This is a genomic window from Synechococcus sp. OH20, assembly GCF_047502685.1.
Classification (GTDB): domain Bacteria; phylum Cyanobacteriota; class Cyanobacteriia; order Thermostichales; family Thermostichaceae; genus Thermostichus.
In genome coordinates this window covers 1-113481 of the sequence record NZ_JANSIQ010000037.1, presented here as the reverse complement: position 1 = coordinate 113481, position 113481 = coordinate 1, and the positions used below count along the sequence as shown (strand labels likewise).

Genomic DNA, 113481 nt, shown 5'->3' with positions numbered 1-113481 from the left:
TTAAGCAGGCACGTCGGTAAGCAATGTGAACATCCATATAATGTTGCTTACCTGTAAACTCGTCCACAGAAATGCCCTCAAAGACAAGATATTCTGAGTAACGCGGCTCTACAGGGCCAGGCTTAAAGATGGGATTAACCAATCCGTACTTCTCGACGCCACCCTTAATTAGATCAACATGGAGATCGATATAGCCTGACATTTCAATGGCGCCACAAAAAGAGATCTCTCCGTCCCCTTGTGAGAAGTGAATATCTCCCATCGACAGCTTGGCACCCTCCACGTAAACCGGAAAGTAGATCCGTGTTCCCTTAGACAAGTTTTTGATATCGCAGTTACCGCCGTGCTCCCGTGGGGGCACCGTCCGGGCCGCTTCGGCAGCAACCCGCTCATACTCTGACTTGGGCAGGGTTCCCAAAATCGCGTTCTTGGGATTGGGCAAGGCGGCCAGCACAGGCTGATTACCAGATAGGCCCGCGCCGTAAGTGCGCAAATCAGGAGCCGAAGCAACCAGCTCAGCCTCCCGCTTGTTCCAAGTTGCCAGCAACTTGTGGGATGGAGCGCAGCCGATGAGGCCAGGGTGGATAATGCCGGCAAAGCGCACATGAGGAATGTGTCTGGAAGTGGTGTAAATACCCTGAAAATCCCAGATGGCCTTGGCCGCATTGGGAAAATGATCGGTGAGGAATCCTCCGCCATTTTCTTTGGCAAAAATACCCGTAAACCCCCACTCGTCTCCCGGCAGTGGCCCAATGTCCAGCAGATCGACGATCAGGATATCTCCAGGCTGGGCGCCGTTAACCCAAATAGGCCCACTTAAAACATGAACAACACTTAGGTCAACCTGCTCAATGTCGGAAGGATCATCGTTGTTCTTAATTTGTCCATCCGTCCAGTCTTTACACTCAATTCGGAAGACTTCGCCGGGGTTCACAGAAACCACCGCAGGGATGTCAGGATGCCAGCGGTTGTGACCTGGCAGATCCTGTTGATCCATCGGCTTGGTCAGGTCAACTTTAAACAGCGTTTTGGGCATCGGATCTATCCTTGAGCCGTCGCTCTGGAGTCAGGCTGCAGATGCCTAAAAGTGTATCTCCGATGAAGGAAGCAATACTGTAGTAAGGGCTACAGTTGATAGTGCTGTTGTCTACAATCGTATGGGCAGGAGAACGGCTTAGATCGACAGGCTGTTTCACCTCGGTTCAAAGTAACTATAGTCATTGCAAACGGTTATGAAACAGCTTGCTGGTTGATCTCTAGCTCCCCTCTCCCCTTGCGGGAGAGGGGTCGGGGGTACCAACACCCCCTGCCGGCAAAGGCGAACGCGTCAGCGGCGCGGGGCGCTTGGGACGGCAGCGAAGAGTCTTAACCTTGTTTGAAACGACTATGGACATTTCAACCAGATTCAAACGAGAAGCTGCTGCTGGAACAGGTAGCCTAACCGCCGCTAGTCCAGCGCTCGCGCCTGGGCCAGGAACTCCGCCACCGTCAGGGATCCCAGGTCTTGCCCGTGGCGCTGGCGCACGCTCACTGTGCCGGTTGCCTGTTCTTGTTCTCCCACAATGAGCATGAAGGGGATCCTGGCCTTCTCGGCGTTGCGGATCTTTTTGGGCAGGCGGTCGCTGTCGGCATCGATGTGGACGCGGATCCCCTGTTCCCGCAGGTGATCCCGCACCTGGGTGGCATAGCCCAGGTAGTGGTCGGAAACGGGCAAAATGCGCACCTGTTCCGGTGCCAGCCAGAAAGGAAAATCCCCGGCATATTCCTCGATGAGGATCCCAATAAGCCGCTCCAGCGAGCCAAAGGGAGCGCGGTGGATCATCACCGGCCGCTGCCGGGATCCGTCTTCGGCTACATAGTACAAATCAAAGCGCTGCGGGTTTTGGTAATCTACCTGCACCGTGCCCAACTGCCACTCCCGATCCAGCGCGTCGCGGAAAATAAAGTCCAGCTTTGGCCCGTAGAAAGCCGCCTCCCCAATCCCTTCAAAATGCGGCATTGATAGCTTCTCCACCGCTCGCCGAATGGCATTTTCGGCCATATCCCACTCTTCCGGGGATCCCAGATATTTATCGGATTTGGGATCGCGGAAGCTGAGGCGGGCGCGAAAATCCTTGAGTCTGAGCTTCTCGAAAACGACCAGAATGAGATCGACAACCTTGAGAAACTCTTCTTCCAACTGATCGGTGCGGACAAACAAATGGGCGTCGTCCACTGTGAAGCCGCGAACGCGAGTTAACCCTCCCAGCTCTCCCGATTGTTCGTAGCGATAGACGGTGCCGAATTCGGCATAGCGCAGCGGTAAATCGCGGTAGGAGCGCAGCTCCGATTTATAGATTTGGATGTGAAAAGGGCAGTTCATCGGCTTCATGACAAAGCCCTGCTCTGCCGCCCGCGCCTGCTCATTCTCCGCCATCATAGGGAACATGTCTTCTCGATACTTTTGCCAGTGGCCGGAGATCTTGAACAGATCCACGCGGGCGATGTGGGGCGTCACCACCGGCAGATAGCCCCGCTTGAGCTGCTCCTGCTTGAGAAAATCCTCCAGCACCCAGCGCAGGGTAGTTCCTTTGGGGGTCCAAAGGGGCAGGCCCGGCCCCACCTCGTCGGAAAAGATGAAAAGGCCCAGCTCCTTGCCCAGCTTGCGGTGATCCCGCCGTTTGGCCTCTTCCAGCCGCCGCTTGTATTCCTTCAGCTCCTCCGGCGTCTCCCAGGCGGTGCCGTAGATGCGTTGGAGCTGCGGCTTGGTCTCATCCCCCCGCCAATAGGCGCCGGCCACGCTGAGCAGGTCAAAAGCTTTGGGGTTGATCTCCTTAGTGTTTTCCACGTGGGGGCCGGCACAGAGATCCCACCACTCGTCCCCCAGATGGTAGATGGTGATCGGCCCGCCTTCGGGGATGCTGTCCAGGATCTCCAACTTGTAAGGCTCGCCGAGGGCTTCAATGCGGCGCCTGGCTTCTTCCCGGCTCACCTCCTCGCGGATCACCGGCAATCCTTTCTTGATGATCGCCTGCATCTCTTTTTTGATGCGCTCCAGATCTTCCGGGGTGAAGGGCTGGGGATGGTCAAAGTCGTAGTAGAAGCCGTAGTCGGTCGTCGGGCCGATGGTGACCTGGGCCTTGGGAAACAGCTTTTGCACCGCCATCGCCAAAACGTGGGAAGTGGTGTGGCGGATGCGCTCCAGCTTGGGAGATTCGTGGGTACGCAGCAGCTTGAGAGGGCTGTTGGCCTGCTGAGGCGACGCGGCTGGTTGAGACATCGGAACCCGCTTAACGACAAAAAAACGACTATCCGTGTCCCTATCTTAGGCTGAGCCCAGGGCAGACGGGATCCCAGGCAGGGGGAATTGCCCCCTCGAACCTCAGCCCACAACCCGGCCAGGAAAAAGGGGGGAAAGCACACAGTATTCTAGAAGTGTGGCAACCCCTTCGATTCATGGTCTCTTCGCTCGCCAACCTTGCCGAACGCTCTGCCGCCGCCTCTGAAGCGAAACCGGTCTCCTCTTCTGAATCTGGAGTTGCTCCGGTTATCGCCGCCATCGATGTGGGCAGCAACTCCCTGCACATGGTGGTGGTGCGCATCAACCCCCACATCCCCAGCTTCACCATCATCTCCCGCGAAAAAGCCACCGTCCGCCTGGGAGAGTTTTGCAGCCAGACAGGCGCCCTGACGCCTGCCGCCATGGAACGGGCGCGGGTGGCTCTGGAGCGGTTTTGCCGCCTTGCTGAAAGCTTTCAGGTGCAAGATATTGTTGCGGTGGCCACCAGTGCCGTGCGCGAAGCCCCCAATGGGCCGGAGTTTTTGAAGCGGATCGAGCGGGAGCTGGGCCTGCGGGTAGAGCTGATCTCAGGCCAGGAGGAAGCCCGCCGCATCTACCTGGGCGTGCTCTCGGCCATGGAGTTCCACAACCGGCTGCACGCGGTGGTGGATATCGGTGGCGGCTCCACCGAGCTGATTCTGGGCAACGGCCAAGAGCCGGAGTTCCTGCGCAGCATCAAGGTGGGAGCGGTGCGCCTGACCCAAGCGTTTTTGCGCCACGACCCACCCACCCCTGCCGAGCTGCAGGCCCTGCGACAACACATCCGCGGCATGCTGGAAGCTCCCATCGAGCAGATGAGGCGCATCGTTGCTGCTTCCCAACAGCCGGGATCCCTGACCTTGGTGGGCACCTCCGGCACCATCGAGTGCCTGGCCCAGTTGGATGCCCGCCGCCGGTTGGGTGCTCCCCCCACTCGCCTGCAGGGGTATGAGTTCAGCCTGGAAGCCCTGCGGGGCTATGTCAAAGAGCTGCGCTCTCTCACGGTAGCCGAGCGGCAAAAGCTGCCCGGTCTGGGAGAAAGACGCGGGGAGATCATCCTGGCCGGGGCGGTCATCTTGGAGGAGGTGATGAGCCTGCTGGGGGTGGAGCGGATCCAGTTTTGCGAGCGGGCGCTGCGGGAAGGGCTGATCGTAGATTGGATGATCGGCCAGGGGCTCATTGAAGATCGGCTGCGCTACCACAGCTCGGTGCGGCGGCGCAGCGTCCTCAAGTTGGCGGAAAAATATCAGGTGGAGATCCCCTATGCCGAGCGGGTGGCGGAGTTTGCCCTCAGCCTTTTCGATCAAACCCGCGGCATCCTGCACTCCTGGGGATCCCGGGAGCGGGCTCTTCTCTGGGCGGCCGCCATGCTGCACAACTGCGGCCACTTCATCAGCCATGCCGCCCACCACAAGCACTCCTACTATCTGATCCGCCACGGGGAGCTGTTGGGCTTTAACGAAGAAGAGGTGGAGGTGATCGCCAACCTGGCCCGCTACCACCGCAAGTCGCCCCCCAAGAAGAAGCACGAGAACTTCCAGCGCCTCAGCGACGAGCGGGATCGCCAAGTGGTGTTGGAACTCGGCCCCTTGTTGCGCATGGCCTGTGCTCTGGATCGCCGCCGCCTGCAGGCCATCCAAGGGCTCCACTGCCGCTTTCAGCTTCTGGGAGAAGGCCCCCGCCAGATGGAGCTGATTTTGGATCCCAGGCATCCCAACGACGACTGTGCCCTGGAGCTGTGGAGCTTGAACGAGAAGAAAAAGGCCTTCGAGCAACAGTTCAAGCTGCAGGTGATTCCCAAATTATCCACCCAGCTTCAGCGCAGCGCGGATCCCTTTGAGGCAGCCGTCTAGCCAAGGGGCATATAGTCGTTTCAAACAAGACGAAGACACTTTGCCACTGGCCCTCACCCCCAGCCCCTCTCCCAGAGGGAGAGGGGAGTTAGAGCGGCGCGTCAGCGACAGCATTGCGTAGTAATGACGACGCAGAGAAATGTTTCATTGCCATTTGAGATGGCTATAACTACCAAGCTGCCGGTGAACGCCAATAGCTGGGCAATCGGATCGTATTCCTTTAGCTACCGTTTGCACCAGCGGGATAAGGCTCTCGCGATGCTGCGCGGCAAGTTTTGCTCAGGGAGCGATGGTGATCGGCGAGGGGCTGGTTTGGGTGGCTCTTTGCCCGCCCCGCTCCAGGATCACCTCGATGAGGCCGTTGTTGACCGGCTGCATGTTGAAGGGCAGTTGTTGCTGGGTTTCATAGAGGCCGGGCGCCACCTCCCGCATCTCCACCTCTGGCGTCACCCCGACGATGCGAAAAGCTGCCCGCCCCCCTGGATCCCCTCGCATCGTCACTTTGAGGATCTCGCCCATGCGCAGGCTGGTGCTGTTGGTGGTAATGCTAAAAATCTGAGGCGGCCCAGCAGCGACAGGCCGAGAAGCTGGCTGAATGGTGGAGCGGGTTCCCTTGGATCCATCGATTGCAAAAGGGAAGATCTCGCGGTACTCCTGGCTGAGGCCGTCTTTGCTGAGCACAATTCGCAAAACAGGGTTGCTGGCTTGGTGGGTGGGGGCCACCACGTAGGTGCCCTCGTAGTGGTTGGGTCGCACCTCCCGCATCGGCTGGTTCAGGGCCAGATTCCCCAAATCAAACTGGGCGATCCCTCCCGAGTCCCCCCAGATGGCAATGGTGAGGATATCCCCTTCCACTAGGTCGCGCTGGGGATCCAGTCGAATCGCCTCAATACGTGGAGAGCGGTTGCCGGCTGCGGTCAGAGGAGCGGGGGTAGCCGGCTGCGGCAAAGGGACAGAAGCAGGTAACACCGGTTCTACCGACGGGGGAGCGACATTGCCCAGGGCCAGTTGAGGGAGCCGCCGCTGAACGCGGGTACTGACTCCATTGAGACTCAGTTGGATGCGGATGTCGGGGCCAAAGGCACTGTCTTGAGGGCCAAGGGTGTAAACGGCGCGGTAATAGCCGGGCTGCACTTCTTCCATGGGCAAACCCCGCACCAGGTCGCCAATATCCACCGTGGCCCTGCCGTTGGGAGTGCCCTGGGCCTCAACGGTCAAGGCTTTCCCTGCCGGCACCACTCCCGACTCAGGGATAACCCGCGTTTGTGAGATTTCGGGTTGGACGGTCTCAGCCACCGCAGCGGGAGAAGGTCGCAACTGCGCCACCGGAGGCGACAAGGGTGGAAGCTGACCGCGATACACCAACGCCTGATGTAACAGCACCGCCCCCTCAGCTCGGCTCAGCACCCGATTGGGCCGCAGCCGGGCGGGATCCGGCACATTCACCAATAGCCCCGCTTCACCCGCCATGGCCACAAAAGCCCGCCCTACCTCCGGCACCTCAGCAGCATCGCTGTAGAGAGCCATCCAGCGCTCAATATCGGCCTGGTTGGGAGCAGGCAGTTGCAGGGCCCGCACCAAAATGGCCAGGGCTTCCAGGTGGGTGAGATCTCCTTGGGGACGAAACTCGTTGCCTTCGTACAGGCGCATCGCCCCCGCCTGCAACACCGCCTGGGCCGTCCAATAGTCGGGGGTATTGGGCTCGAGATCGCGAATTTCTTGCACCTGGTTGGGGTTGGGGATGTAGCCGAAAAACTCCGTCAGCCACTGGGCCAATTCTAGTCGGGTGAGAGTGGCCGACAGCGGCTCCTGGGTGAGCACCAGATCCGTCTGACGCTCCAGCGCCGCCACGTAGGCATCGGCCCAGGCCAGCGAGGCTTGCTGCTCCACCCCTTGAGACCAAGCCGGCAGGTTGACGCTCGACCAGCCCAGCGTCCAACACAAACTCAGAGCTAGGGGCCACGAGCACCGCATAGCTGTTACTCCTGTTCCGTTGACATCCCCTCAGGGCCAGCTTATCTCAAACTTCCGCCGTGTCCTCAAGCCTTCGATACCAGTTGGGATTGCGCCCTTTGGCAGTGGGATTCTCAAAACTCGAGTGCAAAAGCTCGCCGCAGGGATCCACTAAGAGATTTTACCTATGCGGGTGAGATCTGGCCTGGCGGCAAAGGGCCTGAGCAATTGCCTCATAACTTGTAGTTGTGCATCCAAATCCTTATCATTGTGTTATAGACTCGGAAAGTTCAGAAAGCACTTTTGCCCTTACCCCAGGGAGGAGTTTCATGGCTGGCAGCACCGGAGAGCGACCTTTTGCCGACATCATTACCAGTGTCCGCTACTGGGTCATTCACGCACTGACCATTCCCGCTTTGTTTTTGGCAGGCTGGCTTTTTGTGAGCACGGGCCTGGCTTATGATATTTTCGGTACCCCGCGTCCCAATGAGTATTTCACGGCAGAGCGGCAGGAGCTGCCGATTGTCAGCGACCGCTTCAATGCTCTGGAGCAGTTGGAGAGGCTAGCTCGCTAGGAGGGGCTGCGGGCAGGCAAGCCACTTGTTGTTTCAATTTGTAAATAAATCGTTTTTTTTGCGTAGGATGAGACCTATGGCCAACAAATCTGACGAACCTGTTTTCTACCCTGTTTTTACCGTCCGTTGGCTGGCGGTGCACACTTTGGCGATCCCAACTGTTTTCTTTTTGGGAGCTATTGCTGCGATGCAGTTTATTCAACGGTGAACCCAATGGCTGATCAACCCGAAAAGAATCCCAACACCCAACCGGTGGAGCTAAACCGCACTTCCCTGTACCTGGGTTTGTTGTTGGTGTTCGTGGTTGGGCTGTTGTTCTCTAGCTACTTTCTCAACTGAGGCCAGAGTTACATTATTCTGCTCTTGGGGTTGAGAGAGGGCAAGAAGGAGCAACGTTGGCTTCTGGCTGGCCCTTATTTCTTTTACTTGAGGCTGCAATTTCTGCCAGTTTTGTCTTTTTCTATTGGAGACCAGTTGCTATGACCAGTCAAGCAAGGATTCCTCTGTGGATAGTAGCCGTAATTGCCGGTTTGGGAGTGCTCACTGTGGTCGGGCTTTTCTTCTACGGTTCCTATGTAGGCCTAGGCTCGAGTCTGTAAGTTTGAGGCTTCTTGTCTTGGGTTAGTGCTACACATCGCTAACGCGAACAATATCCCTGAACCCAGCAAATAGTAGGATAGCCTCACATCGGCTGCGCTATAGTGTGAGGTGTGGCTGAACGAGCCTTCCGCTACCGCTTCTTCCCAACTGCTGAGCAAGAAACCCTGGGCTGTGTAAGGGGAGTGACCTCAATGTAGGACACACCATGACCGGGATATCAATGCTGCCATCAACCTTTTGGCTGCTGGACAGTCGGTGACAGTCTGTGGAGTGAGTGTAAGACCTGATAGACATGAGTCTAGAGGGCAACTACGAAAAACTCGCAGGGGAAGGAAGCGGAAACCCAGATCGTGAAGTCTGGGAATCTCCCCTCTACGGCTCGTCGGGGCCTAGCGGGAGAGGATGTCAAGCCCACACCCCTCGGCAACTCACGCTTTTGGGCCGGAAACTGGCTATGGCTGCCCCACTCTGGGCCACCGGCGGGGCCGTTCTGCGGCTGCTGCGCTGGCACAAGCCGGCAGGGCGATTGATTTTGATGATCCCGGCCCTGTGGGGGGCCTTTTTGGCCGGGCGGGGAACGCCCCCCTGGCCGTTGATCGGGATCCTGATTTTGGGCAGCTTGGCCACCAGTGGAGCGGGCTGTGTCATTAACGATCTTTGGGATCGGGATTTGGATCCACTGGTGGAGCGCACCCGCAACCGCCCCTTGGCCAGCCGGGAGCTGACGGTTGGCGTCGGGATCCTGATGGCCCTGCTGAGTTTGGCCTGCGCGGCAGGGCTGGCGCTGTTTCTCAACCCGGTCAGTTTTGCCCTTTGTGTGGCGGCAGTGCCGGTGATTCTGCTCTATCCGGCGGCCAAGCGGGTGTTTCCGGTGCCCCAACTGGTGCTGTCCCTGGCCTGGGGATTTGCCGTGCTCATCAGTTGGACGGCGGTGAGCGGTCAAGACCCGAACACGCCCCTATGGGAGGAAGGGTTGGGCTGGCTGTGGCTGGCCACGGTGTTGTGGACGTTGGGGTTTGATACGGTCTACGCCCTCTCGGATCGGGAAGACGATGAACGGGCCGGGATCCACTCCAGCGCCCGTTTTTTCGGGCGACAGACGCCGACGGCGGTGGGACTGTTTTTTTTGGGTGCCGCCATCGCTCTGTTGGGGGTGGGGATCAGCCTGAGGTTGCACTGGGTTTATTTCCTCAACCTGGCCATTGCTGCCCTCCTCTGGGCCCGGCAAACCTGGCAGCTTTACCAGGTCAATCCCCCTCCCACCCTGTACCCGGCCATCTTCGGCCAAAATGTGGTGCAAGGGTTTATCCTGCTGGCGGGGATGATCGGGGGATCCTTATTGGCCTAAGGGATCCTTTTTCAAGCTCGTTGGATTGGGATTATTGGGGAACCTGAATTTGCAGGCCCTAGATCCCGGCAGCCTGCCAACCAGGCGGAGGCGGCCCGTGTCCACAAGCAAACTGTACAATGACGACAACTCCAAGGATCTCAGCCCCCGATGGCCCTCCTGAGTGGCAGCGAGCCGCCCTATGACATTCTCATCCTCTCAAACGGCCCTGGAGAGCTGACCACCTGGGTGCGTCCAGTCGTGATGGAATTGCGACAGCAATTGCCTCAGGCGCGCCTCTCTCTGGTGCTTGCCCCTTGCCCCCATGCTTCCGGGCAAGAGATGAGCATAGCCCAAGCGTTTATCGACGTGGATCGGGTACAGGATCCCGATTTTTTTCTGGCTTTTTTGCTCACCGGCCAAACCGAAGAAGCCTGGGATTGGGCCAGGCGAGGGGTGGTGCTGTTTTTGGGGGGGGATCAGTTTTTTGCCGTCTGGATCGCTCGCCGCTTGGGCTATCGACTGGTGGTCTATGCTGAACATCGGCCCCGTTGGCGACCTTGGGTAGACGCTTTTGCCCTGCGAACAGAGGCGATCAAACGCCGCTACGACGGGGGACGCCTCCTGGGCCACCGCTGGGCCCAGAAGATGCACGTGGTCGGGGATTTGATGGCGGATGGCGTGGCCAGCGCCGTCTATTTGCCGGGGGTGCCCCTTCCCGGCTGGCTTGGCAGCAGATCCCCACAGCCGCCTGCCGCCAAACCGACGGCGGGTTTTTCTTCCCTAACTCAAGTTTTCGGCCCGCTCCAAGAGGCATCTCCCAGCCCTGTCAGTGGGATGGAGCCTGCCAAGACCGCGCTGGAACGGGTGGAGCACCGCTGCAGCGATGGAGAATGGCTACCGCGTGGCTGGCAGCGCCTGAGCGATGGCAACCGCACCCACTATCAGGTGGGATTGCTCCCCGGCTCCAAACCGGCCAAGCTTTCTCTGGGGGTACCGCTGGTGTTGGCCGTAGCCGATGAGCTGCGACAGATGCTGCCCAATGTCCGCTTCGTGATCCCGGTGGCCCCAGGACAAACGCCTCAGTCGCTGGCCGGCTATGCCCATCCTAAGCTCAACCCCGACATGGCTGTAATCTATGGCACCTCGGCCATCCTGGAGCAAACCAATCTGGGCTCCCAATTTGTCACCCCCTTTGGCAGCATTGTGCAATTGTGGACAAGCTTTCCTGCCTATTCTGTGCTGGCCAACTGCGATCTCTGTCTGACCACTGTTGGTGCCAACACCGCCGAGCTGGCCTATTTGGGGGTGCCGATGGTAGTGGTGATCCCCACCAACAAGCTGGAGGCAATGCGCGCCTGGGATGGGATCCTCGGCCTGCTGGCCCGCCTGCCTGGCCTGGGTACGGGGTTGGCTCGCCTTATCAACAGGATTGCCCTGCGGTGGCTAAACCACTTGGCTTGGCCGAACATCTGGGCCGGGCAAGAGGTGGTGCCGGAGTTGCGGGGCCATTTGCGCCCGCTGGCCGTGGCCGAACAACTGCGAGTTCTGTTGGAGGATCCCCAACGACGCCAGCAGATGCAGACGGAATTGCAGCGGCTGGGGGGAAGGCCGGGAGCCGCGCAGGCGATTGGGCAACTGGTGGCTCAGCAGTTGGGTAGAGGCTTGAGGTAGAAGGAAGCTTGCTTGAGCTTAATCCGGCAGAGATCCCCCTTGCGCGGGAGATCGCTTCTGGCTGCTGGCAAAAAATGCTAGAAGGGGAAGCAGTGGAGGTTCCTCAACGGAGACCATTCATGCTGACAAAGGCCAATCGCGTCAGCGAGACGGAGTCCTCGCAGCCGGCGGTGGAAAGCTCCCAAACTGAGGCGAGCGATGCTCTCCCTTCCGGCAAGCCGGAGCCAAAGCTGGGGTTTTGGCAGCAATTTTGGGAAGATGTTGATTGCGTCTTCGAGCGGGATCCGGCGGCGCGCAATCGCTGGGAGGTGATTTTCACCTATCCTGGCGTGCATGCTTTGTTTCTGCACCGCATCGCCCACTGGCTATGGAAACGGCGCTGGTTTTTTCTGGCGCGGGTGATCAGTTTCTTCGCTCGTTCTTTCACCTTGATCGAAATTCACCCGGCAGCCCAGATTGGGCGGCGCTTTTTCATCGACCACGGCTGTGGGGTGGTGATCGGCGAGACGGCGGAGATTGGCGACGATGTTACCCTTTACCACGGGGTCACTCTGGGAGGTACCTCTTGGAGCAAGGGCAAGCGGCACCCCACCCTGGAAAACGGAGTGATTGTCGGCACGGGGGCAAAGATTTTGGGGCCGGTTCGCATTGGCGAAAAAGCCCGGATCGGGGCCAACGCGGTCGTGATTCAGGATGTGGCTCCCGGCATGACGGTGGTCGGGATCCCAGGGCGGGCGGTCATCCCACCCCATCAACGCCGCATCCCTGCCCATGGCATCGACTTAGACCACCATCTCATGCCCGACCCGGTGGGGCGCGCTATCGAGCAGTTGCTGCACCGTATCCAAGACCTAGAAGCCCAAGTAGCCCGTCTCAACCAAGAGCGGGAAAAAGCTCGGCAGGATGAGGTTGGCGGCGGCTCAGAATATTCTTAGCAAGAGAGGTGTTGGTCTGTAAAAATCCAAGTCACTCGGAAGATGGGGCGGCTGACGCGGTATGCTGTGGGGGCGCTGAGCTGTTTTTGACTGATCACGCCGTCCGATGCTGCTTCAGAATCCTGTAGCTTTGTTGAGTGTTTCCGACAAGACCGGGCTCATCCCGCTGGCCCAGGCCCTTGTCCAGGAGCACGGCTTTCAACTGCTCAGCAGCGGGGGCACGGCCAAGGTGCTCTCAGAAGCCGGGATCCCGGTCACGCCTGTTTCGGCCCACACCGGCGCGCCAGAGATCCTGGGGGGACGGGTGAAGACGCTGCACCCCCGCATTCACGCCGGCATTTTGGCCCGTCTGGATCATCCCGCAGACCAAGCGGATCTGGAGGCGCTGGGGATCCCTCCCATCCAACTGGTGGTGGTCAATTTCTACCCTTTTGAGCAGACGGTAGCGCAGGCAGAGGTGTCTCTGGCGGAAGCTTTTGAGCAAATCGATATCGGCGGGCCCACTTTGGCGCGGGCGGCAGCCAAAAATTATCCCTACGTTACGGTGCTGACGGATCCCAGCCAATATCCCCGGTATTTACAACTGTTATCCGGCGGGGATGGGGAAACGGAGCAGTTGGCGTTTCGCTTTCAGTGTGCCCGTCGGGCTTTTGAGCAGGTGCTGGCCTACGACCGCGCCATCGTCAACTACCTGGCCCGGCAGTCTCAAGCTCCCCCGACCGCTCCCGAACCTGTTTTTCAACTGCGAGGGATCCCCTGGCAGCGCCTGCGCTATGGGGAGAACCCCCACCAAGCTGCCACTTGGTACGTGGTGGATCCGGCTGCCCCCGGCTGGCATCGGGCCCAACAATTGCAAGGGAAGGAGCTAAGCTACAACAACCTGCTGGATCTGGAGGCGGCCCGCGCTCTGGCGGCGGAATTGAGCCTGTGTCTGGCCGGCGAGCACGACCCCGGACAGGCGGTGGCGGTGGTGGTGAAGCACAACAACCCCTGTGGCGTGGCTGTGCGCCCATCGCTGGCTGCTGCCCTGGAGGCGGCGCTGGCTGCCGACCCGGTCTCGGCCTTTGGGGGCATCGTCGCCCTTACCCAAACCTTGGATCGGGAGACCGCCCAGCGCCTGGCGGAGCCTTTTTTGGAATGTGTAGTTGCCCCCGCTTGCACCCCAGAGGCGGCTGAGCAGCTGGCGGCCAAAAAAAACCTGCGGGTCTTGGTCTTGCCGGACTTTTGTGTGGGGCCGGCCCAGACCCTTCGCACCCTGGCCGGGGGCTTCCTGGTGCAAGAGGCGGACCGGCTCCAGGGATCCGACCGCCAACAGTCCTGGCGGGTGGTGACCGAGCGCCAGCCCACCCCGGCAGAGTGGTCAGATCTGGAGTTTGCCTGGATCGTTTGCAAGCACGTGAAATCCAACGCCATTGTTGTCGCCCGGCAGGGACAGACGATGGGCATTGGGGCCGGCCAAATGAACCGGGTGGGGGCCGTGGAGATCGCCCTCAGGCAGGCCGGCGCGCGGGCGGCGGGAGCGGTTTTGGCCAGCGACGGCTTTTTCCCGTTTGCCGACAGTGTGGAGGCAGCCGTCCGGGCCGGGATCCGCGCCATCATTCAGCCGGGAGGCAGCATTCGGGATGCCGATTCCATCGCTGCCGCTAACGCTGCCGGTATTGCCATGGTCTGCACCGGCAGGCGTCACTTTTTGCACTGAGGGCAGCCCAAACTCTCGCAAGTGGCAACGCCTGTCACGGGGTGGGATCCCTCGGCTCGCTCGCACAACTGCCGCAGAGCCGCCCGATCCACGTAGGCCTCGCTGAAATCGGCGCCGGCAATCTGCGCCCCCTGCCAAGCCGCTCGCGCGGCAATCGCCCCTGTAAGGTTGGCCCCCCTGAGATCGGCTCCGGCCAAATTGGCCAGATCCAAGAGGCTATTGCTCAAGTCGGCGCCCGACAGATTGGCCTCTGCCAGATTGGCTTTGGTAAATGCCGCCCCCGCAAGGTTGGCCCCATGCAGATCGGCGCCCTGCAAGTTGGCCCCGACAAAGCTGCTGCCCCGACAATCTTGGCCGGACAAATCCTGACCCTGCAGATCGGCATTGCTGAAATTGAGACGGGTTTGGCTGCCTGCCGGGGCTCCCCAGAGGAGCCACAGCAGCAGAATGGCCGCCAGCAAGATGCCCAGCTTCCCGAAGTTGCGCCGGCAGGTCGAGGGGTTGGATTTTGCAGCCATTGGGGATCCCTAGATTGCTCGGCCACCATTCTTGCCGATTTTCTTCTCGCTCATCACACAGGGGCTGCTGCAAACTTCGATGCACCTCCCCTTGCAGCAGAGATTATCCGCCGTAGGTCACATTCCGCTCGGTGGTGCGAAATTGCAGGATCGTCAGCCCCACCACAATGAGAAACAGCACAATGGATTGCGCAGCAGCCCTGCCCAAATTTCCCGAAGACACTCCAATTTTGTAGATCTCGTAGATCAACACCGAGGTGGATCCCGAAGGGCCGCCGGCAGTCAGCAAATCAATGGTGCCAAAGATATCGAAAAATGCATAGGTCATGTTGGTAATCACCAAAAAGAAGGTGATGGGGGAAAGCAGGGGTAGGGTAATGGCAAAAAAGCGACGAAGAGCGCCGGCTCCGTCAATGGCAGCCGCCTCCAGCAGATCTTTGGGCAGATTTTGTAGACCGGCCAGGTAAAACAAAATGTTGTAGCCCATCTGCTTCCAAACGCTGGCAAAGATCACCACCCAAGGGGCCAAGTTGGGATCCCCCAGCCAATTCAAACGTGGGATCCCTACCAGCCCCAGTAAGTAGTTGGCTACACCGCCCAAGGGGTTGAAGATGATGAAAAAGATGATGCCGGCCACCGCCGGCGAAATGGCATAGGGCCAGATCAGCAAGATGCGATAGATCGCCGCTCCGCGAATGGGCTGGTAGGCCAACGTGGCGATCAACAGGGATCCGCTCAGTCCCAGCACCACGATGGCCGCCGAAATGGCAAAGGTAATCCCCAGGCTGCGCAGATAGGTGGCATCCGTCAGCAAGGCAGTAAAGTTATCCACACAGACAAAGCGGCTGCGCGGCGCCCCCACAAAGGTGAGCAGGGTGGAAAGGCGCAGGGTATCCAGCCCTGGGTAGTAGAGAAACACCACCAAGATCGTGAAGGTGGGCAACAGAAGCAGCCAGGCCAGCCACCCCTGCTTGAAGATACCCCTCTCTTGGGGAGTTGCTCTTTGGATCCCCAGGCGGCGCTCCTGTTCCTTGCGGATCCACGCCAGCAGCGGCCAGAGAGGGATGGCCATGCCCGCCAGCACCAGCCCCACACCAAAAACCAGGTCGATGACCTTGCGCTCCGGCGCAAAGGTGCAAAAATCCAGCGGCACCATGAAGATCAGGGATCCCAGCCCTCCTGCCAGCCCCCCCAGAGCCGCCCCCAGCAGCACAGGCCGCTCGATACGCCGAAAACGGGATCCCACCCAGAGGGCCCCTATCAACCCCGCCAACAGCGGCACCAGCACTTGGATCCATTGCCCCATGTTCTCTCTCCCCTCTAACCTTGCAAAAGCCAGGAAAGGGGCAGGTCGCCGCCCACCCCCTATCCTCGATTTCGCCGTCAATCTGGCGGCATCCCAGCTCCTAACCAATTACTGATAGAGGGAGTTGTACTCGGCCAGCAGGCGGTTGGCAGTCTCGTTGGCCTTGGCCATGGCTTGGGCCGGATCCCCGCCTTTGAGCATGAGATCCTCCATGGTTTGGGTGACCACATTGCGAATCTCGGGAAAAGCCCCCAACAGCGCCCCACGGGTGGCAGGAGTGACCTTGGAGTTGTTGATTTGGTCGCTGGCGGTGAAGAAGTTGGGGTTTTCCTTGAACCAGCCCTGCGACTCCAGCAAGGCTACCGAGCTTTTGCGAATGGGCAGATAGCCGGTTACCTTGTGCCATTCGGCAGCATTTTCGGTGTTATTCAGCCACAACATGAAGGTCAGCGCCCCCTCTTCCACCTCTTTGGGCAGATCCTTCACCAACCAAAGGCTGGCGCCCCCAATCAAGTTCCCCGTCCAACCCTTGTCGGCGTTGTAGGGCATGCGGGTGGTGACCAGCTCGATGTTGTTCTGCTTGGCGGCGTTGGTGATGTTGGCCGCGTCGGCGCTGCTGGTGATGGCCATGGCAACGGTGCCGGTTTGGATGGCCTGCTCCGTGGCCGCCCAATCCCGCTGCTTGCCGCTGTAGATGTAGTAGCGTTTGTCGTACATCCCTTTCCACCAAGTAGCAATGGCTACTGAAGGCTCCGAGTCCAAAAAGACCTGGGTGGCCCGGGCGGCACGGCCATTTTCGTTGTTGGCCAAGAGAGCATCTTGCTGCGCCATCCACTGCTCGTAGAACCAGCCGTGGTTGGGCCAGGTGACGCAGCCCTGAGGAGCGTCGGGAAGCGCCATGATCTTCTCGCAGGCGGCTTCCAGCTCCTGCCAGGTGGCCGGCGGCTTCTCGATCCCGGCTTTCTTCAAAATGGCGGTGTTGGAGTAGAGGATGGGGCTGGAGCTGTTCCAGGGCATGGAGGTGAACTTGCCGTCCAGGGTGTAGTAGCTCACCACCGGCTCGATAAAATCGTCGAAGTTCACCGGGATCCCGTTCACCTCGGTGCGGTTGCCCAGCGCATCGGCGATAGACTTGAAGTAGCCGAAATCCCGTGCCCGTTGGGTGCCCACCTCAAACCACTGCACCACCGAAGGAGCTGCATTTTGTTGAATAGCCAGGTCGGTGGCCTGTTGAATTTCTTCGTAGTTGCCGTAGCCCTCAACAGTTACGTTGTACTGAGGAAATTGCTTGTTAAACTCTGCCGCTTTTGCGCGGGCCCAATCGAGACGGTTATCGGTAAAGGCAATCCAAACTTTGACGTTGGCAGGAGACTGGGCAAAGCTGTCGGCAGCCAGGAAGGCAGCCACCAAGCCAGCGGCGAAAGCCAGGAAAGTACGACGGGTGTTCATAGAAAAAGGCAGTTGCACTCGCTAAAGGCACATCCGAGAATACTGCACCGACATTAAGAGCAGGTTATATCTGGCCGGGATCCCCCCAGAAAGTGAACCCTCAGGCCGCAGTCAGAGTCAGATGAAATGAGCGCCCAGCCCAGGTTATGATTGGCAACTTCTCAAGGGGTCTCGAACATGAAAATGATGAAAAATGCAAGCTTTTGCCTGTTATTGGTTACTGCTTTACTAATGGCGCTTGCTCCCTTTGCGCAGGCTCGCCCCCGTCAACGCGCCCACTCCGGCACCTACACGCGCAGCGGGCCAAGCGGCAGAGCCGGTAGTGGCACCTATTCCGGCCAGGGATCCCCCGGTCAAGGGGTGGAAGGGGACTATTCCGGCCAAGTGACCACCCAACAAGGCCAGACCTGGAACCTGAAGGGGCAACCCATCCGTCGCACCACCACCATCAACCCCCATCCGTGAAGGATCCGGAGGGATCCCCTGCTCAAGGCTGCCCGACCTGCCGCCGCAGCGCCTGGATCCCTGCGGCTAGACCCAACAGGACGATCAGCAGCAGGGTGCTCAGGGCCGCCGCCTGGTGGGTGTAGCCCCCTTGTTGCAAGCCAAAGATGAGCCACCCAAAGGTTTCCGAGCGGGAGGTTACCAAGAGGGCAGAGAGGGTCAGCTCGGCAAAAGATTGCAAAAATACCAGCAACACTGCTGCCGTCAAGGTCGGCGCCAGTAGAGGTAGCAGGATGTAGCGAAAAGTTTGCAGCAGGGAGGCCCCGTCAATGCTAGCCGCCTCCTCCAGGCTGGTGTCCAGGCTGCGCCAAGCAGCTTGCATCGGTTGCAGCGCCAGGGCCAAGAACCGCCCCAGATAGGCCATCAGGATCAGCCATAGGGTGCCGTAGAGGCTCAGACCCGGCAGGGGAGGCGGCAACCACACCAAAATGAGGGACAACGCAAAAATCAGGCCCGGCAGGGCATAGGGCAAGTCCACAATGAAGCTGAGCAGCGCCAGCAGCCGTACTTTCAACCGGGTCAGGGCATAGCCCAAGATCGTCGCCATCCCGCTGCAGAGCAGCGCTGCTCCTCCCGCCAAGCCCAAACTGTGCAGCGTGGCGCGGCGGGCCCGCTCCAGCTCAAAAAGAACCAGGCGGAAATGCTCCAGCGTCAGGTTAGACCAGACTAAGGGCAGGCCATAGGCCCGCAGCAGGGCAGTTGCAGCCATGGCCAGCAAAGGCCCGAGAATGAGCAGCAAGGCTGCGGCGAAGAGGATCCCGCTGAGCAGCCAACCCAGCCAGCCCAAGCGATAGGGATCCGGAGGGGCCTCGCCTGGATCCAGCCCCTCCTGAGGCTGCTGTGACCAGGCCAAAAAGAAGAGGGCCGGCAGGCCAAAGAGCAACGCCAGCGCCGCGCTGCGCCCAAACCCATCCCCGCCGAAGTTGATCACCTCTTGGTACAGCAGGGTGGGCAAAGTCAGGTAGCGTCCTGGGATCCCCAGCAAGGCCGGGATCCCGAAATTGCCCCAGGCCCCCAGGAAGGCCAGCGCCGCCGCTGCCGCCACAGAGGGCCGCAACAGGGGCAGGGTGATGAAGAGCCAAACCTGCAGCAGGTTTGCCCCATCCAGTTGGGCCGCCTCCTGAGCTTGCCTGGAGAGCCGGCTCAAGCCCGCCACCAGCGTCAGGTAGGCAATTGGCAGCACAAAAAGAGCCAGCAGCAGAATGATCCCCCCCGGCGTGTAGAAGCTCCACAGGGATCCCTGCTTCCCCAAAATCCAGCGCAGCCCCTGCTGCAAATAGCCCACCGGCCCGGCCCATTGGATCCAGGCCAAGGCCAAAACCTGGGGCGGAACCACGAGGGGAGATAAAAAGAGCACCCGCAGGATGCCGCGGCCCGGCAGATCTGTCTGGGTGGTGAGCACCGCCAGCACCAGGCCGCCGACCAGCGCTAATGCGGCTGAGACCGCCGACACCCAGAGGCTGTGGCCCAGCGCCAGATGGACGCGGGGCGTTTCCAGCAACCAGCGGATGTTCTCAAAGGAAAGCCCTTCCCCTTCGCTGCTCAAGGCTCGCTGCAACAGCTTCCAGAGGGGATAAGCGTGGGTCAAAGTCAAAAGGCCCGCTACGGCTACCAGCCAGGGGATGATGGGGTGCCTTAACCCTTTACTCAAGCCCTCCCCCAGAAACGTTAGACCACGCCTTTGGATCCCACCTATTCCTCAAACAACTTGGCAAAGCGGGCCTTGTCGGCCTCGCGGCTTTCGGCCAACTCCGCTGCCGGGGCGCTCAAGATCTTCAGCTCGCTCAAAGCGGGGAAACCTTTTGGCGGCGTCACACCCTGCCGCAGCGGCATGTAGCCCATCTCAGCAGCGACCTCCTGCCCCTTCTGAGACAGCAAGAAGTCCACAAAAGCCTGGGCAGCTTCCAGGTTGGGCGTTCCTTTGACAATTCCCACCGGCTCGGTAATCACCGGCACGCCCTCCTTGGGATAGGCCACCTCCACCGGGGATCCCTCGTTGCGGCTGCGAATGGCAAGAAAGTCCACCACCATACCGTAGCTTTGTTCACCGCTGGCGACGTTACGGGCCACAGCGCCATTGCCTTGCACCAGCACGGTTTTATTCTTTTTCAGAGCTTCGTACCACTCCCAGCCCAGGCCAGGGGTGCGGGTGATAACTCCCAAGTTGTAAGCAGCAGCACCCGAATAGGTGGGGCTGGGCATCACCAGCTGGCCTTCCGGAACCTGGGCTAGGGCTGCCCAGCTAACGACAGGCTGGGCTTTGGCCGTGTTGTAAACGATCACCGTGGCCAGGATCTTGGTGCCGAAGTAGTGGCAGTCTGGATCGTAGTAGGTGGCGGCGATGGCCTTGGCTTCAGGGCTGCAGTAGGACTCCAGCAAATTGCGGGATTTCAGCAACTCAAAAGTAGGCGCATCGGCCACCAGCAACACATCGGCTTGGGAACTGCCCTTTTCTGCTTCCAGCAAAAAGCGGCTGATCACCTCCTCGGTGCCGGAGCGAAAGATCTCCACGGAAACTTCTGGATAAACTTCTCGAAACGCAGCCACGGTTTTCTGAGCGTCTGCATCGGGTTGGGAAGTGTACAAGCGCAATGTCCCGGAAGGCTTGGCCCAGGCTGGGTTCAGGGATCCCCACGCAAAAGGCTGGGCAAAAGCCACGCTGCAAAGCACCGCCAACAGAGATAGAGGACGCACGGCGATTCTCCTAACCACTCCGAAATTGGGTCTTGTGTTCACTCTCACTTTACTACCGATCTGGCACATCGGATTTTCCCTTATTTCCGGGGTGGAGTACAGCTCAGAATATCTATACCTCAACAACAATGATCCAAAAGTTATCTGCAAGTTATTTTGGGATTAAGCTTTGATTAACAAAAAGTTGCCGGTCAGATTGTGGGAGGAAGGAGCGCATTTTGGTTCAACAGCTATGCTGTCTTTATACTTCGGCCGCAGGGATCTGAAAGCAGCTTCTTCATCCAACTCCTCATCGAGAAGCTCAACCAAGACAACCAGCTTCCGACTTCACCCGCCGTCCGACCGCCGTGTCCTGGATCCCGGTGGACAACCGCTACTGCTTCCCGTGGTACGTCCACGTCAGGTGTAACGCCTGTTTGTCCACTCGGATATGCACCAGCGCCTTCTCAGTCATCTCGCACAGCCCTCAGCCTTGCGGCCTTTTTGCGGCTACTTTTCACCCCCAACTTACCCCATTCACCCCTAACTCAAACGCACCCTCAACTGAGGTTTTAGGTCTGAAAGGGCTTATCTGGAGCCAGTTTTGCGGCTTAGTTCAGGATCTACCGGCTGGAAGCGGGCGGACGGAATCGAACCGACAACAGCAGTTTGGAAGACTGCGGTTTTACCATTAAACTACGCCCGCACAGATATTCACCGATGCCGGATACCTATGGTAGCATCTCTCGTGGGCATCTCCTCTCCCCTCAGGGTCTGGAGAGCAATCTGTCCCCATCGGCGGAACGGGGCTTACCTCTTGAGGTGGAGATCTTTTTGGAGTTTCTTCTGCCACTGGCGGAACTCTTTCTCGTAGCGTTCCCCCTCTGTCTGGTAGGCGTTCCAGCCCTTAAGAGAAACTGTCAAGCCCCAGCCCATGAGTATAAACAGCGACCAAGATAGCCCACCGCCGGAAAGCCAGTCCAAGCCCAGCAAAAAGCTGTTGACAATTCCATAGCGACCCAGCAATTGGTAGAACTGCTGACGGCGGTAGCGCTGAAATTCGCGATGTTGGCTGTTCAGCTCTTGCCAAGCCTTCCATTCCTGCTCGGCCAAGTCCAGCTCTTGGGGTGAGATCCCCAGTTCGGCGGCCATCTCCTGCAATTGGGCGCGGGTAAACTCGCCCAGGCGCGGCTGGCGGGCAATGGCCCGCTGGAGGATCTGCTGCACGTCTTCTTGGCTGTACCGGGATCCCGACATTTGGCCAGCTTACACACAACTTTGCAAGCTTTATGACTCCTTAGTTTAAGGTAGCCGGATCTTGCGCCTTATTAAACTCCCCCTGCTGCAGGATCCCAACCGCTAGACTAAACCTAGACTGCCAGCCTTCTTCTTCAGGTTGAGCGTCTTTGTGCTCCCTAGCGATCGACACCTGCCCATAGGGCTATGACTTCTACCCGCCCTAGATCCCGCCAGAGCCGTCAGAGTCGGACTTCCCTATTGAGCGATCTGCTACAGGCCTTGCCCCATCTGCGCCCGCAACTTTATTTCAAGTCTTCTCTGGTTGCCCTCAGCCACGCCATTGAGGATCAGGTGTTGCAAGGTCAGGGATCCCCGTGGGTGTTCGCCAATTTTCAAAAGGAGCGCTACTACCGCCAGGAGGCGCGGCGTTATCATCGCATCAGCGCGGTTGCCCAAGATGTGTTTGTGCTGGCCACTCCCGAGACCGATTGGACTCAGGGCGACCTGCTCCCTAACTTTATCCCCCTGGATCCGGAAGATCCGCTGGCCCAGGAGTGGCATTTGATCGTCATCGATGCCCACTACACCACCTGCTTAGTGTGTCGGGAGCGGCCCTGGCAGGGCAGCGATATGGATGCAGCCCGACAGTTCGATGGCGTCTGGTCGTTTGATCGCCTGGTCGCGGTTCAAGCGGCTTTGGCACTGCTGCCCAAGATCCTCGGTTACCGTCCAGATCTGGCCCCTCGCTTGGAGCCGATCCGCCAGCATCTGGAGGGATCCCTGCAAAACTCCGCCAGCCAACTGAATCCAGGGCCCTTCACCGAGCGGCTGATCACCTATCTTCAGGCAGGGCAATACAAGCTGCAGCGGGCCTATCGCACCATTCAGGTGCAAGAGCACAAAGAACGCTTGATCAACCGCATCAGCAGCGCCATTCGCCAGTCTTTGCATCCCGGCGATATCCTGACCATTGCGGTGCAGGAACTGGGGCAAGCGGCAGGAGTGGGGCGCTGTTTGATCTACCGCTACGATGGCCAGGTTCCTGCTGTCCAGATCGAGCACGAGTATCACACCCTGAGAATGGGCAGCCTCAAGGGATCCCTCTGGCCCGTGCAAAGCAACCCTTTTCTGCAGGAGGCAATGGCCTCAGCACACCTGGTGTGTTGCGAGGACAGCCAGAAGGATCCGCGTCTGCATTGCCTGCCGGAGCTGTGGCAGCCGGCCCAAATTCGCGCTTGGGTGGCTCTGCCGATTCTCTATCAGGGGCGGTTGCTGGGCCTATTGGAGCTGCACCACGAACACCCTCGCCGCTGGCAGCCGGCCACTCTGGAGTTGGCAGAAGCCATTGCCAATCAAGTGGGGGTGGCCCTCTTACAGGCAGAAGCCTACCAGCACCTGGAAGAGCTGAATCGCCAATTGCAGGATCTGGATCGGGCCAAGTCGGAGTTGATCGCTGTGATCGGGCACGAGCTGCGCACCCCTTTGTCCACCATTCAAGTGTGTCTGGAGTCGTTGGCCGGCGATCCTCATATGCCCTTGGAGATGCGCCAGGAGATGTTGAATGCGGCTCTGCAAGATGCCGGTCGGCTGCGGGAGTTGGTGCAGGATTTTCTCACCCTCTCCAAGCTGGAAAGCGGTCGCGTTCGCTGGCATATCGAGCCGTTGTCTGCCCAAGAATGCGTGGAGCTGGCCCTGAGCAACGTCAAAGCGCGACGGCGGCACGAAGAGTTACCCACCATCGAGCAGGCGCTGCCCAGACGGCTGCCGATGGTCAAGGCGGATGGGGAATGGCTGGTGGAGGTCTTGCGCAAGCTGTTGGACAATGCTTGCAAGTTTACTCCTCCCAGCGGGCGGATCTGGGTCCGGGCAGAGGTGGAGCCATCAGCCGGCGAACCTGGAGAAGCGATGGTGAGATTTACTGTGGCCGACAGTGGACGTGGCATTGAACCGGAGCGCTTACAGGTCATTTTCGAGCGGTTTTACCAGGCAGAGGGGTCCCTGCGCCGTTCCGTGGGGGGGACGGGCTTGGGGCTGGCCATCTGCCGGCTGATCATCGAGGCGATGGGGGGGCGCATCTGGGCCGAATCGGGAGGGATCAACCAGGGCAGTGCCTTCCACTTCACCCTGCCGATAGCCAACCCACAAACCCAGAGGCAGCCCTCGATGGCCGCCTGAACCCTAAGAAGTGAAGGTCTGCTGCGCTAACCTGGGATCCCAGCCGGCAAATGCAAATTGCCAATATCCAACAAATCAGGCTGCCGCAAAGCTCTGGCCTAGATCCGTAGCTCCCCTCTCCCTTTGGGAGAGGGGCTGGGGGTGAGGGATGGCACACCCTATTGGGAACATAGACTCAGGCAGCGCTCCCGAATCGCCTGGAGGTTAAAGGCCAAGTCCCGGCGGAGGCGCCGTTCCACCAGGCCGACCGGCATGCGACGCGGCGGCTTCACCTGCAGGTGGTAGGTGAGCAAAGTTTGATGGTTTAGCCACTCGGCCAGTTCCCAAAACCCCTCGAAAAGGAGAAAATCCCCTTCCACCTCCTGGAAGCGAAGCTGGTGGGGAAAGATTTCCTCAATGGCCAGCACCACTGCCGCCGAAAAGCGGGCAAATAAAACCTTTTGGGATCCCACCTGGCGCACCAGTTTGCGGCCATTCTCGCTGCCGAGGAGGCGGCTTTCCACCAAGTTGGGAATGAACTCCGCCAGATGGTCGTAATCGGTTAAAACCTGCCAAACCCACTGCCGCTCCACCGGAATAAGGACGCGGCCCTGCACATGGCGGCGGCGCTCCCCCAAGTCCTCCACCTCCACCTGGATGTCCTCGGGAACCGGGATCCCGTCTTCCGGGGCAGGGTCTAGGTGCCCTTGTTGGGGATCCTGTGGGGAGTCGGAAGGCATGGCCAGCAATCGGAGCGCGTCAGAGTTGCAGAACAAAGGAGAAGGGCCAGCAGCCCCAACCCAGGCCCAGTCCATTGTAATTGTGCATCAGATAGCGCACTAGGGGAAAAGGGCCTGGAACCAGGCGACGATCACCTGCCACACTTGATCCAGAAGGGCAAAGGGATCCCGCAGCTCTTGCAGCACCTGCCGCGGGCCAATCCTAAAGACCACGTACAGCACGGCCAGGAGAACTACGATCCCCACCGCCGTCCAGATGGCCTCCCGAACCACCCGCACCCAGAAAACCAGCATAAAAATGGCGATGGCCACCGCGGCCACCAGCGGCAATGTCTCCAGTACCATCGGATCCCCCCTCGTTTGGCTCAGATGTTTTGGATTTGACCCCACTGTAGCCAGTTTGAACTGAGAATAAGGTGCTCGCAAATGCCCGCTGACAAGGGATCCCATCCCGTAAAATGGGATCACCCCGATGAGCCTTCTTTGCTTGGCTAGATCTATGGACATCATCACCTTTGGCTGGGTTGCTGTTGCTGCTTTCTTTGCCCTTTCCATTGCCTTTGTGGTCTGGGGCCGTAACGGCATGTAGTGGATCCCGCCTGGCCCTGTTGTTGCTCGAGGACTTCGTCCTGCTCTATGGAAATTGACTTGCCCTGGGTTGTCCGCCTCGCCTACGGCAGCATCTTTTTGCTCTTGACGGCTGTCACTGTGGGCGTTGGCTACATCACCTTTATCGACTGGCGGGATCGGCGGCGGCGCAGCGAGGCAGAACGGCAAGCTCGTCGCTCCAAGCGTCGGTAGCTACTGGGGTTCTGGGAGATTCCAAGAAGCCTCGCGATCGGGCCTGTCGTCAACGGTTCTCAGGACAGGAGGGGCCACCCAGGGCAAGGGATCCTCAGGCTGGAGGCAAGAGAGATCTTGCAGGAGAATCTGGTTGGCTTCCCACAGAGCTTGCAGGTTGTAGCCGGCGTAGGTGGGCAGAAAATCGGCCAGCTTGCGGTTGGCCTCCCCCAGCAGGATCATGCAGCCGCGGCGGTTGCCGTTTTGCAGGTGGTAGTAGGCCACGGCGGTTTGCAACAGCCCCTGGTAGAAGCGCCGCTCCGGATCCACCGCTTCCATCCACAGCGCCTCCAGAGTGTCGTGGCAGGCGTAGAATTCCCCCCGGTTGAATTGCTCAACCGCCCGTTGCAGCGCTTCCAAATCGCAATCGCCCATTACGCGATGAAAGAGGTCTGCCCTGGCAGGGATCCCTGCGGCAACACCAGGGTAAAGCAGGTCTTGCCCTGGCCGCTTTCTATAGAGACGCTGCCCCCCAGCCGCTGCATCCACTGCTTAACCAAAGCCAGCCCCAGGCCGGTGCCGCCCCGCTTCCAGGGATCCCCGCTGGGGATGCGGTAGAACTTCTCAAAAATGCGCTCCCACTCGCTGCGGGGGATCTCCACCCCCTCGTTGATAACCCGAATTTGCACTTGTTCAGGGCTGAGGCGGCGCGCCGTCACCGTGATGCGGTGGTGAGGCGGGGTGTACTTGCAGGCGTTGTTGACCAGCTCCTGCACCACCCGCTCCAGACCCACCTGATCCGTCACCACCTTGCCCACCGCTGGGTCAATCTGCCACCGCAACTGTTGCTGATTGGCCTGGGCCCGCTGCACAAAGGGCTGGAGCACAGTGGGCAGCCAGGCGGCCAGGGACACTTCTTCGAGATGAAGGGGCTTGGATCCCTGCTCCAGCCGCTGCAGATCCAGCAGATCGCTGACCAATTCCGCCTCGCGCTCGCACTCCTGCTCCAGGATTTGCAAGTATTGCTCCCGTTTTTGCGGGGTGCGGGCCATTTTCAGCAGTTGGATGGCCATTTTCATGTTGGTGATGGGGGTGCGCAGCTCGTGGGAGACGGTGCTCAAGAAATCATCTTTGAGGCGGTTGAGGCGTTCCAGCTCGCTGATTTGCTGCACCGAGGCCTGGTAGAGACGGGCCTGGCGGATGGCGATGGCACAGTGATCCGCCACCTGCTGCACCACCCGCACCTCCAGCTCAGAGAAGCACTCGTCTGCCGGCTTGGCCAACCACAGATCGCCCAACACGGCCTGATCCTCCCGCAGCGGACATACCAGCAGGGTCAGCCCTTCCCGCCGCGGGATCCAGCTTTGCCCCGACAAATGGCACAGTTGCGCCGCTTGCCCCCTTTGCAGTTGCCGGTAGAGATCCGGGTAGTCGGCTAGGGTTAGAGCGATCCCGCCGGCGGGCGGCAGGGCGGCGGTGTATTCGTAGCGCACCGTGGCCTGGCCAGCTTCCGGATCGTAGAGACAGAGATCGCAGCCTTGGATGGGCAGCCCCAGAGCCAACTCCTGCACCACTGCCCGCAGGATCTGGGCTTCGTCCAGGGTGGTGCGCACCTGGTCGGTGACCCGCTGCAAGAGGGCATCCATAGCCAGAGAGCGCTGCAGGGCCGCCGTCCGCTCCTGCACCTCCTGCTCCAGACGGGCGTTGAGATCTTGCAACTGCCGGTAGAGCTGGTTTTGCGTGATCGAGAGGGCCAGGTGCACGGCAGCGCGGCTGACGAGCTCCAGCTCTGGGGCCGACCAAGCCTTGGGCTCGTCAATTTTCAGCTCCCGCCAGGCGGCAAAAGAGATCAAGGGCAGTTGTTGACGGGGATCCTCCCAACCTTCCCCTTGGGCGGGCCAGCGGTAGCCGGCCCAGTGGGTCTCTTGGCAGATGGCGCCACGAAACACGCTCAGCCAGCCCACCACCTGCTCGTTCCAAAGCAGCGGCACCGCCAGCAGCCCGCGGATGGGCGTCTGCTGCACCTGCGACCGCAGTTCTGGCCACTTCTCCAATTGCGAAAGCGACCAGGTTCTCACCCCGTCCCCTGCCGACTTGCCTCTTCCCACCTGCTCCTGCAGCCAGGCGTCGTATCCTGCCGGCGGCTGGCTCCCATAGCAGTGGAGAGTCTCCAAGCCCATGAACTGGATGCGCAGCCGCGCCCCGATCCCTTGGAGCTGGGCGGTAAGCTGCTCCAGGACGGTGCTCAGGGTGGTTTCGGGGTGAAGCGGCGAGTACACCAGCGCCGCAATTTGGTTAATCAAGCGTTCCTGCTGCGCCTTCCGCCGCGCCTGCTCCAGCAATTCCGCCTGGGCAATGGCAATCGACACCTGATCCGCCACCAACTGCACCACCTGCAGCTCCTCAGCAGAGTAGGAGCGCGGCTCGGTGTGGTGGGAGACCAAGAGCCCCCACAATTGCTGGTGATGCAGGAGGGGCACCACCAGGGAAGAGGCCACCCCCATACACTTGAGGTAATGGGCATGGCAGGGATCCACCGGCCGCTGCGGCACCTCTCCTAGAGGCAAAGGCTGGGCCTGGGCAAAGCGGCCCAGTGGCTCCGGCTGGCTGAGGGAGCGGGTCTGGCCCTCCACATCCACGATGACCCGCACCTGGGCCAGGCGAAACAGCTGCCGCGCTTGCTCAGGAATATCCCCCGCCGGAAAAGTCAAACCCAGGAGAGAGGGCAGCCGCTCAGCTTGTCGAGCTTCCGCCACCACCGTTCCATGACCTTCCGGGTCGAAGCGGTACACCTTGACCCGATCCGTGCCCAAAAAGGCGCGCACCTCCTCCACCGTTGCCCTCAGGATCTGATCCAGCTCCAAAGATTGCCGGATCTGGTGGGTAATGCGGTTGATGAGGGCATCCCGGCTGGTACAGGCTGCAGGGGCCAAGTTCTCCATAGCCATCTCTACATAAGGAAGCGCAGAAGTATTGAAAGCTACACTCCCTCTTTCACGATAACGCCCCCTGCCGGGAAGTTACAGAGCCGCAAGGGAAAAGCTTAAGGAATTCAAAAGTTCTCCACTCTCCTTCACAAAGGGGGCTGGGGCAGGCGGAAGAGGCGGGCGGCATTTTGGCTGGTCTGTTGGGCCAGGTCTTCCAAGGGGATCCGCAACAGCTCCGCCAGGGTCTGGGCCACCCGCTGCACGTAGGCCGGCTCGTTGCGCTTGCCGCGGAAAGGGGTGGGGGCCAAAAAAGGGCAATCGGTTTCCACCAAAAGTTGGGACAAGGGCACCTCCAAGGCCGACCGGCGCACGGTCTCGGCGTTCTTGAAGGTCACGATGCCGCTAAAGCTGATGAAGCAGCCCATCTCCACAAACAGCCGCGTCTCCTCCGGGGATCCGCTCCAGCAGTGCATCACCACCCGCAGCGGCCCCCCTGTGGCCAGGGCCTCCTTGAGGATTTCGTAGGTGGCTGCTGCCGCCTCGCGGCAATGGACGATCAGGGCCAAATCCTGCTCCTGGGCAATGGCAATGTGGGCGCGGAAGGATTCTTGTTGCCGCTCGATGTCCGCCGGGTCGGACTTGTAAAAATCTAAGCCCGTCTCCCCGACGGCCACCACCCGCGTGTCGCTGGCGGCCAACTGGGCGATCTTTTCGGCCAGATCCGGCTGCCACTGGCGCGCCTCCAAAGGATGCAGCCCCACCGACAAGAAGACTTCGGCGTACTGGTCGGCAATGGCCTGCAACTGGGGAAACTCTGCTGGCGTTACACAGGAGTGCACCAGTTGCCGGATCCCGGCCTGGCGCCAGCGCTCGGCCACCTGCGGTAGATCGTCTGTAAAGTCGGGATAGTTCAAGTGGACGTGGGTGTCCACCAGAGGGGCAGCGGGCAAGACGGCGGTGCTCAAGGCTCAGCTCCCGAACAAAATAGTGTTGCAGACTCTATCCAATTGTAAAAGCGGTTCCCGGCTGGTTTGGAGCGCAGGGATCCCGTTCCGCCCATTCCTATGGGAGCATGAGGATGATCCAGAAAGTTCACAGTTGGAGGCTTGCTATGGCCCGTACTCCCTCGACCATGCTGCCTTTGGGCACCCCGGCCCCTGACTTCAGCCTGCCGGATGTGGTGAGCGGCCAAACCATTTCCCTCTCTACTTTTGCCGACAAGCCCGCTTTGCTGGTGATGTTCATCTGCCAGCACTGCCCCTATGTGAAGCACGTGCAAGAAGAGCTGGCCCGCATTGGCAGAGATTACAAGGATCGCGGCGTCGGCATTGTAGCCATCAGCGCCAACGATGTGGAGAAATACCCCGACGACAGCCCCGAGAACTTGAAGAAGATGGCCGAGACCTTGGGCTTTACCTTTCCCTTCTGCTACGACGAAAGCCAAGAAGTGGCCAAAGCCTTTAGCGCTGCCTGCACCCCCGACTTTTTCCTGTTCGATGCGGAGCGCAAGCTGGTCTACCGCGGCCAACTGGACGACAGCCGCCCCAGCCTGACGGATGTGCCGGTGACGGGCAAAGACTTGCGGGCGGCGCTGGATAACCTGCTGGCGGGCAAGCCCATCGATCCTGACCAAAAGCCCAGCCTCGGCTGCAACATCAAGTGGAAGCCCGGCAATGAGCCTGCTTATTTTGGTGGGTAGCTCCCGTTTTTTTGAATTGCGGCCAGGGCCTGGCGATGCAAGCTGGGGTTGGCCGCCGCCAGCACTTCTCCCCTAGAGGTGCGGGTTAGGGGCTCCCCCGACCAATCAGTAATCACGCCGCCGGATCCCTCGATCACCGGCACAAGGGCGGCAAAATCGTAGAGGGCGAGGCCACACTCCAGCACCAGATCCACACAGCCGCTGGCCAACAGGCCGTACTGGTAGCCGTCGCCGCCATAGGAGGTGATGTGTACTGCTCGACTGAGCTGCTGGAAACGCCGTTGTTGGTCGGGGTGGGCGAACAAATCGGGGGTGGTACAGCTCAAGTAGGCGCGGCTGAGGTCGCTGTTGGTTTTGGTCTGGGCGGGTCGTCGGCAAGAGGGAGTAATCCACTGGGTGGGTTCTCCCTGCACCCCCAGCCAGCGCTCGCGCAACACCGGTTGATCGATGATGCCCAGAACGGGGCGATCCTCTTCCAAGAGGGCGATCAGGGTGGCAAAGGTGGGCTTGCCGGTGGAAAAGGCAATGGTGCCATCCAAGGGATCCAGAACCCAGGTGTAAGGGGATCCCGTCTGGTGAAAGCCAAACTCCTCGCCAAGGATGCTGTGTTGCGGCACCTGGGCCATGAGCAAAGCCCGCATCGCCTGTTCTGCCTCCCGGTCGGCCACCGTCACAATGGGGGAGCGGGCTTCTTTGTATTCCGCTTGCAGCTCTCCGCGAAACAAGGGGCGGATCACTGCTCCGGCAGCATCGGCCAGGGCCTGTGCCAGTTCAATCCATTCTGTTTTGACCACCTTTTGCCCACCGCACCTGCGCGTTTCCTCTTTTAGCATAAGGAAAGATTTCTCCCCGGTTATGCGGTCTGGCCTGCTTTTGACTCCTCTGGAATGGCTCTGGACGGCGATTGGGGTGATCCTGACCATTTTGGGCACCCTGACCCATCTGAGTTTTCCGTCGGAGCTGCCTGGGCTGGGGGGATATAGCTTCTCGCTGCAAATCGGGGGCGTGCTGCTGACGGCTTGTTTGGCGGGGCCGGTGGCGGCGGTGTGCGCCCAGATCGTCTACTTGGGGCTGGGGCTGGCGGGGTTGCAGGTGTTTGCCCAGGGGGGAGGGTGGCAGTACCTGCACCAGCCCACCTTTGGCTACTTGTTGGGTTTTTTGCCGGCTGCCTGGGCCTGCGGGACGATTGCGTTTCGGCAACGGGATCCCCATTCGCTTCCTTCTTCCTCTGTCCGCCAACGCACTGCCGCTGTCAAGAGGCTGGCAGCCCCCCCGGTGGGCCTCCAGGAGCTGGGATCCGGCAGCTTGGTGGCTTTGGCCTTGATTCACCTGACCGGGATTGTCTATCTTTTGGCCACGCAACCCTGGAACCAGGAGTTGCTGAGGTTGATCAGGCTTTACTCAGGCTATACCCTGCCGGGACAGCTCATTGTGGCCAGCTTTGCCGCGGTGATGGCGGTGCTGCTGCGGCGCTTACTGCTGCTCTGAAGCAGGGGAGCCAACTGTGCACAAAAGCCCATGCAGATTTGGGTGGAAGCGCATCTTTCCCCAGGCTACGGCAACAGAAAGTAGCCTAGAGTGGTGCTGCTCCCAACGGCAATTCCTGAGGCGGGTAGATGCTTATCCAACCGGCGAGGATCGATCAGATTTTTGTGAGGAGAACAGAGGAATGCAACGGACTGCTCTGACCCTTTTGGCCACTGGCCTTTTGGCGACTGGGCTGGCTGCCTGTGGAGATGGCGGCAGCTCCGGGGGCACGATCATCACTCCCCCCCAGAGCCCAACGGTTTCGTTGATCAATGCGCCCACTTCTGTGCGGGTGGGCACCTCCACACCGGCTTTTACGGTGCAGGTGAGTGTGCCCGGCGGCGCCCGCCCAACGCAATTTGTTGAGCTGGAAACGTTTAACCCCAATGGCGTGCGCGTGCAGCGGGAGTTCTTCAGCCCGCAACAGGCTAACTGCGCTCCCGGAGCCACCTTTTGTAGCTTCATCACCGACTTCCGCGTCGCCACCGGGGATCCTGTGGGCGTTTGGCAGTTCCGGATCACCGCCTATGACCAGCAAAACCGCTCCGGCTCCCAAACACTGCTGATTACCGCCTTCCAGTAAACAATTCCGGCTGCCAGGTTGGGTTGGGAACTTTATGAATCTGAGGGGGAATGCCCAATACCGAGCACCCCCCTCAGGAGATGGCTATTTTATTTTCGCAGCTCGCAAGCTGCCCGGATCCCTCACTCCATGTCCCGCCGGTTGGGGTTACGGGCGGGGTCGTTGCTCAAAAAGCCAAACACAAAAAGCCCAACAAAAAAGATGACAACCGCGTAAACAGAGATTTTCAGTAACAGCATAGTTTCAGCAACCTGTTTCCGACTGAATGAACCGAGGAAGCGATAAGGCAATGGTAAGGCAAGGGCAAATAGCCACAGCGACGGGATCCCGTCCAACCTGAGGCTTTGCAAAACTTCTTCACAACATCATACCTCCCGGCGGTTCCCTTTCCCGCCATTGGCCCCGCTTTGCCCCGAAAGATCCTCCCATTACGCCCCCGCCAAAGGCCACGCAGCCTGGCCTGACAGGGATCCCCGGCAAGAGCAAAGATTGTTAAGAAATATTTGAGACTGGAAAGAAAGATTGCGGCGCCTGTGGGCGACCGGAATATAGGAGGATAAGGTCTGCGGCTTTGCCAGGTCTTGCCGGATGTGTATTGGATTTAACCATGCCTTCTGATCGGTTGGGCAACTTAGGAGCTCTGGATGGGGGTCAGCCGCAACCTTCGCCGGGGATCTGTCGATCTCAGGAGGTGTTGCTGGCGGACGGGATGCCGGCCTTTTTGCGCCACTGGCCGCAGGGATCCCCTTGTGGGCGGGTGTTGCTGTTGCACGGCAAAGGGGATCACGGCGGCGGGTTTGAACCCTTGGCGGAGGAATTAGCTGCCCAGGGATGGGAGGTTTTGGCCCCGGATATGCGGGGATTTGGCCGCTCCGGCGGCATCCGCTGCTGGATCGACCGCTTCGGCCAATACCAGGCGGATCTGGAGGAGATCACTCAGCAGGTCTGGCCGCAGAAGAGGATCCCGCAGATCTGGTGTGGGTACAGCGCGGGGGCCAATTGGGTTACGGAATATGCCCTTGCCCATCCTGAGCAGGTGCAGGGCTTGATCTTGATCTCTCCGGCCTTCCGCATCGACCACTATTTCACCCCCTTGACCTACGCCCTTCTGCAGGTGTTGGACAGGGTTGTTCCCCAGTTGGCCTTGACCGGCCTTTACGATCCGGCACGGGTGACTTCCTTGCCAGCGCAGCAGGCCGCCTTTGCGGCAGATCCCTATGTGTGTGGGGTAACGCGGGCCAGATTTACAGCCGAACTGGTGCGCAGCGGGCGGCGCTGCCTCGAGCAAGCCCATCGGCTGGAGCTGCCGGTTTTGCTGCTCTACACCTCTGCCGACATTGTCGTCAATCCTGCCGGCGCTGTGGATTTTGCCTGTCGGCTCCCCAACGGTGAGATCCACGATTTTCCCCAATCGCGCCACGACCTTTTGCACGACTGCCAAGCCGAAGCTGTCAAGGAGACTCTCCGCTGCTGGCTGGCCCGCCATTTCCCCCCTTGCCCTGGCTATCGCCTCTCTCCCCCGACGAGCACCTCGGCCCCTGCCGACCTCATGGCAAAATAGAGACGCCCTCTTTTTCTTTGCTGCTCTCATGAGCCAAGACTTGATCTACCGTCCCCGTCGGCTGCGGCGCACCGAAGCCCTGCGCCAGATGGTTCAGGAAACCCACCTGCGGGTGCAGGATTTGATCTATCCCCTGTTTGTCATGGAAGGGGAGAACCAGCGGCAGGAAGTAGAGTCGATGCCCGGCTGCTACCGCTACACCCTGGATCTGCTCCTCAAGGAGGTGGAGGAAGCAGCCAACTTGGGGATCCCGGCGGTGGCTTTGTTCCCGGTGGTGCCGGAAGAGAAAAAGGATCCCACCGGGCGGGAGTGCTTCAACCCGGAAGGCTTGATCCAGCGGGCGGTGCGGCGGATCAAGCAGGAGATCCCCCAGATCTTGGTGGTGACGGATGTGGCTCTGGATCCCTACAACAGCGACGGCCACGATGGCATTGTGCGGGACGGGGTGATCCTCAACGATGAGACGGTAGAAGTTCTGATTAAGCAGGCTCTCTCCCAGGCGGAAGCGGGAACCGATATCGTGGCCCCCTCCGACATGATGGACGGCCGTGTCGGCGCCATTCGGGAGGCTCTGGATAGCCAAGGCTACACCGACGTAGCCATTCTGGCCTACTCCGCCAAATATGCCTCTGCCTTCTACGGCCCTTTTCGCGATGCCCTGGGATCCGCGCCCAAGTCGGGAGACAAAAAAACCTATCAAATGGATCCCGCCAACGCCCGCGAAGCCATTAAAGAGGTGGAGCTGGACGAAGCCGAGGGGGCAGACATGGTGATGGTAAAGCCGGCCTTGGCCTACTTAGACATCATCTATCGGGTCAAGGAAGCAACGGATCTGCCCGTGGCCGCCTACAACGTCAGCGGCGAGTACGCCATGATCAAGGCTGCCGAACAAAAGGGCTGGATCGACGGCAAAAAAGTGATGATGGAATCGCTCTTGGCCATGAAGCGGGCCGGTGCCGACATCATCCTCACCTACTTTGCCAAAGAGGTGGCCTTGCTTCTCAAACAATCCTAGGTAATTCTAGCCAGCGGCAGTCTATGGCCTGGCAGGCGGCTGACGGAACTGCCCGATCCAGGAAGGAGGGATGTTCTTCTCCTCGTCGGCTACCAAAGTACTGGGATCCACCAAGCGCACCTGAATTTGATTGGGCGGCACCCGATTCAGACGTTCCTTGATCAGGGCCTCTCGTTGCAAGGGATCCATGCCGCGATCCACCCCCTCCTGCAGCCGAGAAATCCGGTTGGACAAGACCTCGATGTGCTGCTCCAGAACTTGGAGCCGATGGTGCTGGGCCAACTGCACCGGCAAGAGGCGACACAAACCACTGAGGGCAGCCGCCGTAAACAAGACATTCACCCCGATGTGGCAGGCCACCTCCCAGGCTTGCGGCTCGTGGGCAGGCCGGCGGGAGCGAGTCGAGGAGCGGGCAACCGGGAGAGCGGCGGGATCCCCTTGCCCACTTGCCCGAACCAGGGATCCCTGCGAGCGATGGGCTCGTGGAGCAACGGAGATATCTAGCTGCGATCCAGCAACCTGCTCTACGCGCACAGACATGCGGCCAGCCGGAGTACGGGAGGAAGACTGAGGTGCCACGGGTGAAGGGAAGAAAATAGGGGGACGATGAGCCGCCTCTGCTGCCAAGAAGCGCAGCTAGGGCTTATTGAAGCCGATTTTCCCCGGTGTGTCAGGCTTTGTCCCAAAACATTTTCGCTTTCGGACGCTGCCACTTGGCCAAGCTCGGCAAACCGATTACGGGATCCCAAGCCATCGCCAACGTCGGCAAGAAAACGCGCTAGGCTAGAGGTTCCCCTTGTCAAAAGGCCCCGCACCGATCCAAGGACGAGGGCAGTTATGTAGAGGTCAGTCGGATCCCCATATGCGCATTGTCATCACGGGTGGGAGTGGTTTTATCGGGCGTCGCTTGGTGGCCCGTCTGCTGGAGCAAGGGGATCAGGTTTTGGTCTTGAGCCGCCGCCCCGACCAGGCCCGCCGCCTGTTGGGGGAATCCCCCAACCTCAAGCTGCTGCCCTACGATCCCTATCAACCGCAAACCTGGGCCACCGCCCTGGAAGGGTACGAGGGCATTGTCAACTTGGCCGGAGAGCCTTTGGCCTCTTCTCGCTGGACAGAAGCCAAGAAAAAAGAAATCCGCCGCAGCCGCGTGGAGACCACTCAAGCCCTTGTCCAAGCCCTCGCCTCCCTCGACCAGAAGCCCCAGGTGATGATCAGCAGCTCGGCGGTGGGCTACTACGGCTCCCACCCGCAGGGAGAGCCCCTGACAGAGGCGGATCCCCCGGCCCAAGATTTTCTGGCAGAAGTCTGTCAAGCCTGGGAAGCTGCCGCCCGGCCCGCTGAGGAATTGGGGATCCGCCTGGCCATCGTGCGCACAGGGATTGTGTTGGGGCCAGATGGAGGAGCACTGGCACAGATGTTGGCCCCCTTCCAGTTCTTCATCGGCGGAACGATCGGCTCCGGCAAACAATGGCTCTCCTGGATCCACCGCGAGGATTGGGTGAGTTTGGTCTGCTTCCTCCTACAACAGGGATCCGGGGTGTTCAACGCCACCGCTCCCAACCCGGTGCAAATGGAGGAGTTTTGCCGCACCTTGGGCCAGGTCTTGGGTCGCCCCTCCTGGTTGCCCGTGCCGGAGCTGGCTCTGGAACTGCTGTTGGGCGAGGCAGCTCAAGTGGTGCTGACAGGGCAAAAAGTGATCCCTCAAGCGGCTTTGCAGATGGGCTTTACCTTCCAATACCCACAGTTGAAAGAGGCACTGCGACAGATTCTCCTCCCCCCTTGACCAAGACCGGCGCTTACTCTTCGGTGAAATCGGCCTCCACCACCCCTGAAGCAGCACCAGGCTCAGGGCTGGCAGCCACCGCTTGCGCCGGAACCGCCTGGGGCACCTGCACGATCTGGGGTGTGAAGATGAACAGGTTGTACACCGTGTTGCGGCGGATGTTGTCCATCATCTCCAAGAACAGCTCGTAGCCCTCGTTCTTATACTCGATCAGAGGATCCTTCTGGCCATAGCCGCGCAGGCCCACTGCCTCCCGCAGCGCCTCCATCTGCTGCAGATGCTCCCGCCAGAGGGTGTCCACCTGCTGCAACAGGAAGAAGCGCTCTGCCTTGCGCATCAAGCCTGGCTCAAAAGTATCCAGAAAAGCCTCTTTGGCCTCGTAGGCCAGCTCTGCTTGCTTGAGCAGGTGGTTCAAGATCTGTTCGTAGGAGAGATCCCGCAAGTCGTCCGCCTTGAGGTTCTCTTTGAGCAGGGGCACAAACTCCTGCATCTTGGCGGTCAGCTTGTCGATTTCCCACTCTTCCGGCGGCAGCTCCGGGTTGACGTGGGCCCGCACGATCTCCTCGACGGTCTTGCGCACATAGTCGAGGATTTTGGTTTTGAGGTTCTCCCCTTCCAAGATGCGCCGCCGCTCTGAGTAGATGGCCCGCCGCTGGTTGTTCATCACCTCGTCGTACTCAAACACCTGTTTGCGCAGGTCGAAGTAATACACTTCCACCTTGCGCTGCGCGTTCTCCAGGCTGCTGGAAAGCAGCGGGTGCTCGATGGGCATGTCCTCATCCACCCGGAACATGTCCATCAGTTTGGCCACCCGCTCGCCACCGAAGATCTTGAGCAGGTTATCTTCCAGGCTGAGGAAAAACCGCGAGGAGCCGGGATCCCCTTGCCGTCCGGCGCGGCCCCGCAACTGGTTGTCGATGCGACGGGACTCGTGGCGCTCCGTGCCGATCACGTGCAGGCCGCCCAGCCGCACCACTTCCTCGTGCTCGGCCTCGGTTACCTTTTCGTACTCGGCCTTGATGCTGTTGTAGACCTCCCGCAGTTGCAAGATCAGCGGATCCTGCACCGGCGCTTTCTCCGAGGCCACCGCGATGAGATCTTCCACCACCAGCTCCGGCAGGCGGTTCAACCCATATTTGGTCACCGCCGCCGCCACCACCTCCTCCAGCGCTTGGCTGGTGCGGGCCGACAGCTCACAGGGGTAAAAGTTGGGAGAGACCACCGTCCAGGATTTTTTCGGCTTAGGTGAGGATCCTCCAAATCCCTGGCCCCCACCCCGCCCTAGCATGGGAACGGATCCCAGCGGGTTGTCGGCGTCCAGTTGCACCAGCTTGGGCATCAGCCGTTCCCGCAGCTTGAGGCGGGCCATGTACTCGGCATTGCCGCCCAAGATAATGTCCGTGCCGCGCCCGGCCATGTTGGTAGCAATGGTTACGGCACCTTTGCGCCCCGCCTGGGCGATGATCTCCGCTTCCCGCTCCACGTTCTCCGGCTTGGCGTTGAGGAGGTTGTGCGGGATCCCCATCTCCTTGAGCATGGCCGAGAGGCGCTCAGATTTTTCCACGCTGGTCGTCCCCACCAGTACCGGCCGGCCCCGCTCGTGCATGTGGGCAATTTCCTCGGCGACCGCTTTCCACTTGGCGTTTTCGGTCTTGTAGACCAAGTCGGGAGCATCTTTACGGCGGATGGGCCGGTTGGTGGGGATCACCGTCACTTCCAGGTTGTAGGTTTTGCCGAACTCGGCTTCCTCGGTGCGGGCGGTGCCCGTCATGCCGGAGAGCTTGGGATAGAGCAGGAAGAGGTTTTGGTAGGTGATGGTGGCCAGGGTTTGGCTCTCGTTTTGGATCGGCACCCCCTCCTTGGCTTCCACCGCCTGGTGCAGCCCATCCGACCAGCGGCGACCGGGGAGCACCCGCCCGGTGAACTCGTCCACGATCACCACCTCTTGGTTGCGGACGATGTAGTGGACATCCTTGATGAAGAGCTCCTTGGCCTTCACCGCATTAAAGACAAAGTGGGCCCAGGGATCCTTGGGGTCAAACAGATCGGAGACCCCCAGCAACCGCTCGGCGGCTTCAAACCCTTCGTCGGTGAGGATGACGTTGCGGGCTTTTTCGTCCACTTCGTAGTGCTCGTCCCGGATCAGCTCCCGCGCCACCTGGGCCGCCTTGAGGTACTTTTCGGAGGGGCGGGCCATCTGGCCGGAGATGATCAGGGGGGTGCGGGCCTCGTCGATGAGGATGGAGTCCACCTCGTCGATGATGCAGTAGTTGAAGGGCCGCTGCATCACCTCTTTGATGTCGGTGGCCATGTTGTCCCGCAGGTAGTCGAAGCCCAGCTCGCTATTGGTGCAGTAGGTGATGTCGCAGTGGTAGCTGCGCCGCTTCTCTTCGGTGGACATACCCTCTTGCACCAGGCCAACCGTCAGGCCCAAGAAACGGTGCACCTGCCCCATCCACTCCGAGTCCCGCCGGGCCAAGTAGCCGTTGACAGTAACGATGTGAACCCCCTTGCCGGTCAGGCCGTTGAGATAGGCAGGCAGGGTGGCGACCAGTGTTTTCCCCTCGCCGGTTTTCATCTCGGCAATCTGGCCCTCGTGCAGCACCATGCCACCGATGAGCTGCACGTCGTAGTGGCGCAAGTTGAGAACCCGCTTGGCCGCTTCCCGCACCACCGCAAACGCCTCGGGCAGGAGGTCGTCGAGGGACTCCCCTCTATCCAGGCGCTGGCGAAACTCGGTGGTCTTGGCCCTGAGCTCCGCATCGGAAAGAGAGGCGATCTCGATCTCCAGCGAGTTGATCAGCTTGACAACAGGACGGTACTGGCGGATCTTGCGATCGTTGGGATCCCCAAGGAGCTTTTGTAGGGTTTGGAGCATGGGCAAGCCTGGGCCGATAAAGAAGTTGACTGATGACGCAATTTTACCATTTTGATTTGGCTGGCCAGGGAGAAGTTGGCCTGGGCGAGCTGAGCACAAAACACCTAAGCTGTGGGAATGGCTGAAGAGGGCCTGCGGTGACTTGCGGTCTGCGGCGAGAAAATGTCAGTCTAGGGAAGCGAAGGGATCCCAGGGCTTATGAACTTTTTGGGTGTTGGACTGCCGGAAATGTTGGTCATCTTTGCGGTGGCCCTTTTGGTCTTTGGGCCGCGCAAATTGCCGGAGATCGGTCGCACGTTGGCCAAAACCCTGCGCAGCTTGCAAGATGCCTCCAGAGAGTTTGAGGCACAGTTGAACCGAGAGGCACAGGAGCTGGAAAAAGCTGTCCGCCCAGCAGCGGCCCGAACCCAAGCCGAGTCGGTCGCCACAGCCAATCCGCCTGGCAAACCCGCCAATGGGGCAGAGCCCATAGCCGCCACAGCCGACAACTCGCCAACCGCAGACGCCGCCTAGTCGATGGCCCGCTTCAACCCGCTTTGCTTTGGCCTGGAGATCGCGCGCCTGTTCGAGCAAGGGCAGTCCTATTTTGCCCCGGCGAAGGTGGAAGCCTGGCTGCGGCAGCACGGCCAAAACCCCTCCGACTACGAGATCTCGTTTCACCAGGAGCTGCCCCCTGCCGGCTCCTCGGCAACCATCTGGATTCGCATCGACCTGAAGCGTTGGGATGGCCAGCCGGTGGATCCCTGGCTGTTGGCAGAGATCAACCGGGTCGATTGACAGCCTTGATCTGGGGCCGATCCAGGCCCTAGGGTAAAGGGGCGAGCTCTTCGCACCTCTATGCCCACGGCCACTTTGTTGGTGTCTTGCCCCGATCAAAAAGGGCTGGTAGCCAAGCTCTCCAATTTTATCTACAGCTACGACGGCAACATCCTGCATGCCGACCACCACACGGATCCCGAGGCAGGGCTGTTCCTAAGCCGCATCGAGTGGGACTTAGAGGGCTTCCAACTGGAGCGGGCGGAAATTGTCCCCGCCTTCTCGGGCATTGCCCGTGGGATCCAGGCCAACTGGGAACTGCATTTTTCCGACACGCGCCGTCGCCTTGCCGTGTGGGCCAGCAAGCAGCCCCACTGTCTGTTGGATCTCATCTGGCGGCAGAGGGCTGGGGAACTGCCGGCGGAGATCCCTTTGATCATCAGCAACCACCCCGACTTGGAGCCGCTGGCCCGCTCCTTCGGCATCGACTACCATCACATCCCGATTTCTCCAGAGAGCAAAGCAGAGGCAGAAACCCGCCAGCTTGCCTTGCTGCAGGAGTATCGCATCGACCTGGTGGTGTTGGCCAAGTACATGCAGGTGCTGAGCGGGTGGCTGCTCCGCCAGGCGCCGCCGGTGATCAACATTCACCATTCCACCCTGCCCGCCTTTGCCGGCGCCAACCCCTACCAGCGCGCCCACCAACGGGGCGTCAAGATCATCGGCGCAACTGCCCACTACGCCACCGAAGATCTGGATGAGGGGCCGATCATCGAGCAGGATGTGGTGCGGGTCAGCCACCGCGATACCGTTGCCGACCTGATCCGCAAAGGCCGCGACATGGAACGCCTAGTCCTGGCTCGGGCCGTGCGCTATCACCTGGAAAATCGCGTGCTGGTCTACCACAACAAAACGGTGGTGTTTGCTTGATGAGCAAAAAACTGGGCTTATAAGCGCTCCGCGCCGCTGCCCTCACCCCCGGCCCCTCTCCCAGAGGGAGTACTCCCTCACCCCCGGCCCCTCTCCCAGAGGGAGCGCTCCCTCACCCCCGGCCCCTCTCCCAGAGGGAGAGGGGAGTTAGGGATAGGGCTCCGCGCGGCCAGCGCGTTCGTGACAGCGTTACGTGGCAATAACGTTTCATTGCTATTTAATGATGACTAAGTAAGCAGAACTTTGCGGCTTGGCTATAGGGAACTGTCTAGGGGCGCATTGACAACCCCTTTACGAGCCTGTCCATGGGCTGCGTAAGGATCCCCCGACTTAAGTGGTGGGAGTGGCAACGACCCTACGGGTAGAGCCCCGCCGAAGCAGCTAAGCAGTCTGTTGTCCGCCTACAATGGCCCGGCAGCGAATGTAGGGACCGCCTGCATCCACCTTGGCCGGCTGCCCCTTGCCGCAATGGCCAGATCCCAGGTCCCAGAGAAAATCCCGCGAGACGGCATCCACCGATTGCAACACTTCAAAGGCATTGCCCGTGATGGTAACCCCTCGCAGCAGCTCCGCCAGCTTGCCGTTGCGAATGCGGTAGGCCCGCTCCACGCCAAACATAAACTCGCCGGTGGAGTCGGCTTGCCCGTTTCTGGCCCCATCCAGGAAGTAGCCGTCGGGAGTGCTGGCGATGATCTCCTCCAAAGTCTGGGATCCCGGCTCGAGGTAGGTGTTGCGCATGCGGATGAGGGGCTCATCGGCATATTCCCAGGCGCGGGCGTTGCCGGTAGGCTCGACGCCGAAGTGGGCAGCCGTTTCGCGGTTGTGCAGGTAGCTCACCAAAATGCCGTTTTGGATGATGGTGGTGGTTTGGGTGGGAACGCCTTCGTCGTCCACCGGCAGCGTCCCCCCTGCCCCCGGCATAAATTCGGAGCGGCCTGAATCCTTGAGCGTAACCAGTTCGCTGGCCACCCGCTGGCCCAGCTTGCCGGCAGCCACCGAGCCGGCCAAGACAAAATCCGCCTCGACGGTGTGGCCAATGGCCTCGTGCACCAGCAGACCCACGATGGAAGGAGACAAAATGACCGTGGCCCATCCTCCCTCGGCGTAGCCTGCGGAGAGGAGATCGACCGCAGTAGCAGCCGCCTTTTCCGCCATCTGCAAGGGATCCGAGCGGAACAGACAGTCCCACCCCCCCGTTACCCCGATGGACTCGGCGCCGCTGCTCAGTTGGCCATCGGCCTCGGCCACCGCTTGTACCCGCAATTCGGGGCGCACCAGGCGAAAGGCCACATCCGCCCCATCGGTGGTGACAATGGCTTTTTCCTCGTAGATCTCGTTGTAGGTGCAACTGGCGGAGCTAATACGAGCGGAAGACTTCTGAGCTTGGGCTTCCGTTTCCAAAACCAACTGGATCTTCGCCTCTAGAGGCTTGTTGAGCACCTCTCCCACGCCGGGCTCGCAAAACTCCCCTTGGGCCAACCGCACGCTGGGCAAAGCCTGCAACTTGTGTTTGCGGTAGTCGGCGCTGGCGCGGGCAGCCTGCTGCGCCTCGGCAATGGCCTCTCGAATGGCAGCCGGCGAGGGATCCCCGGTGGCGGCAAAGCCCCAGGTGCCGGCCTCTAGCACCCGCACCCCCACGCCGGAACGGCGGCGAACCGCGGTGCGCTCAAGGCGGCCTTTCTCGGCGGTGACACTGCGAAACACCTTGCTGTGGTAGCGCAGTTCCACAAAGCCAGAGCAATCTCGAAGGATGTCGCGCAGAAGGTCTCGCATGGCAACAGGGGGATAGATGCGGTGCTCAATTCAGCATAGCCTCATTGTGGGCTTAATCGGGGTCGAACCTTGGCCTGACGGGAAGGGATCCCAAAGGAGAGGATGGAGAACGACGCACAATGAGAAAAGCCAAGGAGCCGACCGTTGCAGGTGAAAAGATATGGGGTGAGTTCCAGCGACAAGTGGGTGGCTGCAAGCCGGCAGAACCAAAGCTGTCTCTGGCTGGGCTTGGATCCCAATCCAGAGCTGTTACCTGCCCACCTCAGGCTAAAGGGAGAGCCCGATTCCAACCTGGTTGCCTCTGCAACACCGCAAATGATGGCCGCCTTGCTGGACTGGCTGGGCTGGGTGATCGAGCAGACGCAGGATCACGTGTGCGCCTACAAGCCGACGCTGGGGTTTTATTTGGCCCTGGGATCTGGCGGCCTGGAGTTGCTGGAAGCGGTGCTGCGCCGAGTGCCCACAGGGATCCCGGTCATTCTCGATGCCAAGTACGCCGATTTGAACAGCGCCTCTGTTCTGGCTCGGCAGGCTTTTGAAGTTTGGAATGTGGATGCCCTCACCCTCAATCCTTATGCAGGCCAGGATCTGGTGGCTCCGTTTTTGCTCTATCCTCACAAAGCTGTGTTTCTGCTCTGCCGTACCAGCAATCCGGGGGCCAACACCATCCAGGACTACCCTGCCGAAGCCATCGCCGGGCAGCAGGAAGGAATAGAGAGCGTGGAACCCCTCCACCTAAATCTGGTGAAACAGTGCCGCCATTGGGGCACACCCGAACAGGTAGCGCTGGAAGTGGGATCCGCGCATCCCTCAGTGATGGGTCGCATCCGCGCCGCTGCTCCCGAACGGCTGATCTTGGCCCGCAGCCTCTGGGGAGAGGGCGTGGACTGGCAGGCTTGTCTGCAGGCGGGGTTGAACGCCCATGGAGAGGGCCTGTTGCTGCCGGTACCCCAGGACTGGTTGGCTCGCCAGGATTTGAAAGAGGCTGTAAGCCAGTTGCGAGAAACCGTGGAAACAGCTCGCTCTCAGAAGGGACAGTCGGGATCTGGGTCGGCTTGCACCTTGTGGGTGCCGGATGTCTGTCTGTTGCAGCCCAATCCTCATACGGATTTGATCCTAGAGCTGTACGACATCGGCTGTATTCTATTTGGAGATTATGTCCAGGCTTCTGGGCAAACTTTGCCCTATTACATTGATCTGCGTACCATTATTTCCAAGCCGCAAATCTTCCATCGCGTTCTCAAGGCTTACGCAGAGATTTTAGAAACCCTTTCCTTCGAGCGGATTGCCGGGATCCCCTATGGATCTCTGCCGACGGCAACCGGATTATCCCTGCGCTTAAATAAGCCGATGATCTATCCCCGCAAAGAGGTAAAAGCCCACGGAACTCGCCGGCAAATCGAGGGATCCTACCAACCGGGGGAAACGGTGGTTGTAGTGGATGACGTTTTGATTACAGGGCGCAGCGCCATGGAAGGAGCCGAGAAACTGCGCTCGGCAGGGCTAAAGGTGGAAGACATTGTGGTGCTGATCGATCACGAGCAGGGGGCGCGAGAGCGTTTGCAAGAGCAGGGGTACCGCGGCCATGCCGTTCTTACCCTCTCGGAAATCAAAACCACTCTTTTCCGCGCCGGCCGCATTGACGAAGCCCAGTTTAATCATCTCTCCCAGCTCTCACCCCCAGCCCCTCTCCCTGAGGGAGAGGGGAGTTAGAGCGGCGCGAAAGCTACAACGACATGGTTCGGTTACGGAAAGCCGGTAGGGCTGCCATGCCGACCCCAAACCCGATGGCCAGACGCAGCTAGAGAACCAAGTTAACCAGCTTTTTCGGCACCACCACCACTTTTTTGGGCGTCGCCCCTTCCAGATACTTTTGCGCCGCCTCAGACTGAAGGGCCAAGCGTTCCTGCTCCTCTGGCGTCACGTCCGCCGGTGCCTCAAATGAGCCGCGCAATTTGCCGTTCACCTGAATCACAATGGTTACCGTGTCGGCCACCAGAGCCGCCGGATCATGGCTGGGCCAAGATTGACGATGGACTGAGTCCGGGCCGCCCAGCGCCTGCCACAACTCCTCGGCAATGTGGGGGGCAAAGGGGGCCAAGAGCAACACCAGGGTGCGCATCCCCTCCGCATAGACCGGCGAATCCGGGATCCCGGCCTCGGCCAGGGCGTTGCTCAGCTTCATCAGCTCGGCGATGGCGGTGTTGAGCTGGTATTCCTCCAGATCCTCACTGACTGCCTGGATGGCCGTGTGGACGGCGCGGCGCAGATCTTTTTCGGCCTTGGTCAGGGATCCCGCCTCGACCTGGGCCTGCAGCAGCTCGGCGGCTTTGCCCCGCAAGGACTCCGTCCCGCTATCGCGAACGACAAACTCGTACACTTGCCGCCAGACGCGGTTGAGAAAGCGAAACTGGCCTTCCACATCGGCATCGTCCCACTCCAGATCTTTCTCGGGGGGCGCCTTGAAGAGGATAAACATGCGGGCTGTGTCCGCTCCGTAGTGGGCCAGCACCTCCTCCGGATCCACGCCGTTGCCTTTGGATTTGGACATGGTGGCGTAGATAACTTGCAGGGGCTCGCCGGTCTCTGGATCTGTGGGGTTGTTGGGATCCTTGACCAGAGCCGCCGGGATCCAGCGATCCTTGCCGGACTTGTTGGGGTTGTAGTAGGTGCGCCCCTGCACCATCCCCTGGGTGAGCAGACGCAAGAACGGCTCGTCAAAATTCAGCAGCCCCTGATCTCGCAGCACCTTGGTGAAAAAGCGGGAATAGAGCAGGTGCAAGATGGCGTGCTCGATACCGCCCACGTACTGATCTACCGGCAGCCAGGCGTTGACCAGGTCTCTGCGGAAGATCTCGCGGTCGTTGCGGGGATCGCTGAAGCGCAGGAAATACCAGGACGAGCAGATGAAGGTGTCCATGGTGTCGGTCTCGCGGCGGGCATCGGCGCCACAGGTGGGGCATTTTACCTTCACCCAGTCCTCCAAGTGGGCCAAGGGAGAGCCACCTCGTCCGCTCAGCTCCACATCCTCCGGCAACAGCACCGGCAGATCCTCCTCCGGCACCGGCACAATCCCGCAGTGGGGGCAATGAATTACGGGGATGGGGCAGCCCCAGTAGCGCTGCCGCGAGATGAGCCAATCCCGCAGGCGGTAGTTCACCTGCCGTTCCCCCAAGCCCCGACTCTCTAACCAGGCGATGGCTCTTTCTACGCTCTGCCCTGGGCCTTTGCCCACCGGGATCCCGTCCAAGGGGCCGGAGTTGATCATCACCCCTTCCCCTGTCCAGGCCGACTGCAGATCTGCAGCCGTCTCCCCTGCCTCGCCGGGCGGCTGCACCACCTGCTTGATGGGCAGGCCAAACTTGCGGGCAAACTCGAAGTCCCGCTGGTCGTGGGCGGGCACGGCCATGATGGCCCCCGTACCGTAGCCCATCAGCACATAGTCGGCAATCCAGATGGGGATCCGCTCTTGGTTGACGGGGTTGATGGCGTAGGATCCCGTCCAGACGCCCGTTTTTTCCCGGTCTTCGGCGCTGCGCTCGATCTCGCTGCGGGCGGCAGCCTCGGCCTGGTAAGCCTTGACGACGGGCTGTTGCTCAGGGGTGGTGAGCTTGTCCACCAAGGGGTGCTCCGGCGACATGACCATGAAGGTGGCCCCCCAGAGGGTATCGGGCCGCGTGGTGAACACCGGCAGCTCCTCCCCTGTCTCCGCTTTGAAGACAACCCTAGCCCCCACCGACCGGCCGATCCAGTTCTCCTGCATAATGCGCACCCGCTCCGGCCAGCCGGAGAGCTGTTCTAGGTCGGCCAGCAGTTGGTCAGCATAGGCGGTGATTTTGAAAAACCACTGCTTGAGCAGGCGCTTTTCCACCAGAGCGCCGGATCGCCAGGAGCGCCCCTCCGCATCCACCTGCTCGTTGGCCAGCACCGTCTGATCCACGGGATCCCAGTTCACCGCCGCCTCTTTTTGGTAGGCCAGGCCCGCCTTCAAAAATTGCAGGAAGATCCACTGCGTCCATTTGTAGTAGTCTGGCGAACAACTGGCTATCTCCCGCTCCCAGTCGTAGGAAAGCCCCAGCCGTTGCAGTTGATCCCGCATCTGGGCGATGTTCTGGTAGGTCCACTTGGCCGGCGGGATCCCCCGGTCGATGGCGGCATTCTCCGCCGGCAGACCAAAGGCATCCCAGCCCATCGGGTGCAGCACCGCGTACCCTTGCATGCGCTTGTGGCGGGCAATCACATCGGTGATGGTGTAGTTGCGGACATGCCCCATGTGCAGGTTGCCGCTGGGGTAGGGGAACATCGACAAAGCATAAAACTTGCGGATCCCGTCCTTCAACTCTGGGGTGCGATCCAGCCCCATTTCACGCCAGTGGGCCTGCCACTTGCTCTCGATGGCCCGGGGATTGTAGCGCGCGTCCACGGTTTGATGCTCCTGGGGAAAAAGCGCTCACCCTTTACATGCTACGCAAGTTTTAAAATCAGTAGGTTTCTTCGTGCCACCTATCTGCTTTCTTCAGCTCCTTCTGGAACTTGCTCCAATCCTGACCGGCTTGTTCGGCCAAGGGCCCCATGACGTTGTTGATCCCGTCTTCCATCCCCTTGAGGCCGCAGATGTAGGTGTAGGTGTTGGGCTTTTGCAGCATCTCCCACAGCTCAGCGCCGTACTCCGCCATGCGGTTTTGCACGTACATCTTTTTGCCGTCGGGGGTTTGCTGTTCGCGGCTGATGGCGTAATCGACGCGGAAGCGATCCCCGTACTGGGCTTTCCAGGCCTCTAGATCCCCGTGGTAGAGCAAGGTGGAAGTGGTAGGTACCCCAAAAAACAGCCAGATCCTGCCCTGATAGTTGGGATCCTCCTCAAACAGATGCTTGATGAAGGCGCGAAAAGGGGCGATGCCGGTGCCGGTGGCGATCAAAATCAGGTTGGCGTTCTCATCTTCGGGCAGTAGGAAGGTTTTCCCCGAGGGCCCGGTGATCATCACCTCGTCGCCGGGTTTGAGATCGGTGAGGAAGCCGGAGCAGACCCCCACCCCCGGCTGGCCCGTCTCTTTATCCACGTATTCGGCCCGCTTCACGCTCAACGAAACGGTGCGCCCCTCGCCATCATCGCCGTAGCGGGTGGACGCAATGGAGTAGAGGCGGGGCTTGTGGGGCTTGCCTTTGGCATCTTCGCCAGGGGGGATAATGCCAACGCTTTGCCCTTCTAGGTAGCGGTAGTTGGGATCCGGCAAGCTGAGCACGATGTGCTTGGTCAGCCCGGGCGCCCCCTCGCCGACAATGGAGTAGGTCTCCACACATTGTCCGATCAGAGGCGCGTTGGGACGATACAGATTGACGACAACCTCTCGCTTTTCTGCGCTGGCAACCATAACTGCGATCTGCTCCTGGCACTGGAGAGAAAATGGATAGCAAACACCATAGCAGCCCGGCTGGCCAAATGGAACTTGCCAGCAGAGAAGCCGGCAGCCCTTTCGAGCTGATGCCGAGAGCGACACCCCCAAAAAACTGCTCCCAGCCGAGCTCAGCGGCCAAGAATATGCATTTTTTGTTAAATTGTTCCTTAAGGTGCTGATATCTCTGGCCTGCAAGCGGGTTGTGAGGTAGTGGCTCTGTTGTGGTATCATGCAGAGCCGTAACAGTTGGTAACTTTCCTAGCAGCTTTTTCTCAGTTTTGCCCTGCCCGTCCCCAAGGAGTTCCCATGGCAAGCAGTCCTGATCGTATTGTGATGATTGGTGTCGCCGGAGATTCTGGCTGTGGCAAATCCACGTTTTTACGTCGGCTGGGGGATCTGTTTGGCCGGGATCTGATCACCACCATTTGTCTGGACGACTATCACTCCTTGGATCGCTACCAGCGCAAAGAGAAGGGCATCACGGCACTGGATCCCCGCGCCAACAACTTCGACCTGATGTACGAGCAGGCCAAGGCGCTCAAGAATGGCCAAAGCGTGATGAAGCCGATTTACAACCACGAGACCGGCCTCATCGACCCGCCGGAGCGGGTGGATCCCAACCGCATCATCGTCCTGGAAGGGCTGCATCCCATGTACGACGAGCGGGTGCGCGAGCTGCTGGACTTCAAGGTGTACTTGGATTTGGCGCCGGAGATCAAGATTGCCTGGAAGGTGAAGCGGGACATGGCCGAGCGGGGCCACACTTACGAAGATGTGTTGCGCTCGATCGAGGCTCGCCGTCCCGATTTTGAGGCTTATGTCGATGTGCAGAAGCAGTATGCCGATGCCGTCATCGAGGTTCTGCCCACCCAGTTGCTGCCAGAGCTGGATCCGGAGCACAAGGTGTTGCGGGTACGGCTGATTCAGCGGGAAGGGGTCAAGTACTTCGACCCCGTTTACCTCTTCGACGAAGGCTCCACCATCGATTGGATCCCTTGCGGCAAAAAGCTGACCTGTTCCTATCCTGGGATCCGCCTCCACTACGGCCCTTCCACCTACTTCGATCACCCGGTTTCGATTTTGGAGATCGACGGCACCTTTGAAAAACTGGAGGAAGTCGTCTACATCGAGAACCACTTGAGCAACCTGTCCACCCGCTACTACGGCGAGCTGACGGAACTGTTGCGCAAGCACCCAGAATATCCGGGATCCCGCAATGGCTCTGGCCTGATTCAAGTTATCGTGGGCCTAAAGCTGCGCGCCCTTTACGAGCAAATCCAGGCCGAAGCCAAAGAGTTGGCGGTGGCTTCCTAACCTTTGCCCGCCCAAGCGGCTCAAGAGGGATTGCCGGTAGAGTGTTGCTGCAGGTAGGCTGACCCGGTGGGAGTCAGCGTCAAGGTTTGGGTCTATGCAGGGATTCCAGTTGGAGATCTTTCCAGAGGGATCCGTCCTCATTCAGCGGGCCATCGAGGTTTGGCAAAGCCGGGCAGCGGCTGCCATCCGCGAGCGGGGACGTTTTACCGTGGTCCTGGCGGGGGGAAGCACCCCCAAGCAGTTGTATGCTGCTCTCGCCCAAACCCAAGGGATCCCTTGGCAACAAACCTGGCTGTTCTGGGGAGATGAGCGCTACGTCCCCCCGGAGCATCCCGAGAGCAACTACCGCATGGTGCAAGAAACCCTGCTGAAGTGGATCGGGATCCCGGCCGATCAGGTGTTTCCCATGCCCACCCAAGCGGGGGATCCGCTTCGCGATGCTGCCGACTATGAGGCGACCCTGCGGCGGCTTTTCGGCGCGGAGTGCCCTTCTCTCGACCTGATCTGGCTGGGGGTAGGGGAGGACGGCCACACAGCCTCTTTATTTCCCGACACCGCCGCCCTGCAGGTGCAACACCGCTGGGTAACAGTGGGGCAGAAAGGGCCGGAGCCGCGTCTAACCTTGACCTACCCTGTCCTCAATCGGGCAGCCCAGGTGGTGTTCTTGGTAACCGGAGCGAACAAAGCTGCCATTGTGAAAGAGGCGCTGACCACCGAGGCCCACCTACCCTGCCAGCGCGTCAACCCCAACGGACGGCTGCTCTGGTTGCTGGATGCGGCGGCGGCAGCTCAACTGCCCCTGCCAGCCGTCGCGCTGCTCAGGTGACGTACCCCCGCCCTCATGCTGATGCATAGAGGGCAAGCTGCTCGTTTCAACAGGGAGCGATTGTGGGAACCCCACCGCGTCCAGATTCCGGCAACGCCGTTTTGTGCAACCACCTCGGTTCCAGCACAGAAACTCCCGGCCCTTGCTGCCGCGGCCGTCCTGCCGACAGAGGGCGGGTTGGCTAAACGCGATTAAGCCACTCCTCAAGCGCTTCCCTCACCCCCAGCCCCTCACCCCCGGCCCCTCTCCCAGAGGGAGAGGGGAGTTGAAAACCGGCGGGGCAGGGATCCCTCAGGGGGTGCCGGGCAAATTCTTCAGTACTGGGATGACCAGCTCTTGGACGGGCAGGGCCACAGGCTGAGCGGAGTCGCTGCTCAGAGAACTGGATGGCACCGCAGGGGAAGAGCTTGGGAGCTCGCCAATGGGCCGCAGTTGCCAGCGGATGATCTGATCGCCGCGGTAAAAAGTAACCAGCAACTGATCCCCCTGCGACTGGATTTGCCAAGTGCCATCGCCGCTATTGACCGAAATATGGCCGCCGGAAAACGGTGCATCCAAAACCGGCCCCGATTGGGTCCAGATACGTCCTCCACCCGTTTCCAAGACCAATTGCACCGTTGCCCCCTGCCCCTGGCCACTCAAAATTTGGCCGGTTCCGCTCCAAACCCGGGTTTCTGTCTGGGCCACAGCGGGCTGCCCAAGCTGCAAAACCACGAGCAACAGCCCTGCCCAGCTCCGGTGGCTTCGCCGTCCCCCTCTCCCATCAGAGAGGAAGAAAGAAGAGCGAGAGAAAAAAGCCATTGCACCCACGTTGATACCACACGTCGCGATAAGTCTAAAACAGACAAAAAATGAAGCAGTCCTTTACACAGTCTTTTTCGCAGTCTGCCGGCAGCACTCAGGATCCCTCCTTTGGCTCTGAGCTGAGCCTGCTGCCAGCATCCTCTCTCGGCTTGATCCCAATCTAGCAACCCCCCTCCCCCCAGACAGGATGTAACCTGAGGCTCTGGCTGCGGGGATCCCCAGCAGCTGTTTCGCCAATGCGCAGAGGTGGGTCTGCAGGTATTTTCTAGGCGATCCTTCCCACTATTTATTACCACTATTTATTACCACTATTTATTACTACTGAAGCTTGAGAGACTATTTGAGAGCAAGGAAACGCTCCAGAGCTGCCACCATCGCCGGTGGCCAACGGCGGACAGATCCCACCCATTCCAGGTCGGCGTAGCGGGGATCCAGCCCTTGCACGGCTACCCAGTGACTTTCGGCTTCTCCCTGGCGACCCTGCACCCAGAGAATGGCACTGAGAGCGGCCCGCATATCTGGAAACCTCGGGTACTTGCGCACCAAAGCCCGCATCAAGCGCAGCGCAGCCTCTGTTTCGCCCATCTGGTAGAGGCTGAGGGCATAGTTGGCCTGGGCAAAAGCGTAATCGGGAGCCAGCTCCGTGGCGCGGCGGTAGTCGGCCAAAGCCTGCTGCCAGTTGCCCAGCCCCGCTTCAGCATTGCCGCGGTTGTTGTAGGCCGCCGCATCGTTGGGATCCAACTGCAACACCCGTTCGTAATCCGCAATCGCCTCCTGCCACCGCCCCAATCCCTCCAAAGCAGCCCCTCGATTCAGATAGGGATCCGGCGCCTCAGGAGCCAAACGAATGGCCTCAGCGTAGTCCTCCAGAGCTGCCTGGAATTGGTGCTGGCCAACACGAGCATTGCCCCGATTGCTCCACAAGGCCGGATTGTGCGGCTGGATCTGCAACAGTTGAGTCCACAAGGCTTCCGCCTGGGCAAGATCCCCCCGCCCGGTAGCAGCAAAAGCCTCCTCAAACAGCCGATCGATCTCGGGATCTATCTTGGCGTTTGCCGCCGTAACTGGGGGCCAGATAGGGATCCCTAGCCAAAGCAGCAACCCCAGCAAGAGGGCAGAGAGTAGGTTGGGTACAGGAACGAACTTCATGGCTTCAACAGTTCCCTTGGGTGGGGGTCCCAAGCCGTCACCGCAAGGGGTCTGACATCAACGCGCCCTGGAGGACTCGAACCCCCGACATCCGGTTTTGGAGACCGACGTTCTACCAACTGAACTAAGGACGCATTGGCAGGGACACACCCGCTTACTCAGTGTAGCAGGTACGACCCAAACCTCAGAGGGGCTGTTCCCGATTATCCATATTCTCTGTCTTGGCCTTGATGCGAGTGGCTTTGCCCACCCGATCCCGCAAGTAGAACAGCTTGGCCCGGCGCACTTTACCCCGCCGCAGCACCTGGATCGACTCAATGCGCGGGGAATGAATGAGAAAAACTCGCTCCACGCCGATCCCCTGGAAAACCTTGCGTACCGTAATGGTGCGGTTGATGCCGGAGTGGCGCATGGCAATGACCGTGCCCTCAAAAGCCTGCACCCGCTCCTTGCCCCCCTCTTGAATGCGAACTCCCACCCGTACCTGATCGCCAACCCGGATCTCAGGCAGATCCCTTTTCAGGTGCGCCGCCTCGATGGAGCGGATGATCTCTTCAGCGTTGATGCGAACGTTCATGGCCTTCCCGCGCTACCGGCAGCTAACTATGGTAGCAATCGTTCCTGTTTTCTGTACAGAGCTGGCCGAGGGATGCGGGAAACCGTGTTTACGCCCCCCGCCTTTTTCCAATAGTCTAGACAAAGACAAAGCTTTTTTAAGAATGGGAGATTTTCTGTGATCCTGCACACGGACAAGACTGAGACGGGATCCCTGTCTTCTCCCAAGCCTGTAGATCAGCCCCTGCCACAGAGCAGCCGCAAGCGATTTCCCTTTGGCTGGATGCTTTTGGGCCTGCTGTTGGCTGGCTTAGGGGGCAGCGGTCTCCTGATCCAGCGTCAGCTTCAGCAGCAGCGGGCAGAACGGCTGGAACGATTAACGGTACCGGTTCAGGTGGTGGATCTCACCCAACGTCTGCGGGTAAGCGGCCAGGTGCAGCCGATCCGACAGGTGAATGTTAGCCCCCGCGAGTCGGGTCGCCTGGCAGAACTGTTGGTGGATCAGGGGGATGAAGTGGTGGCAGGGCAGTTGTTGGCCCGGATGGACTACGGGGATCTGGCCAGCGGCATTCGGCAAGCGCAGGCCCGCATCCAAGAGCTGCAAGCCCGTCTAGCGGAGCAACAGGCCGGCGAGCGCCCCCCAGTGATCGCGGCGGCCCAGGCTAGGGTGGATGCAGCCCGGTCGCAGGTGGGTCTGGCCCAAAAAGAGCTGGAGCGCATTCAGGCCCTGGCACAGGCGGGGGCAGTAGCCCGCAGCGAGCTGGATCAACGTCTGGCCCGCCTGGAACAGGCGCAGGCGGATTTGCGGGCGGCCCAACAGGAGCTGCAGCGATTGCAACTGGGGAGCCGCCCGGAAACCCTGCAGCAAATTCAAGCTCAGATTGCTCAGGCGCAAGCCGAGCTGGCCCAACGGCAATCCCGGCTGGCCGAGGCCGAAGTCCGTGCCCCCTTTTCCGGTGTGGTGGTGCAGCGCTTTGCCGAAGTGGGATCCTTTGTAGCCCCGACAACCGCCGCTTCCGATGCCACTGCCGCTTCTTCCAGCTCGATTTTGGCGCTGGCCCAGGGAATTGAGGTGCGAGCAGAAGTGCCGGAAGCCCAAATTGCCCAAGTGCGGCTGGGCCAGCCGGTGGAGATCCGGTCTCTGGCCTATCCCGACCGCGTGGTACAGGGTCGGGTGAAGCGAATTGCCCCCGCTACGGTGGTGGTGCGGGAGGTAACGGTCTTTCGGGTCTTCGTCGAGCCGGAGCCCGGAGCCGACTTTTTGCGCACCGGCATGAATGTTTCGGTGGATTTCATCGGGGATCCCCAGCCGCAGGCTTTGACGGTGCCCTCGGTGGCCATCCTGCGCGAGGAAGGCCAGGAAGGCGTGATCCTACTGGATCCGCGAACCCGGCGACCTGTCTATCGCCGCGTGGAAACGGGCATCACCCAGGGTGGTGTTACCCAGATCCGCTCCGGTCTGCAGGCAGGGGATCGAGTCTTTACGGCCCTGCCGCCAGGAGTGAGCATAGGAACCCTGATCAAGGAAGTGGAGCAACAGCCATGAGCCTGGCAACTGCGGCCAAAATGGCCTGGCAAATGGTGCGACGGCATCGCTTGCGCACCGGGCTGAGCATGCTGGGGATCCTCATCGGCAACGCCGCCGTGGTGGCCATTGCCGGGTTTGGCCATGCTGCCCAGGAGCTGGCAGTGGATCAGTTTCGCTCTTTGGGCACCAATTTGCTCATTGTCTTTTCTTCCAGCTTGGGCCTGGCGGATGCGAGCAACACCCGCCCCATTACCCTCGAAGATCTGCGGGCGATTGTTGCGGAAGTGCCTGCCGTATCGGCAGCCGTCCCCAGCCTTGGAACCAACGTGCGGGCCGTGCGGGGCGGGGTGGATCGCCGCTATGAAGCCACCGGCACCTGGCCGGAGTATTTGTCGGTGCTCAATTTGGAGATCGAGCAGGGCCGCTTCCTCTTGCCGGCGGATATCGAGGAACAGCGACCGGTGGTGGTGCTGGGGAGCGAGGCCGCTGGCCAGTTGTTCGGCCTGGATCCTGCTGCTGCCATCGGGGAGACCGTCCTGTTGAACAACTTGCCCTTCGAGGTCATCGGCACCTTGCGCTCCAAGCCGACGGTGTTTGGCAACAGCGATGCCGGGCTGTTTTTGCCGGTGGATGTGGTGGCCAACCGCTTTGTCGGGCGGCGATCCCCTTATGGCCTGGAGCTGACAGCCATTTTTGTCTCCGCCCGCTCCGAAGCCGATCTGCCGGCTGCCGAGTTCCAGATCCGCAACCTGCTGCGGCAGCGGCACCAACTGGTGGGAGAAGACGACTTCATCATCCGCAACCAGAAGGTGCTCCTGGATGGCTCGGCCAGGATTTTGACGTTGCTGCGGGTGCTGCTGACGGGTACGGCGGCTCTCTCCCTGCTGGTGGGCGGGGTGGGGATCATGAATGTGATGCTGATCTCGGTGGCAGAACGCACCCCGGAGATCGGGCTGCGCAAGGCGATCGGAGCCGATAGCCGGCAGATCTTACAACAGTTTGCCGCCGAGGCGATCTTCATTGCCGTGACCGGGGGGGTGCTCGGGATCCTCTTCAGCAGCGGGGTTTTGGTGATTGTGCAGGTATTCACCCCCTTGGCCACCCGGATCGATCTGGTGGCGGTGGCGGTTTCCTTCACGCTTTCGACGGGGATTGGGCTGGTCTTCGGCATTTTCCCGGCCCGCAAAGCGGCGCAACTGGATCCCATCGAGGCCCTACGGGCTTAGAGCTCGTAGCCAAACAGGCGGGGATCCGCCGGCTGTAAGTCCAGATCCGCCAGGCCGTATTCGGCCCAACGGCGATCCACCAGGCGGGCCACTTGCGGATCCGGGGCAAGGGGAGCCCGCCAGGGAGCATCGGTTTCCGGGGGGATCTTGGTGGTGGCATCGATCCCCATCTTGCCCCCCAGACCCCGTTTTTCGGTGGCAAAGTCCAGGGCGTCGAAGGGATTGTCCGGCAAAATAAACACATCCCGCTGCGGGTCTACTCGGGAACACAGGCACCAGAGCACCTGCCGTGGATCCCGCACGTTGATATCTTTGTCCACCACAATAACGAACTTGGTGTAGCTGAACTGGGGCAGGGCGCTCCAAAAAGCCAAGGCCGCCCGCCGCGCTTGGCCGGGATAGGCTTTGTCGATGGACAAGATGGCCGCCTTGTAGCCCAGGGCCTCCATGGGCAAAAAGAAATCCACGATCTCCGGCACCTGCTGCCTGAGGATGGGGGTATAGATGCGGTTGAGGGCCAGCGCCATCAGGTCGTTTTCTTTGGGGGGCTTGCCGCTGAAGGTGGTGAGGTAGAGGGGATCGCGGCGGTGGCTGAGGCAGTGGAAGCGGATGAGAGGAGCCTGCTCGTTGCGGGGGCCGTAGTAGCCGATGTGATCCCCGGCGGGGCCGTCGGGGGCCACCTCCCCAGGGGTGATGGTGCCCTCCAAGACGATCTCGGCCTGGGCCGGCACCTCCAGATCCACCGTCTTACAGCGGGCCAGGTGTAACCCTTCGCCGCTGTAGAGGCCGGCAAACAGCCACTCCGAGAGATCCACCGGCAGGGGCGTGGCCGCTGCCAGGATCACGGCGGGATCCACCCCGATGGCCACTGCCACTTCCAACTTCCGCCCCAGGGCCGCCGCCTTGCGCAGATGCCGGGTGGCCCCCCGCACCGACAGCCATTGCACCGTCATGGTGTTGCGGCTTTGCAGTTGCAGGCGGTACACCCCCACATTGGGGATCCCATTTTCCGGGTCTTTGGTAACCATCAGGCCCAACGTCAGCACCCGCCCGGCATCGCCGGGATAGACCCGCAGCAGGGGCAATTGGGTGAGATCCACCTCCTCTCCCCGCAGCACCACCTGCTGACAGGGGGGGAGCAGATCCCGGCTGGGCCTAGCCTTGAAGACGCTGAACAGCGCCTGCCCCAGCTCCACCGCCTGGGCAAAACTTTTTGGCGGGCGCGGCTGGTAGAGCAAGGCCAATTTTTTCCCCAGCTCCTCCAGCTCCCGCGGCTCCTCCATCCCCAAGGCCCAGCAGATGCGCTCCAGCGTGCCCAAAACGTTGATCAGCAGCGGCATCGCGGATCCCTTCACCCGTTCAAACAGCAGCGCCGGCCCCCCACAAGCCAAAAGGCGATCGGCGATCTCGGCAATTTCTAAGTCGGGATCCACTTCGGCTGAAACGCGGCGAAGCTGGCCACGGGACTCCAGCAGGGCAACGAAACGGCGCAGATCTCTGGGCATGAAGGGAGTACTCGCAGGGTGAGGGTCTCGCTAACTTAATTTATTTGATTTATTTGTCGCGGCTGAGGGCTAGGCCGCTCATGAAAGGCTTTTGCAGGGCAATAAACACCACCAGCGGCGGAATGCTGGCGATGATCGCCCCCAGCATCATGGGGCCATAGGAGGCGGAGCTATCCAAGTTCAGCAAGGATTGCAGCCCCACCTGCACCACCTGCCGCTCCCGGCCTTGCACGATCAAGCGGGGCCACAGGTACATATTCCAAGCGTAGACGAAGTGAATCACCGCCTGCGCCCCGATGGCGTTCCAGCTCAGGGGGATCAGCACCTGGGTGAGAAACTGCAGCGGGTTTGCCCCGTCCAGTTGGGCCGCCTCCGCCAACTCGCGGGGGATGTTGGAAAAATGCTGGCGAAACAAAAACGTGGCCGTGGCGCTGGCCAAAAAGGGCACGATCAAGGCGTAGTAGGTGGATCCCCAGCCCAAGTTGGTGACCAGCCGCAGCAGGGCGATGATCAAGATTTCTGTGGGCATCATCAAGGTCATGAGCACAAAGCCGAAGGCCAGCCCTTTGCCCGGAAAGCGAAAGTAGACGAAGGCCAGCCCCGCCAGCAGGGACAAAACCGTCTTGCCCACCGTGATGGCCGCGGCCATGATGGCGCTGTTGACCATGTAGTGGCCCAAGTGGCGCGCCACCATCACCTGCTGCCAGTTGAAGGCCAACGAAGAGCCAAAGGTCAATTGGTAGCGGAACACCTCGGCGTTGTTTTGGGTGCTCACGATCAGGGCATACAACACCGGAAACCCCAACGCCAAACAGGCCAGCACCAGGCCCAAATGCACGTACCAACGCTCCGGGATCCAGCGCCCCCAGGGCAGGGGAGAGGGCTTCTGGGATAAGGGTATGGGCTGGGCTAAGGGCGATTGCGGATCCTGCAACAGTTGAGCCATGGCACCTCCAAACGGCGAACACCGACGAGCAGACGGGCTTTGGGGTTTCTCTTCTGCTGGTTCTGTTGTGAGGATAATCCGCCAGAGTTAAGGGCAACCTAAGGAAGGCAGGTCTGGCTCCATTTTCGGGTGCTTTTACCGGCAAGAGGAAACGGGTAGAGTAGAACAGCAGTGTCTGGATAATTAAGGAGAGGATCCCATGACCCGAGGCTTTGGTCCCTTCGGCAAAATCCAAGAAGCGCTCAAGAAGGCCCAAGAGGTGCGGGATGGCGCTCAAAGGCTGCAAAAAGAGCTGGAAGAGATGGAGATCGTCGGCGAAGCCGGCAATGGGCTGGTGAAAGTGACGGTGAACGGCAACCAAGAACCCCTCAAGGTGTCTTTGGATCCCGAGGTTCTCAAAGAATCCGCGGATGTGGTAGAGGACTTGCTCTTGACGGCGATGGTGAACGCCTACACCCAGTCTGCCGAGACGATGCGCAAACGCATGGAGGAGCTGACCGGAAACATCAATCTGCCGGGGCTGGGGTTGGGCTGAGCCGCTCTTTTCTATGTACACTCGCCCTTTGGCTCGCCTGATCGAGGAGCTGCAGCGGCTGCCCGGCATTGGCTCCAAAACGGCTCAGCGCCTGGCCCTGCATCTGATCAACCGGCCTGCCGGCGAGATCGAGGCCCTGGCCCAGGCCCTGTTGGAGGCCAAGCAAACCGTCAAGCATTGCTCCATCTGCTTCAACTGGTCGGCGGAAGATCCCTGTGAGATCTGCCGTTCGCCGCAGCGAGACCGCTCGCTGTGGTGCGTGGTGGCCGATGTCAAGGATCTCATCGCCATGGAACGCACCCGCGAGTTCAAGGGGCTTTACCACGTTTTGGGGGGCCTGATCTCCCCCATGAACGGGATCGGGGCGGATCAACTGCACATCCGCGAGCTGGTGGCCCGGGTGGCGCAGGAAAAGCCGCAGGAGCTGATCTTCGCCATCAGCCCCAGCGTGGAGGGAGAGGTGACCATGCATGTGGTCAAGGATTACCTGAAGCCGATTGCCCCCACCTTGCGCATGACCCGCCTGGCCTTCGGCCTACCTATGGGATCCGAGCTGGAGTATGCCGACGAGGTCACCCTGGCCCGTGCCCTAGAAGCCCGGCAGGAATTGTAAACCGCGCCACCAGGGGTTGAGAAAACAACCTAAGCAGTGGAGCCAGCAAAACGGCAGTCGGGTTCAGAAGTTGTCATTGGTTGTCATTCCACCCCAACTCTCGGGCGCCCGGCCTGTTAGCAGCCGGCTGAGTCTTGGCGGCCCTGAGGGATGGGGGATCCCTTTTGCGCCCAGCCCAGATCCGATAGGCTGGATTCACCTTCGTGGTACTGGGCGATGGCTTGGCAAACTCCAACACTGCTGCTGGTGGACGGGCACTCTCTGGCCTACCGCTCCTTCTACGCCTTTGCTTACAGCCGTGAGGGGGGGTTGCGCACTTCCACCGGGATCCCCACCAGCGTCAGCTTTGGCTTTTTGAGATCGCTGCTGGACGTCCTAGAGAAATACCCGCCCACCCACGTAGCCGTTGCCTTCGATACCCGGCAGCCCACTTTTCGCCACGAGGCCGACGAAACCTACAAATCAGGCCGACCGGAAACCCCGCCGGAGTTTATCGAAGACGTGGAGAACCTCAAGCAGGTGTTGACGGCGCTGCGCATCCCCATTTTGGTGGTGCCTGGCTTTGAGGCCGATGACATTTTGGGTACCCTCAGCAGGATGGCCCCCCCAGATTACCGGGTGCAGATTTTAAGCGGGGATCAAGATCTGTTTCAGTTGATCGACGCCGATGGGAGAGTCCGGGTTTTGCACCTCAACAGCAAAGATCGCATCAGTGAATTCGGCCCCGAACAGGTTAAAGAAAAATTGGGCATTTGGCCTTGGCAAGTGGTGGACTACAAGGCCCTCTGCGGCGACACTTCCGATAACATTCCCGGAGTCAAAGGGATCGGACCTAAGCGAGCGGCGGAGCTGTTGGAACGCTACGGCAGTTTGGAGGAGATTTTTAATCACCTTGATGAGATCAAAGGAAAAGTTCAACAATACCTCAAAGAAGGGATCCCGGCAGCCCGACACTCACAATTTATGGCCCGGATCAACTGCGCTGTCCCCCTCTCCCCCGACTGGGAAAGCATGAAATTAACCGGGTTTAACCAAGAAGAATTGCTGCCGCTGCTGGAAAGATTGGAGTTTCACAGTCTCATCGCCCAAGTACGCAATATTCAAGCCATTTTGGGCGGGATCCCGGCCACCCCCAGTTCCACCGCCGATTCCCCAGATGCTCAAGAGAAGGACGAAGCCCTTTGGTTTGATTTTGCCCTGGATCCCGCCCCTTCTCTGCCGACAGTGCGCATCGTCGATACGCCGGAGCAATTGGAGCGTTTGCGACAAGACCTGCTGGCCTGTCCAGGGATCATAGCTTGGGACACCGAAACCACTAGTTTGGAGCCCCGAGATGCCCAATTGGTGGGGATCGGCTGTTGTTGGTCAGAGCAGGACATTGCCTACCTGCCCATCGGCCACCGCCAGGGAGCCAACCTGGATTGGGAGCTGGTGAAACGAAACCTGCAGCCCCTTTGGGAAGATCCCAACCGACCCAAAAGCCTACAAAACTGCAAGTATGACCTGAGCATTTTCCGCGCCCACGGCATCCACCTGCAAGGGATCCAATTTGATCCCATGTTGGCCAGCTATGTCTTGGATCCAGAAGCCGGCCACAACTTGGCCGATTTGGCAGCCACCCACTTGAATTTGCCGACCACCAGCTACGAAAAGTTGCTGGGCAAAGCACAATCCATCGCCGATATTCCAATTCCTCAAGTTGCAGAATACTGCGGAACCGATGCCTACTGCGCCTATCGCTTGGTGCCCATCCTCACCGAAAAACTCCAACAGACCGATCCGCGCCTGTGGGATCTTTTCATTCAGGTGGAGCTGCCCTTGGCCCAAGTTTTGGAAGAAATGGAGTGGGTCGGCATTCGCATTGATACCGAATTTTTGAGGCAATTCTCCCAAGAGCTGGAACAAGAATTGCAAAGTTTGGAACAACAAGCCTATGCCCAAGCCGGCGAGACCTTCAACCTCAATTCTCCCAAACAACTGGGATCCCTGCTCTTTGAGAAGCTAAAACTGGATATTCGCAAAACCCGCAAAACGGCCACCGGATATTCCACCGACGCCTCTGTTTTAGAAAAGCTAGAGGGGGATCATCCCCTCATCGAGACCATTCTGCGCTACCGCACTTTGGCCAAGCTGAAATCGACCTATGTGGATGCTCTGCCTGCCCTGGTGAGAAGCGACACCGGCAGAGTCCACACCGACTTCAACCAAACCGTCACCGCCACCGGCAGGCTCAGCTCCTCAAACCCCAACCTACAGAATATCCCCATTCGCACCGAGTTCAGCCGCCGCATTCGCCAGGCTTTTATTCCCCAAGAGGGGTGGCTATTGGCCTCGGCTGACTACTCCCAAATTGAGCTGCGCATTTTGGCTCACCTCAGCCAGGAGCCCACGTTGGTGGAGGGCTTTCGCTCAGGAGAAGATGTGCATACTCTTACAGCTCGTTTGCTCTTTGAAAAACAAGACATCACCAGCGAAGAACGCCGCCTAGCCAAGACGATCAACTATGGGGTGATCTACGGCATGGGAGCGCAGCGCTTTGCCCGCACCGCGGGGGTTTCTTTATCCGAGGCCAAGCAATTTTTGCAGCGATTTAACGAGCGCTACGCCGGCATTTTCGCCTATTTGCGCTCCACCGAAGCCTTTGTGGAAGAACACGGCTACGTAGAAACGATCTTGGGCCGCCGTCGCTATTTCCCCAACCTGTCCCGCCTGACAGGCCATCGCAAACTGGCCGAGTTGCGGGCGGCTGTAAATGCCCCCATCCAGGGATCCGCCTCAGACATCATCAAAGTGGCGATGGTACGCCTGCAGCAAAAGCTGCAGAACTTTCGCTCCCGCTTGCTCCTGCAAGTCCATGACGAGCTGGTGTTTGAGGTGGATCCCTCGGAATGGCAGGCCCTACAACCCCTGATCCAAACAGAAATGGAAGGAGCGGTGCCCCTTTCCATACCCCTGGTGGTGGATATCCAAATCGGCCACAACTGGAAGGAAGCCAACTAGACCGTGGGACAGACCAGGGATCCCAGCCCTGTGGAAATGTTAAACTTTGTAAAAGTGCTTGTTGTTTTCCTATGGCCGTCGAGATTTACACCTGGCGTTTTTGTCCTTTCTGCATCCGGGCCAAGCAACTGCTGGAGCGCAAAGGCGTGCAATACATCGAATACGCGATTGATGGAGACGAGGTGGCGCGGGCGGAAATGGCCAAGCGGGCCAATGGTCGCCGTTCGGTGCCGCAAATTTTCATCAACAACCAGCACATTGGCGGCTGCGACGATCTTTACGCGCTCGAGGCCCGCGGTCAGTTGGATCCGCTCCTGCAACAGGCCAGCTAAGCCTCACCGTCTGGGGGTCACTCTGCCGCTTGTTTAAGCTGAGCGCGGGCCTGCTTCAACATGGCAATTAGGGTGTGATGGGCGTCCTCGGAGTCCCGCAGGGGGTGGTCGAAGCCAATCCGCAGCGTTTGTGCCATCCCATCCACCTGCACCTGCAAGTCCATCCCTTCTGGATCGATGGCCTGCATACGGGCTTGGGTGACGCCTTCCAGGCGGCCAAAGACCCTGGCGTAGAGCGCCACTGCATCGGCGTGATCTTCGTTCATATGCTTGCAGATGCGCTCGCTGACTTCTGGGGTGAGGGGATCGGCCATGGCAGTCGTTTTTTGCTCTTAGCTCTCAGTTTAGAGTAAATTACCCGGCGCACCTAAGATAAGCAGAAAATCAGGGATCCAGCAGCTCAGGCTCGTCCTTGGGCTTGCAGCTCCAACAACTCGTCTGCCATCTCCAAAAAAGCCTCCCGATCCAGGTAAGAGACATCTCCCACCCATTCCCCCAGCTTGACCACGTAGACCTCGCTCAAGGTGGGGCGGCGCTGCAAATCCCGCGAGTAGGCTTTCACCAACGCCAGCACCGATTGCTTTTTAACAATTCGCCGGTAGCGGGGATCGTCCTTGGCGCGGACACGATAGACGACTCCGGTCTCATCGCCGATCTCCATCTCAAACTGGCGCTCTCGCACCTCTTCGATATAGAGCTCACCCTCTTCGTCCAGCTTTTCCCGTTCTTCCACCACCACCTCGAAGCGGCGGGTGCGCAACACCTGCCCAAAAAACAATCCCCCATAGGGAATCTCGCGAAAGGCTATCTGGCGCCGGGAGATGGTGTACAGGGGCCCCCACAGGAAGGGATAGAGCAACGCGAGAAACCCGGCCAAAAAGGAGAGCGCCCCCAGAAAGGATCCCTCGCCAAAGGCACGAGAAAGCACCAGCAGCGCCACACCCACCAGGATGGCCGTGATGATGCGGCCCGTGCTCTTGAGGGCATCGCTCCAGTAAGCTGCATACTGAAGGCGGGTGGGCACCACCGGAATCACCAATTCGCATTCTTCTGGGGTGAGCTCCAACAACATGCTCAGGGATCCTCACAATGCCACAATCTGTCTGCCGGGGGCCAGACCCTATCTTAGAATGAGGCAGAGGCGCTTCGCTGCCAGTCCTTGCTCGCTTTCTATCTCCATGCCGACAGGATCCCACTTCTCCCCGACCGGCCAGACCCTCAGACAGCAAGTGGCCCAGTTGGACGAGGGATCCCGTCGAGACAAGGCCTGGTTGGGGGATGCCGTGTTAGGCTTGTTTGCCCGGCAGTGGCTGCTGGGCCCACCTCAGGACTGGCAGGTGCCTTCCCCTCCCCGTTGTGATTTGAATCGGGCAGAACTGTTCACCTGGCTGACCTCCAATCAATTTTTGTCGGCCCTCAGGGATCCCACACAGGTGGAGGCAGAAATCGGCCTGCTTTACGAAAAAGAAGGTCTACAAGCGGCCTTTGCCTACATCCAGGAGCACCTGCTGCCTCTGTTTGTGAGGCAGGTCAACAACCGCGCCAAAGCCCTGCGTAGCAAACGCCACTAGCCGGTTTCTATAGTCATTTCAAATCAAATAGCAATGAAACGGCTCGCTACGTCGTTATGGCTACGCAACGCTCTCACTCCCCTTTCCCTGAGGGAGAGGGGCCGGGGGTGAGGGCGGGCCGGCGGCAAAGTGTCTTAATCTAACGACTATAAATGGCCGTTGAAATCTACAGTTGCTCTGGACGTAGTGATTTCAACTCAGGCTGGGGTCCCGGGGGAAGAAGGCGGATCCACCCAACGGCCATCGGCTTTGATCAGATCGATCAGCGCTTGGACGCCCTCGGATTCCGGCACCTTTTTCACTTCTTCTTTGCCGCGGTAGAGGGAGATCACCCCTGGCGTCTTACCCACATAGCCGTAATCGGCGTCGGCCATTTCTCCTGGACCATTGACGATGCAGCCCATGACGGCAATGTCGAGGCCCACCAGGTGCTGAGTTGCGGCGCGCACCTTCTGCAGCACTTCCTCCAAGTTGAAGAGGGTACGGCCACAGGAAGGACAGGCCACATATTCCACCATGGTCTTGCGCAGGTTGAGGGCCTGCAAGATGCCGTAGGCCACCGGGATCTCCTTTTCCGGCGCTTCCGTGAGAGACACCCGAATGGTGTCGCCGATCCCTTCGGCCAGCAGCGTCCCGATCCCGACGGCCGACTTGATGCGGCCATATTCTCCATCGCCGGCCTCGGTTACGCCCAAGTGAAAGGGATAATTCAGGCCCAAGGCATCGAAGCGGCGGGCCGCCAGCCGGTAGGCCGCCAACATCACCTGAGGACGGGAAGCCTTGAAGGAGAGAACCACATTGTGGAAATCCTGCTCGGCGCAAATTTGGGCAAATTCCAGGGCCGACTCCACCATGCCCTCAGGCGTATCCCCGTAGGTGAAGAGCATCCGCTCTGCCAGGGATCCGTGGTTGACCCCAATGCGCAGGGCTTTGTTCTGGGCTTTGAGGGTCTGGACAAGGGGGGTGAAGGTTTCCCGGATTTTGTTGCGGATGGCCTCAAATTCCGCTTGGGTATATTCGGTACGACCGGGCTGGGGTTTTTCAAAGACAAACAACCCTGGGTTAATGCGCACCTTATCCACGTATTGGGCCACTTCCAGGGCGATCTTGATGCCGTTGTGGTGCACATCGGCCACCAGGGGCACCGGCCTGTAGGTTTGGATCAGCTTGTCCCGAATCGCCTCCATCGCCTTGGCGTGGGCCATGCTGGGAACGGTGACGCGCACAATTTCCGAGCCCGCCTCGTGCAGACGACGGATGGCCGCCACCGCCGCCTCGATGTCGAGGGTGTCTTCGTTAATCATCGACTGCACCACCACCGGGTGCTGGCTGCCGATCAACACGTCGGCTACGGCCACGGTGCGGGTGGGGCGACGAGGATAGACCGGTTCTGGGTAGGGCTGCTGAGGGGGGGCGCTGGGCCGATCTAGGGTTTGCATCATAGCTTGGTTAAGCTGAGAGGGCTACTCTAGCTTGATTGTAGGCTGAAATGCCGGCAAGACCGGGAGCTCAGGGTAGGTACTGAGGGGCTCACCCTCCGGCAGCCGGGCGCGATCCCCGCCTCCTGATTAACTCAGGATGGGACACCTTATCGAGAAAATGAGCAGAGCCTTAGACGGCCACAGGGGGCAGAGACTGGTCAATCACTCGGATCCTCTAGCAGCGGATAGCTCAGCAGGGCAGCAACTTCAACTGTCTGCTTCCGTGGGGTGGTCGGTGAAGGGGCGGCTGCGAATAAAGTCTTTGGGCGTCACGTTTTCCACAAACTTGCGAAAGGCTTCCCGCTCCGCTTCGTCGGCATCCTGGTTCATCGGGATCGAGGCTTCCGCGATCACCTCTTCCACCGTCCAGATGGGAACGTGGGCTCGCAGGGCAAGGGCAATGGCATCGCTGGGGCGGCAGTCGATCTCTTGCTTTTTATCGCCGCAGAAGGTGACGAGCACCGCGTAGAAGGTGTTGTCCAGCAGGGCGTGAATGATAACTCGCTCCAGCCTGATCCCCCACGTCTTCCAGGAGTTGAGGATTAGATCATGGGTCATAGGGCGCAGTGGCTTTTGGTCGTCCAGCGCCTGCAAAATGGCATTGGCTTCTGCTTTCCCCACCCAAATGGGCAGGGCACGCCGCTCACTGCTATCGCGCAGGATGACGATGGGGTTCTGGTTAACGGCATCGACCGCGATCCCAGCCACATGCATCTCGATCATGAGCAACTGCCTCCAGCCGTTGATCTTGATCGTATCTACGGGTGCCAAAGTTTGGCAACACACCATGAGCTCAGTCGGTGATCTGGCGAAAGTGACCTTGATCGGGGGCACCAGCGAGAGCCGCAGCTTGGCCAAGGCCCTCAGCCGCCAGGGGATCCCTTGGATAGCCAGCGTCACCAGCGAGGGCGGCAGAAGCCTGTATCGGGATCTGCCCGGCCAGGTGGTGGTGACGCGATTTTCGCTGCCCTCTTTGGAACAGTTCCTGCAGGAGCGCCAGATCCGCGTGGTAGTGGATGCCTCCCATCCCTTTGCCCAGGAGATCTCACAATTGGCTATGCAGGTGTCGGCCCAACTGGGGATCCCCTACCTGCGCTACGAGCGCCCCCCGGTGGCGTTGGATCCCTGGGTGCAGGTGGTGCCGGACTGGCAGGGGGTGCTCACCGAGGCCGTGCTGGCGGGGCGGCGGCTGCTCTTGACGGTGGGGGTGAAGGCGTTGCCCTTGTTTGTACCCTGGCAGGATCGCTGCCAGTTGTACGCGCGGGTACTGCCGCAGTCGGTTCCCCAAGCGGTGCAAGCCGGGATCCCTGCTGAGCGGGTGATTGGGATGCGCCTGCCCCTCAGCTTTGAGCAGGAGCTGCGGCTTTGGCAGAGGCTAGATCTTCAGGGAGTCATCAGCAAGGACTCGGGAGAAGCGGGTGGGCTGGTCGTTAAACAGGCCGTGGCCAAAACCCTGGGGATCCCGCTGTGGGTAGTCCGACGACCACTCTTGAGCTACCCCTGGTGTAGTCAGGATTTGGCCGAGGTGGTGCGGGAGTGCCAACGTCGGCTGGGGCAGATTTAGAACCGCTCCTCTGCAGCCAGGTCAGGCTCGCGATCTTGACGGGATCCCAGCAACTCGAGACGATCTACAGCGATGACAGGCCGCTGGCGCTCCTCACCCGTGGATTTGTCTTTCCAGCGATCGAACTTGAGGCTGCCCGTTACCCCGATGAGGCTGCCCTTGCGCACGTATTCTCCGGCCACCTCAGCCGTGCGCCCCCACAGCTCCAAGTTGAACCAATCGGGCTTGTCTTCGCCTTTGCGGAAGCGGTTGACCGCCAAGCTAAAGGTACACACCACCTTGCCCGACTCGAAGTAGCGCACCTCCGGATCCATGCCGGCTCGCCCCACCAAGGTCACCAAGTTCAGGCTCATGGGTTTTCTCCAGATCGTTTACGGCCCCTAGGCTTTTGTTGTAGCGCTTGCAAGCGATCCCTGTCATCTTCGCGGCGACGGCCTCGGCTGATCGCGTCAGCGGGCCGTAGGCCTTGCGGATCGAGGCTCGGGGAGAGTCTTTAGAATATCTCCCGATTGTCCTGCGGGGATCCCGGTTGCTCAGAAAGAAAAATCTCTGCTCTCATGGATTGGGCAGCCACAAGGGGGGCGCTGATCGTGTTGCAAAGATTTACAATGTCAGAAGCCCCAGAGCACCTGCCGGCCCAGACCCCTGATCCCTGGAGATAGATTTTCACCGGCCAGCAGGGAGGGTTGACTACCGCAAGAGGACGCATTCAGCACCATTTCCCATGGAATTCATCTACGCATACGCCTGGTTGATCCCCGTTTATCCGTTGGTGGCGGCTTTTTTACTCGGCTTGGGCATTTTGGTGTTCAATGCCTGGACAAGATCCAACCGCTCTCTGGCCGCCTTCTTGAGCGTGTTCGCGACGGGAACGGCGATGGTTCACGCCTTTGCCCTTCTGGTCAGCCAAGTGCAGGGCCATGAGACCGTTCTCAAAACCATCACCTGGGCTCAGGCGGGATCTTTCTTGGTGGACATGGGGTTTGTGGTGGATCACCTGAGCGCCATGATGCTGGTGGTGGTAACCACGGTGGCCTTTCTGGTGCAGATCTACTCCGATGGCTACATGGCCCACGACCCCGGCTATGTGCGTTTCTACGCCTACCTGAGCCTGTTCACCTCCTCGATGCTGGGCCTGGTGGTCAGCCCCAACCTGGTGCAGATCTACATCTTCTGGGAGCTGGTGGGGATGTGCTCCTACCTGCTGATCGGCTTTTGGTACGAGCGGCAGGCGGCGGCGGAAGCAGCCCAGAAGGCGTTTGTGGTCAACCGTGTGGGGGACTTTGGCCTGTTGCTGGGCATTTTGGGCTTCTACTGGATTTCCGGCACTTTTGGGTTTGAGGAACTGGCCCGCAATGTGGAGCAGATGGTGGCCAACGGCGCGGTGAGCAGCAGCTTGGTTGCCCTGTTTGCGGTGTTGGTGTTCTTGGGGCCAGTGGCCAAGTCGGCCCAGTTCCCGCTGCACGTGTGGCTGCCGGATGCCATGGAAGGTCCCACGCCCATTTCCGCCCTCATCCACGCGGCCACGATGGTGGCTGCCGGGGTCTTCCTGTTGGCGCGTATGTTCCCGCTGCTGGAAGGGATCCCAGCAGTCATGGATCTCATCGCCTGGACAGGGGCAGGTACGGCTTTTTTGGGGGCCAGCATCGCCATCACCCAAAACGACATCAAAAAGGGCTTGGCCTACTCCACCATCTCCCAACTGGGCTATATGGTCATGGCCATGGGGTGCGGTGCCTATGGGGCCGGCCTGTTTCACCTGACAACCCATGCTTACTTTAAGGCGCTGCTCTTTTTGGGATCCGGCTCGGTCATCCATGGCATGGAAGCCGTGGTTGGCCATGACCCCGCCTTAGCTCAGGATATGCGCCTGATGGGAGGGCTGCGCAAATACATGCCGGTTACGGCCATTACTTTTTTGATTGGCACGCTAGCCATCTGTGGGATCCCGCCCTTTGCCGGCTTCTGGTCCAAGGACGAGATCTTGGCCGCGGTGTTTGAACACAACCCAGCTCTCTGGGGTGTGGGCTTCCTCACCGCGGGGATCACCGCCTTCTACATGTTCCGCATCTACTTTCTTACTTTTGAAGGGGAGTTTCGCGGCACCAACCTGAAGCTGCGGCAGGAGGTGGCCGTCAGCCAGGGCCGACCGGTGCCGGCTTTTGCCTATGCGTTTGCCGGGAAAGAGGCGGCCTACGGCCCCGGAGCCATGAACCTTTACGAAAGGCCCCAGCCCAGCAGCCATCCCGAAGCTGTGGAAGACGGGCACGATGGGCATGGCCACGCCGCCGAGCCGCATGAGTCTCCCCTGTCGATGACGATGCCGTTGGTGGCGCTGGCGGTTCCTTCGGTGCTGATCGGCTTGGTGGGCACTCCCTTTGCCAACTTCTTCGAGGCGTTCATCCATGCGCCTGGCGAATCGGCTACAGAGGCCGTTTCCCTCTGGGCCCAGGTGGCAGCCGAGTGGCAAGGGGTGCTGGCGGGTCACTTTGACTGGCGGGAGTTTCTGATCATGGCGGGCAGCTCGGTGGGCATTGGGCTGATCGGCATCACCTTGGCCGGCTTGATCTACTGGCAGAAGCGCATCGATCCCGGCACCTTCCCCCAAAGCCTGCAACCCCTGTACTACTTCTCCCTCAACAAGTGGTACATTGATGACCTCTACGAGCGGGTCTTTGTGCGGGGCACCCGCTTTGTGGCGCGGGAGGCGCTGGAGGTGGACAGCCGCATTGTGGATGGGGTGGTCAACTTGACGGGCCTGGTGGCAATGGTCGGCGGCGAAGTGATGAAATACCTGGAGAACGGCAAGGCGCAGTTTTATGCTTTGATCATCTTTGCAGCGGTGGTGGTGATGGTGGTGCTTTCCGGCGTGGGGGTTTAGCGAAAGCTGACACGAAGCAAGGAGAAATCATCTTCAAAATCTGTTTGCCCCTGGAAAGATTGGGCGTGCTGGATCACCTGATCCAGGCTGCCGTCGGCGCTCTTGCTCAGCAGAGCCATCAGATTGTCTAGCCCCCAGATTTCTCTCTGCGGGTTCATGACTTCGTAAACTCCGTCGCTGAACAGGTAGAGGTGGCTGTTCTCAGGGATCTGCACTTGATCCCTTTGAAAATTCTGGTCGGGCAAAACCCCGATGGGCACGTTGGCGGTCTTCAGCAGGCGCAACTCCTGAGCCTGGATGAGCAGAGCAGGCGGATGGCCAGCACTGGCAAAAGAGAGCAGACGGGATCGCGGCTGATAGACCCCATACCAAAGGGTGAAGTACATGTCGTGGTGGGATCCCATCTGGAAAGAGTGGTTGAGGGCGCGCAAGACCGCATCCGGCTGTCGCGGGTCGGTGTCGGGTAAGCCCTGAGAGCGCAACTGGTTCATCACCGATACCGACAGTAGAGCGGATCCCACCCCATGCCCCGACACATCTAGCAGGTAGATGGCCAGATGATCCTCGTCTAGCCAGTGGTAGTTAAATGAATCCCCCCCCAACTCCTGCGAAGGCAAAAAGCACCACTCGATGGCTATTCGGTGATCGGGGAAAGAGGCCGGCTTGGGCAAAAGCGAACGCACATAGCTGGCCGCCTCGGCCAGTTCTGCCCGCAACCTGGCGGTTTGCTGTTGCAAGTCGTAGCTGAGCTGATGCAAGCGCAGCCCAGCCCGCACGCGCGCCCGCAGCTCGTTGGGGTCGATGGGCTTGCTGAGGAACTCGTCTGCCCCGGCATCCAGGCCCTGAATACGGTCTTCGACTTCTGTGCGCGCAGTGAGCAAAATAAAAAACGTCGTGGAAAACTTGGGATCCGCCTTGATGCGCCGGCAGACTTCCAGCCCATCCATGTCCGGCATCATCCAGTCACAGATAATCAGCCCCGGGGTTAGGAGATGAGCTTTCTCCAGCCCTTCCAAGCCACCGCTGGCCATCTCGACGGTATAGCCCTGTCGCTCCAGGGATCGCTTCAACACCAGCCGAATGGTGGGATCGTCGTCCACAATCAAAATGGCCGTCATGACCACTGCACCTCAATCCCGAATCAACCCGAATTAAAATGCAACTCTGGCCCGTACTGGTAGGCGGACCCTTTATCCTAGCCCAGGGGTTGCGGCAGAAAAGCCGGTTTGGAGGGCAGTTAGGGGAAAAGCCTCAGCAACCTCATCCACCAGAGCTAAAGTTGCGTATCCCTTAGGGGATCCCTAAAACCGTGGTTGCACGCTACCCAAAAGCTGACCGTTTCAAGATACTGGTGGGAATAGATAACAGCGGGGGGGTTTTTGGGCAGATTTTGCTTTAGAGACTTCCATTGGACACAGAGATACGGATCACATCTTATCCATCCTTTGCCGGTCTAGAGTGAACTTTGAGGTTAAACGGCCTTTGCTGCATGAGCGCGTCTCCTCTATCCTTATCTCCGCCGTCCGTTCGGGATTCGCAGGCGGCTTCACCCACGGCACCCCGCCAAGCTCCCGGGGGAGAAATCCGGCTGGAGGAGTTGGATGAGAAGCAATTGCTGGCCGGCCTATCGTCGGTGGTGCTCAACCCGGCAGCTTGGAGTTGCTTCAGCATCAGTGAAACCAGCCGCTTGCTACGCCCCCTGCAAATTTGCCCTGACTTGACCGGAACTCCCGTTCTCTCCCCAGGCGCCACTGCCGAAGTTGTCTATAAGTTCCTGCTGAGCGACGGTCGGATTGGAACCATGAAGGGGCTGATCTCGATCGAGGACTTTCGCAGCAAGCGGCTGCATTCTATTTACGAGGAGCTGCGTATTGAAGAAATCATACCGGTTTTTAACGAAGCGGTCGTTGTGCAGATCATCGATCAGTTGAAGCCGATTTTTGCCCGCGACCTGGACGAGCTGCTCTGGCAAGAAAGCTTTTACTTCACCCCTCAAGATCTGCGCCAGCCGGAGTTCCTGCTGCGCGGCCTGCGGCCCGAGGCGATCCCGCGTCGCTTTCGACCGCATCTGCAAAGGGTGTACTCCCAGATCAAGGAGGTGTGTCGCAGCCTGCCCAACATCGCCTTCCAACTGTGTCTGCGGGCCTACCTGGAGTACAACGACGTCAAAAACCGACATCTCCTCGCCTTGCTGCTCAGCAAGTATTTTTACACGCTCTACCGCATCGGTGGGCTAGAGGGGTGGGAAAGTCGGGATCCGGTGGAGGTGGGATCCCTGTGCTCTGGCGATCGGCGGGCTCGCTTGCAGGCTCTTTCTCGCCTCTTAACCCTGGATAACGACAGCGACGCTCCCTTGGTGGGCATCGGTGGCGCAGGGCCGGGGGGAGGCTATTTCAGTGGAGAATGGGAACCTGCTGCTACCGAGGTGCCGAGCGCAGAAGAGATCGAAAAGCTGCGGCAAGATGCGGAGGCGGCGCGCGGCCAGGCCGCCGAGGCGCAGCAGTTGGTAACCCAATATCAAGAAGAGAAAAAACAAGAGCTGCTCAACCGCCTGCAGGATCCGGGAAAGTTTCTTCTTTTCAGCATTCATCAGTTTTTTGACACCATCTTCGGATCCCTACCCGGAGAGGTGAAAAGCGAGTATGGAGCAGCTTGGGTGCCGCGCACCTCCTACTTGGACGAGAAAGAGCGGGACAAGCTAACCGAGCATTTGCACCGGATCACCAGCGAGGCCTATTTGGTTAGCATCCCCTTTGCTGAGGCAACAATCATCGGCTATTGGCGGGTTTTGGCCGATTCGTTCTACAACCAATGGGTTTTGAATCAGTACAAGCAGTTGCAAAGCTACGGAGTGGATCTGGAGCAGCAGGGCATCCAAATCCTGGAGCGCGAACGATTTTTGGATGAAGTGCAACTGCGCTTTGCTGCCCGCCACTGCGAGATTGTAACTCAAAATGTGGAGAAGATCGGCCAAATTGTGGTGGATAGCCTGGCCAAGCGGGTGGCCCTCAACGCCAGTCAGCAAAGCTTCCAGGCGATGCGGGCCAAATTGACCACCGTTTTGGATATGGACATTTCCCGCAAGGACATGGGAGAGGTCAAGCGGCTGATCGACTACTTCACGGATGTGTTTTTGGGCAAGCGGGAGGAGCTGCGTTCTCCTTACCCAGTGGGCACCATCTTGCAAGTAAAGGCAGCCGTCGAGGCCCGTCCCCCCGACAGTCGCACCCGCATTGGCCTGGAAATCCTAAACCAGATCTACCGCGAGTACATGCCTATGCTGCAGCAAGAGTAGGGGCAGGGATCCCATAGGCTGGCAGGTGTTAGGCACAATGGGGCTAAGGTGTGCTGTCTCGGGTTAGGAGATCGGGAGTTTCCATGCGCTACCGCCAGCTTGGCCACAGCCCTTTGCAGGTCTCGGAAATCTGTCTGGGCACCATGACCTTTGGACAGCAGAATACCTTGGCCGAGGCTTGGGAACAGCTCGATTACGCGGTGGAGCACGGGATCAACTTCATCGACACCGCCGAGATGTACCCGGTGCCGGCGCGGGCGGAAACCCAGGGAGCCACAGAACGCTACATCGGCGAGTGGCTACAACACCAGCCGCGGGAGCGCCTCATCATCGCCACCAAGATCACCGGCCCCGGGCGGCCCTGGCACTGGATCCGCGGTGGGTCTCTCTCGATTAGCCGCGACAACCTCAAACAGGCGGTGGCCGGCAGCCTCAAACGCCTGAAGACCGACTACATCGACCTCTACCAAATCCACTGGCCGGATCGCTATGTGCCCCTGTTTGGGGGGGTGGCCTACGATCCCAGCCAGGAGCGGCCCACGGTTCCCATTGCCGAGCAACTGCAGGGCTTGGCGGAACTGGTGCAGGAGGGCCTGGTGCGCTACATCGGCCTGAGCAACGAAACCCCCTGGGGAGTCTGCCAGTTCTGCCACCTGGCCGAGCAGTTGGGCCTGCCCAAGGTGGTCTCGATTCAAAACGCCTATAGCCTCCTCAACCGCACGTTTGAGATGGGCCTGGCGGAGGTTTGCCACCACGAGCAGGTGGGGTTGCTGGCCTACAGCCCCCTGGCCTTTGGGCTGCTGACGGGCAAATACCTGGGGGGCGCCAAGCCGCCGGGATCCCGTTTGGCACTGTTTGAGGGCTTTGGCCAGCGCTACCGCAAGCCCAATGTGGAAGAGGCCGTGGCCGCCTACGTACGCATTGCCCGCCAGCACGGCCTGACCCCTGCCCAGTTGGCTTTGGCCTTTGTGCGCAGCCGCTGGTTTGTCACCAGCACCATCATCGGAGCCACCAACCTGGCCCAGCTCAAGGAAAACCTCAGTTGCCTGGAGCTGTCGCCTGAGATCTTGGCGGAGATCGAAGCGGTGCACCAGCGCTACCCCAATCCTGCACCCTGAGCAGGCGACAAAACAGGCCGCCAAGGAGAACTTTTTGAGAACTTTCCTCGTCTGGGGCTATGGCTTGGATAACTAGGTTCGAGCTGGCCCCTCTTGAACTCACAAACCTCCCAGGGGCTCTCCTAGCAGATCGTGAGGTGTGAACAATGCGCAACCTTTTCCTTTGGCAGGGTTGGAAGACGGCAGCTCTGGTGGTAGGCTGCAGCAGCTTGGTTTGGATGGGGGATCCCGCTTGGGCGCAACTTTCTGATATCGGCACCTACTGGGGCGCCCAGTACATCGCCGGCTTGAACGAGCGGCAGATCATCGGCGGCTTCCCAGACGGCACCTTTCGCCCCAATGAGTCGATTACCCGCGCCCAGTTTGCCGTTATCGTTACCAAAGCTTTTGGGCTGGATACCAACGTTCCCGTACGCTCCTTTGCCGATCCCATTCCCAGTTGGGCAGCTCCCTCTATTGGCGCGGCGGCAGCAGCAGGGTATGTTTCCGGCTTTCCCGACGGCACGTTCCGTCCCAACGAGGTCCTCACCCGTGCCCAGGCCATCACCGTCTTGACCCGCGCTGCCACCAACGGCAAGCTCCTCGAGGATCCAAGCCAAATTGACGCCATCCTGGCCGGGTTCAGCGATGCCAATTTGGTTCCCAACTTTGCCCGCGCCCCCATCGCGACAGCGGTTCAAGAAGGGCTGTTGGTGCTCTACCCTGATCCCACCCGCTTGAATGCCCAGGCGGTGGCCACGCGGGGGGAAGTGGCGGCTCTTACCTACCAAGCGCTGGCCAAGGTGGGCCGGGTGCCCAGCCTAGACCCACCGGTGGGAGCTGCCATCCCCGGGCCAGGGATCCGCACCGAGCTCCTCGCCCAGGTTACCCCCACCCCTGAGCCCCTGGCTACGCCGGATATCCCTGTGGAGCCGCTGGTGGAAACGCTGCCTGCCGCGCCGGAAGTGAGAACTTTCTTGGTCCGCGAGGAGCTGGGATCCGTCAAACCGGGGGACACCCTGACGGTGTATTTGCTGGGATCCCCGGGGGCGCAGGGGTCTTTTTCCATCCCCGGTATCGCCTACAACCTGCCGTTGCAGGAAACCCGCCCTGGCCAATACGAGGGCAGCTACACCTTCCGCAGCCAAGACCGGGCCTCGGAAGCGCCGGTGTTCGCCCGTCTGGAGCGGAATGGGCTGGTGACCCTGGTGCAATTGCCGGACAAAACCATCAGCATTGGGCAGGTGACCGACACCACCTTCCCCACCATCAGCGACCTGGCCCCGCCCAACGGAGCGGTGACCGACAACCCGCGCCCCGCCATCTCCGCCCGCTTTCAAGATGACCAGGGGATCGACCTCAATAGCTTTACCCTGCTGGTGAACAATGTAGATGTCACTGCCCAAGCCCAGCTCAGCCGCACCGGCTTCGCCTATACCCCAGCCGAGCCGCTGCCCACCGATCGACCAACCTTGATTGCCGTTCAAATTGCCGATACTAGCGGCAACACTGCCATCCAGCAGTGGTCTTTCCAGGTGCGGGCCGCCCAGCCCACACCCACTCCAACACCCACACCCACGCCAACCCCGACACCCACACCTACCCCGACACCCACACCTACCCCTACTCCAGAACCCACACCCACGCCGAGTCCACAGGCTGGCGGGGAGCCTTCCCCCTCTCCTTCACCTAGCCCCTAGGGAAAACCCAGTCCAGGCCTTCAACAGGTCTCAATAGTGTTTTAAGGGCCGCCGCCCCCTTAACCTCTACTAAATATAGTGGGCACGAGCTGGTCAGGATGTTAAGCTACTGCCAGTTGTGACTGGACGGGATCCATGAGCTCAGCGTTGCAGCCGTTTTTGCCGTCGTGGCAAAGGGTTGGCTTTGGGTGGCTGGTGAGTGGGATGTTGTGGGCTGCGGCGGCGGCTGCAGTTGTTGCCCAGCAGTTCGAGTTCACTCCTCAAGCTCCTCAGCCGAATCCCGTCCCCACCCTGCCTCTGCTCAGCAACCCGCCCGGCTCCACGGCTCCGCAAGCCCTGCCGCCGGTGCCTCAGGTGCCGCAAATGCCGCTCACCGGGGATCCCATCCCACCACCGGGGGATCCGAGCCCGGCCCCAATCCCGGTGGTGCCCGTTCAAGCGGCCCCAGGTGGACAGGCTCCGCCAGGTGAGGCCTACTCCTACCAACGGCGGCCCGACCTCAGTCCAGGGGGGAATCTGGCCGGGGCGGCGCGGGGCGAGCTGCCCGCCGGCACCCGTATTCTCCTCACGGTCTACCGCCCCATCACCTTCCAGCCCTACCAGGCCATTAACGGCAACCTAGAAGTTTCGGAGCCGGTGCTGGATCGCTTTGGCCAGGTGGTGATCCCGGCGGGGAGCGTGGTGTGGGGCACTCTTGAGCCGATCTACCGAGAACTCAAGTTTTCTGGTCGGGAGTCGGAGAGCGCCGATCCCCAAGAGCGGGTCGTCGGCAGCCGCTTTGTGGCCAACCGCCTCACCATCGGCTCTTCCACCTATCTTATTAGAGGCCAGTCTGCACCCCTCCCGGTCGGATTGGATCGCAACGCCGACGTGGGCACTACCGTCGCCCGTGGGGCGGGCTATGGGGCGGCGGGCGGATTGGCCTTGGGAGTGCTCACGGGGGGATGGGGCTTTTTGCCCATCTTGGCCGGCGGCCTGGCGGGTGCTGCTGCAGGGAGTACCAACATCGACCGGGTGGTGACGCTGCAGCCCAATACGCTGGTGGAGCTGGAACTGAGCGAAAGCCTGATCATCCAATAGCCTTGACAAGAAGCCAGCAGGGGCGGGTCGGTAGAGTAGAGAAGATCCCCCCCAAGTTTGCTCCATGGCCCTTTGGACCTACTTCGTGCCCCCCTTAGCTGGGCTGGTGATCGGCTATTTCACCAACGACATCGCCATCAAGATGCTCTTCCGGCCCTATCGCCCCTACCGGGTTTTCGGCTGGCGCATCCCCTTCACCCCCGGCTTGATCCCGCAGAACCAGCCCCGCCTGGCCAAGCAGATTGCCAAGACCATCATGGGATCCCTGCTCACGCCAGAGGAGCTGCACAACTTGGCCCGCAAGCTGCTGCAAACCGAGCGCATGCAGGCAGGGATCCGCTGGCTGCTGGGGGTGGCGCTGGATCGGCTGCAAAACCCCGAGCAACAGCAGCAAACGGCGCAGGTGCTGGCGCGCATCTTGGCCGATCTGTTTAACGAGTCGTTGCCCCGCCTGGTGAAGGTGCTTGCCCGCCAGGAGACCTTTTTGGAGGGGCCGATTAACCAACTGTTCGACCAGGTGCTGCTGGAGCTGCGCCTCAACGCTGAGCAAGCCCGGCAGCTCTCGGAGTGGATCCTGAAGCAGGCGCTGCCTCCCAAGGTGTTGCGGCAGAACCTAGTGGACTTTCTCACCGATCGCAACATCGAATCTCTGGATGAAGAATTTCGCGAGCGGGCCACCGGCTCCTACTGGGTGGTGGCCAACTTGTTTGGCCTCAAAAACGCCCTACTGCGCCTGCGCACCTATTGCCTGGAGGAGCCGGAAGGGGCAGAAGCCATCTTGGAAGATCTGCTCAAAGACATCAACGCCCCCCGCCGCCTGACCGAGATCCTGCAGAACCTCTCCCTGCAAAACCTGCCGGTTTCCGCCGTACGTCAGTTGCGTCGTGCCCTCCGCGATGGGATCCAAGATTACCTGCGCAGCCAAGGGCCAGAGGTTATCAAGGGGCTGGGGGAGAGCATCGATTGGGAAAAAGTGGCCAGCCTGGTGTTGGGTCGCCTGCGCAACTCCAAGGCGTTGATCACCTCCATCGATCAGATCAGCGCCGACCTGGCTTTGATCCTGGAGCGCTACCTGGAGCGGGATCTGGAATCCCTGATGATGCAGGTGATCCCGGTGTTGAACTTGGATCAGGTGATTGCCGACAAAGTGAACGCCACCTCCCCCGCCGACCTGGAGCAGGCCATCCAACAAATTGTGCGCCAAGAACTGCAGGCCATCGTCAACTTGGGCGGCCTGCTGGGTTTTTTGGTGGGCTGTGTGCAGGTGCTGTTTTTGCTGAGGTGACAGCCCCCTTCCCCAGAAAACAGGAGCTTGGATGGGAGTTTTCGCTTCGGTTATGATATTAGAATGCGGTTAACAATTCTCCACACTTCCGATCTCCACGCCAACCTGCATCCCTGGAACTACTTTGCCGGGAGCCCCGCAGAGCACGGCTTGGCCAAGCTGGCCACCCTGATCAAGCGCGTGCGAGCAGCCAGCGCGGATCCGGTGTTGCTCATCGACAGCGGCGACACGATCCAGGGATCCCCCTTGGGCACCTACTATGCTCAGGTGGAGCGGGTCTCCCCTCACCCCATGGCCCATACCCTCAACGCCCTCGGCTACGACGCCTTCACGCCGGGCAACCACGACTTTAACTTTGGGCCCCAGGTCCTGCAGGATTTTGTGAGCGATCTCCGCTGTCCCACCCTGTGCGCTAACATCCTCCGCCAAAATGGGGATCCCCTGTTTCGGCCTTATCTAATCCGAGAAGTGGCCGGGATCCGTGTCGGCCTGCTGGGGCTGACCACCCCCCGCATCGACACCTGGGAGCGGCCCGACTACATCGCGGGGCTGCGCTTTGCCCCCCTGCTGGAAACTGCCCAGCACTACCTGTCGCTGCTGCGGCCCCAGGTGGACGTGTTGGTGCTGATTCTGCACAGCGGCCCCAGCCAATTGCCCCCTTTGCGCACCCCAGAGCACTGGCACAACCCGGATCGCTCCGGCTGGACCAGCAACAAAAGCCTGAGGGGGGAAAACGAGCTGCTGGCCCTGGCAGAGCTGGAGGGCATTGACGTCATCCTCTCCGGCCATACCCACCAGACCATCGCCGGCCTAGGGGGGGCCAAGGCCCTGGTGGTGCAGCCCGGCTACTGGGGCAGCCACCTTTCCCACGTGTCTTTGGAGCTGGAGCGCCACGGCGGACGCTGGCAAGTTGTCGGGAAAACCGCCCAGTTGCTGGCTGCAGAAGGGATCCATCCCGATCCCGAACTCCTGGCCCTGACAGAGCCCTATCATCAGGCCACCTTGCGCTACATCCGTCAGCCCATTGGGCAGGCCCGTTGTGCCTATCGCGGTGGGCTGGCAGCCCGGTTGGGGGCCAATCCCCTAGCAGAGCTCCTGCATCAGGCCCAATTGCAGGCGGTACGGGAGGCCAGCCTCTCGGCGGAGCTCTCCCTGGTCAACATCTGCAGCAGTGCCGGCCTGGCGGCAGGCCCCATCTCCCTGCAAGACGCCTACAGCCTCACCGTCTACGACAACACCCTCTGCATCTTGGAGATCACCGGCGACATCTTGCGACGCGCTCTTGAGCAGACGGCTGGGTATTTTCGCCAATTGGATCCCGATCATCTTCCCCCCGATCCTGCTGCCGTCGTGGCCCCCGAAGCACGAGGCTACACCTTCGACCTTTACCACGGCATCGACTACTGCTTCGATCTCACCCGCCCCGTAGGCGAGCGCTTGGTGACCTTACAATTTCGCGGCCAACCGGTGCAGCCGGATCAGACCTTTCGCCTGGCCATCAACCACTACCGCGCCGGCGGTGGGGGGGGCTACAGCATGTTCCAAGAAGCCCAAACCCTCTGGATCTCCGCCGACAGTATCCGCGACTTTCTCGCCCGCCACATTCACACCCATTCCCCCATCCAGCCCATCTACAGCCACAACTGGCACCTCATTCCCAACTTGGCCGAGATCTACTTTCCCCAGTGTTTGGGCCAGCCTCAGGACAGCTTGCTGGTAGGCTAGAACAACAGGAACCTTAACTGGCTGGTAGAGGAGTCGGTAGAATACGATCAGCACAGAGCCCAGTTTGGCTAATGGCGGCGATGGTTTTGAGACTGCCAAACTGTGGGCACCCGACGTTACTGCTTATTGCTCACGCTTGTCGACATAACCCATGACTGCTGAAGAGAAGCAACCGATGGCCCCAGAAGATACCTATCCTGAGCTGCAGGAAGAAGAGATCGACGTGGAGGCAGAACTGGAGAAGCTGATTTTGGAAGACAGCGAAGCAGAAGCCGGTGCCTCCTCCGCAGAAGCCGGCACCGAGCCATCTCCAGATCCCGGTGAAGCCCTGAAGCAGCTCCAGCACGAATTGGAAGTCGTCCGCCAGCAGCTCAAAGAAAAAGAAGACGCCTACCTGCGCCTCTACGCCGATTTTGAAAACTACCGGCGGCGTACCCAGCGGGAAAAAGAAGAGTTCAGCCAAAAAGAACGGCAGAAATTTGTGCTGGAGATCTTGCCTGTTGTGGACAGCTTCGAGCGGGCCCAGCACCAGTTGAAACTGGAAACCGACCGCGAGCGGGAGTTGCACAACAGCTACCAGAGCGTCTACCGCCTGCTGGTGGAATCTCTCAAAAAGATGGGGGTCTCCCGCATGAAGTCGGTGGGCCATCCCTTCGACCCCAACCTACATGAAGCCATCGCCCGTCAACCCAGCACCGACTATCCCGAAGATGTGGTAGCCGTCGAATATCAGCCAGGTTATAAGCTGGGGGATTTGGTGATCCGTCATGCCATGGTAGCCGTCTCGGCAGGCAGCCCAAACCCTGCACCCTCTCCCCAAAGCGAGGGGGCCGGCCCCGAAGATACCTCTGCCTCTTCCCAAAGTGCTGCAAACTCTTAGCAAAACTGCTCGCTTGAACCTTGACAAGTAGAGCCTATCTGTCTTCAGAAAGGCTACAGTAAAGCTACGGATGCAGAAGCACTGCCTGAAGGTTTCTGCGGGATCCTGGGCAGAATGCTTTTAAGATCCGTGGAACTGCGTCCTTGGGTTAAAACTTGGGGCACCGGAAGAGGGGGCTATGGGTAAAGTCATCGGGATTGACCTGGGAACCACCAACAGTTGTGTGGCGGTTTTGGAAGGCGGCCAGCCCGTTGTGATCACCAACGCCGAGGGAGGGCGTACCACCCCCAGCATCGTCGGCTTTGCCAAAAACAACGCCCGCTTGGTGGGCCAACTGGCCAAGCGCCAGGCGGTTACCAACGCGGAAAACACCATCTTCAGCATCAAACGCTTCATTGGCCGCACCTTTGCCGAGACCGAAGAAGAGCGGAAGCGGGTTCCCTACAAAGTGATCCCTGGCCGAGACAACATGGTGGAAGTGGCGGTGCAAGACCGCGCCTACACTCCCCAGGAGATCTCGGCCATGATCCTGCAGAAGCTGAAGGCCGATGCGGAAGCCTATCTGGGGGAGCCGGTGACCCAGGCCGTGATCACCGTTCCTGCCTACTTTACCGATGCCCAACGGCAGGCCACCAAAGATGCCGGCACCATTGCCGGGCTGGAGGTGCTGCGCATCATTAACGAGCCGACGGCAGCCGCCCTGGCCTACGGGCTGGACAAACAAGATCAAGATCTGCGCATCTTGGTTTTCGACTTGGGCGGTGGCACCTTCGACGTCTCGGTGCTGCAACTGGGCAGCGGCGTGTTCGAGGTGCAAGCCACCGCCGGCAACAACCACCTGGGGGGGGATGACTTCGACCAAAGAATTGTCGATTGGCTCACCCGCCAGTTTTTGGAGACGGAAGGGATCGACCTCTCGCGGGATCGTATGGCCTTGCAGCGGATGCGGGAGGCGGCCGAGAAGGCCAAAATTGAGCTGTCCAGCACCCAGGTTACGCTCATCAACCTGCCCTTTATCACCGCCGACGACTCCGGGCCCAAACACCTGGAAGTGGAGCTGACCCGCGCCAAGTTCGAGGAGTTGGTGCGGGATCTGGTGGAAGCTACTGTCGAGCCTACAGAACAGGCGCTGCGGGATGCCGGCCTCTCCCCTGAGGATATCGACCGTGTGCTCCTGGTGGGTGGCTCTACTCGCATTCCCGCCGTTCAGGAGAAGATTCGGCAGATCTTCAAAAAAAACCCGGATCGCTCCGTCAACCCGGACGAGGCAGTGGCCCTTGGCGCCGCCATCCAGGCAGGGGTGATGGGAGGAGAGGTGAAAGATCTGCTGCTGCTGGATGTGATCCCCCTCTCGATTGGGGTGGAAACGCTGGGGGGCGTCTTCACCCGCATCATCGAGCGCAACACCACCGTCCCCACCAGCAAAACCCAAATTTTCTCCACCGCCACCGATGGCCAGAGCGTGGTGGAGATTCACGTCCTGCAGGGGGAGCGGGCCATGGCCAAAGACAACAAGACCTTGGGCCGCTTTCAACTGACCGGGATCCCGCCGGCTCCCCGTGGGGTGCCCCAGATCGAAGTCTCGTTTGACATCGATGCCAACGGGATCTTGAAAGTCTCAGCTCGTGAAAAGGGGACGGGAATCGAGCAAAGCGTCAAGATCACCAACAACGGCGGCTTGAGCAGCAGCGAGATCGAGCGGATGCGCCGAGAAGCGGAAGCCTATGCCGAAGAAGATCAACGCCGGCGGCAGTTGGTGGAAGCCCGTAACCAGTCGGACAGCCTGCTCTACAACTACGACAAAACCCTGCAGGAGCACGGCAATCGCCTCAGCGAAGCTCGAATCCAGCGGGGGGCTCAGGTGGCGGGCACATTGAGGGCATTGCTGGCAAATGATAACGTAGACTTAGCAACTTTACGGAACGCAATGGAAGAGCTGCGGGCTGTTCTTCTGGAGATGGGTGGCGAGATCTACGGAGCTCGCTAGGGATTCTCGGAGACAGCTCTTCTTTGGCCTCGGTGGCTTGTAGGCTTGCTTTGGTTGTGTTGCCCGACAAGTTGTGTCTCAAGCATGTTTGATCTTTGCATCTTTAATTTTTTCTGAAGCGCTTCTATGGCTCGTGACTACTACGAAATCTTGGGGGTTAGCCGCGACAGCTCCAAAGAGGAGATCAAGCGCGCCTATCGACGATTGGCTCGCAAGTACCACCCGGATGTCAACAAAGAGCCAGGTGCGGAGGAGCGCTTCAAGGAGATCAACCGTGCCTATGAGGTGCTCTCCGACAGCGAGCTGAAAGCCCGCTACGACCGCTTTGGAGAGGCGGGCTTGGGAGGGGCCGCCGCGGCAGCGAGCGGATTCCAGGATTTTGCGGGGATGGGTGGCTTTGCCGATATTTTCGAGAGCTTTTTCACCAACTTTGCGGGGGTGGGAGCCGGCTATGGCCGCAGCCGCAATGGGCCGGTACGGGGGGATGATCTGCGCTTTGACCTGAAATTGGAGTTTCTTGAGGCCATCTTCGGGGGCGAAAAGCAAATTCGCATCAGCCACCTAGAAGTCTGCAATGTCTGCGGGGGCAGTGGCGCCAAGCCCGGCACGGAGGTCAAAATCTGTCCCACCTGTGGTGGCGCTGGTCAGGTGCGGCGGGCCACCCGCACCCCGTTTGGCAACTTTACCCAAGTCTCGGTTTGTCCCACCTGTGGTGGCAGTGGTCAGGTGTTGGAGGAGCCCTGCTACAACTGCAATGGCGAGGGCCTGGCCCAAACCACGAAGAAACTGCGCATCAACATCCCCGCCGGCGTGGACAGTGGCACCCGCTTGCGGGTTTCCGGAGAAGGCGATGCCGGTCGGCGCGGTGGCCCGCCCGGAGATCTCTACGTCTACCTGTTTGTGGAGCCGGATCCGGACTTTCAGCGCGATGGCCTGACCATCCTCTCGGAGGTGCGGGTGAGCTATCTGCAGGCCATTTTGGGGGCCAAAGTCTCGGTGCCCACCTTGGACTCAAAGGCCGGCTTGGAGGAAGAGGTGGAGCTGACCATTCCCGCCGGATCCCAGCCGGGCACGGTGCTGACCCTGGAAGGTAAGGGGGTGCCTCGCATCGGCAACCCAATGTCGCGGGGCGACCACAAAATCACCCTGGTGGTGGAAATTCCCACCCGCATCAGCTCAGAAGAGCGGGAATTGCTGCTGCGCTTGGCTGAGCTGCACGGAGAACGCATCAACAAGCGGGATGGTTTCTTGGGCGGGTTGTTGCGCGGGCTGGCCCAGATGCCCGGCAACCGGGAGCGTGAGGAAGAATGACGCCAGAGGCTGTTTCATTGCAAGAGGTCAAGCTCGTCCTTGACCAGCGCGGGATCCCTTGCCCCCTCAACTACGTACGGGCGAAGCTGCGGCTGGAACGCATGGCCCCTGGAGAGCTGTTGGAGCTGTGGCTGGATGCAGGAGAACCCCTGGAGCAGGTGCCCAACAGCCTGGCGATGGCCGGGCATCGGATCGAGGGGCAACAAGCTACGCCTGAGGGGCATCACATCCTCTGGGTGCGCCGCGGGGACTTGACATGAGCCACCTGAGCCGGAAGGGATCGGGACAGGCTGCCCAAGAGGGGGAGCAGGGATCCACCTATACCGGCTGGGTGCGAGCGGCGCAGGCCAACTTTTACCGTGTGCGCATCGATCCGGCCTTGGCCGCCCTTTTTCCGGAGATCCCAGCTCAGTTCCCGGCCCAAAAGCCCATGCCGGCGGAGCTCCTCTGCACAGCTCGGGCCAAGCTCAAAAAAATGGGGCAATCGGTGATGGTGGGAGACTGGGTAGAGGTGGGCTTGCCGCCGGCTGCCGACTCTCTCTGGCCGGAGCGAGGGGTGATCGAGGCGATCTGGCCGCGGCGCACTCAACTCCCTCGACCGGCTATTGCCAATGTGACCCAAGTTCTGGTGGTGGTGGCCCTGGCCGAGCCGGATCCCGAGCCCAACGCCCTCAGCCGTCTGCTGGTGCAGGCTGAGGCCAGCCAACTGCGGGTTCAGGTGGTGTTGAACAAATGCGACCGCGTGGATCCGGGGGTGGCGGCAACTTGGGTGGATCGCCTGCAGAGGTGGGGATATGAGCCTTTGCTGGTGAGCGCCCACACCCAAGCTGGGATCCCCCAGTTGCAACGGTGTTGTCGAGATCAGATCTCGGTGGTAGTAGGCCCTTCCGGAGTGGGCAAATCCAGCCTGCTCAATCGGCTGTTGCCAGACGTTCGGCTGGCTACTCAGGCCGTCTCCAGGCGCTTGCACCAGGGCCGGCACACCACCCGCCATGTGGAGCTGTTTCCCTTGCCAGAAGGCGGTTGGATCGCCGATTCGCCCGGATTCAATGCCGGCGAAGGGATCCCGCCGGTTCATCCTTTGCAACTGATACGGTGCTTTCCAGAAGTCAGGGATCGCTTGGGCACCTGTCAGTTTCGCGATTGCCTGCACGATCGAGAGCCGGGCTGCGGGCTCCGAGATCTGGATTGGGAACGACGGACTTTCTACTTGCAGCTTTTGCAAGAGGCCCAGTCTGGCCAGAATTGCGCGAAAGGCCCATCTCGCCAGCAGGAGCAGGCCGTTGATGGATGGCGTGCCTTTGATTTGAACTACAGTCGTTTCAAATGGCAATGAAACGGTTCGTTCCGTCGCTTTTCCCTCCCCTAGAGGGCGAAGGTAGCACCTCTTCGCCTGAGAGAGTTGGCGGGTCTTCCACCAGTTCCGGCGCCCGTCCTGCCCGGTCGTTGAAGGTTACTAAAATGGGGCCAGTCGAAGGGAAAAATCATGCAGTATCGCAGATTTGGGCGTACCGAGCTGTCTATGCCTGTACTGAGCTGTGGCGGCATGCGTTATCAGCACAGTTGGCAAGACACTCCTTGGTCAGGGATCCCAGCAGCAAGCCAGCAGAACCTGGAAGCGACGATCCGCCGGGCCCTGGAAGTGGGCATCAACCACATCGAAACTGCCCGCGGCTACGGCACCTCTGAGATGCAGTTGGGCCGCATTTTGCCGCTTTTCCCCCGGCAAGATCTGATCGTGCAAACAAAAATTGGCCCCAGCGCCGATCCGAAGCAGTTCCTGGCCAAGTTCGAACAATCGATGAGCTACCTGAACCTCGACCATGTGGATCTGCTGGCCATCCACGGATTGAACACCTGGGAAGATTTGGAGCACAGCCTGCGTCCAGGAGGGTGCCTGGAGGTGTGTCAGCGTCTGGTGCGACAGGGGCGGGTGCGTTTCGTCGGCTTCTCCACCCATGGGCCGACGGAGTTGATTGTGGAAGCCATCCAGTCGGGGGGCTTTGATTACGTCAACCTGCACTGGTATTTTGTCAACCAGACCAACTGGCCAGCCATTGAGGCTGCCGCCCGGCAAGACATGGGGGTATTCATCATCAGCCCCTCAGACAAAGGGGGCAAGCTTTACGATCCGCCCGCCAAGCTGGTGCAGTTGTGCCAACCTCTCAGCCCAATGGTCTTCAACGACCTGTTCTGCCTGTCCCATCCCCAGGTTCACACCCTCAGCATTGGAGCAGCTCGACCCAGCGATTTTGATGAGCACCTGCGGGCGGTGGAGCTGTTGGATCGGGCTGATGAGCTGTTGCCACCGATCCTGGCCCGCCTAGAGCAAGCTTTGATTGAGCAGGTGGGAGAACACTACGCCAAAACTTGGCACCAGGGCCTGCCTCGCTACGACCAAACCCCTGGACAGGTGAATATCCCATTTATTCTGCTGTTGCGCAATTTGGCCTTGGCCTATGACTTGGTGGACTATGCCAAAAGCCGTTACAACCTGTTGGGCAATGCCGGCAGTTGGCTCCCCGGCCAACGGGCAGACCAAGTGGATGCGGAGGCCCTACGGCCCTGTCTCATCCACAGCCCCCACCGCGACCGGATCCCGGCCTTGTTGCAAGAAGCCCATCGCCTGCTCTCTGGAGCCGAGGTGAAGCGGCTATCTCAGAGCCAACGTGTCCAGGGATCCTGACTGTCTGGGCCGCTGGAACGACAACAGCTGATCGGAGCGGCGGGATTTGAACCCACGACCCCCACTACCCCAAAGTGGTGCGCTACCAAGCTGCGCTACGCCCCGACGCACTGAACAGGTGGAAGTTCAGGAAGCGCCTAGTTAGTCTAGCATTGGATCGCGGCCAGAGTTAACCCCAAGCTGTGGGATCCTGCGGAAACCATGCTAGCTTGGTTAGGCTGCTAAAAAACACACGCCTGAACCACCGGGTGTCCTTACAGCCTTTTTGCGGTTTGCTGCAACAGCACCGGAGTTCCTCGCCAATTGGGGCAGAGCGCTCTGGGAGTGAATGTGCAGGAACCGTCAGGAAGGCCGTAGCTGGGATCCGTTCGGGCGGAGGTTAACCCGTAGGAGATGAAAAACTCATGAGCGTAGTCAGTTTGCCTCAACTGTTGGAGGCGGGGGTTCACTTTGGGCACAAGGCCAGCCGTTGGAACCCGAAGATGCGGCCCTACATCTTTACCGAACGGAACGGCATCCACATTATCGATTTGGTGCAGACGGCCCGTTATCTGAACGAAGCCTACGAGTATGTGCGGGATGCTGCCGACAGGGGTTGGCGCTTCCTGTTCGTCGGCACCAAACGGCAAGCTGCTGGGATCGTCGCTCAAGAAGCTCGTCGCTGTGGCAGCTACTACGTCAACCAGCGCTGGCTGGGGGGTATGCTCACCAACTGGGCCACCATCAAAACCCGCATTGACCGCCTCAAAGAAATTGAGGAGATGGAAAGCAGTGGTCTTTTGGATCGCCTGCCCAAACAAGAGGCCAGCCGTCTGCGGCGAGAGTTGGCCAGGCTGGAAAAGTACTTGGGCGGCATTAAAACCATGCGCAAGCTCCCCGATGCGGTGATCATTGTCGATCAGCGGCGAGAAGCCAACGCCATTCAGGAGTGTATCAAGCTTAACATTCCCATCATCTCTCTGCTGGACACCAACTGTGACCCCGACCTCAGCGACATCTTTATCCCCTCTAACGACGATGCCATTCGAGCGATTAAGCTGATTGTAGGCAAGCTGGCCGACGCCATCTACGAAGGGCGGCATGGGCAGCTCGACACTGTCGAAGAGGATGAGTACGAGTACGAAGGGGCTATGGATCTGGACGACGACACTCTGGAGGATGCAGAGGACGAAGAAGGAGAAACTGACGAAGACTAGAGCAGGGGCAGGGATCCCATGCGCTCTGGGCGTTTCCCTGCCCGTCTTCTCTCCAGAAGCTCGTATTCTTGAATCTAGGCTTACAATTTTGCCCAAGCTTACTCGTTCTCACTCCCATTCGGCCACGTCCTTCTCGTTCTTTCATTCGAGGAACCCTCATGAGTATTGATGCCAAAGTTGACGCCAAGCTGGTCAAAGAGCTGCGCGAAAAGACGGGCGCAGGCATGATGGACTGCAAAAAAGCCCTGGAAGAGTCGGGGGGCGACATGGACAAAGCCATCACCTGGCTGCGACAGAAAGGGTTGGCGGGGGCAGCCAAAAAGGCCGGTCGCGTCGCGGCAGAGGGAGTAGTCGATAGCTACATCCACTTCGGCAATCGGATTGGTGTGCTCGTGGAGGTGAACTGCGAGACGGATTTTGTGGCCCGCAACGAAGATTTTAAGAAACTGGTGCAAGACATCGCCAAGCAAATTGCCGCCTGCCAAAACGTAGAGTACGTCAGCGTTGACCAGATCCCTGCCGAGGTGGTGGAGCGGGAAAAAGCCATCGAAATGGGCAAAGAGGATCTGGCCAACAAGCCGGAGAACATACGCGAGAAGATCGTGCAGGGCCGCATCGAGAAGCGCCTGAAGGAGTTGTCTCTGCTGGATCAGCCCTTTATTAAAGATTCCTCGATTACCGTAGAGGAACTGGTGAAGCAGCACATTGCCAAGCTAGGGGAAAACATCCGGGTGCGGCGCTTCGTGCGCTTTGTCTTGGGAGAAGGGATCGAGAAACAGGAAGCGGATTTTGCCGCTGAAGTGGCTGCTCAGGCCGGTCTCAAGCCGGCAGAGCCAGCGCAAGGGGCAGAACCTGTCGCTGACCAAGCTGCTGCCGAGCCTACTGCTGAGGTGGTTGTTCCTGAACCGGTTGCCGAGAGCAAGCCAGCCAAAAAAGGCTCCAGCAAGAAGAAAAAATAGCTCTATTGCCGATGGATCCCTGAATTCACCCCAGTGGGCGGCAGCAGTGCCACTCTGCTTCTCCCACCATGGCAAGCCGGCTGAGCAGGTTGAGGCTTTCTGGATGGAGTTTCCCTATTTTTTGCCTTGGCACGGCCAACTACAACACGCTAGGGTGACAGGCGGTCATTTTGGATCTTGGGCATGAGCTGTATCCTACGCAATGCGTTGATCCCCACCGGCACAGGCTACGAAACCACAGATGTGCGCATCGAGGGGGAACGGATTGCTGCTATCGATAAAGGGTTACCCGCAACGGGCACAGACAGCCTAGAGCTGGAGGCCGGCAACCAACTCTTGCTGCCGGGCTTTGTCAATGCCCACACCCATTCTTCCGAGCTGTGGCAAAGAGGGATCATCCCGCCCTACCCGCTGGAGCTGTGGCTGGCACAACTGCACGAGTACGCGCCGCCGGATCCGGAAAAGATCTACCTCAGCGCCCTGGCGACGGCAGTAGAGACCCTGCTCAGCGGCGGCACGACGGTAGTGGATCATCTCATCCTCATCCCCGGCCAGGAGCTGGCCACCCTCGAGGCGGCAGTGCGGGCCTACCGAGAAGTCGGGATCCGCGCCTTCATCGGTCCCCTGCTTCAGGATCAGGCCCTCTCCACCTGCCTGCCCGGCGGTTCATCCTTCGCTGGCGAGGCGGCAGCCTATCCCCTGAGCACCTCAGAGGTGCTGGCCCTGGTGGAAGAGGCGGTTGAGAAGTACCACCGCCCGGAAGAGGGCATCACCCTGATGGTGGCCCCCACCGGCATCCAACTCTGTTCTGACAAGCTGTTTGAGGGCTGCGCGGAGTTGAGCCAGAAGTATGACCTCCCCCGCCATGCCCACCTGCTGGAAACCCGCGCCCAGCAGAGGTTGGCCCAGGAAAAATACGGCTGCAGCGCAGTCGAGCACCTGGAGCGCTTGGGCTACCTAGACCGGAGAACCTCGCTGGCCCACTGCGTCTGGCTTACCGATGCCGATATCGAGATCTTGGCCCGCACCGGCTCTACGGTTGTCCACAACCCCTTGAGCAACCTGCGCCTGGGCAGCGGCATCGCCCCCATCCTCAAGTACCGGCGGGCGGGGGTGAATGTGGCCTTTGGCTGCGATGGATCCGCCAGCAATGACTCCCAGGATCTCTTGGAGGCCATTAAAATCGGCACCATCCTGCACAACATCACGGATCCCGACTACCGCCACTGGATCTCGCCCCGCGAGAGCGTCGAGATGGCCTCCCGCGGTGGGGCCATTGGCCTAGGGCTGGGAGAGAAGCTGGGATCCCTGGAGGTGGGCAAGCAGGCGGATCTGGTGCTTTACGATCTCACCCAACTGTCGCTGTTGCCCCGTACCGATCCCATCGGGCTGCTGGTGCTGGGCCGGCCCACCCAGGTGGTGCACAGCGTCTGGGTTAGAGGGAAACGGGTGGTGGCCAACGGCGAGGTAACGACGGTGGACGTGGCCCAGTTGCGGCAGGAGCTGTTCGAGCACAGCCACTGGGATCCCTTCCGTCGCTCGCAGCAGGCAGCACAACTGGAGGCCCGCTACCGCCAGGTGATGGGTCTGCCAGAATAGCCCTAGAGTTGCCGGGGCCGACCGTGGGAGCAACAGCCGACTGGGCCAGAGCTACCGAGCAGGTGAAGCAGCAGGCGCTGGCGCTGGGCTTTGACAAAGTCGGCATCGCCAGCGCGGCGGATCCCCCTGACTTGGCGGGCTTGCGGGCCTGGCTGGCGGCGGGCATGGCCGCCGCCATGGCCTGGATGGCCGATCCGCGGCGAATGGATCCAGAGCGGGTGCTGCCGGGGGTGCAATCTCTGGTCTGTGTGGCCCTCAACTACTACACCCCCATCTGCCACAGTCGGGATCCGGGCAAGGGCAAAATCTCCCGCTATGCCTGGGGGCGGGACTACCACCGCGTGCTGGGGCGGCGGCTGAAGCAGCTCCACCTCTGGATGCAAGCTCAGTTCCCGGATTATCGAGGCCGATTCTACGTGGATACCGGCCCGGTGGCGGAAAAGCCCTGGGCCATGCGGGCGGGCTTGGGCTGGATTGGCAAAAACGGCCTCTTGCTCACCCGCGAGTACGGCTCCTGGGTTTTCCTGGGGGTGATCTTGACAACTCTCCCCCTGCTTCCCGACCGTCCCCATACTGCCCACTGCGGCACCTGCAGCCGCTGCCTGGAAGCCTGCCCCACCCAGGCCATTGTCAGCTCAGGGGTGGTGGATTCCCGCCGCTGCATTGCCTACCACACCTTAGAGAGCCATGCCGAGCGGATCCCTGCCGAAATTGCCCAGAACCTGCACAATTGGGTGGCCGGCTGCGACATCTGCCAAGAGGTCTGCCCTTGGAACCAGCGCTTTGCCCGCCCCAGCCGGATCCCGGATTTTCAGCCTTACCCTTGGAACGTTGCCCCCGATCTCCAAGAACTGGCGCGGCTCGGCGACGAGGAGTTCGACCGCCGCTTCCCCGCCTCTGCCCTGCGCCGCCTCAAGGCCCACCGGCTGCGCCGCAACGCCCAAGCTGCTCTCCGAGCCCATCCCACCTCTGCAGCCTGCAGCAACAATTTGGAAGCCCTCTCTACCTAATTTGGATATCCTTTTCCAACAGGATCTGGGGATCCCTACCCTTGGGCCTGAGCCGGCACCGGAAAACGGTGGGGCTGTTGTCTCCGGGCCGGGGACGCAAGCCGGCATACACGTCTTACCCTCTTTCTTGGGATCCCAGTGCTGGGCTGAAGAGCGTCAGGCGTCCACGCCCTAGCACCTCCTATTGGTTTCCCTCTTCTCAGACCCTAACCCTGCATGGATAACGATTACGAAGACTATTACCCCGGCTACCGGCAGGCCAACAGCTACAACCTACTGCAATCTGGGTGGAAGCCCCTGTACCGCCATTTCGATGCCGAGTATTTCTGGCAACTGGCGATGCGGGATCCCTGGGCGTTGGCCGAGAAATTTTTGGATGTGTGCAGCGATGTTGCCAATGCAGTAGGACGTAGAGAGTACAGCCCGCTGGCCAACTTTCTCAACTTATTTTCAGAGAATACCCGTTACGAGATCGAAGAGTTTTGGAATAGCATCACCCCACCTCTGCCCGGCCCCGACTATGCAGTATTTCAAGATCAGCTCTCCACGGAGACGCCGATTCGGCAGCAGGTGAGCCGCGATCAAATTCCCATCGATTACGTTTTAAGGCGCCTGCAGGAAATGACCGTTCTCAGAGTTTTGGCGCATCTGGGGCGACCGGCGCAGATCGTGCAATTCTATATGGAGCGCTACTTCTACTATCCGGTCGAGCGTTTCAGCAGTTGGGAGGAAATCAGCAGCCCGGGCACCACCTATGCCTTCTGGCCAGAGCACCAGATTTGGCTGCAAGTTCAGACCGCCTATCACAACCGTCGCCGCTACACCCTGCTGGGCGTGGATCTCAGGCCCTTAATTCGCAAGGTTACTTACAATCTGGCGGTGATGGTGAGCGGCTACCAAAGCCGGATCGGGCAAGTCTACAGCCCCTATCCAATCAGTTCTTTTCCCGCCGAAATTCAGGCCTTTACCGATCAAGTTCAACAGCAGATTCTACAGCAGGAGCGATTGGCGGTCTTGGTGCACGGGATCCCAGGTACGGGTAAAACGGCCTGGACGCAAGCGGTGGCCCACGAGCTGCTGGTGCCCCTGGGCTATGTGGTGTTTATCTTGGATCACGAAGCCGTACAGGAGTTCATCGCGCCCCCCTACCTGGAGCGGGTCTGCTTGATCATCAACGAAGCCGATAACCTCGCCCAAGACCGAGCCAGCGAGGTGGCCCAGCAGAGCACCAAAACCGAACGCATCCTCAGCCTGCTGGATGGCACCCTTCACCAAAGCGTGCTCGATCCCGATTATCTCGACTGCAGGCAGAGGCTGGTGGTGTTGATGACCTGCAACACGACCGAGCGCCTGGATCCGGCCGTTTTGCGCAAAGGGCGGGTGGACTTGATCCAAGAGTTTACCCACCGCTTTGTTTGAGCTGTGTCGGCATCTACCTGGTTTAGCCGCTGGGGCCAATCTTCGACTTGGGTCGGGCTTGGGTGGGCTAGGTAGCCCGCAGTTGAACCGGCATGACCAAATAGCAGAGGCGCGTCGCTCCAATCGGCTTCCAGATGGCCGGCTGGGTGGCGCCGTTCAGCTCCAGGCTCACCTGCTGGGTCTGAAACACCTTAAGGGCGTCCAGCAGGTAGCGCACATTAAAAGCCAGCTCCAGGTCAGGGCCGGACATCTGTACCGGCAGAGATTCCTCGCCACTGCCCACATCGGGCGCCTCGGTGCTGATGCGTAGGGTTTGGGTTGCCTCAGAAAGGCTGAACTTGATGATGTCGTTCCGCTGGGCAGCCAGCACCCCCACCCGCTCCAAGGACTCGATCAAAGGCCGACGCTCCAGGGTCACATGCCGCTCAAACTGCCGCGGGATCAGGCGATTGTAGTCGGGATATTGGCCTTCCAACAGGCGGCTGGTGATCCGCTGTTGGCACTGGGCGCCAGGGGGCAGAACAAATTGCACCTGGGATCGGTCAAACCGCAATTCCACCGTCGATGTCGCAGTCTGTGCGGCGAGGATGCGCTCCAACTCTCGCAAAGTACGAGCAGGGATGGTGAAATCCAACCCCAGGTTGGCCACCACCGGGATCCCGTCTGCCTCCACCTGCACCATGGCCAGACGATGCCCGTCGGTGGCCGCAAACTCTAAGCAAGGGGGATCCCCCGCCAAGAGCTTGACATGAACCCCCGTAAGCACCTGCTTGGTCTCATCCCCAGAGGCCGCAAAGAGGGTTTGGCCGATCCCTTGCAACAGGCTCTCGATGGGCAGCTCCAGGGCCTGAGCTGCTGCGCCTTCCTGCCCCGCCAGATCGCCATCCGCAGCGGCGGCACGAAGCGGTATCTCCGGCAAGGTGGGGTATTCTTCAGCCGACATGCCCCGCACTTGGTACTGGCCGGCTGCCGACGTGAGAATCACAGGGGCACCCTCCTGGGCTTGGTTGCTCACCCTAAGACTCATCGGGCCGCTGGGCAGACGGCTGACGATATCGCCGAGCAACTTGGCAGGCAGAGTGATGCGACCGGATCCCTTCACCTGCGCCTCGAACTCGCTGCGAATACACAAGTTCAAGTCAAAGGCGGTCAGGGCAACCCGTTGAGTTTCCCCGCTCGCCTCCACCAAGACATTGGCCAAAACCGGCAGGGCAGGGCGGCTGGCAACCGCTCGTCCAACGGAAGCGAGGTGGTGGCTGAGATCGGCTTGCTCACAGGTAAAGCTGAAGCCATGTTGGGACAGGTCGGCAGCCTCATCAAAGCGGCTCTCCCCACCATAGGGGCCGCCAGCCTTGCCGCTGCGCCGGGCCAGCGCGAACGACTCGGTTTCCAGTTCTCGATCCACAGGACGTTGAGCTTGCACCATGGGGAGCACTTGAAGGCTGCACAGGCACATCCTACACCGACTGCCCCGATCGGATCCTGCCTTGCCAAGACGAGTTTTGCAAAAAAAATTTTCTCGCGCGCGCGGGATCAAGCTAGAAACCACGATCCCTATCTAATTTAATTTTTTGATCTAGTAGTAGTAGGGGCTGTGGAAACTGTGGAAAGTGATCGCCAACCCCTTGCGCCATCAGCCTTTGAGCTTATTCCCCACCTGTGGAAAAACTGTGGATAACTTGGCCGTTTTTCCACAGGGTATTTATACCTGTTAATAACTTGGGGGGTTTTTCCACAGGTTTTCCACAGGTTTTTGGGGTTTTTCCACAGGTTTTCCACAGGCTGAAGGGATGCAAATGTTGCTATTTCCTGACAAATTCATAAAATTTAACACACGATCAGCGTGAGATCCCCTAACGTAGTGAGTCCTCCCCCTAAATATGGCTGGGGACTCCACCGGAGCTTGGGCAGGCTTCGCTGGATTTCCACAGCTTTTCCACAGGCTGGCGAAGAGAGCCTGGATCTTGTCTTTTGGCTTGATCGGCTCTGCTTGGCTGCCGGTGAGCTTGCAGGTACTCTTGGCAGGACAGCCAAGACTAAAGGCGGTAGGGATCGGGGCGGGACAACACCTGACCCAGAGCAGGGGATCCGGTTGCGAGGGGATGGTGTCAAGAACCCGTAGCCGTGGAGGGTCGGGTGTAGGTCAACGGGATCCATTCTGGTAATGGCGGGAGCGCAGCACGAGCACGTCGGAAAGCTGGCGCAGTTGATTCTGAATTTGGGTCAGTTGCTTTTTGTCGCGCACATCGATACAGAGATCGATCAGGGCAGTGCGGTTGGCAAAAGTTTGTACCTTGGCGTTGCGAACATTGATGCTCTGATCCGACAGACGGGACAGGATATCCCGCAACACCCCGACGCGGTCGATGACTTCCAGATGCAGTTCTACCGGGTAAATCTGAGCATTTTGCTGCAGTTGCTCTTCATTCCAGCGCACCGGCACCAAACGTTCTCCCGAAACTTGGGCCACCCGCGGGCAGTCCTGGTGATGGATGCTAATGCCCTTGAAGCGGGTGACCACGCCCAAGATCGGATCCCCGGGCAGCGGGTTACAACACTTGGCCAACTGGTGTTTCAGGCCCTCCACCCCCAAAATGGGGGACTGGGATTTGCGGGAGCCAGAAGCCGCCCCAGGCCGCGGCAACAACAGCTTGGATCCCTCGATCGCTCCTGCCTCTGTGGGGGGAGAGACTGCCGGTTTGCTGACCTCCTGTAGCCGATGGAGCACCAGCGTGGGGGTTGTCTCGCCATAGCCGAGAGCCGCCAACAAATCCTCTACGCTGGCGTAGTTGAGCTTCTCGGCCACCTTTTGCATCCGCTCGGATTTGAGCAGGGCATCAAAGCCCGTTTTGCCCAGCTCCCGCTCCAGCAAATGCCGACCCCGGGCGATGTTTTGCTCGCGATTCGAGCGCTTAAACCATTGGCGAATGCGATTGCGGGCCGAGCTGGTGGCAACGAAATTGATCCAGTCCAAGCTGGGATGGGCATTTTTGTGCGTGATGATCTGCACAATATCCCCATTGCGCAGGCGGGTATCCAAAGGCACGATCTTGTTGTTGACCCGCGCCCCCGCACAGTGATCCCCAACTTCGGAGTGGATGCGATAGGCGAAGTCCACCGGACAGGATCCCTGCGGCAAAGCCAGCAAATCCCCTTTGGGCGTGAAAACGTAAACCTCGCTCTCAAACAAGTTCTCGCGAATGGTCTCCAGATACTCTTTGTCGTCTTTGAGGTCGTTTTGCCACTCCAGTAGCTGCCGCAGCCAGGTAAAGCGCTCCTCGTCCGGCCTAACGGTGGTGCTGCCAGCCTCCTTGTACTTCCAGTGGGCGGCGATCCCGTACTCGGCCACGCGGTGCATCTCTTCGGTGCGGATCTGCACCTCCACCGGTCTTCCCTGCGGGCCGATCACCGCCGTATGCAAAGATTGGTAGCGATTGGCCTTGGGCAAGCCAATGTAGTCTTTGAAGCGCCCAGGGATAGGGCGGAAGCAGTTGTGAACGACCGCCAGCACCCGATAGCACTCGCTGTTGGTCTGCACGATTACCCGCACTGCCGAGAGATCGTAAATCTCGTGAAATTCTTTGCGCTGCTGCTGCATCTTGCGGTAAATGCTGTACAGATGTTTGGGCCGCCCGCTGATCTCAAAATGTTCCAGCCCCGCTTGGATGAGGTTTTGACGCAGCTCTTCGATAAAAGCTTGGATCTCCGCCTCTCGCTCGGCGCGCTTGGCGTTGACCAATTCCTGGATCTTTCGGTAGGCTTCGTAATCCAAATACTTAAAAGCCAGATCCTCCAGCTCCCACTTGAAATGCCAGATCCCCAGTCGGTTGGCCAGAGGGGCAAAAATTTCCATCGTTTCGGCCGCAATTTGCCGTTGCTTGCTGGGGGAGAGGTACTGCAGCGTGCGCATGTTGTGTAAGCGATCCGCCAGCTTGACCACGATGACTCGAATGTCTTTGGCCATGGCCACAAACATGCGGCGGAAATTTTCGGCCTGCTGCTCGGTTTTGCTGGAGAAATTGAACTTAGAAAGTTTGGTAACTCCCTCTACCAGTAGACGAACTTCTGAGCCGAATTCGGCTTCCAGCGCCTCTAGGGTGACCTCTGTATCTTCGACAACATCGTGCAAAAGGCCCGCTGCCACCGTCACCGCATCTCCCCCCAGCTCTCGCAGGAGCGTAGCCACGGCTACTGGATGGGCAATGTAGGGATCCCCTGATTTGCGTTTTTGGCCCTGATGCAAACAATAGGAAAACTCAAAGGCACGGCGCAGCAGATCGGCTTCTTCAGCCGTGTAGGGCCGCAGCCCATCGCCGGGATCCTCAGCACCGGAAAGCAAAGCGCGCAGCCATCCCGGCACCTCAAAGTCGAGGCTGTTTAGGTCAAGACCTCTATCTGAGGTGGCAAGGACAGCAGTCTGACCCATGTGAACCCGGAGAAACAGGATGTTTAATTACTGACTATAGTTCATCCAGCTCGACCGCCAACAGATTGGAGAGAGAAAAAATACCGGATAAAAAGCGAAGCGCCGGCGAGCCACCGACGCTGCCTGCTGGATATCCTCAGCAGAGCGAGATTAGTCTTCGCCCCATTCCTCGCAATCGCCGATTAAATCGCAGAGGGGATCCGAGGGGCAGTAGTCTTGCAGCTCCAACTCCTGGGCAATTGCCTGCCACTCCCGCTGTGGGAAAAAAGGCTGCAGGTGGGAAATGGCTTCAGAGCGGCGCAGAACCCCCTCCCGGATGAGGCGACGAGCTTCCTCCTGAATAGCCTCAACCGCATAGTGGGTGGCTTGTAAAGTGGGCATGGCTTAACCTACAGGTGGGATGAATGGGATGCACCGGAGGGCCAGAAGGAATCTGGACTTGCCTGGCCATCTCCATCATAGAACTGGGTCTCGTTTCGTAGCAAGAGATACAACTTTGTAGTGCAGATAACTGTAGGGATAACCCGCACCTGCCTGAAAGACCATGCCACACTGGATCCCAACCCTTCCAACAGCAGCACCTATGGATCCCTGTCTAGTCCCTGTCAAGCTTCCCCACGGCTCCTACGACATTCTCATCCAGTCCCCCGCAGGTTCCGGCGGCCACAGCCTCAGCCAGTTGGGATCCCAGATGCGAGCTTTGGGGCTAGCCGGCAAGGCGCTGGTGGTGAGCCATCCGGGTATTGCCAAGCATTTTGCCGAAAAGTTGATGCAAGGGTTGCAGCAAGCCGGGTTTGCCGCTCATCTTTTTCTGTTGCCCGCCGGCGAGCGCTACAAGACCCTGCGCTCGGTGGCCAAGATCTACGATGCTGCCTTGAGCTTTGGCCTGGAGCGCTCTTCCACCCTCGTGGCCCTGGGAGGCGGGGTAATCGGGGATATGGTGGGGTTTGCTGCCGCCACCTGGCTGCGCGGGATCCCTTGGGTGCAGGTGCCCACCTCGCTTTTGGCCATGGTGGATGCGGCCATCGGCGGCAAGACCGGCGTCAACCATCCTGGTGGGAAAAACCTAATTGGGGCCTTCTACCAGCCGCGCCTGGTGTGGATCGATCCAACGGTGTTGCAGACCCTGCCCCGGCGGGAATTTACCTCTGCCCTGGCGGAAGTGATCAAATACGGCGTCATCCAGGCTGCCGACCTGTTTGAGTTTTTGCAAGACCGGCCCAAGCTGAGCCGCTATGCCGACTTTGCTCCCGCCGACCTGCACTATCTGCTGCGCCGCTGTGCCGAGTGCAAAGCCTGGGTGGTACAACAGGACGAACGAGAGGGGGGCCTGCGGGCCATCCTCAACTACGGCCACACCCTCGGCCATGCCCTGGAAGCCGTTACCGGCTACCGCCGCTACCTGCACGGGGAGGCCGTTGCCATCGGCATGGTGGCTGCGGGGGAGATCGCCCGTCGCCTGGGGTGGTGGAGCGCGACTGAGGCCGAGCGGCAGCGACGCCTTATCGAAAGGGCAGGGCTGCCCAGCCACTGGCCCGCCGGGATCCCTTGGGAGGCGGTGCTGCAGGCGCTGCAGGCAGACAAAAAAGTCAAGCAAGGGCGGATCCGCTTCGTTCTGCCCCGCCGGATTGGCCAAGCGGAGCTGACCGATCAAGTTGAGCTGGCGGATGTGCAGGCCGCTCTGGCCGCAATGACAGGAACCTCTTGAACCCTAGAATTAGGAAGACCTGAGGACAAGAAAGCATGGGACGGCAACAACGGGTAGCCATCTTGGGGGCCACAGGAGCCGTAGGAATGGAGCTGCTAAAGCTGCTGGAAGAGCGCCGCTTTCCGGTGGCAGAGCTGAAGCTGTTGGCCTCGCCCCGCTCGGCGGGCACCCACTTGACCTTCAAGGGAGAACGGATCCCGGTGGAGCCGGTTGCAGAAGCGTCCTTTCGGGGTCTGGATCTGGTGTTGGCCTCTGCCGGGGCAAGTGTTTCCAAAACTTGGGCCAAGACCATCGTCGAGGCAGGGGCAGTGCTAATCGACAACTCCAGCGCCTTTCGCCTGGATCCCGATGTCCCGCTGGTGGTGCCGGAGGTCAACCCCCAGGAAGCCTTCCGCCACCAGGGGATCCTCGCCAACCCCAACTGCACCACCATCCTAATGTGCGTGGCCATCTACCCGCTGCATCGCCACATCCCACTGCGCCGCGTGGTGGCTGCCACCTACCAGTCCGCTAGCGGGGCCGGGGCCCGCGCCATGGTGGAGCTGGAGGAGCAAACCCGCGCCTACCTGCAAGGCCAACCGTTGCAGCCGCAGGTGTTCCCCTATCCCATTGCCTTCAACCTCTTCCTCCACAACAGCCCCCTGCAAGAAAACGGCTACTGCCAGGAAGAGATGAAGATGGTCAACGAATCCCGCAAAATTATGGGATCCCCCCACCTACGGCTGACGGCTACCTGCGTGCGGGTACCGGTGCTGCGCACCCACGCCGAGGCCCTCAACCTGGAGTTCGAGCAGCCCTTCCCGGTGGAACAAGCTCGGCAAATCTTGGCCCAGGCTCCTGGGGTGGTGCTTATCGAAGATTGGGAACGCAACCGCTTCCCCATGCCCATTGATGTAGCCGGCAAAGATGAAGTGGCCGTGGGCCGCATCCGCCAGGATATCTCCGAGCCCAAAGCCCTAGAGCTGTGGCTGTGCGGGGATCAGATCCGCAAAGGAGCAGCCCTCAACGCCATTCAAATTGCCGAGCTGCTTTTGAAGGACTAACTGCAAGCTGAACACCTTTAGACGCTGTAATCGGCAACGCGTTTTCCGCAGGGGCGGCAGCTCAGTTCCAGAGAGCCTAGCACCAAGACGAGTCTATTGAAAGTGACGAAAAACATTGACACCCGGGTTGTCTGGTGCTTGGCAGGGTAACGAGCTCCAGAGCGGGGATCCGCCTACGACACCTGTGGGGAAGGTTGCAAGCTGCGCCTCAGCAGCCAAAGAACCATCTTCAGCCGTCGAGGAGAAAGAGCCGGCGGATGGGGGAAAATTGAGAGGCATTGGGCCTTGACGGAGAGTGGCTTGTGCATCCAATTGCAACGGGATCCCTGGCCAGCTTTGTGGCCGGATTAGCAACGGGGCTGGGGGCTTTGCCGGCGCTGTTTCTCCCCTCGCTCTCGGCGAGGGTGCAAGGGATCCTGCTGGGGTTTGGGGGTGGGGTGATGTTGGCCGCCACCTCGTTTTCGCTGCTGGTGCCGGGCACCGAGGCGGCGCTGGCACTGGGATATTCCCAGTTGGGGGCGGCCGTGGTGATGGTGGCGGGCCTGTTGCTGGGGGCGATCTTCCTGGAGAGTGCCCACCAGCTTCTTCCCCACGAGCACTTCTTTAAAGGGATCGAAGGGGAGAACCGCGCCCATCTAAAGCGGATCTGGCTTTTTATCATCGCCATTGCCCTGCACAACTTCCCAGAAGGCCTGGCAGTGGGGGTGGGGTTTGCCACCGGCCAAGTCGGCGATGGGTTGGTGCTGGCACTGGGGATCGGCCTGCAGAACATGCCGGAAGGGCTGGTGGTGGCCTTGTCGCTGGCAGGCCAGGGGTACTCGCGGCTATTTGCTTTTGCCATTGCCCTGCTGACCGGGCTGGTGGAGCCCATCGGCGGCATCCTGGGAGCGACAGTGGTTTCTCTGGCGCAGTCCTTGTTGCCCTGGGGCATGGCCTTTGCCGCCGGGGCAATGTTGTTTGTGATCTCAGATGAGATCATCCCTGAGTCGCATCGGCAGGGGCTGGAGCGGGAGGGCACCTTTGGCGTTCTCAGTGGGTTTGTGGTGATGCTGCTGCTGGATATTGCTCTGGGTTAAAAAGGGATCCTGTCCTGACCTGGGTCAAGTCTTGAGGCGAGGTTTTGATGCTGAGCAACGAGCCTTTTCTGTGGCGGGGATCAAGGGAGCACGCCTGCCTGCTGCTCCATGGGTTGGGGGGTGGCGTCTACGAGTTGCAGTGGCTGGCGGAGCGGCTGCTGGCAGCCGGCCTGACGGTGCAGGGGTTTAACTACCCTGGCCACGAGCGTCCAGCACCCCGCATGCCCCCTTCCCGCTGGACCGACTGGTACGGGCGGGTTTTGGAACATTACCTAGCCCTACGGCAGGAGTACCCGCGTGTTTCGCTGGTGGGGTTTTCCACCGGCTGCCTGCTGGCGTTGCACCTGGCCTTTGCCCATCCTGTCCACAAATTGGTGCTGCTGGCGCCGTTTTTTGCCATTCGCCACCACTGGTACTATCTCTTTCGCCCAGAGCAGTACCTCAACAGCCTGGGCTGGCTCTTGGAAGATGTCCCTCGCTTCCGCCTGCCGATTCGGGATGGCGATGTCCGCGCGCTGGCAGAAAAAGTGGCCTATTTTCACAGCTTCCATCTGACGGCAGTGCGCAGCGCTCTTGAGCTCATCGAGCGGGTCAGGGGGGAAGTAGCCAGCATCCAAGTTCCCACCCTTATCCTGCAACCGCGCCAAGATACGGTGGTGGATCCTGAACAAGCAGCGTGGCTTTATCAAGAACTGGGATCCGCCCAGAAGAGCCTGCATTGGCTGGAGCACTCCGACCACATTCTCACGTTGGACTGTGAGCGGGAGACGGTGTTTGCCCAGGTTTGCACCTTTCTCACCCAGGATCCCGTTCCAGCCGGGTCAGCGTAACCCGTTGCCAGGCGCCGCCCTCGTCGTAGTCCCGCACCAGGCGCAGCAGGTGGCGGCCTTCCGGCCCTTCCGGAAACCAGCCTAGGCTGACGGAAAAGCGGCGATCCCGATGCAGGGTGGGGATGGGCAAGGGATCTGGCCCGCCCATCCACAGCCCCCCCGGCAAGGGAGCCCGGATCCCTGTTTCCTCTTCCCCCCAAAACTGAACTTCAGTTTCGCTGGGCAGGCTATCAACTGCAGAAAAGCTCTGGGCGATCCCCCGCCATCGCCCTTGCAGGGCCAGGCCCAGTTGCGCTTTGGTAAGTGAGGGAAAGTCGGCAGCAAGATCCAGCGCTTGGCCGCGCCGCTCCAAGATGACGGTCACCCCCACCAAGCGGCCCTGGGGATCCCACTGTTGCACCAGCCGCGCCTTGCGATCCCCCCAGAGGAAGCCCTGCTCGACAGCAAAATCGCCAAATGGCGCCAGTTGCAGCCGCCCGTTGGAAAAGGAGCCATCGGGAAAAAAGCGCAAGCCGGGCGAGAAATCCTCATAGACCCAGCTCTGGCGGCTTTCTGGGGTGGGGGATCCCTGCGGGGGATAGTAGGCATTGGTTTGGCGGATCCCGCCCAAATCCAAAGCCTCAAAGGTGATGAGGCTGCGCTTTTGGCCCACGAGTTCCCAGCCGTGGGCGGTGGGTCGATACTCGCAAAACAGGCCGTGCCATTCTCCCAGGTGCAGGGCCAGACATTGTCTCTGGGTTTTCATAAAGCCATGTGACGTAAGACTGGGGAGATGGCTTCTGTCCTAAGATCCTATCCGGGATCCCGTAGCGGGCGGAGTCCTTTCGAGTTTTAGTCGTTGTGCCGGTCTGAAGTAGGATCCCAGTCCAGGTCTTCGTGGCGGTGTTCCCGTTCCCAGCGACGCACCCAATCCCAAATGCGATAGTGCTGCTCGGCGCTGAGCTGTGTGGGATCCTGAGCTAAGGCAGCCGCTTCTTCCCCGCTGAGCAAGGCAGCCAAACTGCCGATCTCCACCAAATAGCGGCGTTCTTCTGCGGTGGTGTGGGACTGATTGAGCCGTCGAATTAAACGACGTAAAGTAGCCATATCCTGACTCATAAGCCGACGCAAAGTAATCAACGAGGATCCATCAAGGACTGGTGAGAACAGTGTAAGACCAGAATCATCAAATCATCAAAGAAACAAACGGAGCAGGCCAAATTAGCTCATCAAAGGATCGTCAAAAGATCCCAGGATGCGCACTTCTGGCTCCAGAAGTATCGACCATCGTTGATAAACCTTTTCTTGGGCCAAGCAAATCAGACGGTAGATGTCGTTGGCGCTGGCCTGGCCACAGTTGAGGATGAAATTGGCATGGCGCTCGGAGATCTGGGCCCCACCAATCCGGTAGCCCTTTAGACCGGTCTGCTCAATTAACCAGCCGGCAGGATAAGTTTCGGGGTTGCGAAAGACGCTGCCACAACTGGGCAGATGATAGGGCTGAGAGCTGAGGCGCTGGTTGAGGTTGCGCTGGGTTTCCCACTGCACCTGGGCCGGATCCCGGCCTGGGAGTAACTGCAGCGTTGCCCCCGTCACCGTCCAGGGCAAGTCCTGCAGGCGAGAGCGGCGGTAGCCAAATTGCAGATCGACAGGTTCTAAGCGGCAGGGCTCCTGCTCTTCATCCAAAATCTGCACTTCCACCAACACGTCCGCCATGGCGCGTCCGTGGGCGCCGGCATTCATCACCACTGCTCCCCCCAGCGTGCCCGGGATCCCGATGGCCCATTCCAAGCCGCTCCAGCCCCGCTTGGCGGCTGCCCGCGCCAGGTTAACCAAAGGTTCTCCGGCAGCGGCCCAGATCCTCCCCCCCTCCAACAGTTGCATCCCGCGCAAACGCCGGGTGTGGATCACCAGCCCCGGCAGGCCAGCATCGCTGATGAGCAGGTTGCTGCCCGCCCCCAACAGGGTGACAGGGATCCCTTGCGCCCGCGCCCAGGCCAAACATTGCTGCAGCTCCAGATTGTTGTGCGGCTCGCAATACCACTCCGCCTTGCCGCCCACCCGGAAGCTGGTCAGAGGGGCCAACGGGATCGCCGCTTGCATCCGTCCAGAGAGTCGGGCAACGCTGGAGGTATTGGGCACGCAGGGAGCTGTAGTCATGATGCCAATACCTCAGAAGCCCCCATCTCCCCGATCCCATTCTCCGCTTGCCCCGGCAATTTCTCCCCCAAGTCTGCCAGAGGCTGTTCCCCCACCCGAGCCGCATAGGCCCGCATCGTAGCGGCTATCTGCTGATTGAGATCACCTGCGCCCAAAAAAATAGCGAGATCTCCAGGCTGCAAAACAGAGGCCAACACCTGCGGCAATTGCGGCAAAGAGGACACGTAGCGCACCTGGGGATGGTGCTCCGCCACCGCCACGGCCAACCGCAAGCTGTCAGAACGCTCCGGCGCCGGCTCTCCGGCCCCATAGGTGGGCACGATCACCACCACATCTGCATTCTCGAAGCAGCGGGCAAAATCTTGGAACAAGGCGGCCAAGCGGCTGTGGCGATGAGGCTGAAACACCGCCACCACCCGCCGCTGCTGCAGATGGGCCGCCCGCAGCGTGGCGCGAATCTCGCTGGGATGGTGGGCATAGTCATCGATAAAGGTGACCCCGCCCACCTCGCCCTTGGCTTCAAAGCGGCGCTGCACCCCCCGAAACTGGGCCAGAGCAGAGGCAATCACGGGGAACTCCAGGCCCAACTGCCTCCCGACGGCAACGGCGGCCAAAGCGTTGCTGAGGTTGTGGGATCCCAGCACCTGCAGGCGGAGCTGGCCGAGGAGGGATCCCCTCTCCCAGATCTCGGCGGAGGTAAAATCCGCGGCGCAGACGATCTCGCGCGCCTGGTACTGGGCTTGGGGATGGCCAGCCAGGCTGTAGCCAATGTCCACCGCCAGGTGGGTGGCCACGTTGGGGCAATCTAGGCAAGCCACCAGGGTTTGGCTCTGCTGCCCGTACTGCTGAAAGGCCCGGATTACCTGCTCCAGATTGGCGTAATGATCGGGGTGATCCAGCTCGATGTTGGTGATCACGCCAATCTTGGGGTAAAGCCGCACCAGGGATCCATCCGACTCATCCACCTCCGCCACCCAATATTCCCCCTGGCCCAGACGGGCGTTGCCATCCCAGGCATCCATCTCCCCACCGATAATCAAGGTGGGATCCCAGCCCGCCGCCAGCAGCACATAGCCAATCATACTGCTAGTAGTGGTCTTGCCGTGGGTGCCCGCCACGCCGATGCTGGGGCGATGGTTAAACAAGGCGGCCAGTAAATCAGCTCGATGCCAAACCTTTAGTCCCTTGTCTAGAGCCGCTGCCAATTCCGGGTTGCTGGGGCGGATGGCGCTGGAATAGACCACCTGGGGATCCCCGGCCAAACCCTCTAGAGTGTGGCCCTGAATAAAGCGTACCCCCAAGGCTTCCAGGCGACGGGTACGGCCATTGGCGGCAATATCTGAGCCGGAAACGCGAAACCCCTGCTTGGCCAAAATGTAGGCCAGAGCCGACATCCCCACCCCACCGATGCCCACAAAGTGATAAGTGGAAAGCAGGGGATTGAAGGGATCCCGATGCGGGAGCAAAGGCTGAGAATGAACCGGCGACGGCGTGACGGGATCCCCTCCTCCAATTGTCTCCACCATCGCAACTCCACCTCACTCCTTGCCACCACACCCAAAAAATCGGCACCTGCAGAGAGGCACCAAACAGGGCAGATCATATCAGGAATTCCTACGGCTAGGTAGCTTTTGCCCCTGAGGGCTGCCCAAGGCCGACAGATCAACCCAGATTTAGGAAAAAAAACAAAAGCAAGCACCCAGGAAAAACCTGGACATCCTCAGCTCGCAAAATTTACATTTATTAAAGAATTGGCGACACAGCAACCGTTTGCACGTTTGCGGTGCCCAACTACGGAACCAAAGCGAGTGGGGAACTAATGAATCGGCGGGTGCTCTGGTGGACGGCGGGAGCTGCGCTGCTGGGCTGTGCCAGCCTAGCCTGGCTGGGCCTGAGTCGGCAGGCAGCCACTCAGTCCATCTCAGAAAATGCTGAGGCGACAGTGGAAATCCGGCTGCCCCCCCGTATTGGCGCCCTGGGGCGCCTGGAGCCGGAAGGAGAAGTGGTGCGGGTGGCCGGCCCCCCGGGAGAGCGGTTAGGAGAGCTGTTGGTAGCTGAAGGGGATCGCGTGGTGGCAGGCCAAGTGTTGGCGCGACTGGAAAACTATGGCGAGCGCCTGGCGGAGCGGGAGTATGCTGCTGCCCAACTGCAAGAAGCCCGCGCCCGACTAGAGGCCGAGACCCGCTTTGGCCAAGCCCAAGTTGAAGAGGCGCGCACCCGCCTCAACCGTCTAGACGAACCGCAACAGTTGCAGATCCGATCCCAAGAGGCGGTGGTGGAGCGCCTTCGGGCGGAGCTGGCCGATGCTGAGGCCAACCTGGCTCGCTTTCAGACCCTGTGGCAGGAGGGGGCTATCTCCCAGCAGGAGCTAGACCAGAAGGCTCTGCTGGTGCGGCAACGGCAGGAGGACTTGCGGGCCGCTGAGGCCACTCTGGATCAACTGCGCCTGGCCCGCGAGCGGGATCTGCGCAACGCCCAAGCCCAAGTGCAAGCCGCTGAAGCAGGGCTGAGGCGGGCCCAAGCGCAAGTGCAACTGGGATCCCTGGCCCGCAACCTGGAGCTGGCAGAAGCCCGCCTGGAGCGCACCCTCATCCGCGCCCCCCGGGCCGGCCAGGTGCTCAAGATCCACACCCATCCTGGGGAAGTTATCGCTGCCGACAAAGGGATCCTCGAGCTGGGCAACACCGACCAGATGATGGTGGTGGCGGAGGTCTACGAAACCGACATCCTGCGGGTGCGGCCCGGACAACGGGCCACCATCAGCAACCGCGCGCTGCCAGAAACGCTGCAGGGCCGGGTCGAGCGCCTGGGCCTGCAAATCGGCAAGAAAGACGTGCTCAACACCGACCCCGCCGCCGATGTAGATGCCCGTGTGGTGGAGGTGTATATCCGCCTGGATCCGGAAAGCAGCGCCCGCGTGGCTGGCCTGACCAACCTGCAAGTGGATGTGGCCATCGAGGTCGAGGGGTAGGGGGGGGACGATGTCCGGCCTGTTCAGCGTAGCGTTTATCGGGCGCCGCATCCCGTTGGCCTGGCTGCAGTTGACGCGGGAGAAGATCCGCCTGCTGGTGGCCCTGGCGGGCATTGCCTTTGCCTGCATCCTTATGTTTATGCAGTTGGGCTTCCAAGACAGCCTGCTGGAGAGCGCCATCCGCTTCCATGTCGCCCTCAAAGGGGAGATCTTCCTGGTCAGCCCCCAGTCCAACGCCCTCATTGCCATGAACACCTTTTCCCAGCGGCGGCTGTACCAGGCACTGGGCTTTGAGGGGGTACGGGCCATCTCGCCCGTCTATGTGGGCTTTGCCCTCTGGAAAAACCCCCAGACCCGCCGCACCCGCAGCATCTTTGTGGTGGGGGTGGATCCCTCTGCCGACCTGCTGGAGTTGCCGGAGCTGACCCCCGACAAGTTGGAGGAGATCAAGAAGGCGGACGTGGTGCTCTTCGACCGCCGCTCCCGCAGCGAGTTTGGCCCCATCCCGGAGTGGTTTGAGTCCGGTCGAGAGGTCTTTACCGAGGTGGGGAACCGCCGCGTCCAGGTGGGGGGTCTGTTTGAGATGGGGGCTACCTTTGGCGCCGACGGCACCATCCTCACCAGCGACCTCAACTTCCTGCGCATTTTTCCCCAGCGGGAGCGCGGCCTCGTGGATATCGGTGTGGTGCAACTGCAGCCGGGAGTGGATCCCCAGCCGTTGGTGCAGCAGATGCGGGCCTTGCTGCCGGAGGATGTGCGGGTGCTGTCGCGGGCAGAGTTTATCGATATGGAGCAAAGCTACTGGGAGGAGGGCACGGCCATCGGCTTTATTTTCGGCCTGGGGGTGGCCATGGGCTTCATCGTCGGCATTGTGATTGTCTATCAGATCCTCTACACCGATGTGTCGGATCACCTGGCGGAATATGCCACCCTTAAGGCCATGGGCTACACGGATACTTACTTGCTGGGGGTGGTGTTTCAAGAAGCTATTTTGCTGGCCGGTCTGGGATATATTCCCGCTTTTGCCCTGGCGGTTTTGCTCTACGATTTGACGGCCAATGCCACGTTGCTGCCAATTGCCATGACCTTCAACCGGGCGGTGCTGGTGCTGCTCCTGGCGGTGAGTATGTGCTTTATCTCAGGAGCCATTGCCGTGCGGCGGCTGCGGGCAGCCGATCCCGCCGATATTTTCTAAAGTTTTGGCAAGGCGTTGCATGGGGGAGGGGGGAATGGATTGTTGAATGGCTTGAACTCAACTGCCCAAAACTTCTGGGATCCTTTCAATGATCTCCGGCCAAAGGTTTCTGGATGTTTCAATCGCGGCAGTTTCCATGATGGCCCACGATAAGTTGTCAACCCAAGTTGTTTGAGATTTTGAGCTCCCTATGCTGCCTTCCCTTCTCGATCAAGCCGCCCTCGCCTCCACCCAAAATGCCGTTGAGCCGGTGGTCAAGGCCGAAGGGGTGAACCACTACTTCGGCGAGGGATCCCTGCGCAAGCAAGTGCTTTTTGACATCAACTTCGTTTTGCAGCCGGGGGAGATCGTGTTGTTGACCGGCCCCTCCGGCTCCGGCAAGACCACGCTGCTCACGCTCCTGGGGGCTTTGCGCTCGGTGCAGGAGGGCAGCTTGCGGGTGTTGGGGCAGGAGCTGCGGGGCGCCCAGCCCAACACCCTCATCCAGATCCGCCGCCAGGTGGGGTACATCTTCCAGGCCCACAACCTGCTGCGCTCCCTGACGGCAGCCCAAAATGTGCGTATGGCTCTGGAGCTGCACAACGGCCTTTCCGCCCAGGAAGCCCAAGAGCGGGCGGAAGCGATGCTGGCGGCGGTGGGTCTCGAGGATCGCGTCCACTACTACCCTGAGCAGCTTTCGGGTGGGCAGAAGCAGCGGGTGGCCATCGCGCGGGCCCTGGTCAGCCACCCCAAATTGGTGCTGGCGGATGAGCCGACGGCAGCCCTGGACAGCAAGTCGGGCCGCGAGGTGGTGACCCTGATGGAGAAGTTGGCGCGGGAGCAGGGCTGCACCATCCTGATGGTGACCCACGACAACCGCATCCTCGACATCGCCGACCGGGTGCTGCACATGGAAGATGGCCGTCTGGAGAGCCAGGTTGTCGCCTAGCCGGCTGGCGCGTGGCGGCGGTACCAATCGATGGTGCGCTGCAGCCCCTCCCGCAGCCCCACCTTGGCCACAAAACCAATCCTCTCGCGGGCCTTGGAGATGTCCAGGCAGCGGCGCGGCTGGCCGTTGGGCTTGTCCGTTTGCCAGCGGATCTCGCCCCGAAACTCCATCAGCTCGCAGATGAGGGCAATCAGATCTCGGATGGAGATCTCCTCGCCGGTGCCCAGGTTCAAGGGCTCGGAGCTGTTGTAGAGCTGGGTGGCCAGGAGAATGCCGCGGGCGGCATCTTCGGCGTAGAAAAACTCGCGGGTGGGGCTGCCATCTCCCCACACCTCGACGTAGTTCTGGCCCCGCTGCTGCGCCTCGTGGACCTTGCGGATCAAGGCCGGGATCACGTGGGAGCTTTCCGGATCGAAGTTGTCCATGGGGCCGTAGAGGTTCACCGGCAGGAGGTAGATGCCGTTGAAGCCATATTGCTGCCGGTAGGCCTGCAGTTGCACCAGCAGGGCTTTCTTGGCGATGCCGTAGGGGGCGTTGGTCTCCTCCGGGTAGCCGTTCCAGAGATCTTCTTCCTTGAAGGGGACGGGGGTGAACTTGGGATAGGCGCAGATGGTGCCCACGCAGACAAACTTCTCCACCCCAGCTAGATAGGCGGCGTGGATGAGCTGGGATCCCATGATCAGGTTGTCGTAGAAAAGCTCCGCCGGCTTGGCCTGGTTGAGGCCGATGCCGCCCACGTGGGCCGCCAAATGGATGACGATATCTTGCCCCTGCACCACCTCTTGGCAGACTTCCCAGCGGCGCAGGTCGTGGGTGCGGGAGCGCGGGATCCGCACCTGCTCCGGCTTCACCCCCAGCACTTGCAACTGCTGCAGCACATGTTTGCCCAAAAAGCCGCTGCCCCCCGTGAGCAAGATGCGCTTTTGGCTGAGATCGATGGCACTGGGCACACTGTTGAGCATCATGTCCGACGCGGAAAATCCCCGGCTTCCATTATGCGGCAGATGGGATAGCCGTATCTCAGAGCTGTTCGGCGATGGCCATTGACAATCGACAGGCAAGGTATTCAACTCAAAACCTGGACAAACCGCCCCGGAGACAGAGCAGGGATCCATTCGTCCACTTGTCCATAAGCCTGTTGGGCGAAACGACGGGCCAGGGCTGGCACGATGGCCAAAGGGTTGCTGAAGCCGGAAAACAGTTGCAGGCCTTCCCAGCCGGGCAGGGATCCGACCAGAGGCTGGTGATCGGCGCTGAAGGCCACCAAGCAGTGATACCACCGCCCGGGCAGGCGGGCCACCTGGGGCAGGTAGCGACCGGCCTGTTCCCGGATCTGGGCTTCGCTGGCAGCGGCATCCACCTCGGCCATGGGATCCGTCAGCACCCGGCTGATCTGGCCCAGGCGAATGCTGCCGTCCACAAATTGCAGGATCCCGACATCCAAAATCGGCGGGCAGAGCTCCTGCCCCGGCTCATCCCAAAAGGGATCCCGGTCGGGGTGGGCCGCTTGCCGCTCCAGCTCCAAACGCCGCACGGGCGCGCTCATGACGATGGTTCTCAACCGCACCTCTGCAGGCTTCAGCTCGAGGGATTCGGCGTGGGTGAAGTAGATAGGGGCCCGGATCCCGGCCTGGCGCAACAGAGCCCGCGTCCAGCCGCCGGCGCACACCACCACCTGGGCTGCGCCATAGAAGCCTGTATCGGTCTCCACGCCCGTAATGTGCTGCCCCTGTCGCCGCAGGCCCGTCACGGTTTGCAAAAGCAGGGATCCCCCCAGGCGTTGAAAAGCCTTCTGAAAAGCCAGCGTCGTCAGCCAGGGGTGAATGTGGCCATGCCGGGCCCAGAGCACACCCTCTAGGGCCGCCGGATGCAAGAGGGGCTCCAGCTCACAGGCCGTCTCTACAGAAATCCGCCGGGGTGGGATGCGACAGTCGGCCAGATCTGCTTCGACAGCTTCTAGCTGGTGGCCAGGGGCAATCGGCAGGAGCAGATCCAGCTCGCGAAAGTGAATATCCGCCTCCAGCTCCTCTGACAGGATGCGGTAGCGTTGGATCCCTTCTTCCCCCAAAGCTTTGAGCAGGGGGGTTTTCCCCGCCCAATGGGCCAGGCCACCGTAGCTGTAGCGCGTGGCACTGGGCGGCAGCGCTTCCTTCTCTATGAGGAGAACGGATCCCCCTTGACGGGCCAGCTCGTAGCTCAAGGCCGCTCCGGTGATCCCGCCGCCGATGACAATCCAGTCGTAGTTGGCCATGCTGCCCTCGTTACCCTGAACTTCATCTTGCGGCAGAGTGGCTCTGTTCAGGGTAGCAAGCGCAGCAGAACCTCAGCGGTGGCGGATACTAGCTGAGGCGGAACCCCCAGAGGGCCTCCCTGAGTCCTAATTGAGTGTTCCCGCCGCAGTTCAACGGTGTTATAGAGTGATCTGGCGTTCATCGTGGTCGATAGCGTAGCAAGGGCAAAGATATGAACGAACTACTTCAAACCATCAACCGCAGTCTTTTGGAGATGGTGGGGCGAGGCATCGAGCTGTTGCCGGGCTTCTTGATTGCTGCGGTGATCCTCTGGGCCACCCGCTATGGCGTTCGGGCCGTGCGGCGCCTGCTGGGATCCGCAGCCGGTCGGTGGATCTCCAGCCCTTCTCTGCAGTTGTTGCTGGTGCAGATCGGCCAAGTGGGTGCTTGGGTGGTGGGGATCCTGGCAGCCAGCGTGGTGGCTTTCCCAGATCTGCGCTTGGGAGATCTGATCGGGCTGTTGGGGTTAGGATCGGTGGCCATCGGTTTTGCTTTTCAAGATATTTTCAAGAACTTCCTGGCGGGCGTGCTGCTGCTTTTGAACGAACCTTTTCAACTCAATAACCAGATTGTCGTCGGAGATTTTGAAGGTACAGTTGAAGAAATCAGCATTCGCTCCACCCAGATTCGCACCTACCAAGGAGAACGGGTGGTGATCCCCAATGCTGTTGTGTTTACCAGCCCGATCACGGTCTTAACCGATCGCCCCTTTCGCCGCACCGATCTGGAGATTCGCCTGGATCACAACACGCCCCTGCCCAAAGCCTTGGAGGTGTTCCGGGAGACGATGCAAGGTGTGGAGGGGGTGCTGGCGGAGCCCCCCTTTGAGCTGGACATCGTCGGCTTTGGCGACAGCTCTATCAACTGTGTGGTGCGCTACTGGACTCGGCCCCGCAAGGCAGAGGTGCGCCGCGTTCGCACCCAGGTGATGATCGCCCTTAAGCAGGCCTGCGACCGGGCCGGATTGGTCATCCCCTACCCGATTCGCACGGTGTACCTGTTCGACCAACAGGATTTTCAGGATCGCATCCCCACTTCCAGAGCCGCCTAGGGATAGCGGGCCAGCAGCATTTGGAACCGGCTCTCCCCCAGCAGCACCGCATTGGGGTTGGGATAGGTATCTTGAAACCAGGCTTGCAAGCGGGCGATGGCCGCCTGAAAGATCGCTTCTGGGACCGACCAGGAGCTGCTGTAACAGCGCTGGGCGTATTGCTCAAACAAGGCTTGGGCAGTGAAGGTCGTCTGCCACTCTGCCGCCGTTACCTGCTGCCCATGGGCCCCTTGAGCCCACAAAAACGCCTCCACCTGCTCGGCATTGGCCCCCACCTGTTGTGGCTCAAATCCCAGCTCCGCCAGAATTTGGGCCCATCGCAGCTCAAAGGAGTGGCGGGCACTCGTCACCCGCCCGCCGTAGCCGTAGAGATAGACCCCACTTGGCTTGAGCACGCGCCGGATCTCGGCGATTGCCTGTTGCCACTCGCGGATGAGGTGCAACACATGCACGGTGATCACCACATCGAAACAGCGATCCCCATAAGGCAACTGGGTGGCATCGGCCATCTGCAGATGCACCTGCGGCGGCATCTGGCCCAGGCTTTGTTCAACGTAAGGCGCGGGATTCCCCACCGTCTATACGGTGGGGAGGGATAGCGCCCCCTGACTGATTCTGGATATATCGCTTCACAATTTCTAGAGGTGCACCGCCGCATG

The 113481-nt window shown here is 60.1% G+C and carries 100 protein-coding genes, 3 tRNA genes and 1 pseudogene (1 of these 104 only partly in view); 59 read left to right on the top strand and 45 right to left on the bottom strand.

The genetic code is table 11. The features are described from left to right. Both fmdA and thrS read right to left on the bottom strand, forming a co-directional pair. Positions 1–1036, bottom strand: the 5' portion of a protein-coding gene (gene fmdA, locus NW826_RS08570) for a formamidase (RefSeq protein WP_414334726.1). It extends 170 nt beyond the left edge of the window; 1036 of the gene's 1206 nt are visible here — the first part of the coding sequence; the start codon lies at positions 1034–1036; its stop codon lies off the left edge, out of view. A gap of 411 nt (positions 1037–1447) precedes the next feature. Further along, a complete protein-coding gene (thrS, locus tag NW826_RS08565; RefSeq protein ID WP_414509902.1) occupies positions 1448–3259 on the bottom strand; it encodes a threonine--tRNA ligase in 1812 nt (603 codons plus the stop codon). A 176-nt stretch (positions 3260–3435) separates the two neighbouring features. On the opposite strand from thrS, the gene NW826_RS08560 reads away from it, so the two are divergent. Then, positions 3436–5151 carry an HD domain-containing protein gene (locus NW826_RS08560; RefSeq protein ID WP_414368718.1) on the top strand — a complete coding sequence of 572 codons (1716 nt, stop codon included), beginning with the start codon at positions 3436–3438 and terminating at the stop codon, positions 5149–5151. Positions 5152–5430: 279 nt separating this feature from the next. On the opposite strand, the gene NW826_RS08555 is transcribed toward NW826_RS08560, so the two are convergent. Further along, a complete protein-coding gene (locus NW826_RS08555) occupies positions 5431–7125 on the bottom strand; it encodes an S-layer protein (protein ID WP_414509901.1) in 1695 nt (564 codons plus the stop codon). A 308-nt stretch (positions 7126–7433) separates the two neighbouring features. Here NW826_RS08555 and psbE point away from each other — a divergent pair, with 308 nt between their 5' ends. From psbE to purH, 8 genes are all read left to right on the top strand, one after another. Further along, on the top strand, positions 7434–7679 hold the full coding sequence (psbE, locus tag NW826_RS08550) for a cytochrome b559 subunit alpha (RefSeq protein WP_414335121.1): 246 nt from the start codon (positions 7434–7436) through the stop codon (positions 7677–7679). A 76-nt stretch (positions 7680–7755) separates the two neighbouring features. After that, positions 7756–7887: a cytochrome b559 subunit beta gene (gene psbF, locus NW826_RS08545; protein ID WP_414335122.1), complete on the top strand. Its 132-nt coding sequence runs from the start codon at positions 7756–7758 to the stop codon at positions 7885–7887. Between the two features lie 5 nt (positions 7888–7892). Continuing rightward, a complete protein-coding gene (locus tag NW826_RS08540; RefSeq protein ID WP_011431223.1) occupies positions 7893–8018 on the top strand; it encodes a photosystem II reaction center protein L in 126 nt (41 codons plus the stop codon). A 140-nt stretch (positions 8019–8158) separates the two neighbouring features. Then, a complete protein-coding gene (locus NW826_RS08535; protein ID WP_414335132.1) occupies positions 8159–8278 on the top strand; it encodes a photosystem II reaction center protein J in 120 nt (39 codons plus the stop codon). A 455-nt stretch (positions 8279–8733) separates the two neighbouring features. Continuing rightward, positions 8734–9627, top strand: coding sequence for a 4-hydroxybenzoate solanesyltransferase (locus NW826_RS08530; RefSeq protein WP_414509900.1), 894 nt, complete (start codon positions 8734–8736; stop codon positions 9625–9627). Positions 9628–9777: 150 nt separating this feature from the next. Continuing rightward, positions 9778–11280 (top strand): hypothetical protein, encoded by a 1503-nt coding sequence (locus tag NW826_RS08525; protein WP_414509899.1) that lies wholly within the window; start codon positions 9778–9780, stop codon positions 11278–11280. Positions 11281–11399: 119 nt separating this feature from the next. Beyond that, complete coding sequence (cysE, locus tag NW826_RS08520) at positions 11400–12215, top strand: serine O-acetyltransferase (protein ID WP_414335125.1); 816 nt, start codon at positions 11400–11402, stop codon at positions 12213–12215. Between the two features lie 106 nt (positions 12216–12321). Next, positions 12322–13914, top strand: coding sequence for a bifunctional phosphoribosylaminoimidazolecarboxamide formyltransferase/IMP cyclohydrolase (gene purH / locus NW826_RS08515; protein WP_414335126.1), 1593 nt, complete (start codon positions 12322–12324; stop codon positions 13912–13914). On the opposite strand, the gene NW826_RS08510 is transcribed toward purH, so the two are convergent. The 3 genes from NW826_RS08510 to NW826_RS08500 form a co-directional block, all read right to left on the bottom strand. Further along, entirely contained in the window at positions 13899–14432 is a 534-nt protein-coding gene (locus NW826_RS08510) for a pentapeptide repeat-containing protein (protein ID WP_414336441.1), read from the bottom strand. The genes purH and NW826_RS08510 overlap by 16 nt on opposite strands. Before the next feature lie 103 nt (positions 14433–14535). Further along, positions 14536–15738: a carbohydrate ABC transporter permease gene (locus tag NW826_RS08505; RefSeq protein WP_414509898.1), complete on the bottom strand. Its 1203-nt coding sequence runs from the start codon at positions 15736–15738 to the stop codon at positions 14536–14538. 108 nt (positions 15739–15846) lie between these two features. Continuing rightward, complete coding sequence (locus NW826_RS08500) at positions 15847–17187, bottom strand: ABC transporter substrate-binding protein (RefSeq protein WP_414509897.1); 1341 nt, start codon at positions 17185–17187, stop codon at positions 15847–15849. A gap of 231 nt (positions 17188–17418) precedes the next feature. On the opposite strand from NW826_RS08500, the gene NW826_RS08495 reads away from it, so the two are divergent. Further along, positions 17419–17652, top strand: a complete 234-nt coding sequence (locus NW826_RS08495; protein WP_414509896.1) for a hypothetical protein — start codon at positions 17419–17421, stop codon at positions 17650–17652. 22 nt (positions 17653–17674) lie between these two features. Here NW826_RS08495 and NW826_RS08490 read toward each other — a convergent pair whose 3' ends face one another. From NW826_RS08490 to NW826_RS08475, 4 genes are all read right to left on the bottom strand, one after another. Then, on the bottom strand, positions 17675–19342 hold the full coding sequence (locus NW826_RS08490) for an ABC transporter permease (RefSeq protein ID WP_414509895.1): 1668 nt from the start codon (positions 19340–19342) through the stop codon (positions 17675–17677). A 41-nt stretch (positions 19343–19383) separates the two neighbouring features. Next, complete coding sequence (locus tag NW826_RS08485) at positions 19384–20385, bottom strand: ABC transporter substrate-binding protein (protein ID WP_414509894.1); 1002 nt, start codon at positions 20383–20385, stop codon at positions 19384–19386. Positions 20386–20999: 614 nt separating this feature from the next. Continuing rightward, positions 21000–21070 (bottom strand) — tRNA-Gly (locus tag NW826_RS08480). 104 nt (positions 21071–21174) lie between these two features. Continuing rightward, on the bottom strand, positions 21175–21621 hold the full coding sequence (locus NW826_RS08475; protein WP_414509893.1) for a 2TM domain-containing protein: 447 nt from the start codon (positions 21619–21621) through the stop codon (positions 21175–21177). A gap of 186 nt (positions 21622–21807) precedes the next feature. On the opposite strand from NW826_RS08475, the gene NW826_RS08470 reads away from it, so the two are divergent. Beyond that, a complete protein-coding gene (locus NW826_RS08470; RefSeq protein WP_414509892.1) occupies positions 21808–23778 on the top strand; it encodes a DICT sensory domain-containing protein in 1971 nt (656 codons plus the stop codon). 158 nt (positions 23779–23936) lie between these two features. Here NW826_RS08470 and NW826_RS08465 read toward each other — a convergent pair whose 3' ends face one another. Then, positions 23937–24497 carry an SRPBCC family protein gene (locus tag NW826_RS08465; RefSeq protein ID WP_414509891.1) on the bottom strand — a complete coding sequence of 187 codons (561 nt, stop codon included), beginning with the start codon at positions 24495–24497 and terminating at the stop codon, positions 23937–23939. A gap of 99 nt (positions 24498–24596) precedes the next feature. Continuing rightward, entirely contained in the window at positions 24597–24842 is a 246-nt protein-coding gene (locus NW826_RS08460) for a hypothetical protein (protein WP_414376160.1), read from the bottom strand. Positions 24843–24996: 154 nt separating this feature from the next. On the opposite strand from NW826_RS08460, the gene NW826_RS08455 reads away from it, so the two are divergent. Continuing rightward, a complete protein-coding gene (locus tag NW826_RS08455; RefSeq protein ID WP_011431548.1) occupies positions 24997–25086 on the top strand; it encodes a cytochrome b6-f complex subunit PetN in 90 nt (29 codons plus the stop codon). A 59-nt stretch (positions 25087–25145) separates the two neighbouring features. Further along, a complete protein-coding gene (locus NW826_RS08450) occupies positions 25146–25298 on the top strand; it encodes a hypothetical protein (protein WP_414332874.1) in 153 nt (50 codons plus the stop codon). On the opposite strand, the gene NW826_RS08445 is transcribed toward NW826_RS08450, so the two are convergent. The 3 genes from NW826_RS08445 to NW826_RS08435 all read right to left on the bottom strand — a co-directional run bounded on the left by NW826_RS08445 (position 25299) and on the right by NW826_RS08435 (position 29169). Then, positions 25299–25712: a DUF309 domain-containing protein gene (locus tag NW826_RS08445; RefSeq protein WP_414509890.1), complete on the bottom strand. Its 414-nt coding sequence runs from the start codon at positions 25710–25712 to the stop codon at positions 25299–25301. Then, positions 25712–28219, bottom strand: coding sequence for a GAF domain-containing protein (locus NW826_RS08440; RefSeq protein ID WP_414509889.1), 2508 nt, complete (start codon positions 28217–28219; stop codon positions 25712–25714). Before NW826_RS08440 ends, NW826_RS08445 begins: the two co-directional genes overlap by 1 nt. A 131-nt stretch (positions 28220–28350) precedes the next feature. Continuing rightward, on the bottom strand, positions 28351–29169 hold the full coding sequence (locus NW826_RS08435) for a TatD family hydrolase (protein ID WP_414509888.1): 819 nt from the start codon (positions 29167–29169) through the stop codon (positions 28351–28353). Positions 29170–29315: 146 nt separating this feature from the next. Here NW826_RS08435 and NW826_RS08430 point away from each other — a divergent pair, with 146 nt between their 5' ends. After that, positions 29316–29903, top strand: coding sequence for a thioredoxin family protein (locus tag NW826_RS08430; protein ID WP_414332867.1), 588 nt, complete (start codon positions 29316–29318; stop codon positions 29901–29903). On the opposite strand, the gene hisN is transcribed toward NW826_RS08430, so the two are convergent. Continuing rightward, positions 29888–30697: a histidinol-phosphatase gene (hisN, locus tag NW826_RS08425; RefSeq protein WP_414332865.1), complete on the bottom strand. Its 810-nt coding sequence runs from the start codon at positions 30695–30697 to the stop codon at positions 29888–29890. The two genes, NW826_RS08430 and hisN, sit on opposite strands and share 16 nt — an antisense overlap. Before the next feature lie 61 nt (positions 30698–30758). On the opposite strand from hisN, the gene NW826_RS08420 reads away from it, so the two are divergent. Beyond that, on the top strand, positions 30759–31391 hold the full coding sequence (locus tag NW826_RS08420) for a biotin transporter BioY (protein ID WP_414348989.1): 633 nt from the start codon (positions 30759–30761) through the stop codon (positions 31389–31391). 181 nt (positions 31392–31572) lie between these two features. Next, positions 31573–32013, top strand: coding sequence for a hypothetical protein (locus NW826_RS08415; RefSeq protein WP_414509887.1), 441 nt, complete (start codon positions 31573–31575; stop codon positions 32011–32013). A gap of 122 nt (positions 32014–32135) precedes the next feature. Here the strand turns inward: NW826_RS08415 and NW826_RS08410 are convergent, their stop codons facing one another. Beyond that, positions 32136–32252, bottom strand: coding sequence for a photosystem II reaction center protein I (locus NW826_RS08410; protein ID WP_011431538.1), 117 nt, complete (start codon positions 32250–32252; stop codon positions 32136–32138). A 368-nt stretch (positions 32253–32620) separates the two neighbouring features. Between NW826_RS08410 and NW826_RS08405 the strand changes: the two genes are divergently transcribed. Next, positions 32621–33574, top strand: a complete 954-nt coding sequence (locus NW826_RS08405) for a lysophospholipase (RefSeq protein WP_414332859.1) — start codon at positions 32621–32623, stop codon at positions 33572–33574. A 28-nt stretch (positions 33575–33602) separates the two neighbouring features. Continuing rightward, positions 33603–34589 carry a porphobilinogen synthase gene (gene hemB, locus NW826_RS08400; protein ID WP_414332857.1) on the top strand — a complete coding sequence of 329 codons (987 nt, stop codon included), beginning with the start codon at positions 33603–33605 and terminating at the stop codon, positions 34587–34589. A gap of 21 nt (positions 34590–34610) precedes the next feature. Here hemB and NW826_RS08395 read toward each other — a convergent pair whose 3' ends face one another. Then, a complete protein-coding gene (locus NW826_RS08395) occupies positions 34611–35129 on the bottom strand; it encodes a hypothetical protein (protein WP_414332855.1) in 519 nt (172 codons plus the stop codon). A 322-nt stretch (positions 35130–35451) separates the two neighbouring features. On the opposite strand from NW826_RS08395, the gene NW826_RS08390 reads away from it, so the two are divergent. Beyond that, complete coding sequence (locus tag NW826_RS08390; RefSeq protein ID WP_414332854.1) at positions 35452–36372, top strand: TIGR01777 family oxidoreductase; 921 nt, start codon at positions 35452–35454, stop codon at positions 36370–36372. A gap of 13 nt (positions 36373–36385) precedes the next feature. On the opposite strand, the gene secA is transcribed toward NW826_RS08390, so the two are convergent. Beyond that, positions 36386–39250: a preprotein translocase subunit SecA gene (gene secA / locus NW826_RS08385; protein WP_414509886.1), complete on the bottom strand. Its 2865-nt coding sequence runs from the start codon at positions 39248–39250 to the stop codon at positions 36386–36388. A gap of 198 nt (positions 39251–39448) precedes the next feature. On the opposite strand from secA, the gene NW826_RS08380 reads away from it, so the two are divergent. Genes NW826_RS08380 through purU form a run of 3 tightly spaced genes read left to right on the top strand, consistent with a single transcriptional unit; the run spans position 39449 to position 40936 of the window. Beyond that, positions 39449–39763 (top strand): TatA/E family twin arginine-targeting protein translocase, encoded by a 315-nt coding sequence (locus tag NW826_RS08380; protein WP_414509885.1) that lies wholly within the window; start codon positions 39449–39451, stop codon positions 39761–39763. 3 nt (positions 39764–39766) lie between these two features. Next, the gene (locus NW826_RS08375; RefSeq protein ID WP_414509884.1) at positions 39767–40027 is read left to right on the top strand and encodes a hypothetical protein; all 261 of its coding nucleotides are present in this window, start codon (positions 39767–39769) and stop codon (positions 40025–40027) included. A 60-nt stretch (positions 40028–40087) separates the two neighbouring features. After that, positions 40088–40936, top strand: a complete 849-nt coding sequence (gene purU, locus NW826_RS08370) for a formyltetrahydrofolate deformylase (protein ID WP_414332845.1) — start codon at positions 40088–40090, stop codon at positions 40934–40936. A gap of 381 nt (positions 40937–41317) precedes the next feature. On the opposite strand, the gene NW826_RS08365 is transcribed toward purU, so the two are convergent. Beyond that, positions 41318–42709 (bottom strand): TldD/PmbA family protein, encoded by a 1392-nt coding sequence (locus tag NW826_RS08365; protein WP_414332844.1) that lies wholly within the window; start codon positions 42707–42709, stop codon positions 41318–41320. Between the two features lie 165 nt (positions 42710–42874). On the opposite strand from NW826_RS08365, the gene NW826_RS08360 reads away from it, so the two are divergent. Next, positions 42875–44422 (top strand): bifunctional orotidine-5'-phosphate decarboxylase/orotate phosphoribosyltransferase, encoded by a 1548-nt coding sequence (locus tag NW826_RS08360; protein WP_414509883.1) that lies wholly within the window; start codon positions 42875–42877, stop codon positions 44420–44422. An 88-nt stretch (positions 44423–44510) separates the two neighbouring features. Here the strand turns inward: NW826_RS08360 and leuS are convergent, their stop codons facing one another. Both leuS and NW826_RS08350 read right to left on the bottom strand, forming a co-directional pair. Further along, complete coding sequence (leuS, locus tag NW826_RS08355; protein WP_414509882.1) at positions 44511–47132, bottom strand: leucine--tRNA ligase; 2622 nt, start codon at positions 47130–47132, stop codon at positions 44511–44513. A gap of 58 nt (positions 47133–47190) precedes the next feature. After that, the gene (locus NW826_RS08350) at positions 47191–48081 is read right to left on the bottom strand and encodes a ferredoxin--NADP(+) reductase (protein WP_414332840.1); all 891 of its coding nucleotides are present in this window, start codon (positions 48079–48081) and stop codon (positions 47191–47193) included. Between the two features lie 330 nt (positions 48082–48411). Between NW826_RS08350 and NW826_RS08345 the strand changes: the two genes are divergently transcribed. Then, complete coding sequence (locus tag NW826_RS08345; protein ID WP_414348986.1) at positions 48412–49419, top strand: phosphoribulokinase; 1008 nt, start codon at positions 48412–48414, stop codon at positions 49417–49419. Between the two features lie 94 nt (positions 49420–49513). Next, entirely contained in the window at positions 49514–50245 is a 732-nt protein-coding gene (gene pgl / locus NW826_RS08340) for a 6-phosphogluconolactonase (RefSeq protein ID WP_414332837.1), read from the top strand. A gap of 291 nt (positions 50246–50536) precedes the next feature. Here pgl and NW826_RS08335 read toward each other — a convergent pair whose 3' ends face one another. The 4 genes from NW826_RS08335 to rplS form a co-directional block, all read right to left on the bottom strand. Further along, a complete protein-coding gene (locus NW826_RS08335; RefSeq protein WP_414332835.1) occupies positions 50537–50932 on the bottom strand; it encodes a hypothetical protein in 396 nt (131 codons plus the stop codon). 453 nt (positions 50933–51385) lie between these two features. Next, entirely contained in the window at positions 51386–52198 is an 813-nt protein-coding gene (locus NW826_RS08330; protein ID WP_414509881.1) for a tetratricopeptide repeat protein, read from the bottom strand. A 61-nt stretch (positions 52199–52259) separates the two neighbouring features. Further along, a tRNA-Trp gene (locus NW826_RS08325) sits at positions 52260–52332 on the bottom strand. A 50-nt stretch (positions 52333–52382) separates the two neighbouring features. Then, positions 52383–52775, bottom strand: coding sequence for a 50S ribosomal protein L19 (gene rplS, locus NW826_RS08320; protein WP_414332833.1), 393 nt, complete (start codon positions 52773–52775; stop codon positions 52383–52385). A gap of 156 nt (positions 52776–52931) precedes the next feature. On the opposite strand from rplS, the gene NW826_RS08315 reads away from it, so the two are divergent. Then, the gene (locus tag NW826_RS08315; RefSeq protein WP_414332832.1) at positions 52932–54299 is read left to right on the top strand and encodes an efflux RND transporter periplasmic adaptor subunit; all 1368 of its coding nucleotides are present in this window, start codon (positions 52932–52934) and stop codon (positions 54297–54299) included. Next, positions 54296–55507, top strand: a complete 1212-nt coding sequence (locus NW826_RS08310; protein WP_414332830.1) for an ABC transporter permease — start codon at positions 54296–54298, stop codon at positions 55505–55507. Before NW826_RS08315 ends, NW826_RS08310 begins: the two co-directional genes overlap by 4 nt. Here the strand turns inward: NW826_RS08310 and NW826_RS08305 are convergent. Both NW826_RS08305 and NW826_RS08300 read right to left on the bottom strand, forming a co-directional pair. Then, positions 55504–57012 (bottom strand): UbiD family decarboxylase, encoded by a 1509-nt coding sequence (locus NW826_RS08305; protein ID WP_414332828.1) that lies wholly within the window; start codon positions 57010–57012, stop codon positions 55504–55506. The genes NW826_RS08310 and NW826_RS08305 overlap by 4 nt on opposite strands. A gap of 49 nt (positions 57013–57061) precedes the next feature. Further along, positions 57062–57958, bottom strand: a complete 897-nt coding sequence (locus tag NW826_RS08300) for a carbohydrate ABC transporter permease (protein WP_414332827.1) — start codon at positions 57956–57958, stop codon at positions 57062–57064. 199 nt (positions 57959–58157) lie between these two features. On the opposite strand from NW826_RS08300, the gene NW826_RS08295 reads away from it, so the two are divergent. The 4 genes from NW826_RS08295 to grxC all read left to right on the top strand — a co-directional run bounded on the left by NW826_RS08295 (position 58158) and on the right by grxC (position 62438). Then, positions 58158–58493: a YbaB/EbfC family nucleoid-associated protein gene (locus tag NW826_RS08295; protein ID WP_414332825.1), complete on the top strand. Its 336-nt coding sequence runs from the start codon at positions 58158–58160 to the stop codon at positions 58491–58493. A 13-nt stretch (positions 58494–58506) separates the two neighbouring features. Then, on the top strand, positions 58507–59106 hold the full coding sequence (recR, locus tag NW826_RS08290; RefSeq protein WP_414332824.1) for a recombination mediator RecR: 600 nt from the start codon (positions 58507–58509) through the stop codon (positions 59104–59106). A gap of 216 nt (positions 59107–59322) precedes the next feature. Further along, positions 59323–62106, top strand: coding sequence for a DNA polymerase I (gene polA / locus NW826_RS08285; protein WP_414332822.1), 2784 nt, complete (start codon positions 59323–59325; stop codon positions 62104–62106). 71 nt (positions 62107–62177) lie between these two features. Further along, positions 62178–62438, top strand: a complete 261-nt coding sequence (gene grxC, locus NW826_RS08280) for a glutaredoxin 3 (RefSeq protein ID WP_414332820.1) — start codon at positions 62178–62180, stop codon at positions 62436–62438. A gap of 17 nt (positions 62439–62455) precedes the next feature. Here the strand turns inward: grxC and NW826_RS08275 are convergent, their stop codons facing one another. Next, positions 62456–62752, bottom strand: a complete 297-nt coding sequence (locus NW826_RS08275) for a DUF2470 domain-containing protein (RefSeq protein WP_414332819.1) — start codon at positions 62750–62752, stop codon at positions 62456–62458. An 86-nt stretch (positions 62753–62838) separates the two neighbouring features. Further along, the gene (locus NW826_RS08270; RefSeq protein ID WP_414332817.1) at positions 62839–63510 is read right to left on the bottom strand and encodes a hypothetical protein; all 672 of its coding nucleotides are present in this window, start codon (positions 63508–63510) and stop codon (positions 62839–62841) included. A 106-nt stretch (positions 63511–63616) separates the two neighbouring features. Here NW826_RS08270 and NW826_RS08265 point away from each other — a divergent pair, with 106 nt between their 5' ends. After that, the gene (locus tag NW826_RS08265; RefSeq protein ID WP_414509880.1) at positions 63617–64009 is read left to right on the top strand and encodes a hypothetical protein; all 393 of its coding nucleotides are present in this window, start codon (positions 63617–63619) and stop codon (positions 64007–64009) included. Positions 64010–64206: 197 nt separating this feature from the next. Here NW826_RS08265 and ispG read toward each other — a convergent pair whose 3' ends face one another. Both ispG and NW826_RS08255 read right to left on the bottom strand, forming a co-directional pair. Continuing rightward, complete coding sequence (gene ispG, locus NW826_RS08260) at positions 64207–65448, bottom strand: (E)-4-hydroxy-3-methylbut-2-enyl-diphosphate synthase (protein WP_414332881.1); 1242 nt, start codon at positions 65446–65448, stop codon at positions 64207–64209. A 249-nt stretch (positions 65449–65697) separates the two neighbouring features. After that, positions 65698–66213, bottom strand: a complete 516-nt coding sequence (locus NW826_RS08255) for a bifunctional nuclease family protein (protein ID WP_414332815.1) — start codon at positions 66211–66213, stop codon at positions 65698–65700. A 64-nt stretch (positions 66214–66277) separates the two neighbouring features. On the opposite strand from NW826_RS08255, the gene NW826_RS08250 reads away from it, so the two are divergent. Further along, positions 66278–67054, top strand: a complete 777-nt coding sequence (locus NW826_RS08250; RefSeq protein WP_414332814.1) for a cobalt-precorrin-6A reductase — start codon at positions 66278–66280, stop codon at positions 67052–67054. Here NW826_RS08250 and NW826_RS08245 read toward each other — a convergent pair. After that, positions 67051–67407: a single-stranded DNA-binding protein gene (locus NW826_RS08245; protein WP_414332812.1), complete on the bottom strand. Its 357-nt coding sequence runs from the start codon at positions 67405–67407 to the stop codon at positions 67051–67053. The two genes, NW826_RS08250 and NW826_RS08245, sit on opposite strands and share 4 nt — an antisense overlap. Positions 67408–67778: 371 nt before the next feature. Between NW826_RS08245 and NW826_RS08240 the strand changes: the two genes are divergently transcribed. Further along, the gene (locus NW826_RS08240) at positions 67779–69935 is read left to right on the top strand and encodes an NAD(P)H-quinone oxidoreductase subunit 5 (protein WP_414332811.1); all 2157 of its coding nucleotides are present in this window, start codon (positions 67779–67781) and stop codon (positions 69933–69935) included. Here NW826_RS08240 and NW826_RS08235 read toward each other — a convergent pair. Continuing rightward, on the bottom strand, positions 69932–71053 hold the full coding sequence (locus NW826_RS08235; RefSeq protein ID WP_414336493.1) for a PP2C family protein-serine/threonine phosphatase: 1122 nt from the start codon (positions 71051–71053) through the stop codon (positions 69932–69934). The genes NW826_RS08240 and NW826_RS08235 overlap by 4 nt on opposite strands. 371 nt (positions 71054–71424) lie before the next feature. Here NW826_RS08235 and NW826_RS08230 point away from each other — a divergent pair, with 371 nt between their 5' ends. The 12 genes from NW826_RS08230 to NW826_RS08175 all read left to right on the top strand — a co-directional run bounded on the left by NW826_RS08230 (position 71425) and on the right by NW826_RS08175 (position 86981). Then, positions 71425–73230, top strand: coding sequence for a hypothetical protein (locus NW826_RS08230; protein ID WP_414509879.1), 1806 nt, complete (start codon positions 71425–71427; stop codon positions 73228–73230). Between the two features lie 83 nt (positions 73231–73313). Then, entirely contained in the window at positions 73314–74348 is a 1035-nt protein-coding gene (locus NW826_RS08225; RefSeq protein ID WP_414509878.1) for an NADP(H)-dependent aldo-keto reductase, read from the top strand. Between the two features lie 146 nt (positions 74349–74494). Continuing rightward, entirely contained in the window at positions 74495–76027 is a 1533-nt protein-coding gene (locus NW826_RS08220; protein ID WP_414509877.1) for an S-layer homology domain-containing protein, read from the top strand. A 135-nt stretch (positions 76028–76162) separates the two neighbouring features. Further along, positions 76163–77107 (top strand): hypothetical protein, encoded by a 945-nt coding sequence (locus NW826_RS08215; RefSeq protein WP_414334167.1) that lies wholly within the window; start codon positions 76163–76165, stop codon positions 77105–77107. 64 nt (positions 77108–77171) lie between these two features. Next, a complete protein-coding gene (locus NW826_RS08210; RefSeq protein WP_414334169.1) occupies positions 77172–78392 on the top strand; it encodes a DUF445 domain-containing protein in 1221 nt (406 codons plus the stop codon). A 63-nt stretch (positions 78393–78455) separates the two neighbouring features. After that, positions 78456–80117, top strand: coding sequence for a bifunctional metallophosphatase/5'-nucleotidase (locus tag NW826_RS08205; RefSeq protein ID WP_414509876.1), 1662 nt, complete (start codon positions 78456–78458; stop codon positions 80115–80117). A gap of 151 nt (positions 80118–80268) precedes the next feature. Beyond that, the gene (grpE, locus tag NW826_RS08200; RefSeq protein WP_414334171.1) at positions 80269–80997 is read left to right on the top strand and encodes a nucleotide exchange factor GrpE; all 729 of its coding nucleotides are present in this window, start codon (positions 80269–80271) and stop codon (positions 80995–80997) included. Positions 80998–81175: 178 nt separating this feature from the next. Next, entirely contained in the window at positions 81176–82984 is a 1809-nt protein-coding gene (gene dnaK, locus NW826_RS08195) for a molecular chaperone DnaK (RefSeq protein WP_414336505.1), read from the top strand. A 126-nt stretch (positions 82985–83110) separates the two neighbouring features. After that, the gene (gene dnaJ, locus NW826_RS08190; RefSeq protein ID WP_414509875.1) at positions 83111–84295 is read left to right on the top strand and encodes a molecular chaperone DnaJ; all 1185 of its coding nucleotides are present in this window, start codon (positions 83111–83113) and stop codon (positions 84293–84295) included. Next, positions 84292–84555 carry a sulfurtransferase TusA family protein gene (locus tag NW826_RS08185; RefSeq protein ID WP_414334176.1) on the top strand — a complete coding sequence of 88 codons (264 nt, stop codon included), beginning with the start codon at positions 84292–84294 and terminating at the stop codon, positions 84553–84555. The genes dnaJ and NW826_RS08185 overlap by 4 nt, the downstream gene beginning before the upstream one ends. Then, positions 84552–85631: a ribosome small subunit-dependent GTPase A gene (rsgA, locus tag NW826_RS08180; protein WP_414509874.1), complete on the top strand. Its 1080-nt coding sequence runs from the start codon at positions 84552–84554 to the stop codon at positions 85629–85631. The genes NW826_RS08185 and rsgA overlap by 4 nt, the downstream gene beginning before the upstream one ends. A 150-nt stretch (positions 85632–85781) precedes the next feature. After that, the gene (locus tag NW826_RS08175) at positions 85782–86981 is read left to right on the top strand and encodes an aldo/keto reductase (protein WP_414334178.1); all 1200 of its coding nucleotides are present in this window, start codon (positions 85782–85784) and stop codon (positions 86979–86981) included. A 31-nt stretch (positions 86982–87012) separates the two neighbouring features. On the opposite strand, the gene NW826_RS08170 is transcribed toward NW826_RS08175, so the two are convergent. Further along, positions 87013–87086: transfer RNA gene (locus NW826_RS08170), tRNA-Pro, on the bottom strand. 299 nt (positions 87087–87385) lie between these two features. Here NW826_RS08170 and rpsB point away from each other — a divergent pair. The 5 genes and pseudogenes from rpsB to NW826_RS08145 all read left to right on the top strand — a co-directional run bounded on the left by rpsB (position 87386) and on the right by NW826_RS08145 (position 93164). After that, on the top strand, positions 87386–88177 hold the full coding sequence (gene rpsB / locus NW826_RS08165; protein WP_414334179.1) for a 30S ribosomal protein S2: 792 nt from the start codon (positions 87386–87388) through the stop codon (positions 88175–88177). Positions 88178–88335: 158 nt separating this feature from the next. Next, positions 88336–88992, top strand: a pseudogene (tsf, locus tag NW826_RS08160) (translation elongation factor Ts); the annotation flags it as partial. A gap of 327 nt (positions 88993–89319) precedes the next feature. Continuing rightward, positions 89320–90735 carry an amidohydrolase gene (locus NW826_RS08155; RefSeq protein WP_414509873.1) on the top strand — a complete coding sequence of 472 codons (1416 nt, stop codon included), beginning with the start codon at positions 89320–89322 and terminating at the stop codon, positions 90733–90735. Positions 90736–90743: 8 nt separating this feature from the next. Beyond that, a complete protein-coding gene (gene queG / locus NW826_RS08150; RefSeq protein ID WP_414509872.1) occupies positions 90744–91745 on the top strand; it encodes a tRNA epoxyqueuosine(34) reductase QueG in 1002 nt (333 codons plus the stop codon). A 216-nt stretch (positions 91746–91961) separates the two neighbouring features. Continuing rightward, the gene (locus NW826_RS08145) at positions 91962–93164 is read left to right on the top strand and encodes an AAA family ATPase (protein WP_414509871.1); all 1203 of its coding nucleotides are present in this window, start codon (positions 91962–91964) and stop codon (positions 93162–93164) included. A gap of 67 nt (positions 93165–93231) precedes the next feature. Here NW826_RS08145 and dnaN read toward each other — a convergent pair whose 3' ends face one another. The 3 genes from dnaN to NW826_RS08130 form a co-directional block, all read right to left on the bottom strand. Next, positions 93232–94590, bottom strand: a complete 1359-nt coding sequence (gene dnaN / locus NW826_RS08140) for a DNA polymerase III subunit beta (protein WP_414334187.1) — start codon at positions 94588–94590, stop codon at positions 93232–93234. 717 nt (positions 94591–95307) lie between these two features. Continuing rightward, positions 95308–97590: a RelA/SpoT family protein gene (locus NW826_RS08135; RefSeq protein WP_414509870.1), complete on the bottom strand. Its 2283-nt coding sequence runs from the start codon at positions 97588–97590 to the stop codon at positions 95308–95310. Between the two features lie 150 nt (positions 97591–97740). Continuing rightward, the gene (locus NW826_RS08130) at positions 97741–97971 is read right to left on the bottom strand and encodes a DUF4327 family protein (protein WP_414334190.1); all 231 of its coding nucleotides are present in this window, start codon (positions 97969–97971) and stop codon (positions 97741–97743) included. Positions 97972–98173: 202 nt separating this feature from the next. On the opposite strand from NW826_RS08130, the gene aroB reads away from it, so the two are divergent. From aroB to NW826_RS08110, 4 genes are all read left to right on the top strand, one after another. Continuing rightward, entirely contained in the window at positions 98174–99298 is a 1125-nt protein-coding gene (aroB, locus tag NW826_RS08125) for a 3-dehydroquinate synthase (RefSeq protein WP_414509869.1), read from the top strand. Positions 99299–99333: 35 nt separating this feature from the next. Further along, positions 99334–100341: an aspartate-semialdehyde dehydrogenase gene (locus NW826_RS08120; RefSeq protein ID WP_414363966.1), complete on the top strand. Its 1008-nt coding sequence runs from the start codon at positions 99334–99336 to the stop codon at positions 100339–100341. Between the two features lie 302 nt (positions 100342–100643). Beyond that, positions 100644–101417: a ZIP family metal transporter gene (locus NW826_RS08115; protein ID WP_414509868.1), complete on the top strand. Its 774-nt coding sequence runs from the start codon at positions 100644–100646 to the stop codon at positions 101415–101417. Positions 101418–101464: 47 nt separating this feature from the next. Next, entirely contained in the window at positions 101465–102247 is a 783-nt protein-coding gene (locus NW826_RS08110) for an alpha/beta hydrolase (RefSeq protein ID WP_414335379.1), read from the top strand. Here the strand turns inward: NW826_RS08110 and NW826_RS08105 are convergent. From NW826_RS08105 to murC, 4 genes are all read right to left on the bottom strand, one after another. Then, on the bottom strand, positions 102213–102992 hold the full coding sequence (locus NW826_RS08105) for a DUF3598 family protein (RefSeq protein WP_414509867.1): 780 nt from the start codon (positions 102990–102992) through the stop codon (positions 102213–102215). The genes NW826_RS08110 and NW826_RS08105 overlap by 35 nt on opposite strands. An 86-nt stretch (positions 102993–103078) precedes the next feature. Further along, complete coding sequence (locus tag NW826_RS08100; protein ID WP_414335383.1) at positions 103079–103333, bottom strand: hypothetical protein; 255 nt, start codon at positions 103331–103333, stop codon at positions 103079–103081. A gap of 114 nt (positions 103334–103447) precedes the next feature. Beyond that, on the bottom strand, positions 103448–104386 hold the full coding sequence (murB, locus tag NW826_RS08095) for a UDP-N-acetylmuramate dehydrogenase (protein ID WP_414336521.1): 939 nt from the start codon (positions 104384–104386) through the stop codon (positions 103448–103450). Continuing rightward, positions 104383–105912, bottom strand: coding sequence for a UDP-N-acetylmuramate--L-alanine ligase (murC, locus tag NW826_RS08090; RefSeq protein ID WP_414509866.1), 1530 nt, complete (start codon positions 105910–105912; stop codon positions 104383–104385). Before murC ends, murB begins: the two co-directional genes overlap by 4 nt. Before the next feature lie 293 nt (positions 105913–106205). On the opposite strand from murC, the gene NW826_RS08085 reads away from it, so the two are divergent. The 3 genes from NW826_RS08085 to NW826_RS08075 all read left to right on the top strand — a co-directional run bounded on the left by NW826_RS08085 (position 106206) and on the right by NW826_RS08075 (position 109480). Next, complete coding sequence (locus NW826_RS08085; protein ID WP_414509865.1) at positions 106206–107357, top strand: ABC exporter membrane fusion protein; 1152 nt, start codon at positions 106206–106208, stop codon at positions 107355–107357. 10 nt (positions 107358–107367) lie between these two features. Further along, positions 107368–108552 (top strand): ABC transporter permease DevC, encoded by a 1185-nt coding sequence (devC, locus tag NW826_RS08080; RefSeq protein WP_414335391.1) that lies wholly within the window; start codon positions 107368–107370, stop codon positions 108550–108552. A gap of 190 nt (positions 108553–108742) precedes the next feature. Further along, positions 108743–109480, top strand: a complete 738-nt coding sequence (locus NW826_RS08075; RefSeq protein WP_414335393.1) for a DevA family ABC transporter ATP-binding protein — start codon at positions 108743–108745, stop codon at positions 109478–109480. Here NW826_RS08075 and NW826_RS08070 read toward each other — a convergent pair. Both NW826_RS08070 and NW826_RS08065 read right to left on the bottom strand, forming a co-directional pair. Next, positions 109477–110445, bottom strand: coding sequence for a GDP-L-fucose synthase family protein (locus tag NW826_RS08070; protein ID WP_414335395.1), 969 nt, complete (start codon positions 110443–110445; stop codon positions 109477–109479). The genes NW826_RS08075 and NW826_RS08070 overlap by 4 nt on opposite strands. A 101-nt stretch (positions 110446–110546) precedes the next feature. Further along, the gene (locus tag NW826_RS08065; protein WP_414509864.1) at positions 110547–111731 is read right to left on the bottom strand and encodes an NAD(P)/FAD-dependent oxidoreductase; all 1185 of its coding nucleotides are present in this window, start codon (positions 111729–111731) and stop codon (positions 110547–110549) included. 212 nt (positions 111732–111943) lie between these two features. Here NW826_RS08065 and NW826_RS08060 point away from each other — a divergent pair, with 212 nt between their 5' ends. After that, positions 111944–112822 carry a mechanosensitive ion channel family protein gene (locus NW826_RS08060; RefSeq protein WP_414509863.1) on the top strand — a complete coding sequence of 293 codons (879 nt, stop codon included), beginning with the start codon at positions 111944–111946 and terminating at the stop codon, positions 112820–112822. On the opposite strand, the gene NW826_RS08055 is transcribed toward NW826_RS08060, so the two are convergent. Beyond that, complete coding sequence (locus NW826_RS08055) at positions 112819–113355, bottom strand: class I SAM-dependent methyltransferase (RefSeq protein WP_414509862.1); 537 nt, start codon at positions 113353–113355, stop codon at positions 112819–112821. The two genes, NW826_RS08060 and NW826_RS08055, sit on opposite strands and share 4 nt — an antisense overlap. Between the last annotated feature and the right edge of the window lie 126 nt (positions 113356–113481).

Excerpts from the sequence above, each read along its gene's own strand:
- NW826_RS08380 (WP_414509885.1), top strand. The coding sequence starts at position 39,449 with ATGAACTTTTTGGGTGTTGGACTGCCGGAAATGTTGGTCATCTTTGCG.
- NW826_RS08175 (WP_414334178.1), top strand. The coding sequence starts at position 85,782 with ATGCAGTATCGCAGATTTGGGCGTACCGAGCTGTCTATGCCTGTACTG.
- NW826_RS08130 (WP_414334190.1), bottom strand. The coding sequence starts at position 97,971 with ATGCCCACTTTACAAGCCACCCACTATGCGGTTGAGGCTATTCAGGAG.
- NW826_RS08445 (WP_414509890.1), bottom strand. The coding sequence starts at position 25,712 with ATGGGCGATTGCGATTTGGAAGCGCTGCAACGGGCGGTTGAGCAATTC.
- NW826_RS08210 (WP_414334169.1), top strand. The coding sequence starts at position 77,172 with ATGGCCCTTTGGACCTACTTCGTGCCCCCCTTAGCTGGGCTGGTGATC.
- psbF (WP_414335122.1), top strand. The coding sequence starts at position 7,756 with ATGGCCAACAAATCTGACGAACCTGTTTTCTACCCTGTTTTTACCGTC.
- NW826_RS08135 (WP_414509870.1), bottom strand. The coding sequence starts at position 97,590 with ATGGGTCAGACTGCTGTCCTTGCCACCTCAGATAGAGGTCTTGACCTA.
- NW826_RS08505 (WP_414509898.1), bottom strand. The coding sequence starts at position 15,738 with ATGGGGCAATGGATCCAAGTGCTGGTGCCGCTGTTGGCGGGGTTGATA.
- NW826_RS08405 (WP_414332859.1), top strand. The coding sequence starts at position 32,621 with ATGCCTTCTGATCGGTTGGGCAACTTAGGAGCTCTGGATGGGGGTCAG.
- devC (WP_414335391.1), top strand. The coding sequence starts at position 107,368 with ATGTCCGGCCTGTTCAGCGTAGCGTTTATCGGGCGCCGCATCCCGTTG.
- aroB (WP_414509869.1), top strand. The coding sequence starts at position 98,174 with ATGGATCCCTGTCTAGTCCCTGTCAAGCTTCCCCACGGCTCCTACGAC.
- NW826_RS08365 (WP_414332844.1), bottom strand. The coding sequence starts at position 42,709 with ATGCGAGACCTTCTGCGCGACATCCTTCGAGATTGCTCTGGCTTTGTG.
- NW826_RS08330 (WP_414509881.1), bottom strand. The coding sequence starts at position 52,198 with ATGAAGTTCGTTCCTGTACCCAACCTACTCTCTGCCCTCTTGCTGGGG.
- recR (WP_414332824.1), top strand. The coding sequence starts at position 58,507 with ATGTACACTCGCCCTTTGGCTCGCCTGATCGAGGAGCTGCAGCGGCTG.
- NW826_RS08085 (WP_414509865.1), top strand. The coding sequence starts at position 106,206 with ATGAATCGGCGGGTGCTCTGGTGGACGGCGGGAGCTGCGCTGCTGGGC.
- NW826_RS08555 (WP_414509901.1), bottom strand. The coding sequence starts at position 7,125 with ATGCGGTGCTCGTGGCCCCTAGCTCTGAGTTTGTGTTGGACGCTGGGC.
- NW826_RS08245 (WP_414332812.1), bottom strand. The coding sequence starts at position 67,407 with ATGAGCCTGAACTTGGTGACCTTGGTGGGGCGAGCCGGCATGGATCCG.
- NW826_RS08455 (WP_011431548.1), top strand. The coding sequence starts at position 24,997 with ATGGACATCATCACCTTTGGCTGGGTTGCTGTTGCTGCTTTCTTTGCC.
- NW826_RS08250 (WP_414332814.1), top strand. The coding sequence starts at position 66,278 with ATGAGCTCAGTCGGTGATCTGGCGAAAGTGACCTTGATCGGGGGCACC.
- polA (WP_414332822.1), top strand. The coding sequence starts at position 59,323 with ATGGCTTGGCAAACTCCAACACTGCTGCTGGTGGACGGGCACTCTCTG.
- NW826_RS08390 (WP_414332854.1), top strand. The coding sequence starts at position 35,452 with ATGCGCATTGTCATCACGGGTGGGAGTGGTTTTATCGGGCGTCGCTTG.
- psbE (WP_414335121.1), top strand. The coding sequence starts at position 7,434 with ATGGCTGGCAGCACCGGAGAGCGACCTTTTGCCGACATCATTACCAGT.
- NW826_RS08105 (WP_414509867.1), bottom strand. The coding sequence starts at position 102,992 with ATGAAAACCCAGAGACAATGTCTGGCCCTGCACCTGGGAGAATGGCAC.
- hemB (WP_414332857.1), top strand. The coding sequence starts at position 33,603 with ATGAGCCAAGACTTGATCTACCGTCCCCGTCGGCTGCGGCGCACCGAA.
- dnaN (WP_414334187.1), bottom strand. The coding sequence starts at position 94,590 with ATGGTGCAAGCTCAACGTCCTGTGGATCGAGAACTGGAAACCGAGTCG.
- NW826_RS08460 (WP_414376160.1), bottom strand. The coding sequence starts at position 24,842 with ATGGTACTGGAGACATTGCCGCTGGTGGCCGCGGTGGCCATCGCCATT.
- dnaK (WP_414336505.1), top strand. The coding sequence starts at position 81,176 with ATGGGTAAAGTCATCGGGATTGACCTGGGAACCACCAACAGTTGTGTG.
- NW826_RS08500 (WP_414509897.1), bottom strand. The coding sequence starts at position 17,187 with ATGAACACCCGTCGTACTTTCCTGGCTTTCGCCGCTGGCTTGGTGGCT.
- NW826_RS08475 (WP_414509893.1), bottom strand. The coding sequence starts at position 21,621 with ATGTCGGGATCCCGGTACAGCCAAGAAGACGTGCAGCAGATCCTCCAG.
- grxC (WP_414332820.1), top strand. The coding sequence starts at position 62,178 with ATGGCCGTCGAGATTTACACCTGGCGTTTTTGTCCTTTCTGCATCCGG.
- murC (WP_414509866.1), bottom strand. The coding sequence starts at position 105,912 with ATGGTGGAGACAATTGGAGGAGGGGATCCCGTCACGCCGTCGCCGGTT.
- NW826_RS08410 (WP_011431538.1), bottom strand. The coding sequence starts at position 32,252 with ATGCTGTTACTGAAAATCTCTGTTTACGCGGTTGTCATCTTTTTTGTT.
- NW826_RS08525 (WP_414509899.1), top strand. The coding sequence starts at position 9,778 with ATGGCCCTCCTGAGTGGCAGCGAGCCGCCCTATGACATTCTCATCCTC.
- NW826_RS08420 (WP_414348989.1), top strand. The coding sequence starts at position 30,759 with ATGCGGTCTGGCCTGCTTTTGACTCCTCTGGAATGGCTCTGGACGGCG.
- NW826_RS08120 (WP_414363966.1), top strand. The coding sequence starts at position 99,334 with ATGGGACGGCAACAACGGGTAGCCATCTTGGGGGCCACAGGAGCCGTA.
- NW826_RS08510 (WP_414336441.1), bottom strand. The coding sequence starts at position 14,432 with ATGGCTGCAAAATCCAACCCCTCGACCTGCCGGCGCAACTTCGGGAAG.
- NW826_RS08060 (WP_414509863.1), top strand. The coding sequence starts at position 111,944 with ATGAACGAACTACTTCAAACCATCAACCGCAGTCTTTTGGAGATGGTG.
- NW826_RS08530 (WP_414509900.1), top strand. The coding sequence starts at position 8,734 with ATGGCTGCCCCACTCTGGGCCACCGGCGGGGCCGTTCTGCGGCTGCTG.
- NW826_RS08230 (WP_414509879.1), top strand. The coding sequence starts at position 71,425 with ATGAGCGCGTCTCCTCTATCCTTATCTCCGCCGTCCGTTCGGGATTCG.
- NW826_RS08310 (WP_414332830.1), top strand. The coding sequence starts at position 54,296 with ATGAGCCTGGCAACTGCGGCCAAAATGGCCTGGCAAATGGTGCGACGG.
- rpsB (WP_414334179.1), top strand. The coding sequence starts at position 87,386 with ATGAGCGTAGTCAGTTTGCCTCAACTGTTGGAGGCGGGGGTTCACTTT.
- NW826_RS08055 (WP_414509862.1), bottom strand. The coding sequence starts at position 113,355 with ATGCCGCCGCAGGTGCATCTGCAGATGGCCGATGCCACCCAGTTGCCT.
- NW826_RS08070 (WP_414335395.1), bottom strand. The coding sequence starts at position 110,445 with ATGATGCTCAACAGTGTGCCCAGTGCCATCGATCTCAGCCAAAAGCGC.
- NW826_RS08415 (WP_414509887.1), top strand. The coding sequence starts at position 31,573 with ATGCAACGGACTGCTCTGACCCTTTTGGCCACTGGCCTTTTGGCGACT.
- NW826_RS08430 (WP_414332867.1), top strand. The coding sequence starts at position 29,316 with ATGGCCCGTACTCCCTCGACCATGCTGCCTTTGGGCACCCCGGCCCCT.
- purU (WP_414332845.1), top strand. The coding sequence starts at position 40,088 with ATGCCCACGGCCACTTTGTTGGTGTCTTGCCCCGATCAAAAAGGGCTG.
- NW826_RS08215 (WP_414334167.1), top strand. The coding sequence starts at position 76,163 with ATGAGCTCAGCGTTGCAGCCGTTTTTGCCGTCGTGGCAAAGGGTTGGC.
- NW826_RS08220 (WP_414509877.1), top strand. The coding sequence starts at position 74,495 with ATGCGCAACCTTTTCCTTTGGCAGGGTTGGAAGACGGCAGCTCTGGTG.
- ispG (WP_414332881.1), bottom strand. The coding sequence starts at position 65,448 with ATGCAAACCCTAGATCGGCCCAGCGCCCCCCCTCAGCAGCCCTACCCA.
- NW826_RS08270 (WP_414332817.1), bottom strand. The coding sequence starts at position 63,510 with ATGTTGTTGGAGCTCACCCCAGAAGAATGCGAATTGGTGATTCCGGTG.
- NW826_RS08255 (WP_414332815.1), bottom strand. The coding sequence starts at position 66,213 with ATGATCGAGATGCATGTGGCTGGGATCGCGGTCGATGCCGTTAACCAG.
- NW826_RS08145 (WP_414509871.1), top strand. The coding sequence starts at position 91,962 with ATGGATAACGATTACGAAGACTATTACCCCGGCTACCGGCAGGCCAAC.
- NW826_RS08205 (WP_414509876.1), top strand. The coding sequence starts at position 78,456 with ATGCGGTTAACAATTCTCCACACTTCCGATCTCCACGCCAACCTGCAT.
- dnaJ (WP_414509875.1), top strand. The coding sequence starts at position 83,111 with ATGGCTCGTGACTACTACGAAATCTTGGGGGTTAGCCGCGACAGCTCC.
- NW826_RS08065 (WP_414509864.1), bottom strand. The coding sequence starts at position 111,731 with ATGGCCAACTACGACTGGATTGTCATCGGCGGCGGGATCACCGGAGCG.
- NW826_RS08395 (WP_414332855.1), bottom strand. The coding sequence starts at position 35,129 with ATGTCTGTGCGCGTAGAGCAGGTTGCTGGATCGCAGCTAGATATCTCC.
- murB (WP_414336521.1), bottom strand. The coding sequence starts at position 104,386 with ATGACTACAGCTCCCTGCGTGCCCAATACCTCCAGCGTTGCCCGACTC.
- rplS (WP_414332833.1), bottom strand. The coding sequence starts at position 52,775 with ATGAACGTTCGCATCAACGCTGAAGAGATCATCCGCTCCATCGAGGCG.
- NW826_RS08185 (WP_414334176.1), top strand. The coding sequence starts at position 84,292 with ATGACGCCAGAGGCTGTTTCATTGCAAGAGGTCAAGCTCGTCCTTGAC.
- NW826_RS08075 (WP_414335393.1), top strand. The coding sequence starts at position 108,743 with ATGCTGCCTTCCCTTCTCGATCAAGCCGCCCTCGCCTCCACCCAAAAT.
- secA (WP_414509886.1), bottom strand. The coding sequence starts at position 39,250 with ATGCTCCAAACCCTACAAAAGCTCCTTGGGGATCCCAACGATCGCAAG.
- NW826_RS08275 (WP_414332819.1), bottom strand. The coding sequence starts at position 62,752 with ATGGCCGATCCCCTCACCCCAGAAGTCAGCGAGCGCATCTGCAAGCAT.
- NW826_RS08495 (WP_414509896.1), top strand. The coding sequence starts at position 17,419 with ATGGCGCTTGCTCCCTTTGCGCAGGCTCGCCCCCGTCAACGCGCCCAC.
- NW826_RS08225 (WP_414509878.1), top strand. The coding sequence starts at position 73,314 with ATGCGCTACCGCCAGCTTGGCCACAGCCCTTTGCAGGTCTCGGAAATC.
- NW826_RS08345 (WP_414348986.1), top strand. The coding sequence starts at position 48,412 with ATGGCAAGCAGTCCTGATCGTATTGTGATGATTGGTGTCGCCGGAGAT.
- NW826_RS08465 (WP_414509891.1), bottom strand. The coding sequence starts at position 24,497 with ATGCCTTCCGACTCCCCACAGGATCCCCAACAAGGGCACCTAGACCCT.
- NW826_RS08100 (WP_414335383.1), bottom strand. The coding sequence starts at position 103,333 with ATGGCTACTTTACGTCGTTTAATTCGACGGCTCAATCAGTCCCACACC.
- NW826_RS08155 (WP_414509873.1), top strand. The coding sequence starts at position 89,320 with ATGAGCTGTATCCTACGCAATGCGTTGATCCCCACCGGCACAGGCTAC.
- grpE (WP_414334171.1), top strand. The coding sequence starts at position 80,269 with ATGACTGCTGAAGAGAAGCAACCGATGGCCCCAGAAGATACCTATCCT.
- NW826_RS08235 (WP_414336493.1), bottom strand. The coding sequence starts at position 71,053 with ATGACGGCCATTTTGATTGTGGACGACGATCCCACCATTCGGCTGGTG.
- purH (WP_414335126.1), top strand. The coding sequence starts at position 12,322 with ATGCTGCTTCAGAATCCTGTAGCTTTGTTGAGTGTTTCCGACAAGACC.
- cysE (WP_414335125.1), top strand. The coding sequence starts at position 11,400 with ATGCTGACAAAGGCCAATCGCGTCAGCGAGACGGAGTCCTCGCAGCCG.
- rsgA (WP_414509874.1), top strand. The coding sequence starts at position 84,552 with ATGAGCCACCTGAGCCGGAAGGGATCGGGACAGGCTGCCCAAGAGGGG.
- NW826_RS08470 (WP_414509892.1), top strand. The coding sequence starts at position 21,808 with ATGACTTCTACCCGCCCTAGATCCCGCCAGAGCCGTCAGAGTCGGACT.
- NW826_RS08375 (WP_414509884.1), top strand. The coding sequence starts at position 39,767 with ATGGCCCGCTTCAACCCGCTTTGCTTTGGCCTGGAGATCGCGCGCCTG.
- NW826_RS08295 (WP_414332825.1), top strand. The coding sequence starts at position 58,158 with ATGACCCGAGGCTTTGGTCCCTTCGGCAAAATCCAAGAAGCGCTCAAG.
- NW826_RS08560 (WP_414368718.1), top strand. The coding sequence starts at position 3,436 with ATGGTCTCTTCGCTCGCCAACCTTGCCGAACGCTCTGCCGCCGCCTCT.
- NW826_RS08300 (WP_414332827.1), bottom strand. The coding sequence starts at position 57,958 with ATGGCTCAACTGTTGCAGGATCCGCAATCGCCCTTAGCCCAGCCCATA.
- NW826_RS08240 (WP_414332811.1), top strand. The coding sequence starts at position 67,779 with ATGGAATTCATCTACGCATACGCCTGGTTGATCCCCGTTTATCCGTTG.
- NW826_RS08440 (WP_414509889.1), bottom strand. The coding sequence starts at position 28,219 with ATGGAGAACTTGGCCCCTGCAGCCTGTACCAGCCGGGATGCCCTCATC.
- NW826_RS08540 (WP_011431223.1), top strand. The coding sequence starts at position 7,893 with ATGGCTGATCAACCCGAAAAGAATCCCAACACCCAACCGGTGGAGCTA.
- NW826_RS08535 (WP_414335132.1), top strand. The coding sequence starts at position 8,159 with ATGACCAGTCAAGCAAGGATTCCTCTGTGGATAGTAGCCGTAATTGCC.
- NW826_RS08305 (WP_414332828.1), bottom strand. The coding sequence starts at position 57,012 with ATGCCCAGAGATCTGCGCCGTTTCGTTGCCCTGCTGGAGTCCCGTGGC.
- NW826_RS08350 (WP_414332840.1), bottom strand. The coding sequence starts at position 48,081 with ATGGTTGCCAGCGCAGAAAAGCGAGAGGTTGTCGTCAATCTGTATCGT.
- NW826_RS08265 (WP_414509880.1), top strand. The coding sequence starts at position 63,617 with ATGCCGACAGGATCCCACTTCTCCCCGACCGGCCAGACCCTCAGACAG.
- thrS (WP_414509902.1), bottom strand. The coding sequence starts at position 3,259 with ATGTCTCAACCAGCCGCGTCGCCTCAGCAGGCCAACAGCCCTCTCAAG.
- pgl (WP_414332837.1), top strand. The coding sequence starts at position 49,514 with ATGCAGGGATTCCAGTTGGAGATCTTTCCAGAGGGATCCGTCCTCATT.
- NW826_RS08110 (WP_414335379.1), top strand. The coding sequence starts at position 101,465 with ATGCTGAGCAACGAGCCTTTTCTGTGGCGGGGATCAAGGGAGCACGCC.